Annotated in this window: 107 protein-coding genes and 1 pseudogene (2 of these 108 running past the window's edge); 54 read left to right on the top strand and 54 right to left on the bottom strand. The window is 57.1% G+C overall.

Going from position 1 to position 113540, the window contains the following annotated elements; translation table 11 throughout:
- The 5 genes from rssA to ACR6AS_RS06395 form a co-directional block, all read left to right on the top strand.
- Window positions 1-867, top strand: partial view of a patatin-like phospholipase RssA gene (gene rssA / locus ACR6AS_RS06415; protein ID WP_111140032.1) — the 3' portion only. Its footprint begins 39 nt before the window's first position; the window shows 867 of its 906 coding nt (coding positions 40-906); its start codon lies beyond the left edge, outside the window; it ends in the stop codon at window positions 865-867.
- 99 nt (window positions 868-966) lie between these two features.
- On the top strand, window positions 967-1983 hold the full coding sequence (rssB, locus tag ACR6AS_RS06410) for a two-component system response regulator RssB (protein WP_434161515.1): 1017 nt from the start codon (window positions 967-969) through the stop codon (window positions 1981-1983).
- A 192-nt stretch (window positions 1984-2175) separates the two neighbouring features.
- The gene (galU, locus tag ACR6AS_RS06405; protein ID WP_111140034.1) at window positions 2176-3084 is read left to right on the top strand and encodes a UTP--glucose-1-phosphate uridylyltransferase GalU; all 909 of its coding nucleotides are present in this window, start codon (window positions 2176-2178) and stop codon (window positions 3082-3084) included.
- Between the two features lie 22 nt (window positions 3085-3106).
- Complete coding sequence (locus ACR6AS_RS06400; protein WP_111140035.1) at window positions 3107-4447, top strand: UDP-glucose dehydrogenase family protein; 1341 nt, start codon at window positions 3107-3109, stop codon at window positions 4445-4447.
- A gap of 14 nt (window positions 4448-4461) precedes the next feature.
- The gene (locus ACR6AS_RS06395) at window positions 4462-5469 is read left to right on the top strand and encodes an NAD-dependent epimerase (protein WP_293771064.1); all 1008 of its coding nucleotides are present in this window, start codon (window positions 4462-4464) and stop codon (window positions 5467-5469) included.
- An 82-nt stretch (window positions 5470-5551) separates the two neighbouring features.
- Here the strand turns inward: ACR6AS_RS06395 and hns are convergent, their stop codons facing one another.
- Complete coding sequence (gene hns / locus ACR6AS_RS06390) at window positions 5552-5962, bottom strand: histone-like nucleoid-structuring protein H-NS (protein ID WP_434161513.1); 411 nt, start codon at window positions 5960-5962, stop codon at window positions 5552-5554.
- Window positions 5963-6371: 409 nt separating this feature from the next.
- Between hns and tdk the strand changes: the two genes are divergently transcribed.
- Window positions 6372-7004, top strand: a complete 633-nt coding sequence (gene tdk, locus ACR6AS_RS06385; protein WP_111140038.1) for a thymidine kinase — start codon at window positions 6372-6374, stop codon at window positions 7002-7004.
- A gap of 57 nt (window positions 7005-7061) precedes the next feature.
- On the opposite strand, the gene adhE is transcribed toward tdk, so the two are convergent.
- A complete protein-coding gene (gene adhE, locus ACR6AS_RS06380) occupies window positions 7062-9749 on the bottom strand; it encodes a bifunctional acetaldehyde-CoA/alcohol dehydrogenase (protein ID WP_293771061.1) in 2688 nt (895 codons plus the stop codon).
- Window positions 9750-10210: 461 nt separating this feature from the next.
- Between adhE and ACR6AS_RS06375 the strand changes: the two genes are divergently transcribed.
- The 7 genes from ACR6AS_RS06375 (at window position 10211) to oppF (ending at window position 18814) form a co-directional block, all read left to right on the top strand.
- The gene (locus ACR6AS_RS06375) at window positions 10211-10858 is read left to right on the top strand and encodes a YchE family NAAT transporter (RefSeq protein WP_111140040.1); all 648 of its coding nucleotides are present in this window, start codon (window positions 10211-10213) and stop codon (window positions 10856-10858) included.
- 582 nt (window positions 10859-11440) lie between these two features.
- Window positions 11441-13066 carry an ABC transporter substrate-binding protein gene (locus tag ACR6AS_RS06370; protein WP_434161512.1) on the top strand — a complete coding sequence of 542 codons (1626 nt, stop codon included), beginning with the start codon at window positions 11441-11443 and terminating at the stop codon, window positions 13064-13066.
- 151 nt (window positions 13067-13217) lie between these two features.
- Window positions 13218-14858 carry an oligopeptide ABC transporter substrate-binding protein OppA gene (gene oppA, locus ACR6AS_RS06365; RefSeq protein WP_434161510.1) on the top strand — a complete coding sequence of 547 codons (1641 nt, stop codon included), beginning with the start codon at window positions 13218-13220 and terminating at the stop codon, window positions 14856-14858.
- 89 nt (window positions 14859-14947) lie between these two features.
- Window positions 14948-15868 carry an oligopeptide ABC transporter permease OppB gene (gene oppB / locus ACR6AS_RS06360; protein ID WP_111140042.1) on the top strand — a complete coding sequence of 307 codons (921 nt, stop codon included), beginning with the start codon at window positions 14948-14950 and terminating at the stop codon, window positions 15866-15868.
- Between the two features lie 14 nt (window positions 15869-15882).
- Window positions 15883-16791 carry an oligopeptide ABC transporter permease OppC gene (oppC, locus tag ACR6AS_RS06355; RefSeq protein WP_111140043.1) on the top strand — a complete coding sequence of 303 codons (909 nt, stop codon included), beginning with the start codon at window positions 15883-15885 and terminating at the stop codon, window positions 16789-16791.
- Window positions 16792-16802: 11 nt separating this feature from the next.
- Window positions 16803-17816, top strand: a complete 1014-nt coding sequence (locus ACR6AS_RS06350; RefSeq protein WP_293771055.1) for an ABC transporter ATP-binding protein — start codon at window positions 16803-16805, stop codon at window positions 17814-17816.
- Window positions 17813-18814 (top strand): murein tripeptide/oligopeptide ABC transporter ATP binding protein OppF, encoded by a 1002-nt coding sequence (gene oppF, locus ACR6AS_RS06345; RefSeq protein ID WP_111140045.1) that lies wholly within the window; start codon window positions 17813-17815, stop codon window positions 18812-18814. Before ACR6AS_RS06350 ends, oppF begins: the two co-directional genes overlap by 4 nt.
- A 43-nt stretch (window positions 18815-18857) precedes the next feature.
- Here the strand turns inward: oppF and ACR6AS_RS06340 are convergent, their stop codons facing one another.
- Window positions 18858-19181, bottom strand: coding sequence for an HI1450 family dsDNA-mimic protein (locus ACR6AS_RS06340; RefSeq protein WP_009089915.1), 324 nt, complete (start codon window positions 19179-19181; stop codon window positions 18858-18860).
- A gap of 45 nt (window positions 19182-19226) precedes the next feature.
- A complete protein-coding gene (gene cls / locus ACR6AS_RS06335) occupies window positions 19227-20687 on the bottom strand; it encodes a cardiolipin synthase (protein ID WP_111140046.1) in 1461 nt (486 codons plus the stop codon).
- 159 nt (window positions 20688-20846) lie between these two features.
- Between cls and ACR6AS_RS06330 the strand changes: the two genes are divergently transcribed.
- The gene (locus ACR6AS_RS06330) at window positions 20847-21020 is read left to right on the top strand and encodes a YciY family protein (protein ID WP_128084052.1); all 174 of its coding nucleotides are present in this window, start codon (window positions 20847-20849) and stop codon (window positions 21018-21020) included.
- A 38-nt stretch (window positions 21021-21058) separates the two neighbouring features.
- Here the strand turns inward: ACR6AS_RS06330 and ACR6AS_RS06325 are convergent, their stop codons facing one another.
- A complete protein-coding gene (locus tag ACR6AS_RS06325; RefSeq protein ID WP_367395532.1) occupies window positions 21059-21376 on the bottom strand; it encodes a hypothetical protein in 318 nt (105 codons plus the stop codon).
- 334 nt (window positions 21377-21710) lie between these two features.
- Here ACR6AS_RS06325 and ycgZ point away from each other — a divergent pair, with 334 nt between their 5' ends.
- Complete coding sequence (ycgZ, locus tag ACR6AS_RS06320) at window positions 21711-21953, top strand: regulatory protein YcgZ (RefSeq protein ID WP_418797948.1); 243 nt, start codon at window positions 21711-21713, stop codon at window positions 21951-21953.
- Between the two features lie 187 nt (window positions 21954-22140).
- On the opposite strand, the gene ACR6AS_RS06315 is transcribed toward ycgZ, so the two are convergent.
- Both ACR6AS_RS06315 and ACR6AS_RS06310 read right to left on the bottom strand, forming a co-directional pair.
- Entirely contained in the window at window positions 22141-22326 is a 186-nt protein-coding gene (locus ACR6AS_RS06315) for a hypothetical protein (RefSeq protein WP_111140049.1), read from the bottom strand.
- A gap of 82 nt (window positions 22327-22408) precedes the next feature.
- Window positions 22409-22705 (bottom strand): YciI family protein, encoded by a 297-nt coding sequence (locus tag ACR6AS_RS06310; protein ID WP_111140050.1) that lies wholly within the window; start codon window positions 22703-22705, stop codon window positions 22409-22411.
- Window positions 22706-22902: 197 nt separating this feature from the next.
- Between ACR6AS_RS06310 and tonB the strand changes: the two genes are divergently transcribed.
- Complete coding sequence (gene tonB, locus ACR6AS_RS06305) at window positions 22903-23658, top strand: TonB system transport protein TonB (protein ID WP_434161506.1); 756 nt, start codon at window positions 22903-22905, stop codon at window positions 23656-23658.
- A 35-nt stretch (window positions 23659-23693) separates the two neighbouring features.
- Here tonB and yciA read toward each other — a convergent pair whose 3' ends face one another.
- From yciA to ACR6AS_RS06285, 4 genes are read right to left on the bottom strand one after another with little or no spacing between them, the layout of a single operon-like run.
- Window positions 23694-24116 (bottom strand): acyl-CoA thioester hydrolase YciA, encoded by a 423-nt coding sequence (gene yciA, locus ACR6AS_RS06300; RefSeq protein WP_111140052.1) that lies wholly within the window; start codon window positions 24114-24116, stop codon window positions 23694-23696.
- A gap of 60 nt (window positions 24117-24176) precedes the next feature.
- Window positions 24177-24716, bottom strand: coding sequence for a septation protein A (locus tag ACR6AS_RS06295; protein WP_111140053.1), 540 nt, complete (start codon window positions 24714-24716; stop codon window positions 24177-24179).
- Window positions 24717-24767: 51 nt separating this feature from the next.
- Window positions 24768-25502, bottom strand: coding sequence for a YciC family protein (locus tag ACR6AS_RS06290; protein ID WP_111140054.1), 735 nt, complete (start codon window positions 25500-25502; stop codon window positions 24768-24770).
- A 27-nt stretch (window positions 25503-25529) separates the two neighbouring features.
- Window positions 25530-25946: a YkgJ family cysteine cluster protein gene (locus tag ACR6AS_RS06285; protein ID WP_111140055.1), complete on the bottom strand. Its 417-nt coding sequence runs from the start codon at window positions 25944-25946 to the stop codon at window positions 25530-25532.
- A 254-nt stretch (window positions 25947-26200) separates the two neighbouring features.
- On the opposite strand from ACR6AS_RS06285, the gene ompW reads away from it, so the two are divergent.
- Window positions 26201-26833 carry an outer membrane protein OmpW gene (gene ompW, locus ACR6AS_RS06280; protein WP_233498986.1) on the top strand — a complete coding sequence of 211 codons (633 nt, stop codon included), beginning with the start codon at window positions 26201-26203 and terminating at the stop codon, window positions 26831-26833.
- A 46-nt stretch (window positions 26834-26879) separates the two neighbouring features.
- Here the strand turns inward: ompW and ACR6AS_RS06275 are convergent, their stop codons facing one another.
- From ACR6AS_RS06275 to ACR6AS_RS06250, 6 genes and pseudogenes are all read right to left on the bottom strand, one after another.
- The gene (locus tag ACR6AS_RS06275) at window positions 26880-27194 is read right to left on the bottom strand and encodes a BON domain-containing protein (protein WP_111140057.1); all 315 of its coding nucleotides are present in this window, start codon (window positions 27192-27194) and stop codon (window positions 26880-26882) included.
- Window positions 27195-27342: 148 nt separating this feature from the next.
- Complete coding sequence (trpA, locus tag ACR6AS_RS06270; RefSeq protein ID WP_111140058.1) at window positions 27343-28146, bottom strand: tryptophan synthase subunit alpha; 804 nt, start codon at window positions 28144-28146, stop codon at window positions 27343-27345.
- Complete coding sequence (trpB, locus tag ACR6AS_RS06265; protein ID WP_111140059.1) at window positions 28146-29336, bottom strand: tryptophan synthase subunit beta; 1191 nt, start codon at window positions 29334-29336, stop codon at window positions 28146-28148. The genes trpA and trpB overlap by 1 nt, the downstream gene beginning before the upstream one ends.
- A 45-nt stretch (window positions 29337-29381) precedes the next feature.
- Complete coding sequence (gene trpCF, locus ACR6AS_RS06260; protein WP_434161504.1) at window positions 29382-30743, bottom strand: bifunctional indole-3-glycerol-phosphate synthase TrpC/phosphoribosylanthranilate isomerase TrpF; 1362 nt, start codon at window positions 30741-30743, stop codon at window positions 29382-29384.
- 2 nt (window positions 30744-30745) lie between these two features.
- A pseudogene (trpD, locus tag ACR6AS_RS06255) lies at window positions 30746-32339 on the bottom strand (bifunctional anthranilate synthase glutamate amidotransferase component TrpG/anthranilate phosphoribosyltransferase TrpD).
- Complete coding sequence (locus ACR6AS_RS06250) at window positions 32339-33904, bottom strand: anthranilate synthase component 1 (protein WP_418797957.1); 1566 nt, start codon at window positions 33902-33904, stop codon at window positions 32339-32341. Before ACR6AS_RS06250 ends, trpD begins: the two are co-directional and overlap by 1 nt.
- Window positions 33905-34182: 278 nt before the next feature.
- Here ACR6AS_RS06250 and rnm point away from each other — a divergent pair, with 278 nt between their 5' ends.
- Both rnm and ACR6AS_RS06240 read left to right on the top strand, forming a co-directional pair.
- On the top strand, window positions 34183-35067 hold the full coding sequence (gene rnm / locus ACR6AS_RS06245; protein ID WP_434161503.1) for an RNase RNM: 885 nt from the start codon (window positions 34183-34185) through the stop codon (window positions 35065-35067).
- 12 nt (window positions 35068-35079) lie between these two features.
- Window positions 35080-35700 carry an L-threonylcarbamoyladenylate synthase gene (locus ACR6AS_RS06240; protein ID WP_111140065.1) on the top strand — a complete coding sequence of 207 codons (621 nt, stop codon included), beginning with the start codon at window positions 35080-35082 and terminating at the stop codon, window positions 35698-35700.
- 12 nt (window positions 35701-35712) lie between these two features.
- Here the strand turns inward: ACR6AS_RS06240 and ACR6AS_RS06235 are convergent, their stop codons facing one another.
- Complete coding sequence (locus tag ACR6AS_RS06235) at window positions 35713-36360, bottom strand: serine protease (protein ID WP_293771032.1); 648 nt, start codon at window positions 36358-36360, stop codon at window positions 35713-35715.
- 779 nt (window positions 36361-37139) lie between these two features.
- On the opposite strand from ACR6AS_RS06235, the gene rluB reads away from it, so the two are divergent.
- The gene (rluB, locus tag ACR6AS_RS06230; RefSeq protein WP_293771031.1) at window positions 37140-38030 is read left to right on the top strand and encodes a 23S rRNA pseudouridine(2605) synthase RluB; all 891 of its coding nucleotides are present in this window, start codon (window positions 37140-37142) and stop codon (window positions 38028-38030) included.
- A 55-nt stretch (window positions 38031-38085) separates the two neighbouring features.
- On the opposite strand, the gene cobO is transcribed toward rluB, so the two are convergent.
- Together cobO and ACR6AS_RS06220 are read right to left on the bottom strand one after the other, a co-directional pair.
- On the bottom strand, window positions 38086-38676 hold the full coding sequence (cobO, locus tag ACR6AS_RS06225) for a cob(I)yrinic acid a,c-diamide adenosyltransferase (RefSeq protein WP_111140068.1): 591 nt from the start codon (window positions 38674-38676) through the stop codon (window positions 38086-38088).
- Window positions 38676-39437, bottom strand: coding sequence for a YciK family oxidoreductase (locus ACR6AS_RS06220; RefSeq protein WP_111140069.1), 762 nt, complete (start codon window positions 39435-39437; stop codon window positions 38676-38678). Before ACR6AS_RS06220 ends, cobO begins: the two co-directional genes overlap by 1 nt.
- Window positions 39438-39612: 175 nt before the next feature.
- Between ACR6AS_RS06220 and sohB the strand changes: the two genes are divergently transcribed.
- Entirely contained in the window at window positions 39613-40659 is a 1047-nt protein-coding gene (sohB, locus tag ACR6AS_RS06215; RefSeq protein WP_111140070.1) for a protease SohB, read from the top strand.
- Between the two features lie 27 nt (window positions 40660-40686).
- On the opposite strand, the gene ACR6AS_RS06210 is transcribed toward sohB, so the two are convergent.
- A complete protein-coding gene (locus tag ACR6AS_RS06210; RefSeq protein WP_111140071.1) occupies window positions 40687-40935 on the bottom strand; it encodes a YciN family protein in 249 nt (82 codons plus the stop codon).
- A 383-nt stretch (window positions 40936-41318) separates the two neighbouring features.
- Here ACR6AS_RS06210 and topA point away from each other — a divergent pair, with 383 nt between their 5' ends.
- From topA to acnA, 5 genes are all read left to right on the top strand, one after another.
- Window positions 41319-43943, top strand: a complete 2625-nt coding sequence (gene topA / locus ACR6AS_RS06205; protein ID WP_293771029.1) for a type I DNA topoisomerase — start codon at window positions 41319-41321, stop codon at window positions 43941-43943.
- Between the two features lie 183 nt (window positions 43944-44126).
- Window positions 44127-45101 carry an HTH-type transcriptional regulator CysB gene (cysB, locus tag ACR6AS_RS06200; RefSeq protein ID WP_111140073.1) on the top strand — a complete coding sequence of 325 codons (975 nt, stop codon included), beginning with the start codon at window positions 44127-44129 and terminating at the stop codon, window positions 45099-45101.
- Between the two features lie 496 nt (window positions 45102-45597).
- Window positions 45598-45756, top strand: a complete 159-nt coding sequence (locus tag ACR6AS_RS06195) for a YmiA family putative membrane protein (protein WP_111140074.1) — start codon at window positions 45598-45600, stop codon at window positions 45754-45756.
- A 4-nt stretch (window positions 45757-45760) separates the two neighbouring features.
- The gene (locus ACR6AS_RS20535; protein ID WP_111140075.1) at window positions 45761-45940 is read left to right on the top strand and encodes a YciX family protein; all 180 of its coding nucleotides are present in this window, start codon (window positions 45761-45763) and stop codon (window positions 45938-45940) included.
- A 409-nt stretch (window positions 45941-46349) separates the two neighbouring features.
- The gene (acnA, locus tag ACR6AS_RS06190) at window positions 46350-49031 is read left to right on the top strand and encodes an aconitate hydratase AcnA (protein ID WP_111140076.1); all 2682 of its coding nucleotides are present in this window, start codon (window positions 46350-46352) and stop codon (window positions 49029-49031) included.
- A gap of 32 nt (window positions 49032-49063) precedes the next feature.
- Here acnA and ribA read toward each other — a convergent pair whose 3' ends face one another.
- Window positions 49064-49657 (bottom strand): GTP cyclohydrolase II, encoded by a 594-nt coding sequence (gene ribA, locus ACR6AS_RS06185; protein WP_111140077.1) that lies wholly within the window; start codon window positions 49655-49657, stop codon window positions 49064-49066.
- A 227-nt stretch (window positions 49658-49884) separates the two neighbouring features.
- On the opposite strand from ribA, the gene pgpB reads away from it, so the two are divergent.
- From pgpB to yciH, 5 genes are all read left to right on the top strand, one after another.
- Window positions 49885-50643 carry a phosphatidylglycerophosphatase B gene (pgpB, locus tag ACR6AS_RS06180; protein ID WP_111140078.1) on the top strand — a complete coding sequence of 253 codons (759 nt, stop codon included), beginning with the start codon at window positions 49885-49887 and terminating at the stop codon, window positions 50641-50643.
- A gap of 133 nt (window positions 50644-50776) precedes the next feature.
- A complete protein-coding gene (locus tag ACR6AS_RS06175) occupies window positions 50777-51088 on the top strand; it encodes a LapA family protein (protein ID WP_111140079.1) in 312 nt (103 codons plus the stop codon).
- Window positions 51089-51094: 6 nt separating this feature from the next.
- Window positions 51095-52264 (top strand): lipopolysaccharide assembly protein LapB, encoded by a 1170-nt coding sequence (lapB, locus tag ACR6AS_RS06170; RefSeq protein WP_111140080.1) that lies wholly within the window; start codon window positions 51095-51097, stop codon window positions 52262-52264.
- Between the two features lie 197 nt (window positions 52265-52461).
- The gene (gene pyrF, locus ACR6AS_RS06165; protein ID WP_199560006.1) at window positions 52462-53181 is read left to right on the top strand and encodes an orotidine-5'-phosphate decarboxylase; all 720 of its coding nucleotides are present in this window, start codon (window positions 52462-52464) and stop codon (window positions 53179-53181) included.
- The gene (gene yciH / locus ACR6AS_RS06160) at window positions 53181-53504 is read left to right on the top strand and encodes a stress response translation initiation inhibitor YciH (RefSeq protein WP_293771026.1); all 324 of its coding nucleotides are present in this window, start codon (window positions 53181-53183) and stop codon (window positions 53502-53504) included. The genes pyrF and yciH overlap by 1 nt, the downstream gene beginning before the upstream one ends.
- 77 nt (window positions 53505-53581) lie before the next feature.
- Here the strand turns inward: yciH and osmB are convergent, their stop codons facing one another.
- Entirely contained in the window at window positions 53582-53797 is a 216-nt protein-coding gene (gene osmB, locus ACR6AS_RS06155) for an osmotically-inducible lipoprotein OsmB (protein WP_003853848.1), read from the bottom strand.
- A gap of 347 nt (window positions 53798-54144) precedes the next feature.
- Here osmB and araD point away from each other — a divergent pair, with 347 nt between their 5' ends.
- Both araD and ACR6AS_RS06145 read left to right on the top strand, forming a co-directional pair.
- A complete protein-coding gene (gene araD / locus ACR6AS_RS06150; RefSeq protein WP_434161495.1) occupies window positions 54145-54843 on the top strand; it encodes an L-ribulose-5-phosphate 4-epimerase in 699 nt (232 codons plus the stop codon).
- Between the two features lie 629 nt (window positions 54844-55472).
- Complete coding sequence (locus ACR6AS_RS06145; RefSeq protein ID WP_111140084.1) at window positions 55473-56339, top strand: crotonase/enoyl-CoA hydratase family protein; 867 nt, start codon at window positions 55473-55475, stop codon at window positions 56337-56339.
- A gap of 12 nt (window positions 56340-56351) precedes the next feature.
- On the opposite strand, the gene pdeR is transcribed toward ACR6AS_RS06145, so the two are convergent.
- The 5 genes from pdeR to ACR6AS_RS06120 form a co-directional block, all read right to left on the bottom strand.
- Window positions 56352-58337, bottom strand: coding sequence for a cyclic di-GMP phosphodiesterase (gene pdeR, locus ACR6AS_RS06140; protein ID WP_111140085.1), 1986 nt, complete (start codon window positions 58335-58337; stop codon window positions 56352-56354).
- Between the two features lie 158 nt (window positions 58338-58495).
- Window positions 58496-58786 (bottom strand): YbdD/YjiX family protein, encoded by a 291-nt coding sequence (locus ACR6AS_RS06135; protein WP_111140086.1) that lies wholly within the window; start codon window positions 58784-58786, stop codon window positions 58496-58498.
- Window positions 58779-60848 (bottom strand): carbon starvation CstA family protein, encoded by a 2070-nt coding sequence (locus tag ACR6AS_RS06130; protein ID WP_434161492.1) that lies wholly within the window; start codon window positions 60846-60848, stop codon window positions 58779-58781. Before ACR6AS_RS06130 ends, ACR6AS_RS06135 begins: the two co-directional genes overlap by 8 nt.
- A 199-nt stretch (window positions 60849-61047) precedes the next feature.
- A complete protein-coding gene (locus tag ACR6AS_RS06125) occupies window positions 61048-62982 on the bottom strand; it encodes an exoribonuclease II (RefSeq protein WP_111140091.1) in 1935 nt (644 codons plus the stop codon).
- Window positions 62983-63093: 111 nt separating this feature from the next.
- Window positions 63094-65397, bottom strand: coding sequence for an FdhF/YdeP family oxidoreductase (locus ACR6AS_RS06120; protein WP_434161491.1), 2304 nt, complete (start codon window positions 65395-65397; stop codon window positions 63094-63096).
- Between the two features lie 259 nt (window positions 65398-65656).
- Between ACR6AS_RS06120 and ACR6AS_RS06115 the strand changes: the two genes are divergently transcribed.
- From ACR6AS_RS06115 to ACR6AS_RS06105, 3 genes are all read left to right on the top strand, one after another.
- Window positions 65657-67243 carry a PTS transporter subunit EIIC gene (locus tag ACR6AS_RS06115; protein WP_434161489.1) on the top strand — a complete coding sequence of 529 codons (1587 nt, stop codon included), beginning with the start codon at window positions 65657-65659 and terminating at the stop codon, window positions 67241-67243.
- A gap of 174 nt (window positions 67244-67417) precedes the next feature.
- Window positions 67418-68962 (top strand): methyl-accepting chemotaxis protein, encoded by a 1545-nt coding sequence (locus tag ACR6AS_RS06110; protein ID WP_293771022.1) that lies wholly within the window; start codon window positions 67418-67420, stop codon window positions 68960-68962.
- Between the two features lie 141 nt (window positions 68963-69103).
- On the top strand, window positions 69104-69817 hold the full coding sequence (locus ACR6AS_RS06105; protein ID WP_111139466.1) for a YoaK family protein: 714 nt from the start codon (window positions 69104-69106) through the stop codon (window positions 69815-69817).
- Between the two features lie 179 nt (window positions 69818-69996).
- Here ACR6AS_RS06105 and ACR6AS_RS06100 read toward each other — a convergent pair whose 3' ends face one another.
- Together ACR6AS_RS06100 and ACR6AS_RS06095 are read right to left on the bottom strand one after the other, a co-directional pair.
- The gene (locus tag ACR6AS_RS06100; protein ID WP_434161487.1) at window positions 69997-70485 is read right to left on the bottom strand and encodes an anti-virulence regulator CigR family protein; all 489 of its coding nucleotides are present in this window, start codon (window positions 70483-70485) and stop codon (window positions 69997-69999) included.
- 210 nt (window positions 70486-70695) lie between these two features.
- Complete coding sequence (locus ACR6AS_RS06095) at window positions 70696-70902, bottom strand: TraR/DksA C4-type zinc finger protein (protein ID WP_111139468.1); 207 nt, start codon at window positions 70900-70902, stop codon at window positions 70696-70698.
- Window positions 70903-71288: 386 nt separating this feature from the next.
- Between ACR6AS_RS06095 and ACR6AS_RS06090 the strand changes: the two genes are divergently transcribed.
- The gene (locus ACR6AS_RS06090) at window positions 71289-72185 is read left to right on the top strand and encodes a LysR family transcriptional regulator (protein ID WP_434161992.1); all 897 of its coding nucleotides are present in this window, start codon (window positions 71289-71291) and stop codon (window positions 72183-72185) included.
- Between the two features lie 7 nt (window positions 72186-72192).
- Here ACR6AS_RS06090 and ACR6AS_RS06085 read toward each other — a convergent pair whose 3' ends face one another.
- The 8 genes from ACR6AS_RS06085 to pspF form a co-directional block, all read right to left on the bottom strand.
- The gene (locus tag ACR6AS_RS06085; RefSeq protein ID WP_434161485.1) at window positions 72193-73305 is read right to left on the bottom strand and encodes a CMD domain-containing protein; all 1113 of its coding nucleotides are present in this window, start codon (window positions 73303-73305) and stop codon (window positions 72193-72195) included.
- A 216-nt stretch (window positions 73306-73521) separates the two neighbouring features.
- On the bottom strand, window positions 73522-74310 hold the full coding sequence (gene fabI / locus ACR6AS_RS06080) for an enoyl-ACP reductase FabI (protein ID WP_111139472.1): 789 nt from the start codon (window positions 74308-74310) through the stop codon (window positions 73522-73524).
- Between the two features lie 141 nt (window positions 74311-74451).
- Window positions 74452-75255 (bottom strand): putrescine export ABC transporter ATP-binding protein SapF, encoded by an 804-nt coding sequence (gene sapF, locus ACR6AS_RS06075; RefSeq protein ID WP_111139473.1) that lies wholly within the window; start codon window positions 75253-75255, stop codon window positions 74452-74454.
- A 1-nt stretch (window position 75256) separates the two neighbouring features.
- On the bottom strand, window positions 75257-76252 hold the full coding sequence (sapD, locus tag ACR6AS_RS06070) for a putrescine export ABC transporter ATP-binding protein SapD (protein WP_111139474.1): 996 nt from the start codon (window positions 76250-76252) through the stop codon (window positions 75257-75259).
- Complete coding sequence (gene sapC / locus ACR6AS_RS06065; RefSeq protein ID WP_111139475.1) at window positions 76253-77143, bottom strand: putrescine export ABC transporter permease SapC; 891 nt, start codon at window positions 77141-77143, stop codon at window positions 76253-76255.
- On the bottom strand, window positions 77130-78095 hold the full coding sequence (gene sapB / locus ACR6AS_RS06060; RefSeq protein WP_111139476.1) for a putrescine export ABC transporter permease SapB: 966 nt from the start codon (window positions 78093-78095) through the stop codon (window positions 77130-77132). The genes sapC and sapB overlap by 14 nt, the downstream gene beginning before the upstream one ends.
- The gene (sapA, locus tag ACR6AS_RS06055; RefSeq protein WP_111139477.1) at window positions 78096-79718 is read right to left on the bottom strand and encodes an ABC transporter substrate-binding protein SapA; all 1623 of its coding nucleotides are present in this window, start codon (window positions 79716-79718) and stop codon (window positions 78096-78098) included.
- A 389-nt stretch (window positions 79719-80107) separates the two neighbouring features.
- Entirely contained in the window at window positions 80108-81109 is a 1002-nt protein-coding gene (pspF, locus tag ACR6AS_RS06050; protein WP_111139479.1) for a phage shock protein operon transcriptional activator, read from the bottom strand.
- Window positions 81110-81274: 165 nt separating this feature from the next.
- On the opposite strand from pspF, the gene pspA reads away from it, so the two are divergent.
- From pspA to ACR6AS_RS06020, 6 genes are read left to right on the top strand one after another with little or no spacing between them, the layout of a single operon-like run.
- On the top strand, window positions 81275-81940 hold the full coding sequence (gene pspA / locus ACR6AS_RS06045) for a phage shock protein PspA (RefSeq protein WP_293770223.1): 666 nt from the start codon (window positions 81275-81277) through the stop codon (window positions 81938-81940).
- 34 nt (window positions 81941-81974) lie between these two features.
- On the top strand, window positions 81975-82202 hold the full coding sequence (gene pspB, locus ACR6AS_RS06040; RefSeq protein ID WP_013357982.1) for an envelope stress response membrane protein PspB: 228 nt from the start codon (window positions 81975-81977) through the stop codon (window positions 82200-82202).
- The gene (gene pspC, locus ACR6AS_RS06035; protein ID WP_434161989.1) at window positions 82202-82552 is read left to right on the top strand and encodes an envelope stress response membrane protein PspC; all 351 of its coding nucleotides are present in this window, start codon (window positions 82202-82204) and stop codon (window positions 82550-82552) included. Before pspB ends, pspC begins: the two co-directional genes overlap by 1 nt.
- 53 nt (window positions 82553-82605) lie before the next feature.
- The gene (gene pspD, locus ACR6AS_RS06030) at window positions 82606-82854 is read left to right on the top strand and encodes a phage shock protein PspD (protein WP_293770218.1); all 249 of its coding nucleotides are present in this window, start codon (window positions 82606-82608) and stop codon (window positions 82852-82854) included.
- Entirely contained in the window at window positions 82835-84232 is a 1398-nt protein-coding gene (locus ACR6AS_RS06025; RefSeq protein ID WP_111139482.1) for a YcjX family GTP-binding protein, read from the top strand. Before pspD ends, ACR6AS_RS06025 begins: the two co-directional genes overlap by 20 nt.
- Entirely contained in the window at window positions 84229-85290 is a 1062-nt protein-coding gene (locus ACR6AS_RS06020) for a YcjF family protein (protein WP_111139483.1), read from the top strand. The genes ACR6AS_RS06025 and ACR6AS_RS06020 overlap by 4 nt, the downstream gene beginning before the upstream one ends.
- A 43-nt stretch (window positions 85291-85333) precedes the next feature.
- On the opposite strand, the gene ACR6AS_RS06015 is transcribed toward ACR6AS_RS06020, so the two are convergent.
- Window positions 85334-85468, bottom strand: a complete 135-nt coding sequence (locus tag ACR6AS_RS06015; protein ID WP_434161479.1) for a hypothetical protein — start codon at window positions 85466-85468, stop codon at window positions 85334-85336.
- Between the two features lie 159 nt (window positions 85469-85627).
- Here ACR6AS_RS06015 and tyrR point away from each other — a divergent pair, with 159 nt between their 5' ends.
- On the top strand, window positions 85628-87193 hold the full coding sequence (tyrR, locus tag ACR6AS_RS06010; protein ID WP_293770213.1) for a transcriptional regulator TyrR: 1566 nt from the start codon (window positions 85628-85630) through the stop codon (window positions 87191-87193).
- A gap of 235 nt (window positions 87194-87428) precedes the next feature.
- Here the strand turns inward: tyrR and tpx are convergent, their stop codons facing one another.
- Window positions 87429-87932 carry a thiol peroxidase gene (gene tpx / locus ACR6AS_RS06005; RefSeq protein WP_111139485.1) on the bottom strand — a complete coding sequence of 168 codons (504 nt, stop codon included), beginning with the start codon at window positions 87930-87932 and terminating at the stop codon, window positions 87429-87431.
- Window positions 87933-88069: 137 nt separating this feature from the next.
- Between tpx and ycjG the strand changes: the two genes are divergently transcribed.
- Window positions 88070-89053, top strand: a complete 984-nt coding sequence (gene ycjG / locus ACR6AS_RS06000) for an L-Ala-D/L-Glu epimerase (protein ID WP_418797990.1) — start codon at window positions 88070-88072, stop codon at window positions 89051-89053.
- Here the strand turns inward: ycjG and mpaA are convergent.
- Complete coding sequence (gene mpaA, locus ACR6AS_RS05995; RefSeq protein ID WP_434161476.1) at window positions 89028-89735, bottom strand: murein tripeptide amidase MpaA; 708 nt, start codon at window positions 89733-89735, stop codon at window positions 89028-89030. The two genes, ycjG and mpaA, sit on opposite strands and share 26 nt — an antisense overlap.
- A gap of 151 nt (window positions 89736-89886) precedes the next feature.
- Between mpaA and ACR6AS_RS05990 the strand changes: the two genes are divergently transcribed.
- From ACR6AS_RS05990 to ynaL, 3 genes are all read left to right on the top strand, one after another.
- On the top strand, window positions 89887-91506 hold the full coding sequence (locus ACR6AS_RS05990; protein WP_434161474.1) for a peptide ABC transporter substrate-binding protein: 1620 nt from the start codon (window positions 89887-89889) through the stop codon (window positions 91504-91506).
- A gap of 123 nt (window positions 91507-91629) precedes the next feature.
- Complete coding sequence (gene zntB, locus ACR6AS_RS05985) at window positions 91630-92613, top strand: zinc transporter ZntB (RefSeq protein ID WP_111139489.1); 984 nt, start codon at window positions 91630-91632, stop codon at window positions 92611-92613.
- Between the two features lie 304 nt (window positions 92614-92917).
- Window positions 92918-93064 carry a proline-rich small protein YnaL gene (gene ynaL, locus ACR6AS_RS05980; protein WP_167498275.1) on the top strand — a complete coding sequence of 49 codons (147 nt, stop codon included), beginning with the start codon at window positions 92918-92920 and terminating at the stop codon, window positions 93062-93064.
- A 44-nt stretch (window positions 93065-93108) separates the two neighbouring features.
- Here ynaL and ttcA read toward each other — a convergent pair whose 3' ends face one another.
- From ttcA to ACR6AS_RS05965, 3 genes are all read right to left on the bottom strand, one after another.
- Window positions 93109-94044, bottom strand: a complete 936-nt coding sequence (gene ttcA, locus ACR6AS_RS05975) for a tRNA 2-thiocytidine(32) synthetase TtcA (protein WP_111139490.1) — start codon at window positions 94042-94044, stop codon at window positions 93109-93111.
- Window positions 94045-95089: 1045 nt separating this feature from the next.
- Window positions 95090-95350: a hypothetical protein gene (locus tag ACR6AS_RS05970; protein WP_293770197.1), complete on the bottom strand. Its 261-nt coding sequence runs from the start codon at window positions 95348-95350 to the stop codon at window positions 95090-95092.
- Window positions 95351-95545: 195 nt separating this feature from the next.
- On the bottom strand, window positions 95546-96202 hold the full coding sequence (locus ACR6AS_RS05965; RefSeq protein ID WP_111139492.1) for an MgtC/SapB family protein: 657 nt from the start codon (window positions 96200-96202) through the stop codon (window positions 95546-95548).
- Between the two features lie 184 nt (window positions 96203-96386).
- Here ACR6AS_RS05965 and ACR6AS_RS05960 point away from each other — a divergent pair, with 184 nt between their 5' ends.
- Window positions 96387-96662, top strand: a complete 276-nt coding sequence (locus tag ACR6AS_RS05960; RefSeq protein ID WP_111139493.1) for a putative hemolysin — start codon at window positions 96387-96389, stop codon at window positions 96660-96662.
- A gap of 31 nt (window positions 96663-96693) precedes the next feature.
- Here ACR6AS_RS05960 and ACR6AS_RS05955 read toward each other — a convergent pair whose 3' ends face one another.
- A complete protein-coding gene (locus ACR6AS_RS05955; RefSeq protein WP_111139494.1) occupies window positions 96694-97686 on the bottom strand; it encodes a 2-hydroxyacid dehydrogenase in 993 nt (330 codons plus the stop codon).
- 145 nt (window positions 97687-97831) lie between these two features.
- Here ACR6AS_RS05955 and ACR6AS_RS05950 point away from each other — a divergent pair, with 145 nt between their 5' ends.
- From ACR6AS_RS05950 to ACR6AS_RS05940, 3 genes are read left to right on the top strand one after another with little or no spacing between them, the layout of a single operon-like run.
- Window positions 97832-100462 (top strand): YdbH family protein, encoded by a 2631-nt coding sequence (locus ACR6AS_RS05950; protein ID WP_434161470.1) that lies wholly within the window; start codon window positions 97832-97834, stop codon window positions 100460-100462.
- Window positions 100459-100647 (top strand): YnbE family lipoprotein, encoded by a 189-nt coding sequence (locus tag ACR6AS_RS05945; protein WP_111139496.1) that lies wholly within the window; start codon window positions 100459-100461, stop codon window positions 100645-100647. The genes ACR6AS_RS05950 and ACR6AS_RS05945 overlap by 4 nt, the downstream gene beginning before the upstream one ends.
- Window positions 100648-100658: 11 nt before the next feature.
- Window positions 100659-101003, top strand: coding sequence for a YdbL family probable chaperone protein (locus tag ACR6AS_RS05940; protein WP_111139497.1), 345 nt, complete (start codon window positions 100659-100661; stop codon window positions 101001-101003).
- Window positions 101004-101058: 55 nt separating this feature from the next.
- On the opposite strand, the gene azoR is transcribed toward ACR6AS_RS05940, so the two are convergent.
- Window positions 101059-101658 carry an FMN-dependent NADH-azoreductase gene (azoR, locus tag ACR6AS_RS05935; RefSeq protein WP_293770184.1) on the bottom strand — a complete coding sequence of 200 codons (600 nt, stop codon included), beginning with the start codon at window positions 101656-101658 and terminating at the stop codon, window positions 101059-101061.
- Window positions 101659-101914: 256 nt separating this feature from the next.
- Here azoR and hrpA point away from each other — a divergent pair, with 256 nt between their 5' ends.
- Window positions 101915-105817: an ATP-dependent RNA helicase HrpA gene (gene hrpA / locus ACR6AS_RS05930; RefSeq protein ID WP_111139499.1), complete on the top strand. Its 3903-nt coding sequence runs from the start codon at window positions 101915-101917 to the stop codon at window positions 105815-105817.
- Between the two features lie 54 nt (window positions 105818-105871).
- Here hrpA and ACR6AS_RS05925 read toward each other — a convergent pair whose 3' ends face one another.
- The 6 genes from ACR6AS_RS05925 to rstA all read right to left on the bottom strand — a co-directional run bounded on the left by ACR6AS_RS05925 (window position 105872) and on the right by rstA (window position 111158).
- Window positions 105872-106681 carry a trypsin-like serine peptidase gene (locus ACR6AS_RS05925; RefSeq protein ID WP_111139500.1) on the bottom strand — a complete coding sequence of 270 codons (810 nt, stop codon included), beginning with the start codon at window positions 106679-106681 and terminating at the stop codon, window positions 105872-105874.
- Between the two features lie 113 nt (window positions 106682-106794).
- A complete protein-coding gene (gene ydgU, locus ACR6AS_RS20530) occupies window positions 106795-106875 on the bottom strand; it encodes a small membrane protein YdgU (RefSeq protein ID WP_009090068.1) in 81 nt (26 codons plus the stop codon).
- An 81-nt stretch (window positions 106876-106956) separates the two neighbouring features.
- Complete coding sequence (gene asr, locus ACR6AS_RS05920; protein ID WP_111139501.1) at window positions 106957-107469, bottom strand: acid resistance repetitive basic protein Asr; 513 nt, start codon at window positions 107467-107469, stop codon at window positions 106957-106959.
- A 160-nt stretch (window positions 107470-107629) separates the two neighbouring features.
- Window positions 107630-109117, bottom strand: a complete 1488-nt coding sequence (locus ACR6AS_RS05915; RefSeq protein WP_111139502.1) for a carboxypeptidase M32 — start codon at window positions 109115-109117, stop codon at window positions 107630-107632.
- A 17-nt stretch (window positions 109118-109134) separates the two neighbouring features.
- On the bottom strand, window positions 109135-110436 hold the full coding sequence (gene rstB, locus ACR6AS_RS05910) for a two-component system sensor histidine kinase RstB (protein ID WP_367395511.1): 1302 nt from the start codon (window positions 110434-110436) through the stop codon (window positions 109135-109137).
- Window positions 110433-111158 carry a two-component system response regulator RstA gene (gene rstA / locus ACR6AS_RS05905; RefSeq protein WP_111139504.1) on the bottom strand — a complete coding sequence of 242 codons (726 nt, stop codon included), beginning with the start codon at window positions 111156-111158 and terminating at the stop codon, window positions 110433-110435. Before rstA ends, rstB begins: the two co-directional genes overlap by 4 nt.
- A gap of 178 nt (window positions 111159-111336) precedes the next feature.
- On the opposite strand from rstA, the gene ACR6AS_RS05900 reads away from it, so the two are divergent.
- Window positions 111337-111750, top strand: a complete 414-nt coding sequence (locus tag ACR6AS_RS05900) for a hypothetical protein (protein WP_111139505.1) — start codon at window positions 111337-111339, stop codon at window positions 111748-111750.
- On the opposite strand, the gene ACR6AS_RS05895 is transcribed toward ACR6AS_RS05900, so the two are convergent.
- Window positions 111747-113138, bottom strand: coding sequence for a basic amino acid/polyamine antiporter (locus ACR6AS_RS05895; RefSeq protein WP_434161466.1), 1392 nt, complete (start codon window positions 113136-113138; stop codon window positions 111747-111749). The genes ACR6AS_RS05900 and ACR6AS_RS05895 overlap by 4 nt on opposite strands.
- A gap of 205 nt (window positions 113139-113343) precedes the next feature.
- Window positions 113344-113540: the final stretch of a DUF1471 family protein YdgH gene (gene ydgH / locus ACR6AS_RS05890; protein ID WP_293770166.1), read on the bottom strand. It continues 757 nt past the right edge of the window; 197 of the gene's 954 nt are visible here — the last part of the coding sequence; its start codon lies off the right edge, out of view — the gene reads right to left on this strand; its stop codon occupies window positions 113344-113346.

Below are 113540 nucleotides of genomic sequence, written 5' to 3'. Positions count from 1 at the left end.
GCCGCCAAAGGATGGGCACATATTGGCGTGATTAATGCGCTGGAGCGTGCAGGTATTGAGATCGACGTCGTCGCCGGCTGCTCTGTGGGCGCGCTGGTGGGATCTGCCTATGTCAATCATCGCCTGCCGCTGATGGAAAAATGGGTCAGTGCATTCCGCTACTGGGATGTGATTCGCCTGATGGATGTCTCCTGGCAGCGTGGCGGCCTGTTACGCGGGGAACGGGTGTTTAATCATGTCCGTCAGCTTATCCCGAATGATGCTATCGAAGCGTGCCACAAACCCTTTGGCGTGGTGGCAACCAACCTCAGCACCGGCCGTGAACTCTGGCTGACAGAGGGGGGTCTGCATCAGGCCGTTCGGGCTTCCTGCAGTATGCCAGGTTTATTACCGCCCGTGGGCTACAATGGGTATTGGCTGGTGGATGGTGCCGTCGTCAATCCGGTGCCGATTTCACTGACCCGGGCCCTGGGGGCAGACATTGTGATCGCCGTGGACTTACAGCATGACGCGCATCTCATGCAGCAGGATCTCTTTTCCGTCACGCCTCAGAATAGTGAAGAAGAAGCGGCCGCAGCGGCCTTAAGCTGGGGCGGAAAGCTCCGACAGCGGCTGGTGAATTTCACCCAGCGTCGGGCTTCGCAGTCACCCGGCGCGATGGAGATCATGTCGACCTCTATCCAGGTGCTGGAGAATCGTCTGAAAAGAAATCGGATGGCAGGCGATCCACCCGACGTATTGATCCAGCCGGTCTGCCCGCAGATTTCAACGCTGGACTTTCATCGGGCTGAAGAAGCGATTGAGGCAGGCAGGGCCGCCGTAGAGAAGAAAATGGATGAACTATTACCACTGGTCCGTGGCAGATAATCAGGTTGTTCATTCAAAGCGGTGACTTTGGGCAATTCTGAAAGGCGCAACTGCGTTTTATGAACCACTATTGAAATATCTGGTACGCAGGGGGAAAGAATGGAAAAACCACTACTCGGCAAAAAGATACTCATTGTCGAAGATGAGGCTGTTTTCCGTTCGTTGCTGGACCAATTTTTGTTATCGATGGGTGCTGTGACGTTACAAGCGGAAGATGGTCTGGAAGCAATTGCACAACTACAACAGCATACTGTCGACCTGATTATCTGCGATCTGGAGATGCCCCGCATGAGTGGGATCCAGTTCGTTGAGCATATTCGTACCCGCGGCAACGTGGTACCGATTCTGATCGTCTCGGCCACCGAGAACATGTCTGATATCGCCCATGTGCTGCGTCTTGGGGTGCAGGATGTGCTGCTTAAACCATTAAAGAATTTTGAACGCTTCCGTGAAGCGGTCTACGAGTGCCTCTATCCCTCAATGTTCACCTCCAAAGTGGAAGAGGATGAGCAGCTATTCCAGGACTGGGATGCGCTGGTTCGCGACCCACAGGCCGCCGCTAAACTGCTTAAGCAGCTGCAGCCGCCGGTGCAGCAGACCATTGCCAACTGCCGGGTGAACTACCGTCAGTTAACGATGGCGGAGCAGCCCGGCCTGGTGCTCGACATCGCGGCGCTCTCCGACAAGGATCTGGCCTTTTACTGCCTCGACGTGACGCGCGCCGGGGACAATGGCGTACTGGCGGCCCTGCTGCTGCGTGCGCTGTTCAACGGCCTGCTCCAGGAGCAGCTCAGCGGACAAAAACAGCGGTTGCCGGAGCTGAATGGTCTGCTCAGACAGGTCAATCTGCTGCTGCGTCAGGCGAACCTGAGCGGCCAGTTCCCCTTGCTGGTGGGCTATTACCATCGCGGTCTCAAAAACCTGATCCTGGTGTCGGCCGGATTAAACGCCACCCTTCATGTTCAGGCTCATCAGATTCAGCTCAGTAATGGTGTCCCGCTTGGCACTATGGGCAGTACCCATCTTAACCAGATCAGTCAGCGCGCCGAGAACTGGCAATGTCACGTCTGGGGCGCCGGAGGACGTATCCGGCTGATGCTTTCCACGGAAGAATAGAGGTTGATTACAGTAAGATTCTGGCGCTGATCGCAGGGCCAGAGTTTAGCTTTACAGTTGGGTAATAGTCTTAATTTCGACGGTTTCATGCCTTCCAGGATAAATCCGTTCGATACTAACTGATATACTCATTTTCGATTTTAACCGACATATCAAGTATTAACTTGAACGGCCTATGAGAGAGGTATCTTAATGTCTGCCAATAATACCAAAGTAAAAAAAGCGGTAATCCCGGTAGCGGGTTTGGGTACGCGTATGCTGCCTGCGACCAAAGCGATTCCAAAAGAGATGTTACCGCTGGTTGATAAGCCGTTAATTCAGTATGTCGTTAACGAATGTATTGCTGCGGGCATCAATGAAATTGTGCTGGTAACGCACTCCTCAAAAAATGCCATCGAAAACCACTTTGATACCAGCTTCGAACTGGAATCAATGCTGGAAAAACGCGTTAAGCGTCAGCTGCTGGATGAAATCCAGTCCATCTGCCCGCCACACGTCACCATCATGCAGGTTCGTCAGGGCATCGCAAAAGGCCTGGGCCACGCTGTTATGTGTGCACACCCGCTGATCGGTAATGAGCCATTCGCGGTTATCCTGCCAGACGTCATCATCGACGAATATGAATCTAACCCAACCAAAGATAACCTGGCAGAGATGCTGAGCCGTTATGAAGAGTCTGGCCGCAGCCAGATCATGGTTGAGCCGGTTGCCGATGTCACCGCGTACGGTGTAGTCGATTGCCAGGGTGCAGAACTGAACCCAGGCGACAGCGCGCCAATGGTCGGTGTGGTTGAGAAGCCTAAAGCGGCAGAAGCGCCATCAAACCTGGCCGTTGTAGGTCGTTACGTGCTCTCTTCTGATATCTGGCCACTGCTGGCGAAGACGCCTCCAGGTGCAGGCGGCGAAGTTCAGCTGACTGACTCTATTGCCATGCTGATGGAAAAAGAGACTGTTGAAGCTTATCACCTGAAAGGCGTCAGCCATGACTGTGGTAACAAACTGGGCTACATGCAGGCTTTCGTTGAGTACGGTGTTCGTCATCCGGTATTGGGCAAAGATTTCTCTGAATGGCTCGATAGCGCAGTTGGCAACAAAAAGTAATTCATAAACACAGGATAACTCGATGAAAGTCACTGTATTTGGTATCGGCTATGTCGGTCTGGTTCAGGCTGCGGTGTTAGCCGAAGTCGGACATGACGTTCTCTGCATTGATGTCGACGCGAATAAAGTCGAAAATCTGAAGAAAGGCATCATTCCTATTTTCGAACCAGGTTTAACGCCGCTGGTAATGTCAAATTACGAAGCCGGTCGTCTGAAGTTCAGCACTGATGCTGAACTGGGCGTAAACCATGGTGTTATGCAGTTTATTGCAGTGGGTACACCACCGGACGAAGACGGCTCTGCCGATCTGAAATATGTGACCGCCGTAGCGCGCACTATTGCGCAGCATATGAACGATCACAAAGTGGTTATCGACAAATCAACCGTTCCGGTTGGCACAGCAGATAAAGTTCGTGCAGTAATGACGGAAACGCTGAAAGCGCGTGACGCCAACATCACCTTTGATGTGGTCTCTAACCCGGAATTCCTGAAAGAGGGTGCGGCAGTCAACGACTGTATGCGTCCTGAGCGTATCGTTGTCGGCACCGACAACGACGAAGTGATTGAACTGTTACGCGAGCTTTATGAGCCGTTTAACCGCAACCACGATCGCATGATTATGATGGACATTCGCAGTGCAGAGCTGACCAAATATGCGGCCAACTGTATGCTGGCCACCAAAATCAGCTTCATGAACGAGATGTCTAACCTGGCTGAACGTTTAGGCGCAGATATTGAGAAAGTCCGTCAGGGTATCGGTTCAGATCCCCGCATCGGCTATCACTTTATCTACCCTGGCTGTGGCTACGGCGGCTCCTGCTTCCCGAAAGATGTGCAGGCGCTGATCCGTACCGCTGAGTCCATCGGCTATCAGCCACGCCTGCTGCAGGCGGTGGAAGATGTGAATGACAGCCAGAAAACCAAGTTGCCAACCTTTATCAAGCGTCACTTTGGTGACGACCTGAAAGGTAAGACGTTTGCACTCTGGGGCCTTTCATTCAAGCCGAATACCGACGATATGCGTGAAGCCTCCAGCCGCGTGCTGATGGAAACGCTGTGGGAAGCAGGCGCCTCTGTGCAGGCGTTTGACCCTGAAGCGATGGATGAAGCGCAGCGCATCTATGGTCACCGCAGCGATCTTAAGCTGATGGGCACCAAAGAAGCTGCACTGCAGGGCGCTGACGCGCTGGTCATCTGTACGGAGTGGCAGAACTTCCGTGCACCTGACTTCGACATCATTAAAAATGCGCTGAAAGAAGCCGTGATTTTTGATGGTCGTAACCTGTATGATCCAGAGCGTATCAGCAAACGCGGTTTCGTTTATTATGCAATCGGCCGCGGAGCGTCTATTCAACCTGCATAATTAACGAGGGATTTATGAACTTTCTGGTCACCGGCGCCGCAGGTTTTATTGGTTTTCATGTCAGCCAACGTCTGCTGGCTGCCGGTCACCAGGTTGTCGGTATCGACAACCTGAATGATTATTACGACGTAAATCTCAAACATGCCCGTCTCAATTTAATTAACACCGACCCAGGTTTTACTTTTATTGAGATGGACCTGGCGGACCGTGACGCAATGGCGTCACTGTTCGACCAGCACGCCTTCCAGCGCGTAATCCATCTTGGTGCTCAGGCCGGCGTCCGCTATTCCATCGAAAATCCGCATGCTTATGCCGATGCCAACCTCATTGGTCACCTCAATATTCTTGAGGGATGCCGTCATCATAAAATTGAACATCTGCTCTACGCGTCATCCAGTTCCGTTTATGGACTGAACCGTAAAATGCCGTTCTCGACTGAAGATAGCGTGGACCACCCGGTCTCTTTGTATGCGGCGACCAAAAAAGCCAACGAGCTGATGTCGCATACCTATTCGCATCTTTATCAGTTACCGACGACCGGATTGCGCTTCTTTACCGTTTACGGCCCCTGGGGTCGCCCGGATATGGCGCTGTTCAAATTTACCCGTGCCATGATTGCGGGTGAGGCGATTGATGTGTATAACCAGGGGCAGATGAAACGCGACTTTACCTATATCGACGATATTGCAGAAGCGATTGTCCGTCTGCAGGCTGTTATTCCTCAGCAGGATGATAACTGGACCGTTGAAACCGGTTCACCTGCTACCAGTTCCGCGCCTTATCGCGTCTATAATATTGGTAATAGCCAGCCTGTCACGCTGATGAACTATATCGAGGCGCTGGAAAAAGCACTCGGTATTACGGCGAAGAAAAATCTGATGCCTATGCAACCCGGCGATGTGCTTGAAACCAGTGCGGATACCGAGGCGCTGTTTAAGGCAATCGGTTTTAAACCCAGGACGGGCGTTGAAGAGGGCGTTAAAAACTTCGTGGAGTGGTATCGGGATTTTTATCGCGTCTGATGAAAAAGAAAAAGGAAGCTCTGGCTTCCTTTTTTAATGGCTATCGGGTCACGAAGGTTTCAGACCGCAAAACCGGGTGCGATTACAGTAAAAAATCGTCCAGCTTTTTACACTGTTCTTCCAGCGCTTTTTTAATCGCGGCTGGTGTCCGTCCCTGGCCGGTCCAGGTTCTGGATTCGCCTTTTTCATCGGTGTAGCCATATTTAGCCGGGCGCACTGAGCGTTTACCTTTTGCCGTTGTCCGTGCAGAGGGAGCCTGCGAGCCAATCAGTTCGTTCGGGTCAATACCATCGGCCAGCAGCATTTCACGATACTGATTAAGTTTACGCGTGCGTTCTTCATTTTCAGCCTGAAAATGTGACTCTTCTTCACGGCGCTCTTTTACCACCACATCCAGTTTTTCCAGCATCTCTTCCAGTGTCTCCACGGAATACTCTCTGGCCTGGGCGCGCAGCGTACGGATATTATTAAGAACTTTTAGTGCTTCGCTCATTGTCCTGGTCTCTGAATAAGGAAAAAGTTGTGTTGCCCGCTAATAGTAGTGGTGACATTAAATAAACTCAATCATAAAAAAATAAAAGCACTAATTAGCCAGGCGGTAAAAAATAATCACGGCTGAAAAAAAAGGTGTCAGGAAGAATTTAAAAAATAGTTTCATACGGGTGGATGTGAAAAAAATTTAATGTATTTCGGACCGTAGTAAAAATGTCATCTCTGTTATTACGGTTAAAGAAATTAAATTCAGTCGCACCGGTCGCACCCGGAATCCGCCGGATGAACCGGTTGCCAGCCTCGGGCCGCTCCGCCGTTACGCTTCAGAGGGGCATCAGCGACAATGTAATGCCGGCACTTTGTGTTAATATGCGCGCCATTCCGTTCAGTCCTGATGAAGATACGTTTCTATGGCTCAACTCTATTTTTATTACTCTGCCATGAATGCAGGGAAGTCGACCGCACTGCTGCAATCCTCCTACAACTATCAGGAGCGCGGGATGCGTTCACTGGTCTACACCGCTGAAATTGATAACCGCTTTGGTGCCGGGCAGGTGAGCTCCCGCATCGGTCTTTCGTCGCCAGCTTCTCTCTATAATGCAGAGACGTCGCTCTTCAGCGAGATCGCTGCCGAGCACGCCGCCAGTCCGGTTCACTGCGTTCTGGTTGATGAGAGTCAGTTTCTGACCCGCGAGCAGGTTAAAGCGCTCTCTGATGTTGTCGATGACCTGGATATTCCCGTGCTCTGCTATGGTCTGAGAACCGATTTCCGCGGTGAACTCTTTGTTGGCAGTCAGTATCTGCTGGCATGGGCAGACAAGCTGGTTGAGCTGAAAACGATCTGTCACTGTGGCCGTAAGGCCAGCATGGTGCTGCGTCTGGACAGCGAAGGAAAACCGTTCAGCGAAGGTGAACAGGTGGTGATTGGGGGGAACGAGCGTTATATCTCCGTCTGCCGCAAGCACTACAAACAGGCGATAGAGCAGGGGTCGCTGCAGGCGATTCACGGCGCGCAGACGCCGCTGCCCGATCCTCATTGCTGAGACAGAAAAAAACCCGCCGTGGCGGGTTTTTTTTATCAGCCTGTTAAAGCGGGACTATCAGACTTTTTTCGCTTTTTTCTCGCTCTTCATCTCTTTTACCGGCTCAGCAGCCACCGCCTCAGCGACGCCTGAGAACGGCTCGACAAATTCACGACCGTAGAAGGTGTCGAGCATGATCTGTTTCAGCTCAGCAATCAGCGGATAGCGTGGGTTCGCGCCGGTACACTGATCGTCAAACGCATCGTCGGCCAGTTTATCGACTTTCGCCAGGAAGTCCGCTTCCTGCACACCGGCTTCCCGGATAGAGGCGGGGATACCAAGTTTGGTTTTGATCTCATCCAGCCATGCCAGCAGCTTCTCAATTTTCTGTGCGGTGCGGTCGCCAGGTGCGCTCAGACCTAAGTGGTCTGCCACTTCGGCGTAGCGACGACGAGCCTGAGGACGGTCATACTGGCTGAAAGCCGTCTGTTTGGTCGGATTGTCATTTGCGTTGTAGCGGATGACGTTCGAGATTAACAGCGCGTTCGCCAGGCCGTGTGGGATATGGAACTCTGAACCCAGTTTATGAGCCATGGAGTGACAGACCCCGAGGAAGGCGTTAGCAAAGGCGATACCGGCAATGGTCGCGGCGTTATGAACGCGCTCCCGCGCAACCGGGTTTTTCGCCCCTTCGGCATAGCTGGCCGGCAGATTCTCTTTCAGCAGCTTCAGTGCCTGCAGCGCCTGTCCGTCAGAGTACTCATTCGCCAGTACAGAAACGTAGGCTTCCAGCGCATGGGTCACAGCATCCAGACCGCCGAACGCGCAGAGTGAGCGCGGCATATCCATGACCAGGTTGGCATCGACAATCGCCATATCCGGCGTCAGCGCATAGTCCGCCAGAGGATATTTCTGACCGGTGGCATCATCGGTCACCACGGCAAATGGCGTGACTTCTGACCCGGTACCGGAAGTGGTTGTGATGGCGACCATGCGCGCTTTCACGCCCATTTTCGGGAACTTGTAGATACGTTTACGGATATCCATGAAACGTAACGCCAGCTCTTCGAAGTGGGTTTCAGGATGCTCGTACATCACCCACATAATTTTGGCAGCATCCATCGGGGAACCGCCACCCAGCGCGATGATAACGTCCGGTTTGAAGCTGTTCATCTGTTCCGCCCCTTTGCGCACGATGCTCAGCGTCGGGTCCGCTTCAACTTCGAAGAAGACTTCCGTTTCAAGGCCGTGCGATTTCAGTACGCGGGTCACCTGGTCAGCATAGCCGTTGTTGAACAGGAAGCGGTCGGTGACGATAAAGGCTCGTTTTGCACCATCTGTTGCCACCTCTTCCAGCGCAATCGGCAGTGAACCGCGACGGAAATAGATGGATTTAGGAAGTTTATGCCACAACATATTCTCAGCTCGCTTGGCGACAGTTTTGGTGTTGATCAGGTGTTTCGGCCCGACGTTCTCAGAAATCGAGTTACCGCCCCATGAACCACAGCCCAGCGTCAGAGAAGGTGCCAGTTTAAAGTTGTAGAGATCACCGATACCCCCCTGCGAAGCCGGTGTGTTGATCAGAATACGCGCCGTTTTCATTCTGTCGCCAAAGTAGTGCACGCGCTCGGTCTGGTTATCCTGATCGGTGTAGAGACAGGAGGTGTGGCCGATACCGCCCATGGCGACCAGCTTCTCGGCTTTGTCGACGGCATCCTGGAAATCCTTCGCCCGATACATCGCCAGCGTTGGCGAGAGTTTTTCGTGAGCGAACGGTTCTGACTCGTCCACCCGTTTTACCTCACCGATCAGGATCCTGGTGCCGGCAGGCACACGGAGGCCAGCCATTTCGGCAATTTTTACCGCAGGCTGACCGACGATGGCCGCGTTCAGTCCGCCATTTTTCAGGATGATATCCTGCACTGCCTGGAGTTCGGCACCCTGCAGCAGGTAGCCGCCGTGACTGGCAAAGCGTTCACGCACCGCGTCGTAGACGGAATCCACCACAATTACCGACTGTTCAGAGGCGCAGATCACCCCGTTGTCGAAGGTCTTTGACATCAGTATAGAGGCGACAGCGCGCTTCAGGTCGGCGGTTTCATCAATCACGACCGGCGTATTACCGGCACCGACACCAATCGCGGGTTTACCGGAGCTGTAGGCTGCTTTCACCATGCCTGGTCCGCCGGTGGCGAGAATCAGATTGATATCAGGGTGATGCATCAGCTGGTTGGAAAGCTCCACGGAAGGGGCGTCGATCCAGCCGATAATGTCTTTTGGCGCACCGGCTGCAATCGCCGCCTGCAGAACGACATCTGCGGCTTTGTTAGTGGCATCTTTGGCGCGTGGGTGTGGCGAGAAGATAATCCCGTTGCGGGTTTTAAGGCTGATCAGGGCTTTAAAGATGGCGGTTGAGGTCGGGTTAGTGGTCGGGACGATGCCACAAATCAGGCCGATCGGCTCGGCGATGGTGATGGTGCCGAAGGTATCGTCAGTGGCTAACACACCACAGGTCTTCTCATCTTTATAGGCGTTGTAGATATACTCAGAGGCAAAATGGTTTTTAATGACTTTATCTTCGACGATACCCATACCGGATTCGGCAACGGCCATCTTGGCGAGGGGAATGCGGGCATCGGCGGCGGCGAGGGCGGCGGCACGAAAAATGGCGTCGACCTGCTGTTGAGAAAAGTTGGCATATTCACGCTGGGCTTTTTTTACACGTTCAACCAGTGCATTAAGTTCCGCGATATTGGTTACGGCCATGGTGTTCTCCTGAAGGAAGTTAAACTTTTTTAGTAAACAATCCTGCGTCCCTGAGTATAGTCACGCTGCTTTAATGCGTCTGATAGCGGCGGAACGGCTGGATTTTCAACTGTTTACTGAATAAGTCTTTTCTGGCGGCCGTGAGAGTTTACTTCGCTGCCGCTAATGCTTCCGTTGCGAAAAGATTACCTGGTTCGGGGTAGGGCGATTTTGATTCAGATCAATTTAAACGCAAGCTGACACCATTCAGCTGCGGGTTCAGCGCCCGGGTTTCTCAAACTTATCGTATCCAAAGCACCGGGGCCCGGCAGCGCCTATCGCCAGCCATTATTTAATCACTGGCGTAAAGCGCTAAATGTGCCACAGTTCAACAGCATAAATTGCTGAGCCCGCATCTGGCGTCTGTGTCCGTTTTCACATACATTAGGCGCGTTTTCCCCCCTGCGGTACGGAGTAAAGTCGTGAATCCTGCGCTGTTAGATCTATCAGGCTATATAAAATTTTTTGTCGGGCTCTTTGCGCTGGTTAATCCGGTGGGAATTATTCCGGTGTTTATCAGCATGACCCGCTATCAGGGCGTGGCTGAGCGTAATAAAACCAATCTTACCGCCAATCTGGCGGTCGCTATTATCCTCTGGACGTCGCTCTTTCTGGGCGATGCTATTCTGCGGGTGTTTGGCATCTCCATCGACTCTTTCCGTATTGCGGGCGGGATTCTGGTGGTCACCATTGCAATGTCGATGATTAGCGGCAAGCTGGGTGAAGATAAACAGAACAAGCAGGAGAAATCAGAAACCGCCATTCGCGAAAGCGTGGGTGTGGTGCCACTGGCGTTACCGCTGATGGCCGGGCCGGGGGCGATCAGTTCAACCATCGTCTGGAGCACCCGCTATCACAGCTGGCTCAACCTGCTGGGCTTTACCCTGGCGATAGCTATCTTTGCCTTCTGCTGCTGGCTGCTGTTCCGGGCCGCACCCTTAATGGTGCGCATCCTGGGCCAGACCGGGATTAACGTCATCACGCGTATCATGGGCCTGCTCCTGATGGCGCTGGGCATCGAATTTGTTGTCACCGGCATGAAGGCCATTTTCCCCGGTCTGCTCAATTAGCAGCGCACTTATTTCAGGCAATGAATTGATCAGGTGAACCGTTATGGTGCAAAAAGGGAATTTCATTGCACCATAACGATGCATTTATTCGCGCAGCTTAACTCGGGCTGGAAATTATAAATTTCATTACTGCGTTTCAGATCACAGACTTTTTTCTGCAAAAGAATGTCACTATTTTCACATTATTTTCTGCTACAAATTTTTCAGCCAGCCTCATAAACCGCCAGATAACGCCTCAGGAAATCGATTTCATCGCAGAGAGGCGCCTTTTTTCCCGATAACTGACAGATCGGGCACGTTTTTTTTCTTCTCATCCCTTTAATGCGGTGTTTTCGAATAATTTATCTATTTATCAATAGCATAAGTTATTTTCAGAACAAAAATTAACGCTTTCGCTGCCGCGCTTCTCATGATAAAAGAGAATTAGTTAACATTTTAGCTATTTTACTTTGGCACCCCACAAGGGCTTCTGATAATTTCTGGCCCAGCGTAATTTTTTTCTCCGAAAGCCCAAAGTGAGAACGCTTTTTGCTTAAGCCTGTCGGGATACTTAATAAAGGGTTGGCGTGTCGCATGATTGGGATGAATAAATTGCAGCAACAGCGGTCACTTATCGCAACTGTTCTGTTGATGGCGTTTTCGCCAGCCTATGCCGCTACGGTTCCGCCGGGGACCGCACTGGCGGCCCGTCAGGCGATCGTGATTAATAACGGCAGTGAAGTCTCCTCGCTGGATCCGCATAAAACTGAAGGCGTGCCGGAATCCAATATTATTCACAATCTGCTGGATGGACTGGTCAACACGGATAACCGGGGTGAGGTGGTGCCTGGCGTGGCGAAAAGCTGGGAGAACCCGCAGCCTGACACCTGGATTTTTCAACTGCGCCAGGATGCGAAGTGGAGCAACGGGCAGGCCGTCACCGCCGATGATTTTGTCTATAGCTGGCGTCGTCTGGTGGATCCGAAAACCGCGTCACCCTATGCCAGCTATCTGCAGGCTGCGCACTTCGCCAATATCGACGCCATCCTGACAGGTAAAGCGTCACCCGATCAACTGGGTGTTAAGGCGCTGGATGCGCATCGGCTGCAGATTACCCTGAGCGAGCCTGTACCTTATCTGGTGGCGATGTTAGCTCATACGGCGATGAAGCCGGTCTACGCACCCGCTATTAAACAGTGGGGTGAGGCCTGGACGCGCCCGGAACACTATGTCGGCAATGGTGCCTACCAGCTCAGCGACTGGGTGGTGAATGAGAAAATCGTTGTGAAGCGTAATCCGCACTACTGGGACAACGTCCATACGGTGATTGAGCAGGGGACATTCCTGCCGATCGCCTCGGAAAACAGCGACATCAACCGCTACCGCAGCGGCGGCACGGATATCACCAACAGCGCGGTGCCGCCTGAGATGTTTGGCAAACTGCGCAAAGAGCTGGGCGACGAAGTGAAAGTCAGTCCGCTGCTCTGCACCTTCTACTACGAAATTAATAACAAAAAGCCGCCATTTACCGATGCGCGGGTGCGCAGCGCGCTGAAGATGACGCTGGATCGCGATATCATCGCCAATAAGATCATGGCCCAGGGACAGATCCCCGCCTATAGCCTGACGCCACCCTTTACCGCCGGTATCCGGCTGACGCCACCCGCCTGGTTCACCTGGACGCAGGCGCAGCGCAATGAGGCGGCGAAGAAGCTGCTGGCAGAGGCGGGATTCGATGCCGCCCATCCGCTGAGCTTTACACTGCTCTACAACACCTCCGATCAGAATAAGCGTCAGGCGATTGCGGCCGCATCAATGTGGCAGAAAAACCTGGGCGCGAAAGTCACATTGCAGAATCAGGAGTGGAAAACCATGCTGGAGACCCGGCATCAGGGCCAGTTCGACGTGGTGCGGGCAACCTGGTGTGCCGACTACAACGAGCCGTCCACCTTCCTGAATATGCTGATCAGCAACGCCTCAATTAATACCGCATTCTACAGCAGTGCAACCTTCGATCGGCTGATGTCAGAGACCCTCACGGCGGGCAGTGAAGCGGCACGCGCTGACCTCTATCAGCAGGCTGAAACACAACTCGACAAAGACTCACCAATTGTGCCAGTTTACTACCGCGTAAGTGTGCGCCTGGTAAAGCTCTGGGTTGGCGGCTTTACGGGCAAAGACCCGCAGGACATGACAGACCTGAAGTACTACTTCATCAGACAACACTGATCTGATCGCCGTCCGGCGAGACAGTCAGAAAACGCATCCGCATAAAGACCATTTTGGGTCAATCTCCCTGGTACAGGCCGGGGAGCCCGGAGACGGGGGACGCCGTGGCAGTGCATCGCCACGGTGACGATAATAAAACTGGAGTGTAATAATGAACAACATCACGAAAAAAAGCCTGATTGCAGCGGGCGTTTTCGCCGCAGTGAGTGCCCTGGCAGGGAATGCGGCTCTGGCGGCTACCGTGCCTGCGGGCGTTGAGCTGGCTGCAAAACAGGAGCTGGTACGCGGCAATGGCGATGAAGTGCAGTCGCTGGATCCTCACAAAATTGAGGGCGTACCGGAAGACAACGTGGCGCGCGACCTCTATGAAGGTCTGCTGGTCAACGACAGCAACGGTAAACCGATCCCGGCCGTGGCGGAAAGTTACGAAAACAAAGATTTCAAAGTGTGGACGTTCCACCTGCGCAAAAATGCCAAATGGTCTAATGGCGAACCTGTCACCGCACAGGACTTCGTCTACAGCTGGGAGCGCCTGGTCGATCCTAAAACCGCCTCACCGTACGCCAGCTACCCGCAATATGGCCATATCCTGAACGTCGATGACATCATCGCCGGCAAAAAACCGATCACCGATCTGGGCGTTAAAGCCATTGATGATAACACGCTGGAAGTCACCCTGAGCGAGCCGGTACCTTACTTCGATAAGCTGCTGATCAACTCCGTAATGTCCCCGGTTTATAAACCGGCCATCGAGAAGTTTGGCGATCAGTGGACTCAGCCTCAGAACTGGGTCGGCAACGGCGCCTTTAAGCTGGACGCGCACGTTATCAATGAGCGCATCACCCTGGTGCGTAACCCGAACTACTGGGACAACGAGCACACCGTGCTGAACAAAGTGACCTTCCTGCCAATCAGTTCAGAAGTCAGCGACGTTAACCGCTACTTCTCCGAAAACGGCAGCGACATGACCTACAACAACCTGCCGATTGAGCTGTTCAAAAAGCTGCAGCGTGACAACGGCAAAGAGCTGCACGTCGATCCCTATCTCTGCACCTACTACTACGAAATTAACAACCAGAAAGCGCCATTCACCGATCCGCGCGTACGTGCTGCTCTGAAGCTGGGTCTGGATCGTGACATCATGGTCAACAAAGTGCTGGCGCAGGGCCAGAAGCCGGCTTACAGCTACACGCCGCCAGCCACCGACGGCATGGACATTCTGCCGCCAGACTGGTTCAAGTGGTCACAGGAAAAACGTAACGCCGAGGCGAAAAAGCTGCTGGCTGAAGCGGGCTACACCGCGGATAAACCGCTGACCTTTAACCTGCTTTATAACACTTCCGATCTGCACAAGAAGCTGGCGATTGCCGCCTCGTCAATCTGGAAGAAAAACATCGGCGTGAACATTAAGCTGGAAAACCAGGAGTGGAAAACTTTCCTGGACACCCGTCATCAGGGTAACTTCGATGTGTCACGCGCCGCCTGGTGTGCCGACTACAACGAACCGACTTCCTTCCTGAACACCATGCTGTCCAACAGCAGCAGTAACACCGCGCACTATAAGAGCGAGGAGTTCGATAAAGTGGTGCGTGACGCGATCAAGGCTTCTGATGAGAAAGCGCGTGCCGCGGATTATCAGAAGGCGGAGCAGATTCTGGATAAAGACAGCACCATCGTTCCGGTCTACTACTACGTGAACACGCGTCTGGTTAAACCTTACGTTGGCGGCTACACCGGTAAAGATCCACTGGATAAAACCCTGGATAAAAACTTCTACATCATTAAACACTAATAGCATTCAGGCTATCAGCAGTGGCGGCGCGTCTGGCGCCGCCTTTTACTATTTTTATGTTGTGAAGCAACAGCCTGGTAGGTACGGCAATGTTAAAATTCATCCTGCGTCGCTTGCTTGAAGCGCTACCGACGCTGTTCGTTCTGATTACCATCTCCTTCTTTATGATGCGCCTGGCCCCGGGCAGCCCCTTTACCGGCGAGCGTACGCTGGCCCCGGAAGTAATGGCGAACATCGAGGCGAAATATCACCTCAACGATCCGATCGGCAAACAGTATGTCGATTACCTGGTGCAGCTGGCACACGGCGATTTCGGCCCGTCGTTTAAATACAAAGACTATTCGGTCAACTATCTGGTCGCGCACGCTTTCCCGGTCTCGGCCAAACTCGGCCTGGCCGCGTTTCTGCTCGCGGTAGTGCTGGGCGTGACGGCGGGTGTGATCGCCGCGCTTAAGCAGAACACGCTGTGGGACTTTGCGGTGATGGGGGTGGCAATGACCGGCGTGGTGATACCGAGTTTCGTGGTGGCACCGCTGCTGGTCCTGCTGTTCGCCATCAGCCTGAAGTGGCTGCCGGGCGGCGGCTGGAATGGCGGGCAGTGGAACTACATGCTGCTGCCGATGGTGGCCCTGTCGCTGGCCTATATCGCCAGCATCGCCCGTATTACCCGCGGATCGATGATCGAAGTGATGCACTCAAACTTTATCCGCACCGCACGGGCGAAAGGTTTACCGCTGCGCCGCATCGTGCTGCGCCATGCGCTGAAACCGGCTCTGCTGCCGGTGATCTCCTACATGGGTCCGGCTTTCGTCGGCATCATCACCGGATCGATGGTGATTGAGTCGATCTACGGTCTGCCGGGTATCGGCCAGCTGTTTGTCAACGGCGCGCTGAACCGTGACTACTCACTGGTGATGAGCCTGACCATTCTGGTTGGTCTGCTGACCATTGTCTTTAACGCGATTGTTGACGTGCTCTACGCCGTTATCGATCCGAAAATTCGTTACTGATTGCGGAGTTCGCCATGATGTTAAGTAAGAAAAACAGCGAAGCTCTGGATGCGTTCAGTGAGAAGCTGGAAGTAGAAGGGCGTAGCCTCTGGCAGGATGCGCGTCGTCGCTTTATTCATAACCGGGCTGCCCTGATCAGTCTGCTGGTGCTGCTGCTGATTACGCTGTTTGTAATCTTTGCCCCGATGCTGGCGCAGTTTACCTATGATGACACCGACTGGGCCATGATGTCCTCGCCACCGGATACCACCTCCGGCCACTGGTTCGGCACCGATTCATCGGGACGTGACCTGCTGGTGCGTGTGGCCATCGGCGGACGCATCTCCCTGATGGTGGGTGTCGCCTCTGCGCTGATCGCGGTAATTGTGGGCACACTCTACGGCTCGATTGCCGGCTATCTGGGCGGCAAAACCGACTCGGTGATGATGCGTATTCTGGAAATCCTGAACTCCTTTCCGTTTATGTTCTTCGTGATCCTGCTGGTGACCTTCTTTGGCCGCAACATCCTGCTGATTTTTGCCGCCATCGGCATGGTCTCCTGGCTGGATATGGCGCGTATCGTGCGCGGCCAGACGCTCAGCCTGAAGCGCAAAGAGTTTATTGAAGCGGCCCATGTCGGCGGCGTGTCGACCTGGAAGATCGTCGTGCGGCATGTCGTTCCGAACGTGCTGGGCGTGGTGGTGGTGTACGCCTCGCTGCTGGTGCCAAGCATGATCCTGTTCGAATCCTTCCTGAGCTTCCTGGGCCTGGGAACGCAGGAGCCGCTGAGCAGTTGGGGCGCACTGCTCAGCGACGGGGCTAACTCCATGGAAGTCTCGCCGTGGCTGCTGCTCTATCCGGCGGCGTTCCTGGTGGTCACACTGTTCTGTTTCAACTTTATCGGCGATGGCCTGCGTGATGCCCTCGACCCGAAAGATCGTTAAGGAGTTTCCCGATGACCATTCATGAATTTCAGCCCGCGATGGCGGCCCGCGCGGGAAGCGAACAGCTACTGACGGTCAAAGATCTGCGCGTGACCTTTAGCACGCACGACGGGGACGTCACCGCCGTCAATGACCTTAACTTCTCGCTGCGCGCGGGAGAGACGCTGGGTATTGTCGGTGAATCCGGCTCCGGCAAGTCGCAGACCGCGTTTGCCCTGATGGGGCTGCTGGCTAAAAATGGCCGCATCGGCGGCTCGGCGATTTTCAATGGCAAAGAGATCCTTAACCTGCCGGAAAATCAGCTGAATAAACTGCGTGCCGAGCAGATTGCGATGATCTTCCAGGACCCCATGACCTCACTCAACCCCTATATGCGGGTGGGCGAGCAGCTGATGGAGGTGCTGAAACTGCACAAAGGCATGAATAACGCACAGGCGTTTGAAGAGTCGGTGCGGATGCTGGATGCGGTAAAAATGCCGGAGGCGCGCAAGCGCATGAAGATGTTTCCGCATGAGTTCTCCGGCGGGATGCGCCAGCGCGTGATGATCGCTATGGCGTTGCTCTGCCGTCCTAAACTGCTGATCGCAGATGAGCCGACGACCGCACTGGATGTGACGGTGCAGGCGCAGATCATGACGCTGCTTAATGAGCTGAAGCGCGAGTTCAACACGGCCATCATTATGATCACCCACGATCTCGGCGTGGTGGCAGGGATCTGCGACAAGGTGCTGGTGATGTATGCGGGCCGGACCATGGAGTATGGCCGGGCGCGCGACGTCTTCTATCAGCCCGCTCATCCTTATTCGATCGGCCTGCTGAATGCCGTGCCGCGTCTGGATGCGGAAGGCGAGAGTCTGACCACCATCCCGGGCAATCCGCCCAATCTGCTGCGTCTGCCGCAGGGCTGTCCGTTCCAGCCGCGTTGTCCGCACGCGATGGATATCTGCACCCAGGCACCGCCGCTGGAACCGTTCGGCGATGGCCGCCTGCGCGCCTGCTTTAAGCCGGTGGAGGAGTTAGTATGAGCACCGTAGCGGAAAAAAGAGTGTTACTCGAAATCGCCGATCTCAAAGTGCATTTCGATATCAAAGATGGCAAGCAGTGGTTCTGGCAGCCGTCGAAGACCCTGAAAGCGGTCGATGGCGTCAGCCTGCGTCTTTATGAGGGGGAAACCCTGGGCGTGGTGGGCGAGTCAGGCTGCGGAAAATCGACCCTGGCGCGCGCCATTATTGGTCTGGTTAAGGCAACCGATGGCCGTGTCGCCTGGCTGGGGCGCGATCTGCTGGGCCAGAGCGAAGAGGAGTGGCGCAAGGCGCGCAGCGATATCCAGATGATCTTCCAGGACCCGCTGGCGTCGCTGAACCCGCGTATGACCATCGGCGATATCATCGCGGAGCCGCTCAGAACCTATCATCCGAAAATGGCGCGTCAGGAGGTCAAAGAGCGCGTCAGAAATATGATGATGAAGGTGGGGCTGCTGCCCAACCTGATTAACCGCTATCCGCACGAGTTTTCGGGCGGGCAGTGCCAGCGTATCGGTATCGCCCGCGCCCTGATTCTGGAGCCGAAGCTGATTATCTGTGACGAGCCGGTCTCCGCACTGGACGTCTCGATTCAGGCACAGGTGGTTAACCTGCTGCAGCAGCTGCAGCGTGAAATGGGGCTGTCGCTGATCTTTATCGCCCACGATCTGGCAGTGGTGAAGCACATCTCTGACCGGGTGCTGGTAATGTATCTGGGCCATGCGGTGGAGCTGGGCACCTATAACGAGGTCTACAGCAATCCGCAGCACCCTTACACCCGCGCGCTGATGTCCGCCGTGCCAATCCCCGATCCGGATCTGGAGAAGAATAAACAGATTCAGCTGCTGGAAGGGGAGCTGCCCTCGCCAATCAATCCGCCGTCAGGCTGTGTGTTCCGTACCCGCTGCCCGATTGCCGGACCGGAGTGCGCCAAAACCCGGCCACTGCTGGAAGGCAGTTTCCACCATGCGGTCTCCTGTCTCAAGGTCGACCCGCTGTAAAGCAAAACGCCGGGCAGAAGCCCGGCGTTTTCTTATCTGGCGATTACTCCCGCCACAGGATGTGACAGAGCTTGTGATCTTTCTCGCGGCAGAGCAGCACGCGCGCAAAGACGTCGGTAATCGGTTCGCCGTCCGCTTCACCCAGCCCGATGACCACCTCGGCAAAGAAGTCCGGGTTCAGATCGAAATCGACATGATCTTTCCAGTCCTCAGAGGGGTCGAACAGCTCCGCGCCGCCGCGCTCTTCGAACTGCAGATTGAAGAGAATGATGTCGGCCGGATCCAGGTTGTCGCCTGCCAGTTCGAGAAAAATATCGTAGGCTTGTTCCAGCGTTTCATCTTCGGTAAGGCGATTATTTAAATCCATAGTCTGTCCTGTCGGCCTGTGGCCATTTACACAATCTGGCTCGTTTTACAGTAAAGGGCTGAAGAAGTAAAACAGTCGTTCGACGATGCGCTGCCACCAGGCACGTTTTGCCCAGCGCTTGCCATCCAGCAGGCGGGAACGGGCAATATAATCATCCTGTACACAGGCCAGGTCGCTGCCAAAGCCCGCATCATCCACCACCAGCGTGACTTCAAAGTTCAGCCATAAACTGCGCATATCGAGGTTTACGGTTCCTACCAGGCTCAGTTGTCCGTCGACCAGCACGCTCTTGGTGTGCAGCAGGCCATCTTCAAACTGATAAATTTTTACACCGGCTTCCAGCAGCTCGCTGAAGAAGGCGCGGCTGGCCCAGCCCACCAGCAGAGAGTCATTGTTGCGCGGGATAATGACGCTGACACTGACGCCGCGCTGCGCCGCTGTGCAGATGGCATGCAGCAGGTCGTCGCTGGGCACAAAGTAGGGTGTGGTCATGATCAGCTGCTCTCGCGCCGAATAGACCGCCGTCAGCAGCGCCTGGTGGATCATATCTTCCGGGAAGCCGGGACCGGAGGCGATCACCTGTACGGTGTGGCCGCTCTCCTGTTCAAACGGCATGATATTGCGATCGGGCGGCGGTGGCAGAATACGTTTACCGGTTTCGATCTCCCAGTCGCAGCTGAAGACAATCCCCATCGCGGTTGCCACCGGGCCTTCCATTCGCGCCATCAAATCGATCCACTGGCCGACGCCTGCGCTCTGCTTGAAGAAGCGCGGATCGACCAGGTTCATGCTGCCGGTGTAGGCGATGTAGTTGTCGATCAGGACGATTTTACGGTGCTGACGCAGGTCCATTCGGCGCAGGAACACGCGCAGCAGGCTCACCTGCAGCGCTTCCACCACATCGATACCGGCATTGCGCATCATGCCCGCCCAGGGGCTGCGGAAAAAGTTCACGCTGCCTGCGGAGTCGAGCAGCAAACGGCAATGCACACCCCGGCGTGAGGCGGCCATCAGAGATTCCGCCACCTCATCCGCCAGGCCACCGGGATGCCAGATATAGAAGACCATCTCGATATTGTGGCGGGCCAGCTGGATATCGCGGATCAGCGCCTGCATCACATCGTCAGAGCTGGTCAGCAGCTGGAGCTGGTTGCCCTTAACCCCGGCGATCCCCTGCCGATGGTAGCAGAGCTCAAACAGCGAACGCGCCACGTCGCTGTGCTCGGTGGCGAAGATTTCACGGCACTGTTTGAGATCGTTGAGCCAGCGGGCGGTTGACGGCCACATAGTGCGTGCGCGCTCCGCGCGACGTTTACCCAGATGCAGTTCGCCAAAAGAGAGATAAGCGATAATACCTACCAGCGGCAGGATATAGATCACCAGCAGCCAGGCCATCGCAGATGTTACGGCCCGGCGTTTCATCAGAATGCGCAGGGTGACACCGGCAATCAGCAGCCAGTATCCAAACAGCAGCAACCAGCTGATGAGCGTATAAAAAGTGGTCATAAAGTGGACATCCCGTTCGCGCTTTCGTCTGGCAAGTTTACGTGCAGAAGCGTACTAACGAAACCTTTTATCCTGGACTCGCCGGGCGGGCAATCGGATTTGGCATTCGCACAGAGATCTCTATAATGCCCACGCGGATCCGATGTCAGAGAGGAAGTGATGAAAAGAAGCAGAAATGAAGTGGCGCGCTGGAGAATGCTGAGACAGGTTCATCGTCGCCGTTCACGCTGGCTGGAAGGGCAGTCACGACGATATAAGCGTATTCACTGCATTCGCCACCAGCTGGCACAGCAGCAGCGTCGCTCGATTCTGTTTATTACGCAGATGGTCTAGCCTTACCCGGTGCGGGGTGCCTGACGATAACCGCTTCGTCAGGCTTCCATAAATCCCGCTTCGGCCAGCAGGCGTCGCGCCATCAGGTGCTCCTGCTGCGTAGCCCCCCGGTCGCTGACCTCATGCATCAGACACACCATCCTGTCACCCAGCGCCGCTGGCCGGCGACAACCCGGCCGATCGTACCATTCACAGGACCAGCGTCCCGATTTTCGCTGATAGTAGATCGTCAGCCACGCCGAGCAATGCGCCGGATAACCGCTCATCACTTCAATCTTAGGGTCAGCAATCGCTGCAAGACATGACAGCAGTGGCTGAAACAGCGTAAGGGTCTGGCCAGGATAAGTTTTATGCATAATTAAGTCGCGACTGCAATGCGCATCCATTCAGAGGGTTAACTCATAAGATCCAAATGTAGACAGCTCTGCCAGAAAATTCCTCTTCGTGACTGAAAAAATGATAGAGAGATCGTTTTTTAACGCAAAAAGAGGAGGCGAACGGGGGATGTACAGGACAATACCGAAAACTTGTACAACTTTACATTAGTTTAAGTGGATGTTATTCAGGGTTTTATTAAGATTAGCTCAGGCTTTCAGGAATTTTCTGGCGAAATACCTGTACAATAGAGGTGTTGTTGTATAACTTTACCCTATCGGTGAGCAAACTTAACTAAACACTTTGAGGTCTATTATGCAGACTAACACGCGTATCCCCGCTTCAGTATCTGATATCTCTGCCTATCTGCACAGCGCTTCGCAGCCTTCACAGCAGGCGATTCTGGGTTCAGTCGTTGCTGAGATCATTGGTTCAGGCCGCACTCTTAACCGCAAGGCTATCTGCTCAAAACTGATCAAACGCCTGCAGCATGTGACCAGCGTCGAAGAAGAGCAGCATTATCACGAACTGATTGGCCTGATCCTGGATCGTGGTTAATCAGCGCGTAGCGGCAGAGCCAGGGCGGTCAGTAACCGCGACCTGGCCCGCTAAGCTGACATAACCGGTCGCTGCCTTTTAACGCGCATTCCATCTCTGCCTCTGCTAGTGAGTGACAGTATGCCGGAAATGTCAGCAGCAGGTTCAGTTCGCAATCACCTTTTCATACGGCTTGTCTCAGTGACTATTATCCCAACAGGCGTTGCGCGTTCAGCATCAGCGTGACGTTAACCATCTGCAATGCTGCCGCCAGTACAATCAGCATCACAATCCACTGCTTACTCTTCCGCCAGCCCCGCGTCCGCCAGAGATAAACGGCACCGCCAGTCAATACAGCGATAATCGCCAGTAAACCGATAATCACACTCTGCATCTTTTCTCTTACCCTGACCCTGACCCAAAGAAAAATGGCTCCTGTGTCAGACACAGAAGCCATTTTTACAGCCCGCTGACGGTCAGAAGACGCGTTTGAACGGCTTAACCGACACCTGGGCGTACACACCCGCCGCAAAATAGGGGTCATCCTGCGCCCAGGATTGTGCGGCTTCCAGCGACGGGAATTCAGCAATCACGGTTGATCCGGTAAAACCCGCCACGCCGGGATCGTTACTGTCAACCGCAGGCATCGGACCGGCGACAATCAGGCGTCCCTCTTCCTGCAGTAGTTTAAGCCGGGCCAGATGGGCAGGGCGGACGGCATTACGCTTTTCCAGTGAATCTGCAGTATCTTCTGCATAAATGACGTAAAGCACTCAGTAACTCCCAGTATTCAGAATTTCGCAACACGTTAAGGGATCGTCAGGCAGAGTGCAAACGAAACCTGTGGGCAGTGCAGGGCTCAGCATAAAGGGCTAAAAAGCGCTTTTATGCAGAGCGGAGAGTGGGAGTTATTGAAACTGATTGCTATTTGCATTTAAAATTGCGGCTTCACTCAATCACTGCGACCGTTATGACCACGCTGACTACGCCACTACCTAAACGCACGTCTGTCTCCATGCTGCTGTCCGTCATCCTGCATGGGGCCGTGATCGCCGGAATTCTCTACGCGTCGTTCGGGCAGGAGATCACGGTACCTGAGGCATCGCAGCCCATCAGCGTTACCATGGTGGCACCGGACATTCAGCCCGCGCCCGCAGCAGTCGCGCCACCGGAACCGCAACCCCAGCCTGAACCGATACCGGAACCGCAGCCAGCTCCGGAACCGCCAAAGGCGGAGCCGGTGCCGATACCGAAGCCTGAACCTGCACCAAAGCCAAAGCCGAAGGCTGAACCTAAACCAAAACCTAAACCTGAGCACCGGCAGCCAGTGCGCGAGGTGAAGCCGCGTCAGGAGAACAAACCGCAGGCCAATCCTTTCCAGCAAAAGAGACCCGCTGAAGAGAAGAAGCCGGCCGCCGCGCCACAAGCCACGCCGTCACCCGGCGCCTCTGCGTCAACGGGACCGAAAGCTTTAAGCATCAGCAAGCCGGGCTATCCACCGCGCGCGTTTGCCCTGCGGATAGAGGGGCGCGTCAGGGTGAAGTTTGATGTAGACAGTGACGGACGGGTCGATAATATCGACATTCTCTCCGCGCAGCCGGCGAACATGTTCGAACGGACCGTTAAGCAGGCGATGAAAACGTGGCGCTACCAGAGCGGCCGTCCTGCGCAGGGTATGACCATGAATATCGTGTTCAAAATCAATGGCGGAGCCAGTATCGAATAAGCGCGGGGGTCAGACCGCCAGGGCTGACCCGTCACTCACTCGCCTGCGGGCTGATTGGCGCGACCGGCGGGCAGAGGGCGCGATTTGCCCTCGTTATCGACAGCCACGTAGATGAATACCGCTTCCGTGGCACAGTAAGTCTGACCGATCGGCTCAGACGACACCTTTTTGATCCACACTTCGACGTTAATCGTCATGGAGCTGTTGCCGGTGCGGATGCAGCTCGCATGGCAGCTCACCACGTCGCCCACCGCGACCGGTTTCATGAATGACATGCCATCGACCCGCACGGTCACCACGCGGCCTTCTGCAATCTCTTTAGCCAGAATTGCGCCGCCCATATCCATCTGTGACATCAGCCAGCCGCCAAAAATATCACCGTTGGCGTTGGTATCTGCCGGCATGGCGAGCGTACGCAGCACCATTTCGCCTTGCGGCAATTTATGTTTTTCGTCCATTGCGTCCACTTATTTGCAGGTTAGTGCTAAAAAAAATGCCCGGCGAACCGGGCTGCGTCATTATTTTTGTTCCTGCTGCGGCATCTGTCGCCAGATATAGAGCCCACTGAGCAGGGTAAACAGGAGCGTCAGGCCGGAAAGACCGAAAACTTTGAAGTTAACCCAGAAGGCCTGCGATAACCAAAAGGCGACATAGATATTCACCAGGCCGCAGATGAGAAAGAACAGCGCCCAGGCAATATTGAGCCGTCGCCAGACAGCGTCGGGCAGCTGCAGCTCTTTGCCCAGCATACGCTGAATCAGGGTCTGCTGCATAAACCACTGGCTGTAGAGCAGGGCGGCGGCAAACAGGCTGTAGATCACGGTAACTTTCCACTTAATGAACTCATCGTTGTGGAATACCAGCGTCAGGGTGCCAAACACGGCCACCAGCACAAAGGTGAAAATCGTCATCTTTTCCAGCTTACGATAGAGCACCCAGCTGACGACCAGCGCCAGGCCGGTGGCGACGATCAGTGCGCCGGAAGCTACAAAGATGTCATACAGCTTGTAGAAGATGAAAAAAACCACCAGGGGAAGAAAGTCGAGTAGCTGCTTCATAGTTTTTCCATTCAGAGTTGGCTGCGGATCTGCCCGGGGGCAGATCGCGAATCAACGTAACAGCATATAGAGACGATAGAGATAGATAATCAACATCGCCGAAACCAGATTACCCGCTGCGGTGAAAATCACCGATGAGACATTAAGCGGTAACACAGTCAGCGACGAGAAGAACAGCATCACCACAACTTTGGCCAGCAGCCAGAGCAGGATCGCGGGCGCGATCAGCTTCACGTTCTTCCACGCCATCCGCATGCTGGCGCGCATGGCGGCAAAGACGCCCATTTTCTCACGGGCCACCATTACCGGCGCCAGCGACAGCAGCATGGTCAGCAGAATCCCTGGCACTACCAGCACCATAAAGCCCAGTTGCGCCACCAGCGTCATCAGGAAGGTGAGCAGCAGCAGTTTAGGCAGCATTGGCACGGAGGCGCCAATTGCCCGCAGCGCGCTGACACGCTGGCCGGAAGAGACCAGCGGGATCAGGCAGAGCATGCCGCCCAGCAGCAGCGTATTGCCCATCAGCGCCGCAAAGGTGCTGGCAGCCGAGGCGTGCAGCAGGACCTGCTGCTGCTCCGGAGACATATTCTGCACCATCTCAAACAGCGAACTGGCGCTGACGTCACTCTGCTGGAGTATGGCCATCTGGTCGGCACCGGGTGTCAGCACATGCACCAGCATAACGGTAATAAAAGCGGTCAGCAGCGACAGCAACAGCAACGTAGCCAGTTGATGACGCGCAAAATTTCCTGTGTCACGGTATAACGAGCTGGCCGTGATAGACATGTACACTCCTTGGAGGAACCGGGTTAATTAACCCGGCGATTGTACATGTTCTGGCAGCTCGCGGGCACCCGCCGTGGCATAACTTTCTGTCATATCAGGTAAAGAAGGCGCAAAAAGCGCAGGAAGACCATAACGGGCGCGGGCGCGATCGCAGGCTTCGTTAGGAATGCCCGCCTCACCAGACATGGCAAACTCCCGACAGGGCGTCGGACGTTGCTCATAAATCCCGCAGGAGACACAGCCACCGATTTCGCCCTCAAGAGCGACGCAGCGGGGCGTGCGATCGTTCGTCCCCCGCATATTGCGCATCAACAGGCTCAGTGGTTCGGTTAAGTGGGTTGGCACCAGTCCGCCAGCATCATCGGCTTCGGCCCAGTAAAAAGAGACGCGGAAATGGGCGCAGCAGGCGCCACAGCTGACACAGGGATTCGTTATTTCATGCATTTGATCACCCGCCCCTCCCAGGGCATCGAACCAAAATCAACAAGGAAGAGAAGCAAAATAGGCTGGCCGAAATTATTCAGCAAGCGCTATTTTTCGCAGCCAGCCGGTGCTGAAATTGATCTAAATCAATTCATTGTTTTATAAGCAGTTTATCTGAAGCGTTCAGAGTGCAATTTTCTGTAAATCACGTTAAAAAATTGCCAGCTAAAAAAGCGATGACGTTCGCGATGTTAACATTAAGCAAAGGAGTGATAATGAAACTGGCAAAATGCGCAATGCTGCTGGCACTGGCGTTGCCTCAGCTGGCAATGGCCCACGAAGCGGGTGACTTCTTTATGCGGGCTGGCAGTGCCACCGTCCGGCCCACCGAGGGTTCCGATAACGTGTTAGGCATGGGGGAATTCAGTGCCTCCAATGACACGCAGCTGGGCCTGACATTTACTTATATGGCAACAGATAATATAGGGGTCGAGCTGCTGGCCGCCACGCCATTCCGGCATAAAGTGGGCCTTGGCCCGACCGGTACGCTGGCGACGGTGCGCCAGTTGCCACCTACGCTGATGGCGCAGTACTACTTCTTTGACAGCAAAAGCCCGGTGCGTCCTTACGTGGGCGTGGGCGTGAACTACACCACTTTTTACGATGCTAAATTCAACCAGACCGGCCGTGATGCGGGTCTGACCGACCTCAGCGTGAAGGACTCCTGGGGCGTGGCGGGTCAGGTGGGTCTCGATTATCAGATCAATCGCGACTGGATGCTGAATGCGTCGCTGTGGTACATGGATATCGATACGGAAGTGAAGTTTAAAGCGGGGGGCGAACAGCAGAACATCAACATGCGCGTCGATCCCTGGGTGTTCTTCTTCGGCGCGGGCTACCGTTTCTGACAATAAAAAAGGCCGCTGAATCCGCGGCCTTTTTGTCGATCAGAGGTTACTTGATCTGCATGTTGTTAACAACCGATCTTACGCCCGCCACGCTGCGTGTCACCTGAACGGCACGGTTGGCCATCTGTGGTGATGAAACAAAGCCGCTCAGCTGAACTTTGCCTTTAAAGGTTTCTACGTTGATTTCCGTCGACTTCAGCGACTCATCTTTCAGCAGCGCACCTTTGACTTTGGTGGTAACGACGGTGTCATCGATATAGCCACCGGTTCCCTCTTTAGTTGCGGTTGGCGCACAGGCGCTCAGTGTCAGCGCAACCACGCCTGCCAGTACAGCACCTGCCAGCATTTTAACGAATTTCATTGCTTTCTCTCCCTGTCACAAATTGGATGCGACGTTACCGTAACGGCGCACTGTCATTGTGGTGCAGATTTGACGAAAAGGGCAAATGGCGGCGGATAAAAAAGGAAACAAATCATGCCTTATCGGGTGATAAGGCATGATGGCAGGATTAGCGGCTGGCAGCTTTGAGGCGGCTGACAAACTGCTTCAGTTCACTCAGCATCACGTCCGGTTCGGCGTGATGCTTTTCGATGATTCTGACAATCGCTGAACCGGAGATGGCGCCCGCCGCACCCGCCGCGATCGCTTCCTTCACCTGTTCCGGTTCCGAGATACCAAAGCCCTGCAGCGGCGGCGCGGCGTGATATTCACGTAGCCTGTCGATCAGATGCTGCAGCGGCAGGCTGGCGCGGTTTTCAGCACCGGTTACGCCTGCACGCGACAGCAGATAGGTGTAACCGCGACCGTGTGACGCGATCTCACGCAGCAGCTCATCGCTGGCATTGGGCGGACAGATAAAGATCGGTGCCACACCGTGACGCAGCGCCGCCTGACGGAAGGGCGCAGACTCTTCAACCGGTACGTCGGCCACCAGGACGGAATCGACACCGGCTTCGGCACAACGGGCATAAAACGCATCCACGCCGTTGGTAAAGACCAGATTGGCGTACATCAGCAGACCAATCGGCAGATCCGGATATTTGCGGCGGATGGTCGCCAGCATCTCAAAGCACTGGCTGGTGTTAGTGCCCGCCGCAAAAGCGCGTAACGTCGCGTTCTGGATGGTTGGGCCATCGGCCAGCGGATCGGAGAAGGGGATCCCCAGCTCCAGAGCATCTGCGCCCCCTTCAACCAGCGCGTCGATCACACGCAGTGACAGCGCAGGGGACGGGTCGCCGAGCGTCACAAAGGGAACGAAAGCGCCTTCGTTGTTCGCTGACAGGCGGGTAAACAGTTGATTGTAACGTTCCATCAGATTTCTCCCTGCGCAGTCAGAATGTCATGAACGGTGAAAATATCTTTGTCGCCACGGCCGGAAAGGTTGACCACAATCAGCTGCTCTTTCTCCGGCTCCGCATGGATCATCTTCAGTGCATGAGCCAGCGCATGGGAGGACTCCAGCGCCGGGATAATGCCTTCCGCGCGGCAGAGCTGTTTAAAGGCGTCCATCGCTTCATTATCGGTAATCGAAACGTAGTCTGCGCGACCGATGCTGTTGAGATGCGCATGCTGCGGGCCTACCGACGGGAAATCTAGGCCGGCAGAGATAGAGTAGGACTCTTCGATCTGGCCGTCGTGCGTCTGCATCATCGGCGCTTTCATGCCGAAATAGATCCCCACGCGACCGTGCTTCAGCGGCGCACCATGTTCGCCCGTCTCGATGCCGTGACCCGCCGGTTCGACCCCGATCAGCTTCACGCTGGTCTCGTCGATGAAGTCGGCAAACATCCCGATGGCGTTGGAACCGCCGCCCACACAGGCGAGGATCGCATCCGGCAGGCGTCCCTCTTTTTCCAGAATCTGCTTTTTGGTCTCTTCGCCAATCATGCGCTGAAACTCGCGCACAATCGTCGGGAAGGGATGGGGACCCGCCGCCGTACCGAGCATATAGTGCGCGGTTTCATAGCTGCCGGACCAGTCGCGCAGCGCCTCATTACAGGCGTCTTTCAGCGTGGCAGAGCCGCTGTGCACCGGGATCACTTCCGCGCCCATCAGACGCATACGGAACACGTTTGGTGACTGACGCTCCACATCTTTTGCGCCCATGTAGATGCGGCACTTCATGCCCAGCAGTGCGCAGGCCAGGGCGGATGCCACACCGTGCTGACCCGCACCGGTTTCAGCGATAATTTCGTTTTTGCCCATGCGTTTGGCTAACAGCGCCTGACCCAGCACCTGGTTGGTTTTGTGTGCGCCGCCGTGCAGCAGATCTTCACGCTTGAGATAGAGACGGGTTCTGGTGCCTTTGGTCAGGTTTTTGCACAGCGTCAGCGCGGTCGGACGACCCGCATAGTTCTTCAGCAGGTCGGTAAATTCGGCCTGAAACGCCGGATCTTTCTGCGCGTCGACAAACGCCTGTTCGAGCTGGCGCAGCGCGGGCATCAGGATCTGCGGAACGTACATTCCGCCAAATTCGCCAAAGTAGGGATTGAGTAACGTCATTTTTATCTTCCTTTCTCGGGCCCGGGGTAAAGCGGGCCAGGCAAATCAGTAGGCACGCAGTGTCTGAAACACAGCAGCGATTTTACGGGCATCTTTGATGCCGGGCGCGCTTTCCACGCCAGAGTTGAAGTCCAGTCCGGCACAGCCCAGCTGCGCGGCTTCAACGCAGTTATCTGCGCTGAGGCCACCGGCCAGCAGCACATTGTCCAGGGTCTGCCCCTGCAGCAGTGACCAGTCGAAACGTTCGCCGGTGCCGCCGTTGCCGTTGTCGAACACGTAGCGGTCCACATGCGGCCAGTCGCGGGCCGGGACGCTGCCCTCAATGCGCAGCGCCTTCCAGATCTGAACCTCTGCGGGCAGCGCGGCGCGCAGTTCGGCTACAAACGCGGGGCTCTCATCGCCATGCAGCTGAACGGCTGACAGCGAAAGGGTTTCCGTTTGCGTGACAATGTCACTTATTGTGTTGTTGCGAAAGACGCCGACATAGCGCAGCGGCGCAGCCGCCATCACCGACTGCGCCGTGGCCGTGTCGATCAGGCGCGGTGAGCCTTCGGCAAAGATCAGGCCACCATAGATGGCACCGGCTTCATAAGCGGCACGCGCATCTTCAGGGCGGGTCAGGCCGCATACCTTGTTACTGCCCAGCGTGACCCGACGCACCGCAGCGGTCAGATCGGACTCTTCCATCAGGGCGGAGCCGATCAGGAAACCGTTGGCAAAATGGCTGAGCTCGCGAATATCCGCATAGCTGTTGATCCCCGACTCGCTGATGACCGTCACGCCATGCGACAGGCGCGGAGCCAGCTGGCGCGTGCGGTTAAGATCGATAGAGAGATCGCGCAGATCGCGGTTGTTGATCCCCACGACTTTTGCCTGCAGAGCGATGGCGCGCTCCAGCTCCTCTTCGTTGCTGACTTCGGTCAGGATGCCCATCTTCAGGCTGTGCGCCACGGCGGCCAGCTGACGATACTGCTCATCATCCAGTACAGAGAGCATCAGCAGAATGGCATCCGCCTGGTAGTAACGCGCCAGGTAGATCTGATAGGGATTGATAATGAAATCTTTGCACAGCACCGGCTGGGTAATCGCCGCGCTGACTATCGACAGAAAGGCGAAGTCGCCCTGAAAATATTTCTCATCGGTCAGCACGGAGACCGCAGAGGCGTAGTGGCGATAGACACCGGCAATAGCGGCCGGGTCAAAATCCTCGCGGATCACGCCTTTCGAAGGCGACGCTTTTTTACACTCCAGGATAAACGCGGTGCGTGCACCCTGCAGCGCGTCGTAGAAATGACGGCTGGCAGGTTCAATGCTGTTCTGAAAGGTAGAGAGCGGCTGCTGCTGCTGACGGGCTTCCACCCAGATCGCTTTATCCTGAACAATTTTTTCTAACACGGTGCCTTTCATGATTATCCTCTTGCTGCCAGTGCGACGACGCGCTCATACGCCTGTCCGCTGCGGATGGCGTTTAGCGCCTGCCGGGCGTTTTCACGCAGATCTTCCTGACCGAATACTTTAAGCAACATCGCCACGTTGATGGCGACCGCTTCTTCATGGGCCTGCTGGCCATTACCCTGGAGTAAAGCCGTGAGAATGTCACGATTTTCTTCCGGCGTGCCGCCCGCCAGTGCCTCTTTGGGATGGAAGCCAAAACCAAAGTCCTCCGGCGAGAGCTGATAGCGGGTGATCTCGCCGTCGCGCAGTTCGGCCACATGTGTCACGTCGTGCAGCGCCACCTCATCCATGCCGCCGCCATGCACCACCGCCGCGCGCTGATAGCCCAGTACTTTCAGGGTCTGGGCAATCGGCATCACCAGATCCGGGCTGTAGACACCAATCACGGCCAGCGGCGGACGTGCAGGATTGATCAGCGGGCCGAGCACGTTAAACAGCGTGCGCGTTTTAAGTTGCTGGCGAACCGGCATCGCGTGGCGGAAACCGGTGTGGTATTGCGGCGCAAACAGGAAGCAGACGTTCAGATCGTCCAGCGCCTGGCGCGCCCGCTCTGCAGGCATATCAAGATCGATGCCAAAGGCCGCCAGCAGATCGGAAGAGCCGGACTTGCTGGAGACGCTGCGGTTGCCATGCTTTGCCACTTTCAGTCCGCAGGTGGCGGCCACAAACGCGCTGGCGGTGGAGATATTAATGCTGTTGCTGCCGTCGCCGCCGGTGCCGACGATGTCCGCGAAGGCATAGCCCGGGCGCGGGAAGGGTTTGGCATCTTCCAGCAGTGCCGTGGCGGCCCCGGCGATCTCTTCCGGCGACTCACCGCGCACTTTCATGGCGACCAGCGCCGCGGCGAGCTGTACCGGCTCCAGCTGTCCGGTAATAATGGCGCTGAAGAGGGCGTGACTCTCCGCCTGACTCAGCGTCTGCGCCTGGTAAAGTTTTTCCAGTGTCTGTTGCATCGTTATTCTCCCTTTACTTCGCCAGCGCCCAGGCCAGCGTCTGCTCAAGCAGCCGCGCGCCCTGAGAAGTCAGAATCGATTCCGGGTGGAACTGAAAGCCGCAAACCCGGTCGGTTTCATGGCGCACCGCCATCACCATCCCGTTGTAACTGGCATTGACCGTCAGCGCTTGCGGTGTGTTACTGCCCACCAGTGAGTGATAACGCGCCACCGGCAGTGGATTGCTCAGACCGGCAAACATCGCCTCGCCGTCGTGATCGATCGAGGAGGCTTTACCGTGCAGGATCTCGCCCGCCTGACCGACATGGCCGCCGTAGGCTTCCACAATCGCCTGATGTCCCAGACAGATACCGATAATCGGCAGACGACCGCGCAGCGCCTGCAGCAGCGCGGGCATACAGCCCGCATCCTTTGGCGCGCCGGGACCCGGAGAGAGCATCAGCACCGGGTTTTCCATTCGCTGCAGTTGTTCGATCAACAGCTCCGCAGGCAGGTTATTGCGGTAGATCACCACGTTGTGACCAAAGGTCCGCAGCTGATCAACCAGGTTGTAGGTAAATGAGTCGATGTTATCGAGCAGCAGAATATCGGCCATCAGAAGATCTCCTTGCAGTGATGGGCAGTCGCGATTGCGCGCAGAACGGCGCGGGCCTTGTTGCGGCTTTCATCCGCTTCAGCCTGCGGATGAGAATCCAGCACCACACCCGCACCGGCCTGCACGGTGGCGACGCCATCTTCGACATAGGCCGAACGGATGACGATACAGGTATCCAGATCGCCCTGCGCCGTGAAGTAGCCCACCGCGCCGCCGTAGCTGCCACGGCGTGTGCCTTCGGCACCGGCAATCAGCTGCATGGCGCGCACTTTTGGCGCACCGCTGAGGGTGCCCATGTTCATGCAGGCGCGGTAGGCGTGCAGCACATCCAGGTCGGCGCGCAGCGTACCCACCACGCGGGACACCAGGTGCATCACAAACGAATAGCGGTCCACTTTGGTGAGGTCCGCGACGTAACGGCTGCCCGGCACACAGATACGGGCCAGGTCGTTTCGTGCCAGATCCACCAGCATCAGATGTTCAGCCAGCTCTTTATGGTCGGTGCGCATCTCCAGCTCGATCCGGCTGTCGAGATCGCGGTCCAGCGAGCCGTCAGCGTGGCGGCCACGCGGGCGCGTACCGGCAATCGGATAAATTTCGATCTGACGCGAGGTGGCGTCATACTTCAGCGAACTCTCTGGCGAGGCGCCGAACAGTGAGAAATCCTGATCCTGCATAAAGAACATGTAGGGGCTGGGGTTGCTGTTTTTCAGCGTGTCATAGGCGGCCAGCGGCGACGGGCAGGGCAGTGAGAAGCGGCGGGACGGCACCACCTGGAAAATCTCGCCGATGCGAATCGCCTGCTGCATCTCACGCACCACCTCACAATAGGCTTCGTCGCTCTGGCTGGTGGTCAGCGTCATCTGCGCCACCGGCTGCACCGGCAGCGCCGGAGCGGGCTGCAGGATCTGGCCATGCAGCTGCTCAATGCGGCGCTGCAGGCGCTGGAACTCGCTGGTGGAAGGGCAGAACAGGCTGGCCTGCAGACGCGCGCTGCGGGTCTGATGGTCGATCACCAGTAAGGTTTCTGCCAGATAGAAGCAGTAGTCGGGGCAGCGCTGCTGATTATCCAGCACGGGCAGCGTCTCAAAACCGGCCACCAGGTCATAGGCGAACAGGCCACCCAGCAGCACGGCTTCGCGCTCGTCGGCTGAGGAGTTGACCAGTTGCGGGATCAGACGCAGCGCATCAAAGACCGACAGCGCCTTCAGCCGGGAATCTTCATCCTGCTGATGGTCGTGGCTCGGCGGGAAGGTCAGCTCGCGTCCATCGGGGCGCACCTGATTGCCCACGGCGGCGGGCAGCGCCTCATCCAGCAGCGGCAGCAGGGCGCGGCCATTTTCCGATAGCGCCTGTACGGTGACAGTAGGGCCCATTGCGCTGATGCGCAGCGCGCTGTCGACGATCAGCAGGCTTTTTAAATTGCGCTTGCTGTCGATGTCAGCAGACTCAAGCAGCAGGGTTGCCGGACGTGCGCCGCAAAGCTGGTGAAACACTGCGGCCGGATCTTCGCGGTAAGGCGCGGTGCCGGTAATCAACTTCACTGTAGGTTTCGCATTTGGCATGATGATTTCTCTGAATTTCGCTCAAAAAAAAGCCCGCGTCTTGGCGGGCTCAGGTTTTCACACGGCGTTTACGCAAAGTGTGCACGATCCTGTCGCCCTTAATCGGGAACAGCGCGCCAACCCTCTGAATGCATCATTACTTCCGCCATGACTGAATACCCCTTGCGTGTGAACTTGTGTACTAGTTAACGGGTTCAGGTCGAAAATGTCAATACACTTTTTCACTGACCGCGAAAATCGTTATCATGCTGGCCGGTTTAGTTTCAGCAGGAGTTCTCTTGAGCGATATCGCCCGTTTCCCGGTTTACGATTTACACAGCCACACGCGCGCCTCGGATGGTCTGCTGTCGCCCGCCGCGCTGGTGCAGCGGGCCGTTGAGATGCGCGTCGGCGTACTGGCGATCACCGATCACGACAGCACCGCCGGGGTGGCAGAGGCGCAGCAGACGGCGAGTGAGCTGAATCTGCCGATCAGCGTGCTGGCCGGAGCCGAGCTCTCAACGCTGTGGGAGAACCATGAGATTCACATCGTGGGGCTGAACATCGATATCGATCATCCGGCGATGGTGACCTTTCTGGCCGGGCAGCTGGCCTGCCGCCAGACGCGGGCGGCCGAGATTGGCGAGCGGCTGGCAAGGGCGCGGATTCCCGATGCGCTGGCGGGCGCTACGCGCCTGGCCGATGGCGGCATCCTTACCCGCGGACATTTCGCCCGCTTCCTGATTGAGCAGGGCAAAGCGGACAACATGGCCCAGGTATTCAAAAATTATCTGGCGCGCGGCAAAACCGGCTACGTCCCGCCACAATGGTGTACAATTAAACAAGCTATTGATGCGATTCATCATTCTGGCGGCTGTGCCGTGCTGGCCCATCCGGGCCGCTACGGTTTATCGGCGAAGTGGCTGAAACGTCTGATCGCCCACTTCCGCGAGGCGGGTGGCGATGCCATTGAGGTCGCACAGTGCCAGCAGCCGCCGAATGAGCGGACACAGCTGGCGCACTACGCCAGAGATAACGATCTGGCCGCATCACAAGGTTCTGATTTTCATCAACCCTGCCCGTGGATTGAGCTGGGTCGCAAACTCTGGCTGCCAGCAGGGGTGGAGCCGGTCTGGGAACGTTTCCCGGCACTCGCGCCATGCCCGGCCATCCCGGAAAGGTGACACGAGGTTTCTATGAGTCAACTGTTTCATATTCATCCGGACAACCCGCAACCGCGTCTGATTAAGCAGGCGGTCGACTACCTGAACAAAGGCAGCGTCATCGTTTATCCAACGGATTCCGGTTACGCGCTGGGCTGTCGGCTGGAGGAGAAAGGCGCGATGGAGCGGATCTGTCGTATCCGTCAGCTCGACGGGCACCACAATTTCACCCTGATGTGTCGTGATCTCTCGGAGCTCTCCGTCTATTCGCAGGTGGGTAACTCCGCGTTTCGACTGCTGAAAAATAATACGCCAGGCAACTACACCTTCATCCTCAAGGCGACCAAAGAGGTGCCGCGCCGCCTGATGAATGAAAAACGTAAAACTATCGGTCTGCGCGTGCCGTCCAATCCGGTGGCGCTGGCGCTGCTGGACGCGCTGAATGAGCCGATGATGTCGACCTCCCTGATCCTGCCGGGCAACGATTTCACCGAATCCGATCCGGAAGAAATTCAGCACAGCATCGGTAAGCTGGTCGATCTGATTATTGACGGCGGCACGCTGGGGCAACAGCCGACGACGGTGATCGATCTGACCACCGATGCGCCGGAAATTGTACGTGAAGGCGTCGGTGATACCCGCCCGTTTCAGTAATTAAACCGGGTGTCAGGCACCGCGTTCGGGTGCCTGTTGCAGGTTTGACTGCAACCAGTTTTTAAACTGGCCGTAGGGAATATAAAGTGAAACATCTTTCAGGATCACTTTTCCATTACGGCCATTTTTAATGGCATCGGAATATCCCACAATAACGCCGCTTAACGTGTCATCACTGTTATACACGCCGCCGCCCGACATGCCCTGAACCACACCGGCATTTGACGCCATCGCCAGGCAGGGGCTTTTATTCCAGTTATTCCGGATAGCGGTGCGGGCTAAATTAACGCCCTTCGACTCCACCGGCATGGCGGAAATAAAACTGTAGCCATACATTTTAACGGGATCGCCAATATCACCGCTGCGGAATTTAGCCAGCGTTCCGGCATCGTTCTTGTGATAAATAATCGCAAGATCGCAATAGGGGTGATAGGACTTTACGCGCTGCACGGCCGTTTTAGCGACGTGCGCCGCCGTCAGGCTATATTCAGGCGTCAAAGGAATGCTGGTGCCCAGTGTGCCAAGCCCGAGGATCGTCGGAATGCCAGTCACGCTCATATCTACGTGCTGCATCGCCGTACGACTGTACTCGGTGTGGCCCACAGAACACCCGCTCAGCACCAGTGCAGCAAGCACCGGAAACAGCGTCAGGTTTCTCATGATGGGTTTCTTTCTTCTGGCATGTCAGGAAATCCCTGGTGAAGACTTTTGACATGCAAACAAGGTTCATCACTGAACCGTATTAACGCAATAATTCCGTATGCGCCGGTTTATTGGATTAATCAAAGCACGATATTTATTAACGAATCACTAAGGTAAAACTTTCTTTTCGCGAACCCCTTATAACGGCAGGCTCTGCTTTTTTATGGTGCTGCTGAGATAAAGTGTATCAGCTTAATAGTGTCATACAATTTATTAATGCTGATAAAAAGGAAATATCTCTGAAAATAAGGTTTTAATTAAATCTCCATTAAGAATAATCTGACCTTTTCATTTACGCCCATGGGTCAGGTTGACTAAACGCAATCATCCAGTGTTATATGCTACCTTTAATCTTTTTTGCAGAGAATTGGAAGCGGGATGGAATCGGGTGAAGTGTAAGATAGTGTTAATATTTTGATCATCAGAACAACAGGCCCGTTGAGCAGGGCAGAACAGAAAATTTAATTGCCATCAGCTCTAAAGTTTCTGCGAAAGCCGTTTTATTAAACATATTCTCTAATCAAACCTCTGCTGTTAAATTAATGAGATGTTGAATTATCCGGAATAAAACTTTCAGCGATCGAGGCTTCTTTATTTGTTACAGGCTCGCTCACAAAGGGCGTTACTTCGGGGTTAAATATCTGTATAATGGGCCCAAATTGATAGTTTAAGCTGTTGATTCATATAGAATTATCACCCTACCGTGACGCCTGGGAAGGCGACAAAGAGGAAGCGCCATGAGCGAAAAGTTACAGAAAGTCTTAGCCCGGGCCGGTCATGGCTCGCGGCGTGAAATCGAATCCATGATTGCTGCTGGCCGCGTCAGCGTCGACGGCAAAATCGCCACCCTGGGCGATCGTGTCGAGAGCAGCAAATCCCTGAAAATCCGTATTGATGGTCATCTGGTGTCGATTGCTGAATCAGCAACCGAAGTCTGCCGCGTGCTGGCGTACTACAAACCGGAAGGCGAGCTCTGCACCCGCAGCGATCCTGAAGGTCGCCCGACTGTCTTTGACCGCCTGCCGCGTCTGCGCGGCTCACGCTGGATTGCCGTTGGCCGTCTGGATGTGAACACCTGTGGTCTGATGCTCTTTACCACCGATGGTGAACTGGCTAACCGCCTGATGCATCCAAGCCGTGAAGTGGAACGTGAATATGCGGTGCGTGTCTTTGGCCAGGTTGATGACGATAAAATCCGTCAGCTGAGCAAGGGTGTGCAACTGGAAGATGGCCCGGCTGCCTTCAAGACCCTGCGTTTTGGTGGCGGAGAGGGGATCAACCAGTGGTACAACGTGACCCTGACCGAAGGACGTAACCGTGAAGTCCGTCGTTTGTGGGAAGCCGTCGGTGTGCAGGTCAGCCGTCTGATGCGTGTCCGCTATGGCGATATTACCTTACCGAAAGGGCTGCCGCGGGGCGGCTGGACCGAACTGGATCTGCCAGCGGTCAACTACCTGCGTAACCTGGTCGGGATGGATGATGAAACCGTCACAAAGCTGGTGGTGGAGAAAGATCGTCGTCGCACCAAAGCGAATCAGATCCGCCGCGCCGTGAAACGCCACAGCAAAGTGAGCAGCACGCCGCGTACGCCACGCCGTAATCCGGGCAGCAAACGCAACGCCGGATAACGACGTCGCTGACGACACAAAAAACGCAGCCCCGGGGCTGCGTTTTCTTTTTCTGCTACCAGTCGATGCCCTGCTGGGCCTGAATACCGGCGTCGAATGCGTGCTTAACCGGCCGCATCTCGGTCACCGTATCCGCCATCTCCAGCAGACTGCGATGACAGCCACGGCCGGTAATAATGACGCTCTGATGCGCCGGACGCTGTTGCAGGGCCGCGATCACTTCCTCCAGCGGCAGATAATCCATGCTGACCATATAGGTGATCTCGTCGAGTATCACCAGGTCAAGCTGTTCATCGGCCAGCATCTGTTTTGCATGCTGCCAGACGGCCAGGCAGGCGGCCGTATCCGTTTCCCGGTTCTGGGTATCCCAGGTAAAACCGGTGGCCATCACCTGAAATTCAACGCCGTGCTGCGCCAGCAGATTGCGCTCGCCGTTCGGCCACTCACCTTTAATAAACTGGATAGCCGCAGTGCGTTTGCCGTGCCCGGTGGCGCGCAGTGCGGTGCCAAAGGCGGCGGTGGTCTTGCCTTTGCCGTTGCCGGTAAAGACCATCAGGATGCCGCGTACCTCGGTCGCCGCGGCAATCCGCGCATCCACCTGCTCCTTGAGCCGCTGCTGACGCTGCTGATGACGATCGTCCGCCATTATTCTGCGGCTCCCGGTTTTCTGCCTGGCTGCGCATCGAAGCTGATGCCGGTCTTGCGGCGACTGTCATCGCCCATCAGATAGAGGTAGAGCGGCATCAGGTCGGCGGGGGTTTTCAGCTTACTGGCATCTTCCTGCGGAAACGCGCTGGCGCGCATTTTGGTCCGGGTGCCGCCCGGATTGATACAGTTGACCCGCAGCGACTGGTTCTTATATTCGTCAGCCAGCACCTGCATCATCCCTTCAGTCGCAAATTTTGAGACGGCATAGGCGCCCCAGCCAGCGCGCCCGGTGCGGCCGACACTGGAGGTGGTAAAGACCAGAGAGCCTGCGTCTGACTTCAGCAGCAGCGGCAGCAGCGCCTGGGTCAGGAAGAAGGTGGCGTCCAGGTTGATGTTCATCACGTCCTGCCAGATCTGCGGCTCCAGCTCGGCCAGCGGCACGATTTCTCCGAGGATCCCGGCGTTGTGCAGCACGCCATCCAGACGCGGAAACTGCTGCTGCAGCCGATCGGCGACCTGGCGGCAGCGTTCCGGGGTCGCCTCGGCCAGATCGAACACCAGGCGGTGAGCAGGACGTTTATTCAGCTGATTAATGGCCTGTTCGACCTGCTGAAGTTTCTCAGGATTGCGACCCATCAGGATTACGTCAGCGCCGTAGCGCGCATAGGTCAGCGCCGCTTCCCGGCCGATGCCATCTGAAGCGCCAGTGACCAGAATAATACGGTTATTGAGCAGGTCGCTTTTCGGTTGATAATGCACAGCGGGGTTCCTCCGGCGAAAACAGCATGATTCCGCTTTATGCCTGAAATAACGAATCGGCGCAATCGCCAGGGTGCGCATTCTGTGCCGGCTGCTGGCATTTCAGGCGACGAGGCGGGGCAAAGCGGCTAAACTGGCAGACTGTTTTCGATTTTCTGTTTACTAAGGCGACCTGATGGATTTTATTTCGACGTATGGACTGTTTTTAGCGAAAGCGGTGACGCTGGTGGTTGCCGTCGCTGCGATTGTCATGATTATTATGAATGCTGCGCTCCGCAAGCGGGCACAAAGCGGCCAGCTTCGTCTGACGCATCTGGGTGATGACTATCAGCAGATGAAAGATGATCTGCAGCTGGCAAAAATGAAACCGCAGGCGCAAAAGGTCTGGCTGAAAAACCATAAAAAGAGCGAAAAGCAGAAAGCTAAAGCGGAAAAGCAGGCGGCGAAACAGGGGCAGACCGACAGTGTGAAGCCCACGCTTTATGTGCTCGATTTCAAAGGCAGCATGGACGCCGGTGAGGTGAGCTCACTGCGTGAAGAGATCTCTGCCGTGCTGGCGGTGAAGCAGCCGGGCGATGAGGTGTTGCTGCGTCTGGAGAGTCCGGGCGGGGTGGTGCATGGCTATGGCCTCGCAGCTTCGCAGCTGCAGCGTCTGCGTGATGAGGGCGTGCGCATCACCGCCGCGGTGGATAAAGTGGCGGCCAGTGGCGGTTACATGATGGCCTGCGTGGCCGACCGTATTGTGGCCGCGCCGTTCTCAATTATCGGCTCCATCGGCGTCGTCGCGCAGATCCCGAACTTCAACCGTCTGCTGAAGCGCAACGACATTGACGTTGAGCTGCACACCGCCGGGCAGTACAAGCGTACGCTGACGCTGTTCGGGGAAAATACGCCGGAAGGACGGGAAAAATTCCAGGAAGATCTGGATGAGACTCATCTGCTGTTTAAACAGTTTGTTCACCAGATGCGGCCGTCACTGGATATCGATCGGGTGGCAACCGGTGAACACTGGTATGGCCGTCAGGCGCTGGATCTTGGTCTGGTTGACGAAATCGGCACCAGTGACGACCTGATCATCCGTCACATGGAGCGGTTCAGCGTCCTCGGCGTGCACTACGCCCGTCGGCGTAAAATGATGGACCGTTTTACGCAGAGCGCCGGTTCAGTGGCGGAGCGGCTGCTGCTGAAACTCTGGCAGCGCGGTGAGAAGCCGCTGCTGTGATGCGAAACCCGGCGCGAGCCGGGTTTTTTATTCCAGGTGGTAGAGCGGCGACAGCGCAACGGCCAGGTGTTTGAAGACGTTAAACACCGCCGTGGTTTTGGGGGTTGGCAGCCCATCGGCGTCGAGAAAAAACGGACCGCGAAAGACCAGCACATCGCCCTGCTGGGTGACTTCATCCGCCTGCATTCCCGCGACATAATCATCGTGTTCCCTGATCAGCGCGTTGGCTTTTTCCAGCAATGCCTGGCGGGAAATAGCCTGAGTCGTTTTCTGCATTTATTCACTCCTTTTTGACAGTACCCAAATCCTTTCTATATTACTGGCGAGCCACAGGGCGTGACAACCTGGAGCCAGATGCCGGATTCTGTGCGGAAATCTGGCGTAAGTCCGGGTGGAGTGCTAATTAAGTTGCGTAACAGATTTTATCAGGTAGAGTGTGGGCGATTCCGATTTCAGGGATTTTGCACCGGGATGTGCGATAAGTTCAGATGGAAAAAGCACTCTTTATCATGTAGTTGCATAAAGTCACATCATCTGTTCTGAGATTGACCCCTCCGCCTTGAAATGTTAAACAGGCGCAGCAATATTGAACCCAATGGGTTTTTGGGCATCCAATTCTCTCCCGCTAAGCAGGATGTTTTCATTAGGTAAAGGTAAATATGGGTAAAGCACTCGTTATTGTTGAGTCCCCGGCAAAGGCTAAAACAATCAATAAATACCTGGGCAGTGACTACGTGGTTAAATCCAGCGTGGGTCATATCCGGGATCTGCCGACCAGTGGGTCAACCGCAAAGAAGAGTGCTGACGCCTCGACAGAGAAGAAAGCCAAAGACGCTTCGACCGACAAGAAAGTCAAAAAAGTTAAAAAAGATGAGAAAGCCGCGCTCGTCAGCCGTATGGGCGTAGACCCTTACCACGGCTGGGAAGCGGATTATCAGATCCTGCCCGGCAAAGAGAAAGTCGTGGCCGAGCTGAAAGCGTTAGCCGCCAGTGCTGACCACATTTATCTCGCAACCGACCTTGACCGCGAAGGGGAAGCCATCGCCTGGCATCTGCGGGAAGTCATTGGCGGCGATGACTCACGCTTCAGCCGCGTCGTGTTTAACGAAATCACAAAGAATGCAATCCGCCAGGCGTTTGAAAAGCCGGGCGAACTAAATATCGATCGGGTCAATGCTCAGCAGGCGCGTCGTTTTATGGATCGCGTGGTGGGCTACATGGTCTCGCCGCTGTTGTGGAAGAAGATCGCCCGCGGCCTCTCGGCCGGACGTGTGCAATCCGTTGCGGTTCGCCTGGTGGTGGAGCGTGAACGCGAGATTAAAGCCTTCGTTCCTGAAGAGTACTGGGAAATCAATGCCGCGCTGACCACGCCGAAGGGCGATGAGCTGTCGATGGATGTCACCCATCACGGCGACAAAGCCTTCCGTCCGGTCAACCGTGACGAAACCTACGCCGCCGTGGCGCTGCTGGAAAAAGCGCGTTTTGAAATCGTGGATCGTGAAGATAAGCCGACCAGCAGCAAGCCGGGCGCGCCCTATATCACCTCGACCCTGCAGCAGGCGGCGAGCACCCGTCTGGGCTTTGGCGTGAAAAAAACCATGATGATGGCCCAGCGGCTCTACGAAGCGGGTCACATTACCTATATGCGTACCGACTCAACCAACCTGAGTCAGGATGCGGTTGCCATGGCGCGCGGCTACATCGAAAACCATTTCGGCAAGAAATATCTGCCTGACAACGCCATCACCTACGCCAGCAAAGAGAACTCTCAGGAGGCGCACGAAGCGATTCGTCCTTCTGACGTGGAAGTGGTGGCGGAAAAGCTGAAGGATATGGAAGCGGATGCGCAGAAACTCTATCAGCTGATCTGGCGCCAGTTTGTTGCCTGTCAGATGACGCCAGCGAAGTATGACTCCAGCACCATTACCGCCGCGGCTGGCGATTTCCGCCTGAAAGCTAAAGGCCGGATCCTGCGGTTTGACGGCTGGACTAAAGTGATGCCCGCACTGCGCAAGAACGATGAAGATCGCACACTGCCTGCGGTCAGCGTGGGTGATGTGCTGGATCTCACGACGCTGGTGCCGGGTCAGCACTTCACCAAGCCACCGGCGCGCTTCAGCGAAGCCTCGCTGGTGCGTGAGCTGGAGAAGCGTGGCATCGGTCGTCCTTCTACCTATGCGGCCATCACCTCGACCATTCAGGATCGCGGCTACGTCAGAGTGGAAAACCGCCGCTTCTATGCGGAAAAAATGGGCGAAATCGTCACCGATCGCCTGGAAGAGAACTTCCGCGAACTGATGAACTACGATTTCACCGCTCACATGGAGAGCAGCCTGGACCAGGTCGCCAACAATCAGGCGGAATGGAAAGCGGTGCTCGATCACTTCTTCAGCGACTTTACTCAGCAGCTTGAGCTGGCCGAGAAAGATCCCGAAGAGGGCGGTATGCAGCCGAACCAGATGGTACTGACCTCGATTGACTGCCCGACCTGTAGTCGTCAGATGGGTATCCGCACCGCCAGCACCGGCGTCTTCCTGGGCTGCTCGGGCTATGCGCTGCCGCCGAAAGAGCGCTGCAAACAGACCATCAACCTGATCCCGGAAAATGAAGTCCTGAATATTCTGGAAGGGGATGATGCGGAAACCAACGCGCTGCGCGCCCGTCGTCGCTGCCAGAAGTGCGGTACGGCGATGGACAGCTACCTAATTGACAGCGAACGTAAGCTGCACGTCTGTGGGAACAACCCGGAGTGCGATGGTTACGAAATCGAGAAGGGCGAATTCCGCATCAAAGGCTATGACGGCCCGGTGGTGGAGTGCGAGAAGTGCGGATCGGAGATGCACCTGAAGATGGGCCGCTTTGGTAAGTATATGGCGTGTACCAATGAGGAGTGCAAAAACACCCGTAAGATCCTGCGGAGTGGTGAAGTTGCGCCACCGAAAGAGGATCCGGTTCCGCTGCCTGAGCTGGCATGTGAAAAATCAGATGCTTACTTCGTGCTGCGTGACGGCGCGGCCGGTGTCTTCCTGGCGGCGAACACCTTCCCGAAATCGCGTGAAACGCGCGCTCCGCTGGTCGAAGAGCTTCAGCGCTTCAGCGATCGTCTGCCGGAGAAGCTGAAATATCTGGCCGAGGCGCCCGCCACCGACCCGGAAGGCAACAAGACGCTGGTGCGGTTCAGCCGCAAGACGAAGCAGCAGTATGTCTCCTCTGAGAAAGAGGGCAAGGCAACCGGCTGGTCAGCCTTCTATATCGATGGCAAATGGCAGGAAGCGAAAAAGTAATCCATTCAGGCCAGCGTTCGCTGGCCTTTTTCTGAGCCTTATATCAATCCGTTCTACTCTCTCACTTAAACTGATATAGTTGTTATAGCATTTCCGCCTTTCCTGATGCATAGCCTCTCTTCAGCCTCGCGACTATCCGTCAACCGGGGATGCGACTCTGTAACTTACCGGGATAAAACAGACATGAAATTACAGCAGTTGCGCTATATCGTCGAAGTGGTAAACCATAACCTCAACGTCTCTTCGACGGCGGAAGGTCTTTACACCTCTCAACCCGGCATCAGTAAACAGGTGCGTATGCTGGAAGATGAGCTGGGCGTGCAAATTTTTGCCCGCAGCGGTAAACATCTCACGCAGGTCACACCGGCAGGGGAAGAGATCATCCGCATTGCGCGTGAAGTGCTCTCCAAGGTGGACGCCATTAAGTCGGTGGCCGGTGAGCACACCTGGCCGGATAAGGGCTCGCTCTATGTGGCCACCACACACACACAGGCTCGTTATGCGCTGCCGGGCGTCATTAAAGGCTTTATTGAACGCTATCCGCGCGTCTCGCTGCATATGCATCAGGGGTCGCCAACCCAGATCGCGGAAGCCGTCTCCAAGGGCAACGCGGACTTTGCGATTGCCACCGAAGCTCTGCATCTCTATGACGATTTAATCATGCTGCCGTGCTACCACTGGAACCGGGCGATTGTGGTGACCGCCGACCACCCGCTGGCCGGAAAAGGGCAGGTCTCCATCGAGGAGCTGGCTGAGTATCCGCTGGTAACCTATACCTTCGGCTTTACCGGGCGCTCGGAGCTGGATACGGCCTTCAATCGTGCCGGCTTAACGCCGCGCATCGTCTTCACCGCCACCGATGCGGACGTCATCAAAACCTACGTCCGTCTGGGTCTGGGGGTAGGGGTGATCGCCAGTATGGCGGTTGATCCGGTCGCCGACCCTGACCTGATTCGCATCGAGGCCGCCGATATCTTTACCAACAGCACCACCAAAATTGGCTTCCGCCGCAGTACCTTCCTGCGCAGCTATATGTATGATTTTATCCAGCGTTTTGCGCCGCATCTGACCCGCGACGTGGTAGACACGGCGGTCGCGCTGCGCTCAAACGAGGACATTGAGGCGATGTTTAAGGATATCCGGCTGCCGTTTAAATAGGGTTTATTCCCTGCGTTGAAACATAAGGCTGCCTGGTGCAGCCTTTTTTGTTTCCAGGCTTTAGCGCCAGATGAGAATCAAAAGTTTTTATGATTTTTTTGTAAATGAAACATTGATCACAGGTTTCCCGGTTCAGCTTTCTTAAATGCGAATTACAACACACTTTTAACTATGTCACTTTGCGACACGCCAGGATTATTCCCATACTCCAGTTAACAGCCGATTCGTTTAGCCAGCAAACACGCGGTTCCTGAGTTTCAGCTGTAGTTATAAATGGATCTGTTTTTAATTTAACTCAAATTTTTGAGTGCCTGATTTAATTAAAAGTTCGTTCCGGAGTTAATGGTTTCTTACGTTACTGGCGTCTATTGATTAATACCGTTAATCGTTTTACTCAATAAAAATAACTGGATTTTTGGCCTTAACGCGTTTAGGATTCCTCCTAAATCTTAATCGTTGTTATCAATCATTTTGTTGAGAGTGATTATCAAAAACTATGAATACACGACTGACAGTAGAACCGGGTTTCCCGGTAAAAAGCACCAAGGTTGAGCGTACCGGCAACACCCGTCGCAATGCCTGGTTAACCGTATTCGCTGCTTCTGCGCTGTTCTGGGTAGTCGTAGCGTTAATGATCTGGCGTATCTGGGGCTAAAGCCATGTGGGCACATACACTCAGCCATAAACCTTCACTGACGTCGCGCCAGCACAAGCCGGTTGCCTGTAAAGGCAAAGAACCGCTTGCAAAGGACGAAAAAGTGTCTATCCCCGAATCGTGGGATTTGAGCGATAACCAGAGACTTTTTATTGAGTCTTTTCTGGACCCTAAAAACAAATAAGGTTTTAAGACCGTTTATTTGTCACTGTTCTTTTATTACCGATGTTCCGGGCACGCTTTCTGGCTGCCGATCTCCACACCTGTACGACAAAAGGGTGTCGCCTCATTGAGGACGACCGCTAAACTTTTACGCCCGATTCCGGCGAAGGAGTAGATACAATGAATATTATTAAAATGTCCTGGCTTAGCGCGTATGCATTCTCTTTTGCGTTCTGGTCTGCGGCGGTGTGGATAACGCTCTAATCTGACTACCCCCTCTTTTATGATGCCTCGTGATTTCACGGGGCATTTTCGTTTACGGCGATTGTAGCAATTTGTGTTGTAATCAAAACGTTAACGAATTTGTGGTCTATCTTTAACATAAACCTTTGTCTCTTTGAGGTTAAGACCATGAACGAAAAGGAGGAGCTATGTCGTCTACCCTACGCGAGCAGAGTCAGGAAATACTGCAGGTCGACACCAAAAAATATCACATCTTCAGTCTTCCCCGTGCGGCTCAGCATCTCGGCAATATCGATAAGCTGCCCAAATCTCTCAAAGTTCTGCTGGAAAACCTGCTGCGCTGGCAGGATGGCGACTCTGTCACCGCAGAGGACATCCAGGCGCTGGTGGACTGGCAAACCGATGCCCACGCCGATCGCGAAATTGCCTACCGGCCAGCCCGTGTTCTGATGCAGGACTTCACCGGCGTCCCCGCCGTCGTTGACCTGGCGGCGATGCGCGAAGCGGTGAATCGTCTGGGTGGCGATGTGGCAAAAGTGAATCCGCTTTCCCCGGTCGACCTGGTTATCGACCATTCGGTTACGGTGGATCATTTTGGCGATGATGACGCGTTCGAAGAGAATGTCCGGCTGGAGATGGAACGCAACCATGAACGCTACGTTTTTCTTCGCTGGGGCCAGAAAGCCTTTGATAAATTCCGCGTGGTGCCGCCGGGTACCGGTATCTGTCATCAGGTCAACCTGGAGTACCTCGGTAAGGCGATCTGGCACGAGACCCGCGACGGGGAAGAGTACGCCTGGCCGGATACGCTGGTCGGCACGGATTCACATACCACCATGATCAACGCGCTGGGCGTGCTGGGGTGGGGCGTCGGGGGTATCGAAGCCGAAGCCGCCATGCTGGGGCAGCCTGTCTCAATGCTGATCCCGGATGTGGTCGGTTTTAAACTCACCGGCAAACTGCGGCCGGGCATTACCGCTACCGATCTCGTGCTCACCGTGACCCAGATGCTGCGCAAGCATGGCGTGGTAGGCAAGTTTGTGGAGTTTTATGGCGATGGCCTGGCGGATCTGCCGCTGGCAGATCGCGCGACCATTGCCAACATGGCACCGGAATATGGCGCAACCTGTGGCTTCTTCCCGGTGGATGACGTGACGCTGAGCTATATGACGCTGACCGGCCGCGATGCTGAGCAGGTGGCGCTGGTCGAAGCCTACGCCAAAGCGCAGGGATTGTGGCGTCATGCCGGCGATGAGCCGCGCTTCACCAGTACGCTGGCGCTGGATATGAACGATGTCGAATCGAGTCTGGCCGGGCCTAAGCGTCCGCAGGATCGGGTTTCGCTGGGCGATGTGCCTGCCGCCTTCGACGCCAGCAATGCGCTGGAAGTTAATCACGCACAGAAGCCGCACAAAAACGTCGAATATACGGACAGCGACACAGGACTGACTCACACGCTGACTGACGGCGCGGTGGTCATCAGTGCGATCACCTCCTGTACGAATACGTCTAACCCCAGCGTATTGATGGCCGCCGGGCTGCTGGCGAAAAAGGCGGTCGGGCGCGGGCTGAAACGCAAGCCGTGGGTGAAGGCGTCACTGGCGCCCGGCTCCAAAGTGGTCTCAGACTATTTAGCCGTCGCGCAGCTTACCGCTTATCTGGATAAGCTGGGCTTCAACCTGGTCGGCTACGGCTGTACTACCTGTATCGGCAACTCCGGGCCGCTGAAGGATGAGATTGAATCTGCCATCAAAGCGGGCGATCTTACGGTAGGGGCCGTGCTGTCGGGTAACCGCAACTTTGAAGGCCGTATTCATCCGTTGATCAAAACCAACTGGCTGGCTTCGCCGCCGCTGGTGGTCGCCTATGCCCTGGCGGGTAACATGAAGATCAACCTGCAGACCGAACCGCTGGGCCACGATCCCCAGGGTCAGCCGGTCTATCTCAAAGATATCTGGCCGTCACCGGAAGAGATCGCCACCGCCGTCCAGCAGGTAACCAGCGATATGTTCCACAAAGAGTACGCGGAGGTCTTTGACGGCACGCCAGACTGGCAGGAGATCAAGGTCAGTGAAGCGGCGACCTACGACTGGGATGAGGGTTCGACTTATATTCGTCTCTCTCCGTTCTTTGACACGATGCAGAAAGAGCCGGAGCCGGTGCAGGATATTCGCGGCGCCCGGGTGCTGGCCATGCTGGGTGACTCGGTGACCACCGACCACATTTCGCCAGCGGGCAGCATTAAGGCGGAAAGTCCGGCGGGACGCTATCTGCTGGCCCACGGGGTGGAGCGCACCGATTTTAACTCCTATGGTTCGCGTCGCGGCAACCATGAAGTGATGATGCGCGGCACCTTTGCCAACATCCGTATCCGTAATGAGATGGTGCCCGGCGTTGAGGGCGGATACACCCGGCACTATCCGAGCGGCGAGCAGCTGGCCATCTATGATGCGGCGATGAAGTATCAGGCGGAAGGGGTGCCACTGGCGGTCATTGCCGGGCTGGAGTATGGTTCAGGCTCAAGTCGTGACTGGGCGGCCAAAGGTCCCCGTCTGCAGGGCGTCAGGGTGGTAATTGCCGAATCTTTTGAACGTATCCACCGATCTAACCTGATCGGGATGGGGATCCTTCCGCTGGAGTTCCCGCAGGGCGTGACCCGGAAAACGCTGGGGCTGACGGGGGAAGAGCGCATTGACGTAGAGAACCTTCAGGCGCTGACGCCGGGCTGCAGGGTGAAGGTTACCCTGACGCGCGCGGACGGCAGCAAAGAGGAGCTGGACACCCGCTGTCGCATCGACACCGGTAATGAGCTGACCTACTACCGCAATGACGGCATCCTGCACTATGTGATCCGCAATATGCTGAACTGATAAAAAAGCCGGGGCGACCCGGCTTTTCTTTTTTAGGACTTCGGCAGCAGATGCCCCATCTTGCTCGCCTTGGTATCCAGATAGTGCGCGTTTTTGGGATTACGTCCCACCACCAGCGGCACCCGCTCAACGATATTAATCCCGGCTTCGCTCAGGATCTCCACCTTCCGCGGGTTATTGGTCAGCAGGCGCACTTCATTGACGCCCAGCAGTTTGAACATATCCGCACACAGGGTGAAGTCGCGTTCATCGGCGGCAAAGCCGAGCTGGTGGTTGGCTTCGACGGTGTCATATCCTTTATCCTGCAGCGCATAGGCGCGGATCTTATTCAGCAGGCCGATGTTGCGCCCTTCCTGACGATGGTAGAGCAGCACGCCGCGACCCTCTTCAGCGATGGCATTGAGGGCAGCTTCAAGCTGAAAACCACAGTCGCAGCGCAGGCTGAAGAGTGCATCGCCGGTCAGGCATTCGGAGTGAACGCGCGCCAGGACCGGCTCATTATCATTAATATCGCCAAAGACCAGCGCAACGTGGTCATGTCCGGTTGCCAATTCTTCAAAACCTACCATCAGGAAATCTCCCCATGGCGTGGGCAGTTTGGCTTCTGCCACCCGTTTAAGCTGCATGTGACTCTCCAGAACCTTCAGAGGATGCACTATCATCATGATAGTGCACAGGCCAGTGTGGCCCGACAAACGTGCAATATTGTGCCACAACCCGTAAGCGGGCTGGTACTCTCTGACACCAATTGCAGTGATAAAGCACGATTATCCAATCGGCAACAGGTATGTTATTCTTTTTTAAGCTAAAGTTATGCAGTTATTGTTCTCTGACACCGGTATAAGGGAAAAGGATGTTTAAGATTTCGCGTCGTACGACCTTCGGTATGCTGCTGTTGCTGATCATGCCGGTTTCCGTCTGGCTGACCGGCTGGCGCTGGCAGCCGGGCGAAAGCAACCTCGTGCTGAAAGGCCTGTTCTGGATGACCGAGACCGTCACCAGCCCGTGGGGGATCCTCACCAGCGTGCTGCTGAGTGCCTGGATGCTCTGGTGCCTGCGCTTTCGTCTGAAGCCCGCGATTCTGCTGCTGATCATCATGAACGCCACCATTCTGGCGGGGCAGTACACCAAGTCCTTTATCAAAGAGCAGATCCAGGAGCCGCGTCCTTACGTGATCTGGCTGGAGCAGCATCACGGTCTGGATGAGAAGACCTTCTATGAACTGAAGCGCAAACAGCGTGGTGAGATGGTGACGTCGCTGATCGCCGACGAGACGCAGATCCCCGGCTGGCTGAAGCGGCACTGGGCGTTCGAGACCGGCTTTGCCTTTCCCTCCGGCCATACCATGTTTGCCGCCAGCTGGGCGCTGCTGGCCTTGGGACTGCTCTGGCCGCGCCGTCATTACAAGACCGTGGTCGTGATCTTCATCTGGGCCACCGGCGTGATGGCCAGCCGTCTGCTGCTCGGTATGCACTGGCCGCGGGATCTGGCGGTGGCAACGCTGCTTTCCTGGCTCCTGGTGACGCTGGCGACCTGGCTGGCACAGCGGTTCTGTGGCCCGCTGACGCTGCCGCCGGAAGAGCAAAAAGAGGTGGCTCAGCGGGAGCCCTGATTGTATTTCCCCCTGAAGACCCCATATTATTGATCGGGTTTGCGCAAAAGCGACTCACCCGATGCTGCTGGGAGCAGCATTTTTGCCGGAGTTTTGGCATAATTTATTCGACAACCTCACAACAGGATGCACTGTGAAATATTTGCTGATTTTTTTAGTGGTACTGGTCATTTTCATTATTTCCGTCACCTTAGGCGCGCATAACGATCAGGTCATTACTTTTAACTATCTGCTGGCGCAGGGTGAGTTCAGCGTTTCGACCTTACTGGCATCACTGTTTGGCGCAGGGTTTGTGCTGGGCTGGATTATCTGCGGCCTCTTCTGGTTACGCACCCGTGTCTCGCTGGCCAATGCCAACCGGAAAATCAGACGTATGCAGGCGCAAATCGAGCAGAGCAACACCGCACTGGCGACACCGCCAGCGGTACCGGCTGGCCGGGAATAACCCCCGATGCATGAATTGCTGTTCCTGTTACTGCCGGTTGCGGCTGCCTATGGCTGGTATATGGGCCGTCGCAGCGCGCATCAGGATAAGCAGCAGGAAGCCAATAAGCTGTCACGGGAATATGTTGCGGGCGTAAACTTCCTGCTCTCGAACCAGCAGGATAAAGCGGTCGATCTCTTCCTCGATATGCTGAAAGAGGACAGCGGCACGGTGGAGGCGCACCTGACGCTGGGTAATCTCTTCCGTTCGCGCGGGGAAGTGGACCGCGCTATTCGCATCCATCAGGCATTAATGGAGAGCGCGTCGCTGAGCTACGAACAGCGTCTGCTGGCCGTGCAGCAGCTGGGGCGCGACTATATGGCCGCCGGGCTCTACGACCGCGCGGAAGATATGTTCAAGCAGCTCACCGATGAAACCGACTTCCGGGTGGGCGCGCTGCAGCAGCTGCTGTTAATCCATCAGGCGACCAGCGACTGGCAGCAGGCGATCGACGTCGCCGAGCGGCTGGTTAAACTGGGCAAAGAGAAGCAGAAGGGTGAAATCGCCCATTTCTACTGCGAACTGGCGTTGCAGGCGATGAGCAGCGACGATCTGGATCGGGCGATGAGCCTGCTGAAAAAAGGGGAGTCTGCCGATCGCAACAGCGCCCGCATCTCGATCATGATGGGCCGAATCCTGATGGAAAAAGAGGATTACGCCAGAGCGGTCGGGCATCTGCAGCGGGTGCTGGATCAGGATAAAGAGCTGGTCAGTGAGACGCTGGCGATGCTGGAAACCTGCTTCCAGCGGCTGAATCAGCCTGAAGCCTGGGCCGACTTTCTGCAGCGCTGCGTGGAAGAGAACACCGGTGCCGCAGCCGAGCTTTATCTCTCTGACATCGTGGAGCAGCAGCAGGGCTCAGAAGCGGCACAGAACTACATCAGCCGCCAGCTGGAGCGCCATCCCACCATGCGGGTCTTTCATCGCCTGATGGATCTGAACCTGCATGATGCAGAAGATGGCCGGGCAAAAGAGAGCCTGATGGTGCTGCGCGATATGGTGGGTGAACAGATTCGCACCAAACCCCGCTATCGCTGCCAGAAGTGTGGCTTTACCGCGCATGCGCTCTACTGGCACTGTCCATCCTGCCGAACCTGGTCTTCGGTCAAACCTATCCGGGGTCTCGACGGCCAGTAATCCGGCCGTTGCAGGTCAGTTTACTATTCGCATTGTAGTTACAACATACTAGTGAATGAATGCTTATGCGAGCTTCGGCAAACGTGCATAAATCGTCAGGCAGCGGGGCGATCGCGATTGTGATGGTCAGACACCGCAGGTAGAATGCTTGCCGTTTGTCTATTGCGCCTGCGGGTGCCTGTTACAGAGGAAATGCCATGCCTTCACCCCACAACGTGACCGCTTCGCCGATTCTGGTAGCGCTGGATTATCACGATCTCGACAGCGCATTGCGTTTCGTCGACCAGATCGATCCCCGCAGTTGCCGCCTTAAAGTGGGCAAAGAGATGTTTACGCTGTTCGGCCCGTCGCTGGTCAGGACTCTGCAGCAGCGCGGCTTTGAACTCTTCCTCGACCTGAAATTTCACGATATTCCCAACACCACGGCAAAGGCTGTCGCGGCAGCGGCCGATCTTGGCGTCTGGATGGTCAACGTCCACGCCAGCGGCGGCGCGCGCATGATGAGTGCGGCGCGTGAGGCGCTGCAACCTTTTGGCAAGGATGCACCGCTGCTGATTGCCGTCACCGTTCTGACCAGTATGGATGCAGAGGATCTCAAAGGACTTGGCATCACGCTGTCGCCGGCCGAACAGGCGGAGCGACTGGCGAAGCTGACGCAATCATGCGGACTGGATGGCGTGGTCTGTTCGGCCCATGAGGCGGTGCGCTTTAAACAGGAACTGGGTCAGGAATTTGCCCTGGTGACGCCGGGAATTCGTCCTGCGGGCAGCGATGCCGGCGATCAGCGCCGCATCATGACACCACAGCAGGCGAAGCAGGCGGGCGTGGATTATATGGTGATCGGGCGTCCGATTACCCAGTCCGCCGATCCGGCCGCTGCCCTGCAGGCCATCCTTAACAGCCTGGAGACACCCTGATGGCGAATGATAATCCACTGGTTTACTCCACCGGCAGCGGTCGCATCACCCAGTCCGAGCCTCAAGCGGCGCGGCCAAAAGGGGACGGTATTGTCCGTATTCAGCGTCAGACCAGCGGCCGCAAGGGCAAAGGGGTCTGCCTGATTACCGGCATCGATCTTGATGATGCTGCACTGGCGTTGCTGGCAGCCGAACTCAAGAAAAAGTGCGGCTGTGGCGGCTCGGTGAAAGAGGGCGTAATCGAAATTCAGGGCGATAAACGCGACCTGCTAAAGAGCCTGCTGGAAGCCAAAGGGATGAAGGTGAAGCTGGCGGGCGGCTGAATAAGAAATCGGGCTACCGAAGTAGCCCGATTGTGATGCAGATGCTAGCGTAGCCGATTATTGTTTTAATAAGGTCCTTAGTGGACCTGATGACCGATAATACCACCCACAGCGGCGCCACCGACGGTGCCCAGTGCGCTACCATTGGTCAGGACTGAACCCCCAATCGCGCCCGCGCCCGCGCCAATCGCGGTATTACGGTCACGTTTGGACCAGTTAGAACAGCCGCTCAGCGCAACCGCTAACGTGGTCGCCAGTACAACGGCAGTGATTCGTTTCATTGTTGTTGTCATACACTTCTCCTTTGATGTGCTCACAGAGGCAACACTCATAGTATAGCTCCGATATTTCCTCAGCCCGCTTGTAAGCCATCATTGCCGCATCCGTGATGGCATCGAAATGGCGTTACCATGGACAAACCGTTTGTAGCGGGTGAGTCACAATCGTGGCCTGTCAGGTCCACATATTGTCTGAGAGGATTCTAAGCATTCTGCGGGAATTCCGAAGATAGAAAAGTCTGAAAGCACAGCGCATTTTTGCATTCACAGCCAATCCTTCTGCTTTTATAGCTATTTGCTCCATAACCTTTTCAGCGCTGACTCCGCAAAATTCAGTAACGACAGTCAGCAGGAGAAAAGGCATGCTGGAGCACCTCAAACAACAGGTTCTGGAAGCGAATCTGGACCTACCCAAATATAACCTGGTGACTTTCACCTGGGGCAACGTCAGCGCCATTGATCGCGAACAGGGGCTGCTGGTGATCAAACCTTCCGGCGTGCGCTATGACGTAATGAAGCGTGATGACATGGTGGTGGTCGATCTGGCGACGGGTGACGTTGTGGAAGGGGAGAAACGCCCCTCTTCGGACACCGCGACCCACCGCGCCCTCTATCTGGCCTGGCCGGAGGTGGGCGGCATTGTGCATACCCATTCGCGGCACGCGACCATCTGGGCGCAGGCAGGACGACCGATTCCGGCCTGGGGCACCACGCACGCCGATGACTTTTATGGTGAGATCCCCTGCACCCGGGCAATGCGCAGCGAGGAGATTCAGCAGGAGTATGAGTGGAACACCGGTGAAGTTATTATCGAAACCTTCGCGCAGCGCGGACTCTCTCCGTCGGCGATCCCGGCCGTGCTGGTCAATTCCCACGGCCCCTTTGCCTGGGGTAAAGATGCTCATGCTGCGGTGCACAGTGCCGTGGTCCTGGAGGAGGTGGCCTATATGGGGCTGTTCAGCCAGCAGCTGACCGCGAACCTGCCGCCGATTCAGCCAACGCTGCTCGACCTGCACTACCTGCGAAAACATGGTGAAAATGCCTGGTATGGGCAGAAGTAGTCAGCGGGACGCCACGGCGTCCCATTTTTTTATCCGGCCCCTTTCTCTGATAACCCCGCCGTCTGCCTGAGGCAGCGCTCCCGCTGTTGAACCCTTTCTCCCTCTGTTTCATCCGGTTGCGGCGTCAGGAAGATGACTGCGGCAGCAGGCGCGCCCACGCAGTACCGCTGAGAAGCCAGCTGGTGGTTAATTATTGAACGGATGTTGCTGATTTTCGTGCCATTTACAACCACGGTTATCCCCGGCGGGTGATGGCGTGGCGCATTCGTGCTGCTCCTGTTTCTCCGGGTAAAGTTGCCCGGTGAGTCCGGGGTTGTATTAAGGAATCTGGAGCCGCTGTGAAGGCCGGTATCTCCTCTCTCCTGGTCTGCGCAAAAGAAACCGCGACAGATGCGCGTTTACGCCACTCTGATCTTCATCAGCCATTTTTAAAAGGTGTTAAGCGTCTGCATATTGGCCGCTGGCGGTTCAGACCCATTCAGTAACCGGTCTAATCAATCCAGAAAACGCGAATCAGGGATCACTCTGGATTTTGTGTTGTAAATCAATCTCTCATTTGGTCTGGCCTCACTCTGCATTACGCTGATGTCGCGTATTTAACGCATCAAATATAAACAGAGGATGAGACAATGACAGTGATTAACCAAGCAACCTGCAGATTATTTACCGAAGCTGGCAACACCACGCAGTTAGTTGCCTATTACGAAGAGGGGCGGCGTACCCTGTGGATGATGCTGCGTGCGCAGCCTCGCCCGAGCTTCAACCATGAACTGATTGAGGAGATCATGAACCTGAGCTACGCCGCGCAGCGTTCCGGGCTGCCGATCGACTTCTGGGTCACCGGATCGCTGGTGCCACAGATGTTCAATGCGGGCGGCGATCTGCGCTTCTTCGTTGAGTGCATTCGCAACAACCGGCGTGAGGCACTGCGGGCTTATGCTCGCGCCTGTGTGGACTGCATTCATTCGGCAGCCCGTGGCTTTGATACCGGCGCCGTGACGCTGGCCATGATTGAAGGCAGTGCGTTAGGCGGCGGCTTCGAGGCGGCACTGGCGCACCACTTCATTCTGGCGCAAAACAACGCGCGCATGGGCTTCCCGGAAATCGCGTTCAACCTCTTCCCGGGCATGGGCGGTTACTCGCTGGTGGCGCGCCGTTCCGGCATGAAGCTGGCAGAGGAGTTGATCTGTGAAGGGGAGTCGCACAGCGCCGAGTGGTACGAGACGCGCGGTCTGGTAGACAAAGTCTTCCAGCCGGGTGACAGCTACCGCGCCACGCGCACCTTTATCGATACCTTACGGCCGAAGCTCAATGGCGTCAGGGCGATGCTGAAAGCGCGTCAGCGCGTGCTGCAACTCTCACGCGCCGAGCTGATGGATATCACGGAAGACTGGGTCGATTATGCATTTACCCTCGAACCCAAAGACATTGCCTATATGGAGCGTCTGGTCCAGTTGCAGAACCGCCACAGCGCATCACTGCGTAAAGCGGGTTAATACGGAACAGCGTTAAACGCGGGCAGGATGCTTAGCCAGCCAATGCCCAAGTTGTTCCGCGGGCATTGGTTTTGCGTAGTAGTAGCCCTGACGCCCATCCACCCCACTTTTAAGGACAAACGCTTCTTCATCCGGCGTCTCAATGCCTTCCGCAATGACCTGCAAATCGAGCGCCTTGGCGACGGCGACGATGGCACGCACCAGCGATTGCGAAACCGGCTGCTTATTGATATCGCGAATAAAGCTCTGATCGAGTTTGATGGCGTTGATGGGCACACGCGCCAGCTGAGACAGCGAGGAGTAGCCGGTGCCGAAGTCATCCAGATGCACCTGAGCGCCCAGCTCCTGAAACTGCTTCATCAGTTTCAGCGCCTCGGTCTCATTCTCAATCAGGCAGCTCTCTGTCAGCTCGATATCGATAGGGCAGTCGGTGATACTGGCCTCCTGCAGCGCCTGCTTCAGATCCGTATAGATGCTCTGATCGATGAGCTGGCGGGCCGAGACGTTGACGGCGACACGCAGAAAAATTCCCTGCTGCTGCCACAGGATAATCTGCTTCAGCACGTTGAGCATGACCCAGCGTCCCAGCGGCACAATCAGCCCGGACTCTTCGGCATAGGGAATAAAATCAGCCGGCGACACCATGCCGCGCTCAGGTGAGTTCCAGCGAACCAGTGCTTCGGCGCTGCGGACCTGACCATCGCTGTCCACTTTAGGCTGATAATGGACCAGCAGATGATCCAGTTCCAGCGCCTTGCGCAGGTTGGTGTCCAGCCACAGATATTCAAAAACCCGCTGATTCATCTCCGCCGCAAAGACGCAGAACTTGCCGCGCCCATTCTCTTTGGCGTGATACATGGCGGTATCCGCATTACGGATCAGGCTTTCGCGATCTTCGCCATGCAGAGGGGCGTAGGCGATGCCGATGGAGCAGCCGCTGTACACTTCGATCAGTCCGATGCGGAAGGGCTGGCGCAACCGTTCAAGAATGCGGGAGGACATCGCCTCCAGCGCCGCCTGGCTGGTGTGCTCTGCCAGCACGACAAACTCATCGCCACCCAGCCGTCCCAGCGTCTGGTCTTTGCCCAGACAGCTCAGAATAGCCAGAGAAACGGCCTGCAGTAACTGATCGCCGAACATATGACCGTAGGCGTCATTCACTTTTTTAAAATTGTCGAGATCGAGATAGACCACGCCGGTCTCATCGCCTTCTGACCGCTCCAGCGCCAGACTAATCTGCTGATGAATCGCGTTTCGGTTGGGCAGGCCGGTCACCGTATCGGTATTGGCCAGCACCCGCAACCGCTCCTGGGCGCGGCGCTCCTCGGTGATGTCAGTACCTGAACAGATGAGGAAAATTTCATTTTTGCCGCTGCCGCTGTGAACGAACTTATTACGAAACAGAAACAGTCGCTGCCCTTTTTTGGTTTTGACCCAGCGTTCAACTTCATAGGAGTTACCGTCGCGAAAGAAGCCTGCGATATTGCGCCGCGACTGTGAGGCTTCCTGTTTCGTCATAAAGAGCTGAAAGACGTTTCGGCCAATAACTTCGTGCTCATTCAGGCCGGTATATTCTTCACTCAGGCGGTTAAAACGCTGAATATTACCGCGCTGATCCAGGATCACAATCACCGAGTTGGCTTCGGAAACCACCTGTTCAGCAAACGAAAGCCCGAGGGTTAAGTCGCGGGCAACCGCAGAGGTGTCGCCCCAGGCGGAGGCGGTGCCCGCCCAGGATGACTGATTAACTTTACGGCCGACAAAATGCATAGGCACATCAATGCCCTGCAGCGTCATGGTCAGATTAATACTTGAGGTAATGACCGGCATGGCACGGATCATTGCCGCCTGGCCGGGTGTCAGCGGCAGGGCGATATTGGTTTGTGATGACTCATCTTCGGCAAAATGCAACGCATCGCTGTCCGCGGTCAGACGCCAATGAGGGCTGGTTGTACCAAACAGGGTGTACAACAACGTCTGCCCTTGTTCATCGGTCATGGAAACTTCCTCCGGGAAGTGCTCTGCATACGTTATCTCATTATTTAGCAACAGTATTCATCATCTGACGCCAGCACAAGATGCAAACGAAATATATTTTCCTGTCCAGATAAGAATGGCACAAAAAAGCCCCGCCGATGCGGGGCTGTTAAGCGTGTTCAGCAGGGGCATTTTCCCACTTTGCCAGCCTGGCTGGGAAAGCGTGCGTCCAGACAATAACGGTGAAACTCACGCTCGCTCATCGGCGACTGCTCGGGATGCTGCAGGCGCATATGCTGCAGATATTTTTGATAATCCTGCACGCCGACCATTAAGCGAAAGCACTGTTGCAGGCCGCGCCACAGACTCCGCCAGCGGAAAGCCTGAGGTGACGGCGTGGCGGCAGGATGGCAGCGGATAATCTGCCAGTTCGCGCCTGGCCGACGGACCTGATGAATCGCATCAGACATTACGCACCTCCTTGTTGCGCAGCGTCACAGAAGATTCCTGTACAGTCGGCTTGTCGCTGCGCAGCGCGCGACGAATAACGAAGAATGCCGAAATCAGCATCGTAACCGCAACCAGCATAAAGAAGGCGCACAGTGCAGCGTTGATCTGATTGCTGAACACGATGGTCTGCATATCTGCCACGCTTTTGGCGGGCGCGATGACCACGCCGTCCTCCAGCCCTTTGCGGAACTTAGCGGCCTGCGCCAGGAAACCGATAGCGGGTTTCTCATGGAAGATTTTCTGCCAGCCAGCGGTCATGGAGGTGATAAACAGCCAGATCGTGGGCAGGATAGTGACCCAGGCGTAACGCTGCTTCTTCATTTTGAACAGCACCACGGTGCCCAGAATCAGGGCCATTGAGGCCAGCATCTGATTGCCGATACCAAACAGCGGCCACAGGGTATTGATGCCGCCCAGCGGATCGACGACGCCCTGATAGACAAAGAACCCCCAGCCTGCGACGGCGACGGTGGTGCCTGCCATATTGCCCAGCCAGGAGCGGTTATTGGCCAGCGAAGGCACGACCGTTCCCACCAGATCCTGCACCATAAAACGACAGGCGCGGGTGCCGGCATCCACCGCTGTCAGGATAAACAGCGCTTCAAACAGGATGGCGAAATGATACCAGAAGGCCATCATCGCCCGGCTGTTAAAGATTTCAGTGATGATATGCGCCATGCCCACTGCAAAGGTCGGGGCGCCACCGGCACGCGACAGGATCGAGCCTTCCCCCACGTCGCGGGCAATGCCGCTCAGCATTTCAGGTGTGACAACAAAGCCCCAGCCGTTGATCACCTGAGAGGCGCTCTCCACGGTCGTACCAATCAGCGCGGCCGGGGCGTTCATGGCGAAGTAGATGCCCGGATCCAGCACCGAAGCACAAATCAGCGCCATGATCGCCACAAAGGACTCCATCAGCATGGCGCCGTAGCCAATAAAGCGGATGTGGCTCTCGCGCTCGACCAGTTTTGGCGTGGTGCCGCTGGAGACCAGCGCATGGAAGCCGGAAATCGCGCCGCAGGCGATGGTGATAAACAGGAACGGGAACATCGCGCCAGCGAAGACCGGGCCCGTGCCGTCGATAAAGCGGGTAACGGCCGGCATTTTCAGCTCGGGCAGGGCGAAGACAATCCCCACCGCCAGTCCGGCGATGACACCGATTTTCAGGAAGGTTGACAGGTAGTCGCGCGGGGCCAGCAGCAGCCAGACCGGCAGCACGGAGGCGATAAAGCCGTAGATCACCAGCACCCAGGTCAGCGAGGTGCCTTTCAGGGTAAAGAAGGGGCCCCAGTAAGGATGCTGCGCAACGTCCCCGCCATAGATAATCGCTGCCATCATCAGCACAAAGCCGATCAGCGACACTTCTGCGATCTTACCCGGGCGGATAAAGCGCATGTAGATACCCATAAACAGCGCGATAGGAATGGTGGCTGCAATGGTAAACAGCCCCCACGGGCTGTTCGCCAGCGCTTTTACCACAACCAGCGCCAGCGCCGACAGGATAATAATCATCACGCCCAGCGCACCGAGCATGGTCACCACCCCGGCGAACGGGCCCAGCTCCTGTCTGGCCATTTCGCCCAGTGAGCGGCCATCGCGACGGGTGGAGATAAACAGGATCAGGAAATCCTGTACCGCCCCCGCCAGCATTACCCCGACCAGTATCCAGATGGTACCCGGCAGGAAGCCCATCTGCGCCGCCAGGATCGGACCAACCAGTGGCCCGGCACCGGCTATCGCTGCAAAGTGGTGGCCAAACAGGACCCACTTATTGGTCGGCACATAATCGAGCCCATCGCTCAGCCGCTCGGCGGGTGTCATCCGGCGATCGTCAAGTTCAAAGATATTGCGGGCGATAAACAGGCTGTAAAAGCGATAAGCGATGCTGTAGCAGGCGACAGCGGCTATCACCAGCCAGACTGCGTTGACGTGTTCGCCGCGGCTGAGGGCCAGCATGGCGAAAGCGCCCGCGCCGATTAACGCCACCACTAACCAGATCACACTGGTTTTGACGTTTTTCATGACTAACTCCTTGTGAAGACCGAGAGGAAAGCGATCGAAAACAACGAGCTAAACTTAATGTAATGGAATGTAAGTGAAAGTTAATCAGTGGAGAAGTGTGAAGCGGGGTACAAATATAACTTTTTTGCAGCGTTGTAAGGCGGGGGAGAGCGGCGGGATAACCGGGGTTATCCCGCCAGAAACAGGTGCGATCCGCTACTCAGACAGCGGGACGCGCCACGACGCTGCGGGTTTCCATGCGCACTTCGGCGATGGTGACATCGATCACGTCGGTTACGCGGTAAACCACTTCGCCTTTGATCTGTACGCTGCCGTTTTCCTGACTGCAGACCAGCTCGTCACGCACTGCGTGAATGAACGGGGCCGGGATAAAGGCCACCGCGCCATTCTCCAGCAGACGGACACGCATACCCCCGCGCGACACATCGATAATCTCGGCGCTGAAGCGACGATCGGTGGCCGCGAAAGGCGCCAGGTAGCGGGCATAGAGCCAGTCGCCCACATCGCGCTCTGCCATCCGGTTCAGGCGGCGACGCTCGCCCATTGTGACCGTGACGGCCTCATCGGGACGGGTGGCCTGTTCACCACGGATAATCGCTTTCAGCAGACGATGATTGATCATGTCGCCGAACTTACGAATCGGAGAGGTCCAGGTGGCGTAAGCCTCCAGCCCCAGCCCGAAGTGCGGGCCTGGCTCGGTGCTGATCTCCGCGAAGGTCTGGAACCGGCGGATGCGGCTGTCCAGGAACTGCGTTGGCAGGGCATCGAGTTCACGACGCAGCACGCGGAACCCTTCCAGCGTGGTGATCGCCTGCGCATCGGCCGTTACGCCGTGGCTGGCCAGCACGGCCGCCGCCTGTTCCGCATTGGTGGTGTCGAAACCGGCATGGACGTTGTAGATCCCGAAGCCGAGGCGATCGCGCAGGACCTGTGCGGCGCAGATGTTCGCCAGAATCATCGACTCTTCAACGATGCGGTTAGCGATGCGGCGGGGTTCAGCCACAATCTCCAGCACTTCGCCTTTTTCACCCAGCAGGAAGCGGTAGTCAGGACGATCTTTAAACACCAGCGCGTGGGTCTGACGCCATTCGCTGCGCGCCAGGCAGAGGCGATGCAGCAGACGAATCTGTTCCGCAATTGCGTCGCTCTGCGGCTGCCAGCTGCCGCTGTTTTCCAGCCAGTCAGAGACGTCGTCATAGGCCAGCTTCGCTTTGGATTCGATCCAGGCGGCAAAGAAGGTCACGTCATCGCCCAGGGAACCATCGGCTGCCACGGTGACACGGCAGGCCAGCGCCGGACGGCGCACGTCAGGGCGCAGCGAACAGACATCGTCAGAGAGTTCGCGCGGCAGCATCGGGATATTAAAGCCCGGCAGATAGTTGGTGAAGGCGCGCTGAGCGGCGACCTTATCAAGCTGGCTGCCTTCCGCCACATACGCGGTAGGGTCGGCGATGGCGATAGTCAGACGCAGAGAACCCTCCTCCAGTGCCTCCACATACAGCGCATCGTCCATATCCTGAGTGCTGGCGCTGTCGATGGTGACAAAGTTGAGCGCGGTAAGATCTTCGCGCGTCAGATTTTCATCCAGCATCTCGCCGAAGCTGACGTCAGGCGCCTGGCGCTCCAGGTTGTGACGGGACAGCGTCACCCACCACGGTGCGAGGTGATCGTCGGCTTTCACGATAAAATCGGTGAGCTCGGCGTAAAAGCCGCGGTCGCCTTTCAGCGGATGACGGCGCATCTCCGCCACGGCCCAGTCGCCATTTTCGAAGGGATGGCTGACATCGCGCGCCGGACGGCACTGGATGGCATCTTTCAGCAGAGGGTGGTCCGGGACGATCGACAGGCGGTCATCTTTCTTCTGCACCCGGCCGACAAAGCGGCTCAGGAAGGGCTCAACCAGGGTTTCCGGCTCAGCACTTTCGCGATCTTTATCGCTGTGGATCACGGCGACAATGCGATCGCCATGCATCACTTTCTTCATCTGCGGTGGCGGAATGAAGTAACTCTTCTGTGCATCGACTTCCAGGAAGCCGAAACCTTTTTCGGTGCCTTTAACGACGCCTTCAGCACGAGGCGTTTGCGAATGGAGCTTCTCTTTCAGCTGCGCGAGCAGCGGGTTATCCTGGAACATAATTTTTCGTTTCGTGGCCTGATTGCGGCTGACAGTTTTACGCGATTCAACGCCGCGCGGCAAGGCAAAAAGCCGGACGAGCCGGCTTTTCAGGATGGGGTGAGGGGGCTGTCAGGCGATGCGCTGATCGGCGATCGCCGACGACAGTTCCAGCTTCACCGGTACGGATTTCGAGGTCGGTGTGCCACTGCCATCGCCGAAGCTGTTCAGCGGCACCAGCGGGTTGGTTTCCGGGTAATAGGCCGCCAGATTGCCGCGCGGAATATTATAGGGAACCAGTTTAAAGCCGCTGACGCGACGGGTAATGCCATCGTTCCACAGCGTTTCGATATCCACGTTCTGACCTTCCGTGAAGCCCAGATAGGCCATATCATCCGGGTTGATAAACACCACCTCGCGCTGACCGAATACCCCACGATAACGGTCATCGAGGCCGTAAATGGTGGTGTTGTACTGGTCGTGTGAACGCAGCGTCTGCAGCGTGAAAGGCACCGCCTGCTCAAGATTCGGGAACAGCGAATCCGGCAGGGATGAGGCGCAGAACTCCGCTTTCTGGCTTGGCGTATTGAAGCGTAACTCCGCCGCCGCGTTACCCAGGTAGAAGCCACCCGGAATATCACATTTCGCATTGAAGTCGGCAAAGCCCGGAATGGTCGCGGCGATATGTTCGCGGATCAGATTGTAATTACCCGCCAGTTCGCGCCATTTCACCTTGTCACTGCCAAGCACCGCTTCAGCGATACCGGCCACGATCGCCGTCTCTGAACGCTGAGTGTCCGCCAGCGGGATGCCGATCCCTTCCGAGGCGTGAACCATGCTGAAGGAGTCTTCGACGGTAATGAACTGATTGCCCGTCGCCTGCAGATCGCGCTCAGTGCGGCCCAGCGTCGGCAGAATCAGCCCTTCGTGACCCGGCACCAGGTGGCTGCGGTTCAGTTTGGTGCTGATATGCACGGTCAGGCCACAGCGTGACAGCGCCTCTTCGGTACGCGGTGAATCAGGTGCAGCCGCCGCCAGGTTGCCGCCCAGCGCAATCAGTACCTTGACTTCATCACGCAGCATGGCGTTCAGCGCTTCAACGGTGTTATGACCTGGCGCGCGCGGCGGTTCAAAATTGAAGTGATTACCCAGCGCATCCAGGAAGGCTTTGGCCGGTTTCTCATCAATGCCCATCGTGCGGTTGCCCTGCACGTTACTGTGACCGCGCACCGGGCAGAGGCCCGCGCCTTTTTTGCCCAGCTGACCAAACAGCAGCTGCAGGTTAGTGATCTCCCGTACCGTATCGACCGAGTGCTTGTGCTGGGTGATCCCCATCGCCCAGGTACAGATCACCCGGTCTGCGCTCTGATAGATAGCTGCGGCTTCGCGGATCTGCGCCTGTGTCAGGCCCGACTGCGCCACAATCTGCATCCAGCTGGTGTTATCCACGGCGTCGAGGTAAGCCTCAATACCGTGTGTTTTGGCGTTGATGAAGGTCTGGTCAAACAGACCCGGTTCGCCAGCCGCCAGACGCGCGCGGTGAGTTTCCAGCAGGGATTTCACCATGCCGCGCACCGCCGCCATATCACCGCCCAGGTTCGGCTGGTAATAGGAGGAGCTGATATTGCCCGCTTTCGAGGTGACGACTTCCAGCGGCTTCTGCGGATCGGCAAAGCGTTCCAGACCGCGCTCGCGCAGGGTATTAAACGTCACGATCTTCGCACCATGATCGGCCGCATGACGCAGGCTGTGCAGCATACGCGGATGGTTGGTGCCGGGGTTCTGACCGAAGACGAAAATGGCATCAGCGTGATCGAAATCATCCAGACGGATGGTGCCTTTACCCACGCCGATACTGCGCTTCAGGCCGGTGCCGCTGGCTTCATGGCACATGTTAGAGCAGTCAGGGAAATTATTGGTACCCATCAGGCGGCCAAACAGCTGATAGAGCCAGGAGGCTTCGTTGCTGGCACGGCCGGAGGTGTAAAGCTCCATCTGGTTGGGGTGATCCATCGCCCGGATGTGCTGCGCAATCAGCGCAAAGGCCGCATCCCAGCTGATTGGCTCATAGTGATCGGTGTCGGCGTTGTAACGCAGCGGATGGGTCAGACGACCCTGATACTCCAGGAAGTAGTCACTCTGGGTATAGAGCGTGGTAACGCTGTGTTTAGCAAAAAAGTCGGTGTCGACAACGCGGCGTGTGGCTTCCCAGGTAACCGCTTTGGCCCCGTTTTCGCAGAAGCTGAAGGTACTTTTATTGTCATCGCCCCAGGCGCAGCCCGGGCAGTCAAAACCGCGGGCTTTGTTCATGCGCATCAGATTGCGCATATTTTTCAGGGCCGCTTTGCTGTCAAGAACGAAACGCGTGGTGGCTTCCAGTGAACCCCAGCCGCCCGCAGCCGCGCGGTAGGGTTTGATTTGGCGTTTAAATTTCATATGAGTGCAGGCTTTTTATAGTAGGCATTATTGTTTGGTGTTTGTTATCAGGTTATAGCCTGATGGTGAAAGGAAGTCTGCAGTTATACACATACCTTGTCTAATTGATTGACATAATGGTGCGATAGCTGGCGTTTATCGTGCAGGCGTGCGAAGTGTGACGCTGGTCAGATTTTACCCGTTTTTAACGGGCTGATAACGGGAGTTATCCCTGCATCAGACGCATACTTGCTGTTTGCAAGCAGCGAGGCGTAACCCTATGAAACAGCTGACCAGCCAGATCCACGCATTTGGCAAAGCGTTAATGATGCCTATTTCGGTCATCGCAGCCGCAGGGATTTTCCTTGGGCTGGCGGCGGCCATGCAGAACCCGGCCGTCACCGGCGAAGCCTTTGCGCAGATGCAGGTGCCGCAGCTCATCATCGGCTTTATCCGTAAGGTCGCCGGGGCGCTGTTTGCTAATCTGCCGCTTTTCTTTGCCGTGGCGACGGCTATCGGTCTGGCGAAGGCGGAGAAACCCACCGCCGCCTTTGCCGCCGTGATTGGCTATATCGTAATGAACGTCGGTATCAGCGCCAGCCTGGCGGCCAGAGGGATCACCGCAGCCACCACAACACCCGCTGCGCTGCAGCAGGCGGGGCTGGATCAGACTGCGGCGATGATGATGTCGGCGGAATACATCAGCATGCTGGGCGTCTTTACCTACAACATGAGCGTGCTGGGTGGGGTGATCGCCGGACTGATGACGGTGGTGCTGCACAATCGCTTTTACACGCAGTCACTCCCTACGGCGATCAGCTTCTTTAGCGGACGGCGGTTTGTGCCGATTGTCACCGTGGTCTGCCTGCCGCTGGTCGGGGTGCTGCTGGCGCTGATCTGGCCAACCATTGGCAGCGGTATCGCCTGGATAGGTCAGATGATCGGCAAAAGCGGGCAGTATGGCGCGTTTCTGCTGGGCACGTTCGAGCGCATCCTGATCCCCACCGGCCTGCATCACATCCTGAATGAAACCGTGCGGTTTACCCCCATCGGCGGCATGGCGATCGTGGATGGACAGACGGTGGTCGGTGCGCTGAACATTTTTAATGCCTCGCTGACTCATCCGGGCGCGATCCCCGATGAGACGCTGCGTTCCGCCACGCAGTTCCTGGCCCAGGGAAAGATTCCGGTGATGATGTTTGGTTTGCCTGCCGCGGCGCTGGCGATCTACCACACCGCGCGACCGGAGCATAAGCAGCGGGTCAGGGCGCTGGTGATGGCCGGGGCGCTGACCTCATTCACCACGGGCATCACGGAACCGCTGGAGTTCTGTTTTATCTTTGTCTCGCCCGTGCTCTACCTGCTGCATGCGTTTCTCACCGGCCTGTCGTTTATGCTGATGTCAATGCTGCACCTGATGATCGGCAACGTACAGGGCGGCATTATCGACCTGGTGGTATTCGGCATGCTGGGCGGGGCAAAAACTCACTGGTGGTGGACGCTGGCGCTGGGCGCGATCTATGCGCCGGTTTACTACTACGCCTTCCGGCTGGTGATCACCCGGATGAACGTCGAGACGCCGGGCCGCGAGTCGGAGGAGGAGAAACCGCAGCAGGTTGCCGCCGATGAGCGCACCCGGGTGATTATCAGCGGTCTGGGCGGTCAGGCCAATATCGAAGATGTCGATTGCTGCTTTACCCGGCTGCGGGTACGGGTGAAAGCGATGAATCAGGTGGTCGATCAGACGCTGATGAGCACCGGTGCCAACGGCATCAATCGCGTCAGTGAGCACGACGTTCAGGTGATTTATGGCCCACAGGTCGAGAAGATTGCCAGCGAAGTAAAAATGGCGCTGGGTGTCGCCTGATCCGGCGATTCTGCGGCCTCACCGCGCGGCGGGCTGCTCACCCTCAGCGCCCGCCCGGGAGAACCTCTGTCGGTTGCCGCTCCGCTTATTGTAACTAAAAAAAGCGCGCCCCTAATGGGATGCGCTTTTCTGCCGATATAGCGACTCTGTCTTCCCTATTTTCGGAACGTTGTGATGTCGTTAAAAAAATCCTCCCTGATTATTTTCTCTTTCCTGCTGGTGCTGTTTCTGGCCAGCGTGGCGATCAGTACCTCGCTGCTGTTTCAGAGCAATCACTCCCTGAATGCGGTCAATAAAGAGATTCGCGTGGTGCTTTCCGTGATCGATCCGATCAACCACAGCCGCACGCTGCGTGTCCGCCTGATGGAGTACATGAAAGAGACAGAAGGCAGCGATGCCAGTAATCCCGCCACGCTGGATAGCGTGCGCACAGTTGCCGGTAAAGCGGATGCGGCCTTCCGGGCCTATATGGATGCCCCGCGTCTGCCGGGTGAAGAGGCGGAAGCAGAGGCCTATCGTCAGGCTTATCAGACGTATCGTCAGCAGGGGCTCCAGCCGCTAATTGAAGCCGCCGAAGCACACGATCAGCTACGTTTTAAAAACCAGATTGCCACAGTAGTTCGCCTTGATCGCCAGTATGAAATCATTCTGGACCGGGTGCTGGCGCAGCATGAGGCTTACGCCAGAAAACTGAACAGCGAGGCGCAGAGCCACTTCTCCACCGGCGTGATGTTACAGGTACTGTCGGGCGTGCTGTTCTTTGCCATCATCATCGCCATCTATCTCTTTATGAAGCGCTACGTGCTGGCGCCGCTTAACCATGCGCAGGCGCACTGCAAGCTGATCGCGGCGGGCGTACTGGACTCCACGGTGCCGGTCAAGGCAGGCTCACGCAGTGAAATTCAGCTGCTGATGGGCTCGCTGGAGCAGATGCGCAGCGCGCTGACCGCGATTATTCTTCAGGTGCGCGATTCGACCCATTCAGTCTCTACCGCCTCGCAGCAGATTGCGGCAGGCAACATCGATCTGGCCTCGCGAACCGAGCAGCAGGCTGCGGCCCTGACTGAAACTGCGGCCAGCATGGAGCAGTTGGGCGCAACGGTGAAACAGAATACCGAAAACGTGTTCGAAGCCTGCCGTCTGACCAGTGAGGCGGTGAAGAACGCAGAGAGTGGCGAAAAAGTGTCGCAGGAAGTGGTGGTGTCGATGGGACTCATCAACACCAGCTCGAAAAAGATCGAGGAGATCACCACGGTCATCGACAGCATCGCCTTCCAGACCAACATCCTGGCGCTGAACGCCGCCGTCGAAGCGGCCCGCGCGGGCGAGCAGGGGCGCGGATTTGCCGTGGTCGCGGGCGAGGTACGCAATCTGGCCCAGCGCAGCGCCACGGCCGCCAAAGAGATCGAGAGCCTGATTGCCGAATCAGTTTCGATTATCCGCACCGGCTCAGACCAGGTCAGCCGCACCGGTGAGGCGATGAACGCGATTATCTCTTCGGTCAGCCGCGTCAATGAGCTGATGGAACATATCTCTACCGCATCGGATGAGCAGAGCCGCGGCATCGGTCAGATCGAACAGGCGGTGACCGAGATGGACAGCGTCACCCAGCAGAACTCGGCGCTGGTGCAGGAGTCGGCAGCGGCCTCTGCCTCGCTGGAGGAGCAGGTGCAGTACCTGACACAGTCGGTCTCCACGTTCCGTCTGGCAAGCCATTAACAGGCGCAGGTAGCGCATACTGGCTTTCGCAAGGAGCCGGACAGGTTTCGGCTCCTTGCGGCTTCAAGGCGCGGTTGATTCAGCGCATGGTGACCAGGATATACCCGGCGTAAAACAGGATTTTTATCAGAGAGGGGCGTCATGCTCATCAGCACCGAGAATGCCCGCAGCGACAGCGCCGATACCCGCCTGGCCTGCACGCTGGCCGCCACCGCAGGCGCGCTGAATACTGCTGCCTTTGAGGTGGTCGGTTTTTTTTCCGCCAACATGACCGGGAATGTTTCGCTGCTCTCCGACCAGCTGGCTAAAGCGAATGCGGGGCCAGCCCTCTTTTTCCTGTCTGTGGTGCTGCTTTTTATTGCGGGCTCCGCCTGTTCGACGCTGATCATTAATGCCGGACAGCGCCGGAATATCCGCACCATTTACGCCGCTGTCATTCTCATCGAGGGTGCCGCGCTGATGATCCTGGGGGGCGTGGAGCGCGCCTTTCCCGCGCATTCACCGGGTGTAATGTTAATCATGAGCCTGAGCTTCCTGATGGGGCTGCAGAATGCGGTGGTCACGCGGATCTCCAATGCACGGGTGCGGACGACCCATATCTCCGGCACGGCGACGGATATCGGTATCGAGCTGGCGATGCTGTTTGAGGTGCTTCGGCGCAAGGCGTCACCTAAAGAGACGCCACTCTATTTCAGCCGCCTGCGCCTGCACGCGCTGACACTGCTGTCGTTTCTCGCAGGCGGCGTGGCGGGAATAGGCCTCTACAGGCTCCTCGGCAACAACTTTCTGCTGCCGGTGGGGGGCGGATTGATCGGTCTGGCGCTGAAAACGATCTTTACCCGATCGGAAAAGTGAAGGGATGAGGTGCTGATTTTGTGGTGCCGTGTCGGGGGTGCGTCGTCCGATGCGCGACTTCGCCGCCTGTAACCATCTTCTGCACCAGGTCATCGTGATGATGCAGGCACGCCTGCTGAAGCCCCCGCTGTTCATCGGGCGGTCATCAGCAGAGGGCTTTTTTCAGTGGGGGACGGGTATCAGTCAAAGACACCGTTGATTACTGCGGTCACAACAGCCGTGCTCAGGGCAATCAGGACTAAATCGTTGCCCACAGCCCGCCACTCGTAGCCGGGATAATAGGGCAACGCATTAATCATCGACGCTGGCAGGCTTTTTTTCGCGATGCCCGGCGGTAACGGTTTACCACGCGCCACATTTTTTGCGATGCCCGGCGGCAGAGACGGGTAACCGACCAGACCATAGTTTACCGCCAGCGTTCGCGCCCGTGAGAAGGTAAGGTCCGCGCCGACACGATCAGGCTGCCCGTGGTTTTTACGTCCCTGTTGTCTCTCCTTCGGCTTATCATCATGGCGTCCCTGATTGCCGTGAGCGCCGTTATTCCCATGATTGCCATTGCCATTGCCATTGCCATTGCCATTGCCAGGGTTGGCATAGCCCGGCGAAGCAATAACGGCGAAACCCAGAACAACTGCCAGAAGTGAAAGAAGAGGGCGATGCTTTTGCATGAATCTGTCTCCTCAGATTAGCAGGACCGCTTTTATCTTTATTGAGTATGGACAGCAACAGGCCAGGATGTAAATGTCATCCCGGAAAAGCGATGCGAGTAAAGAGGGGGGGGGGCAGTGCGGAAAGTCCTCTGCCGCTGAGTCACGCAGGGTAAGGAGTGACCAGCAGCGCGCGACGCGATGCTGGCTGGCTGGCCCCCGAACCGTCCGTCAGCTGATACGCTGCCGCTGCTCCCGGCGATACTTGTGAAAATCCTCATCGCACTCAACGGAACAGAAGGCCGTGTCAGCCACGACAGACTCATCTTTACACCAGATGCACATGCCGTCAGGACTCAGCACTTTTGGCTTACGTGCCGCCAGAGAGGCGGCGAGATGCGCTTCTTCACGCTCCTGAGCTAAATCTATCTCATCCATAAACAGTCATAACCTCATCAAATTTTAACAATTCAAACATAAAACAGCTGCCGAAGGGAAACGCTTCGTTCTCCTGAAGCTTTAGGGTGACGTGGGGTTCATCATAGCGGCATCATTTCAGATTGCCTGAACAGGACAATCCCGCGGATTAGGGGGCAAACTGACGGCTCTCTTTTGCAACAGAATCAATCCAGGTCGGGTAACATCTCTGTCAGGTAACCGGCTGAAAGGCGATGTGTCCGCTGGTTTGAAGCCTGGCACTAATCGGCTTATCATGAGCATCGCCACGCCACGCAGATGCCTGCGAAATTAGCTGTACATCAGGCAGCAGATAAAAAACGCGCTGCATAAAATAATTAATCGTAAGTCGCTGATGGAAAAACAAAATCGACATTAAACAGCTTATATACCTGTGCAACCTGGAGCGCGAACGCCATTTCGGTCGTGCCGCCGAAGCCAGTTTCGTTACCCAGCCGACCCTTTCGATGCGCCTGAAAAATCTGGAGCGCGAGCTGGGTCTGCCGCTGATAAACCGCAGCAATAATTTCGCTGGTTTTACCCCTGAAGGCGATCGGGTGCTGGCGTGGGCCAGGGAGATCGTCTCGGTCTATCAGGGACTGAAGCTGGAAGTCGAGTCGCTGAAACATGGCGTGAACGGCACACTGCGGGTGGGCGTAGTGCCACAGTGCAGCATGGCGCTGCCGCTGCTGCTGAAGGCGGTTCAGGCCCGTTATCCTCAGCTCGACTACCGGATTGCCGTGCTCAGCGCCGATCAACTACTCGAAGCCCTCAACAGCCACACTGTGGATGTCGGGATCGGATTCTTTGAGATGGCAACCCTGCGGGAGCTTCATTTTCAGACCGAGATGCTGGCGGACAGAGGCGTTGAGGCGATATTCCACCCCGACTATTTCCCGGCGCTGGTGGGGGAGACGCCACTGGCACTCCCTGACCTGGCACAGCAGCCGCTCTGTCTGGCGGAACCGACGCGCTATTTCCGTCGCTATCTGGATATGGCTTTTCGTGAGACGGGGCTGGTGCCACGGGTGATCGTCGAGAGCGCCTCGGTGATGCAGCTGATGCAGTGCGCGCAGGTCGGTCTTGGCCTGCTGGTCTCTCCGGTCGGGCACCTGCTGCCCGCATCGTTGCAGGGGCTACAGCAGCGCGCGATTATACTGCCGCCGATGGCCCGTCAGGCGGCCCTGGTGATTGCCGAGCCGGGCCGCGCGACCCCGCTGGCACAGCACTTCTTCGACGAGGCGCGCGGCCTGCTGCCGGTCTGAGTATCTGCTACCGCGACTCACCCAGCGCGTAAAACAGACGGCTGTTCCAGTTGCCGATGGCAACACACTGAATCAGCGCGAACAGCGCCTCCGGCTCCCGGCCCGCCGCCATCAGCGGCTGCAGATGTGCGGCGCTGAAGCGTTCCGGCGACCGGGTGAGCTGCGCCGCCAGCGCAATGATCTGCTGCTGCTCGCCTGTGACCCCGGCCTCATCCACCCCTTCGATTAATCTTTCATTCCCCGGCAGCAGCCGGAATCCCCAGCGGCTGCCCAGAATGCGGGCCGCGGTCGCCTCCGCCAGAGTTAAGTCCTGCGGCAGATGCTGACGCAGTTGCGCCCAGCCATAGAGTGCAGCGGGATCATGTGCCAGCAGCCAGACCGCCTCCTGCATGCCGGGCAATGGCTGACAGCGGGTAATGGCCGTAAGCTGTTCCGCACTGGCATAACGTAATTCCAGCGGTTTCAGCGCGGGCTGCCAGCGGCCAGGCTGGTCAAATCCGCTGGCGTCCGCATCCGGCGGGGCGGTACTGCCTGGCAGCCAGCGAACCGGCTGCGCCTGCAATGCCTGAAGTCCGGCGACCACTCGCGCCTGATAAGAGACAAAGCCGATCAGCTGGTTCAGCGTCACAATATCGGGCGCCGTCAGGCCAACCGCATCCAGTGCCGTGATCGCGCTGGCACCAATCAGCTCCGGCTGCATCGCCAGCTGGCGCGCATACTGCGTAATCTGGGTCAGACGATTATTACTCTCGCGTGAAGAGTCAGGCCCGGGCAGGGGATTGAGGCGTGCAGAGTAGTGATTACATAGCCGCTGAATCCCCGTAACCTGCGCCACCGTCAGCGCGGTGCTGAGGCGATCGTAAAGGGTCAGGGTGTGGGTGAGCGACGTTGCCACGCGATCGGGAAAAAGAAGCTGCGCCAGATCGCGCGCGGCCAGCAGAGCGGGCTGATGAGCGCGCAGCAGTGCCAGCATCTCCGCGTTATCACCGTGACAGCCCAGCAGGAAACGATCGTCAATATGGGCGGCCTCGGGTACCAGCGGCGCGGCCTGCGAGGTACGTGGACTGGTCTGGCTCTCGTAAAACCAGTGGTTATGGCCCGGATAGCGGCGTTGTTCCATGATCAATCCTTTTGCAGATTCGGGTTCGGCATGCAGCGGCAGAATCTGAAAATGTGCATAAACCGAAGGGCTGGCTTATCGTCGCTGATGGTCAGTCCGGGACAAAAGATTGATCGGTGATAATTAATAGCGTTACGGTATAACGACAGGAAAATCAGGCAGGAAGGGTGCGGCAGAGGGGAGGAGAAGGGCGAGCCAGGCTCGCCCTTGAGGAACTTATTTCAGTTCCAGTTCGTTCATAGCGGCGATGCTGAAGCCGCCATCAACGTGGACCACTTCACCGGTGATGCCGCCAGCGAGGTCAGAGCAGAGGAATGCTGCTGAGTTACCGACATCTTCGATGGTCACGGTACGGCGAATCGGGGTAACCGCTTCGCAGTGTGCCAGCATCTTACGGAAATCTTTGATGCCTGAGGCCGCCAGGGTGCGGATAGGACCTGCAGACACGGCGTTAACACGCACGCCTTCCGGGCCCATGGCGTTTGCCATGTAACGCACGTTTGCTTCCAGAGACGCTTTAGCCAGACCCATCACGTTGTAGTTCGGGATCGCGCGCTCAGCGCCCAGGTAAGAGAGCGTCAGCAGCGCAGAGTGCGGGTTCAGCATCTCGCGGCACTCTTTAGCCATAGCAACGAAGCTGTAGGCACTGATGTCATGCGCGATTTTGAAGCCTTCGCGGGTAACGGCGTTCACATAGTCGCCAACCAGCTGCTCGCCAGGGGCGAAGCCGATAGAGTGAACGAAACCGTCAAATTTCGGCCAGGTTTTTGCCAGTTCAGTGAACAGAGATTTGATGCTCTCATCTTCGGCTACGTCACATGGCAGCACGATGTCTGAACCCAACTCTTTGGCAAACTCTTCCACACGACCTTTTAACTTGTCGTTCTGGTAGGTGAAAGCCAGCTCTGCGCCCTGTTTGTGCATCGCCTGTGCAATACCGTAGGCGATGGAAAGTTTACTGGCAACGCCAGTAATCAGAATGCGCTTACCGGAAAGAAAACCCATAGCTGTAATCCTTATGGTCATTGTAGTTGGCGGCCGCATGATTAAAAAGTAAGCGACCGACGTTAATCGACGTGCGGATTCTAGCACGTCTCTCATAAATCAGGTAAACCGGCCCGCAATTTCCGGGACAGGCGGCAAAAATCAGCGCTCGCGCCGCCAGGCTTCAGCACTTAACGCTTCACCAAAGTGGCTGCTGATCAGCCGACGGGTCAGATCGTGCAGCGGAGAGGCCAGCACATCGGCGGTGCCGCCACGTTCCACTACTTCGCCCTGATGCATCACCAGCACTTTGTCGCTGATGTGCTTCATCATCCCCAGATGCTGGGTGACATAGATGTAGGCGATGCCGTGCTTTTCCTGCAGCTCCAGCATCAGGTTCACCAGTTGGGAACGCATTGTCATGTCCAGCGATGCCAGTGCTTCGTCAGCCACAATCACCTTAGGTTGCAGGATCAGCGCACGCGCCAGCCCCAGACGCTGTTTCTGACCGGGCGCCAGCATATGCGGATAGTAGCCGGCGTGATCGCGCAGCAGGCCCACCTGGCGCAGCGTGGCGATAATGCGCTTTTCGCGCGCCTCAGCATCAAGATCGGTATTCAGCCGCAGGGGGAACTCCAGGATCTGGCTGATGCGCTGACGCGGGTTCAGCGAGGTGGACGGGTCCTGAAAAATCATGCGGATGCGCTGGCTGCGATAGCCATAATCGCCGAAGGTCAGCGGATGATCGTCAATCAGAATCTCCCCCTCGGTGGGCGCGACCATGCCGCTGAGCATCTTCGCCAGCGTGGATTTCCCGGAGCCATTTTCACCGATGATCGCCAGCGTCTGCCGCTCACGCAGGGTAAAGCTGACCGACTTCACCGCCTCAACGTGCTGACGACGAAACAGGCCTGTGCGATAGCGAAAGGTTTTACTCAGATTACGCACTTCGAGCAGGGTTTCCATGCTACTGGCCCTCCATATTCAGCGGGAAGTGACAGGCATAGAGGTGCGTTTTGCTGCCGGTCAGCCGGGGCGTCTCGATACATTTGCGCTGCGCATAGGGGCAGCGTGGCCCCAGACGACAGCCAATCGGCAGGCTCTCCAGCGACGGAATCGCGCCCGACAGCGTATTCAGGCGGCTCTTGTGCGGCAGGGCGCGACCAAAATCGGGCATTGCCCGAATCAGCGCCTGGGTATAGGGATGGTGCGGCGTGCTCATTAAATCTTCGCTCTGTGCGGTTTCCACCGTCTGGCCGCAGTACATCACATTAATGCGGTCAGCCCACTGGCTCATGGTGCGCAGGTCGTGGCTGATCAGCAGGATCGTGGTGTTATTATTCTGATTCAGGCGGCTCAGCAGGCGAAAAATCTGCGCCTGGGTGGTCGGCTCCATGGCGTTGGTCGGTTCATCGGCAATCAGCAGTCGCGGCTGGTTTGCCAGGGCAATGGCGATCATCACCTTCTGACACTCGCCTTCGGTCAGCTCATAGGGAAAGCTGCGCATAATATCTTTGTGATCTTTGATGCCGACGCGATGCAGCAGTTCGATGGCGCGGGTTTTACGCCAGAACCAGAAGCGTTTCAGCCAGGGACCTTTGTAGGTCCAGCGCGGAATAACCTGCATCAGCTGACGACCGATGCTCTCGGAGGGATCGAGACAGGATTGCGGCTCCTGAAAAATCATCGAGACGTTATGGCCGATGATGCGGCGGCGCTCGCGCGGCGTCAGGCGCAGCAGATCGACATCATCGAAGACCATGCGATCGGCGGTGACTCGCCAGTTATCATTGGTCACGCCGCAGATAGCCTTGGCGACCAGGCTTTTACCGGAGCCGGACTCGCCGACCAGCCCGCGGATCTCGCCTTCGCCCAGTGTCAGATTGACACGATCGACCGCCTTGACCGGCCCGTCAGCGGTCATAAATTCAATGGTCAGATTACGGATATCAAGTAACGGCATTTATTCCACTCCCGCTTCGACGGCGCGACGGATGCCGTCACCGAGCAGGTTGATAATTAACACGCTGATCATCAGCGCCACGCCGGGCAGCATCACGGTCCAGGGGGCGACGTAAATCAGCTCCAGCGAATCACCCAGCATCGCACCCCATTCCGGTGAGGGCAGTTGTGCGCCCAGGTCGAGAAATCCCAGCGCCGCGATATCGAGAATCGCCATCGACAGTGCACGGGTAATTTCGGTGATCAACATCGGCAAAATGTTCGGCATGATGGCGTAGCGCAGGATATTGCGCCCGCTCGCCCCATCAAGACGCGCTGCCACCACATACTCTTTTTCCAGCTCATCGTGTACGGCGCTGTAAATCTCGCGTACCAGACGTGGCATCAGCGCCAGCCAGACCGCCAGCAGCGCATGTTCCAGCCGTGGCCCAAGAAATGCCACCACGATGATCGCCAGCAACAGCGACGGGATCGAAAGCAGGGTATCCAGCACATGGTTCATCACCGCTGAGCGGATGCCGTGCGTCATACCCGCCAGCACGCCCAGCACCAGCGCGCCCAGGGTAGCGAAGATCGTGACCAGCATCGCGGAGCCGACCGTCGGGCCCGCGCCGCTCAGCAGGCGGCTCAGGACATCACGGCCGAGATCGTCAGTCCCCAGAAAAAAGGAGACATCGCCGTAGCGGGACCAGGAGGGCGGCAGCAGCTGATAGCCCAGGAACTGCTGATCGATGCCGTAAGGCGCAATCAGGCCGCCAAAAAGGCAGAGCAGCAGCAGCGCGCCGAAGCCATACAGCCCGACCATCGAGATCGGTTTGCTGTAGAAGTGCTGCCAGCTCTGACGAAAGGCACTGGGCAGGCGTTTTTCGGCGTAGATATTATCGACGGGCATACCATTCCTTATGTTTCAGCGGATTCAGCGCCGCACCAATGACGTCAGAAATCACGTTGACCAGTATCACCAGCCCGCCGACTACCATCACACCGGCGGAGATCGCCGCATAATCCTGCTGACGAATCGCGTTGATCAGCCAGCGGCCGAGGCCAGGCCAGTTAAAGACCATCTCGGTGATCATCGCCAGTGTAATCATGGTCGAGAATTGCAGGCCCAGACGCGGGATCACCGGCGGCAGCGCATTGTGCAGCACATGGCGGCGGATCACCGTAAAGCGCGACAGACCGCGCGTGGCGGCCGCTTTAACATAGTTTTTATCCATTACGTCGCTGGTGCTGTTGCGCAGCAAGCGGATCACCTCCGTCGTCGGCGCCATCGCCAGCACCAGCACCGGCAGCACCAGGTGAGAGAGAGCGCTGACAATCATCTCGTGCCGCCACGGCGAAGGACTCAGCCAGGCGTCGATCAATGCAAAGCCCGAGATATTCTTCACCGGATAGAGCAAATCGTGGCGACCCGACACCGGCAGCCAGCCCAGAGTCAGCGAGAAGAAGAGCGTCAGCAGCAGCGCGAGCCAGAAAATCGGCGCAGAAAAGCCGAAAAGCGCCAGCGCACTGATGGTTTTATCCTGCCATTTATTGCGCATGACCCCGGCACAGATCCCCAGCGGGATCCCCACCAGCAGGGCAAACAGGAAGGCCAGGATGCATAACTCCATGGTCGCCGGGAAAACCTCACGCAGCTGCAGGCCAATCTCCTGTCCGTTGGTGCTGGAGACGCCGAAATCGAACTGCAGCATCCCTTTAAACCAGAACCACCAGGCGTCGGAGAGCGCCGCGCCTTCCAGCGGCGCATTGGGAGTGAAGTAGCTCAGGCTGAAGCTGACCAGCGACAGCAGAAACAGGGTAATGATCAGCAGCAGCAGACGCCGCAGAATATAGATAATCACTTACTTTTCCTTGTCGCTTTCACGATAAACCCCGGCAAAGGATGCGTTACCGAACGGACTCAGCACCAGCCCTTTAATATCATGCCGAAACGCCTGCAACCGTAACGAGGAGGCCAGCGGCAGCACCGGCAGCTCCTGCGCCAGAATCTGCTGTGCCTTGTCATAACTGTCGATGCGGCCAGCGAGCTGCTGGGATAACAGGGCATTCTGCAGCGTTTCATCGAAGGCGGGTGAGCACCAGTGGGCATAATTGGTCTGCGAACGAATTGCCGCACAGCTCAGCAGAGGCCGGAAGAAGCTGTCGGGGTCGTTGCTGTCCGTCGCCCAGCCCGAAAGCGTCAGATCGTGATTCATCGCCATCAGCTGCGCCTCCTGAAAACGGCCCTCTACCGGCACAATCGTCAGCCGGACACCCACCTGCGCCAGATCCGCCTGCAACAGTTCGGCGGTTTTCAGCGGGCTGGGATTCCAGGACTGGGAGGCGACCGGTACCACCAGCCGCAGATGCAAATCGCTGATCCCAAGCGAGGCCAGCGCCGCCCGGGACTTCGCCGGATCGTAGCTGGTGATGCGGGCATCGTTGTCGTAAGCCCAGGAGGCGCGCGGCAGGATAGAGGCCGCCGTTTCGGCGGTGCCGTAATAGATGGACTCCATCAGGCGTTCATTGTTGATCGCCAGCGCCAGCGCATGACGCACTTCCGGCCGGTCGAGCGGCGGTTTACGGGTATTAAAGGCCAGATAGGCGACGTTCATCCCGGGGCGCAGCGTCATCCGCAGACGGGGGTCGTCGCGCAGAATCGTCAGCTGGCTGGCCGCGGGATAGGCCAGCACGTCACATTCACCGGTTAACAATTTTGAGAGTCGTCCGGTGCCGCCCGAACCGAGATCGATCACCGCCTGTTGCAGGCGCGGCACGCCTTTCCAGTAGTGAGGATTCCGTGCCAGCCGGATGTACTGACCGGTGCGATATTCACTGAGCTGATAGGGACCGGTGCCGACCGGCTGCCGATCCAGCTCTTCCTGTCGTCCCTGCGCGGTAAGCTGATCGGCGTACTCTTTCGACAGCACGGGCGCATAGTGGGTCGCCATATGCCAGAGGAACGAGGCATCCGGGCTGTTCAGCCTGAACTCCACGGTCCGGTTGTCGATTTTTCTGACGCTCTGTACCGAATCCGCAAACTGCAGGCTGTCAAAGTAGGGGTAGTAGCCGCCATTGACGTTATGCCAGGGATGATGACGATCAAACATCCGGGCAAAGCTGAATACCACATCGTCGGCGTTGAGCGTGCGGGTCGGGCGGAACTGATTGGTCTGCTGAAACTGTACGCCGCTGCGCAGATGGAAGCGATAGGTCGCGCCGTTGTCGCGCACTTCCCATCCCGACGCCAGGTCGGGCTTGAGACGATAGGTATAGGGATCAACGTCCAGCAGCCGATCATAGAGCTGTGCCGCCAGCGTATCGACCGTCAGCCCGCTGCTGGCCATCTGCGGGTTAAAGGTGTTCAGCGTGCCGCTGACGCAATAGACAAAGCCGGTCTGGCGGATATCACCTGCCGGTGCCGACCACGCAGGGGCACTCAACGCACTGAGGCTCAGCAACAGCGAATACAGTAGTTTTGACATAGAACTCAACGATTTTGAGGCATTACGCAGAGTGTATCGCAAAGCGGGCGTTGTCCCAAAACCTGCGACGACTGCCAGCCTGATTTTCATCATCGTCGCGTAAAAAAGCACGCACAGAGGGTGTAGTAATGAGAAAAATTCTCAACTAAGGGTTTACAGATGATAATAAGAATGATTATTATTCATTGGCGATTCGACGGTGGCTCTGCCGGAGAAAAGCACGACATTGCTCACATTGCTTCCAGTATTGTTGCCCGCCCAATGGCGGGCTTTTTTTTGCTTTCAGCAGGGTATGCTCTCCCGTGCCCGGACAACGTCTTCTCCGGAGCCGCCACCCGTCATCTGGCCTCAAGGCTGCCAGAGAGGAAATGAGCAGCGGAGCCTGCCGATCAGATTTCGGCTTTGATATCGTGCTTTTTCATCATCGCGCGTAGCTGATGATAGGTAACGCCGAGTAAACCGGCGGCGCGGCGCTGGTTATAACGCGCCTGATGCAGGCTGGCTTCGACCAGATCGCGCTCCTGCTGATTCTGCCACTGCCGCAGATCCAGCGGCAGCGCGGGCAGGGCGCTGCTTTCAGCCGCCTGGCTGGCGGGCAGAAGCGCGACCGGCTCCTGCCGCGCCGCGAACGGGTTAATAATCACCTTATCCAGCGGCTGCTCGCTGCTGTTATGACGATAGACCGACCGCTCCACCACATTTTTCAGTTCGCGAACGTTACCCGGCCAGTGATAGTCGAGCAGCGCCTGCTGGGCGCGCGGCGTAAATCCCGGAAAGAGCAGCAGGCCAAGCTCGCGGCACATCTGGATAGCGAAATGCTCAGCCATCACCAGAATATCGCTGCGGCGCTCGCGCAGAGGCGGCAGCTGCACCACATCAAATGCCAGACGATCCAGCAGGTCGGCGCGGAATTTTCCTGCCGCGGCCAGGGCGGGCAAATCTTCATTGGTCGCGCAGACCAGCCGGACGTTTACCTGCAGGGAGTGGTTGCCGCCGACACGCTCCAGCTGCCCGTACTCAATTACCCTGAGCAGCTTTTCCTGCACCAGCATCGGCGCGGTTGCCAGCTCATCCAGAAACAGCGTGCCGCCGTCTGCACGCTCAAAACGCCCCAGATGGCGCTTCTGCGCGCCGGTAAAGGCGCCCGCCTCATGCCCGAAGAGTTCGGAGTCCAGCAGATTTTCATTCAGCGCGGCACAGTTCAGCGAGATAAACGGGCCCTGCCAGCGGTCAGAGAGATAGTGCAGGCGGCTGGCGATGAGCTCTTTACCCGTTCCGCGTTCACCCGTCACCAGCACCGGCTTCTCCAGCGGAGCCAGCTTAGAAACCTGCTCCAGTACTTCCAGAAAATTGTTCGACTCGCCCAGAAGATTATCGTTTGATCCTGTCATGATGAATTTCGCCACCCATTAATCATTTTGACTATCTTAGAGCAAGCTGAAAGGCCTGTAAAATTTCCAATTTATTGAATATCAGTGGCTTATAAAATTGGCACGCATCTTGTATGAACCAGGCAGAGCAACAGAACTGTAAAACATCAAAAGAGGAACAGCATTATGGGTATTTTTTCTCGTTTCGCCGATATCGTGAACGCCAACATCAATTCCCTGCTGGAGCGCGCGGAAGATCCGCAGAAGCTGGTCCGGCTCATGATTCAGGAGATGGAAGACACCTTAGTCGAAGTGCGCTCCACCTCTGCACGGGCGCTGGCAGAAAAGAAACAGCTGTCACGCCGCATCGAACAGGCTGAGATTCAGCAGGCTGAATGGCAGGAAAAAGCGGAGCTGGCGCTGCGCAAAGATAAAGAAGATCTGGCTCGCTCTGCGCTGATTGAAAAACAGAAACTCACCGATCTTATCGCGTCACTGAAGCAGGAAGTGAGTCAGGTTGAAGAGACGCTGGAGCGTATGAAAGGCGAGATTGGTGAGCTGGAGAAAAAACTCAGCGAGACCCGTGCCCGTCAGCAGGCGCTGACCCTGCGTCACCAGGCCGCCTCCTCTTCCCGCGATGTCCGTCGTCAGCTGGACAGCGGTAAAATTGATGAAGCGATGGCGCGATTTGAGTCTTTCGAACGTCGCATCGATCATATGGAAGCGGAAGCGGAGAGCCACGGTTTTGGTAAGCCGAAAACGCTGGACCAGCAGTTCACTGACCTGAAAGCAGACGATGAGATCAGTCAGCAGCTCAACGCGCTGAAAGCCAGAATGAACCGCGGTGAGTAATTGTCGACGTTGCGATAGTGATTAAGGAGAGTCAATGAGCGCACTTTTTCTCGCCATACCCTTAACGATCTTTGTGCTGTTTGTTGCACCGATCTGGTTATGGCTGCATTACAGCAACAAGCGCAATGGCGGTTCGGAGCTGTCTCAAAGCGAAATCCAGCGTCTGCAGCGCGTCACTCAGGACGCGCAGCGGATGCGCGAACGGATTGATGCGCTGGAGGCCATTCTGGACGCCGAACATCCGAACTGGAGGCAGCCATGATCATGAAGGGCCGTAAGCTGTGGCGCAAACCTGCTGAAGGAAAACTGATGGGGGTCTGCGCAGGCCTGGCGGAGTATCTGGATATTCCGGTGCGTCTGCTGCGGGTCATCGTCGTGTTATCCCTGTTCTTTGGCCTGTTTCTTTTTACCGTCATTGCCTATTTTGTACTGGGGTTTGTGCTGGATGAGAAACCCGCCACTGTCACGGAGGAGGCGCACCAGCCCAGCGCCAGCGAACTGCTGGACCAGCTGGAAAGCGCCCTGCAGCGTGATGAAGGCAGCGTGCGTGACATAGAACGCTATGTCACCTCTGAAACCTTCAGTGTGCGCAGCCGTTTCCGTCAGATCTGATACGCTGTTTCCGGGCCGCTTCCGGCCCGTATGCCAACCCGATGGAGGTGTTAATGTCCTATTCGCGATCCACTGCTTTTCGTCACCGCGCGACACCTGCATTGAAGTCGGCGGCTAAATTTATCATTATCAATGCGGTGACTTATGGTCCGGCTGGGGTGACCGGCTGGGCAGTGAAATCGGTAGCGCGACGCCCGTTACGTCTGCTGCTGGCGGTGGCGCTGGAGCCACTGCTGAAGCGCGTCATGAACCGCATGGCGTCGCGCTTCATCAGGGAGAAAGATGAAAAGACTGCAAACTGAATTGATGGCGTTGATGAACCGTGGCGTCGATCGCCATCTGCGTCTGGCCGTAACCGGGCTAAGCCGCAGCGGAAAAACGGCATTCATCACCTCACTGGTTAATCAGCTTTTAACGGTACACAGCGGCGCACGTTTGCCGCTGTTTTCCGTGGTGCGGGATGAGCGTCTGTTAGGGGTAAAGCGGGTGCCGCAGCGCGACATGGGCACGGCGCGCTTTACCTACGACGAAGGACTGGCCCAGCTTTACAGCCAGCCGCCCGCCTGGCCCACGCCGACCCGCGGCGTTAGCGAAATGCGGCTGGCGCTGCGCTACCGTCCGGGTGATTCGCTGCTGCGCCACCTGAAAGAGACCGCAACGCTCTATCTGGAGATCGTCGACTACCCCGGCGAATGGCTGCTGGATCTGCCGATGCTGGCGCAGGATTACCTCGCCTGGTCGCGGCAGATGAACGGGCTGCTGCAGGGCGATCGCGCGGCGTGGGCAAAGCCCTGGCGCGCGCTGTGTGAAAAGTTCGATCCGCTGGCACCCGCCGATGAGACGCTGCTGGCAGAGATCGCTGCCGCCTGGACCGACTATCTGCACCGCTGTAAATCCGAAGGCCTGCACTTTATTCAGCCTGGCCGCTTCGTGCTGCCCGGCGATATGGCGGGGGCGCCTGCGCTGCAGTTTTTCCCGCTGCCCGTGCTGGATGAGACACAACTCGCGAGGCTGACCCAGGCTGACAAGGGCAGCAATTTCAGCATGCTCCAGCAGCGGTTTAACTACTACTGTCAGCATGTGGTGAAAGGCTTTTATAAAAATCATTTCCTCCGCTTCGATCGCCAGATCGTGCTGGTCGACTGCCTCCAACCGCTCAACAGCGGACCTCAGGCGTTTAACGATATGCGGCTGGCGCTGACCCAGCTGATGCAGAGCTTTCATTACGGGCAGCGCACGCTGTTCCGCCGTCTGTTTTCACCGGTGATCGACCGACTGCTGTTTGCGGCCACCAAGGCGGATCACATTACCAGCGATCAGCATGGCAACATGGTCTCGCTGCTGCAGCAGCTGGTGCAGGATGCCTGGCAGAACGCCGCATTCGAAGGCATCAGCATGGATTGTATCGGTCTGGCGTCGGTGCAGGCGACGCAGAGCGGGCTGGTCGATCACCGGGGTGAGAAAATCCCGGCCCTGCGCGGCCACCGGCTGGCGGATGGCGAACCGCTGACCGTCTACCCCGGCGAAGTGCCGCCGCGCCTGCCGGGGCACGCTTTCTGGCAGCAGCAGGGTTTTCAGTTTGAACAGTTCCGGCCGCAGCAGCTCGATGTCGATCGTCCGCTGCCGCATATCCGCATGGATGCCGCGCTGGAATTTTTGCTGGGAGACAAATTACGATGAGTGAACCGCTGAAGCCGCGTATCGACTTTGCCCGCCCGCTGGATGAGAGCACGCACACGCCGCTGCGTCCGGCACAGAGTTTTGACCCGGAAGCGCAGGCGGCGTTTCTGGCGGTACCGGATGACGACGTGGCCGTTGAAGAGGAGGGCGCGGGTGAACGGGCGGTGGAAGCGGCGCTGAAACCCCGCCGCAGCCTGTGGCGCAAACTGGTTACCGCAGGCGCGCTGCTGTTTGGTGTCAGCGTGGTTGCGCAGGGCGTGCAGTGGACACATGACGCCTGGCTCGCCCGCGACTGGTTTTCACTCGGCAGCGGCGTCGCGGGCGGCCTGGTCGTGCTGGCGGGTGCCGGCGCGCTGACCGCCGAATGGCGTCGACTCTGGCAGCTGCGTCAGCGTGCGGAAGAGCGGGATGTGGGCCGTGAGCTGCTGCAGAGCCACGGCATCGGTAAAGGCCGCGCATTCTGCGAAAAGCTGGCACGGCAGGCGGAGCTGGATCAGGCGCATCCGGCGCTGCAGCGCTGGCACGCCTCGCTGCATGAAACCCACAACGACAGTGAAATTGTCCGGTTATATGCGCAGCTGGTCCAGCCGGTGCTGGATCGCCAGGCGCGGCGTGAAATCAGTCGTCATGCGGCCGAAGCCACGCTGATGATTGCGGTCAGTCCGCTGGCGCTGGTGGATATGGCCTTTATCGCCTGGCGCAACCTGCGGCTGGTGAATCGTATCGCGGCGATATACGGGATTGAGCTGGGCTACTTCAGCCGCATCCGGCTGTTCCGGCTGGTGCTGATCAATATGGCGTTTGCCGGTGCATCAGAGCTGGTCAGAGAGGTAGGGATGGACTGGATGTCACAGGATATTGCCGCCCGGCTGTCGACCCGTGCCGCGCAGGGCATCGGCGCGGGACTGCTGACGGCGCGGCTGGGCATCAAAGCGATGGAACTCTGCCGTCCTTTACCCTGGCTGGAGCAGGATAAACCGCGACTCGGCGATTTTCGCCGCGAGCTGCTGGGCCAGATGAAAGAGGCGTTGCAGAAGGGCGGCAATAAGTCCGCCTGACGTGCAGAGAACAGACTAAAGGCGGCCTGGCCGCCTTTAGTCATTACTGTGGCTGGCGAAGCACCTGCCGCGAATCGATAGTGAGACAGGTTCCCGGACAGGCTGCTTCATCGGTGATCACCGGATCCGCTGGCAGCGTAAAGGCCATCCCGTTTTTCTCCCGGATAAAGTGCGCCATTCCCTTAAGGATTTACTCTTCTGACTGCACATGCATCCGCCTCCGTACAAAAGCGCGCCAACCGCGCCTGTACTGTCAACTTTTCCTGACAGATCCCTTTCTGCGGGCGTGGGAGTTAGCGTATTATTCTCCTATCTGAACCTGATTAAGGCGAACGCAATGCGTCTGGAAGTGTTCTGTCAGGACCGTATCGGTCTGACGCGCGAACTGCTCGATCTGCTGGTGGCACGCAACATCGATTTACGTGGAATAGAAATCACGGCGCTGGGGCGGATCTACCTCAATTTTGCTGCACTGGAATTCGACGCCTTCAGTAACCTGATGGCGGAGATCAGGCGTACACCTGGCGTAACAGATGTGCGCACCGTAACGTACATGCCCTCTGAACGCGAACATCGTGCGCTCACGGCGCTGCTGGTAGCAATGCCGGATCCGGTCTTCTCTGTCGATCTGAAAAGTAAGGTTGAGCTGGCTAACCCGGCCGCACTGAACCTGTTTAACCTCGATGAAGAGAAGATGCGCAACGTCAGTGCGGGTAATCTGATCAACGGGTTTAACTTCATGCGCTGGCTGGAGAGCGACCGGGTTGAAGCGCAGGCGCAGCATGTCGTCATTGAAGGCCGCGATTTTCTGATGGAAGCCCGGCCGATTTACCTGCCGGGCGAAGAGGGCCAGGGCGACAGGCCGGTAGGGGCGATGGTGATGCTGAAGTCAACAGCCCGCATGGGGCGTCAGCTGCAGAATCTGGTGGTCACTGACGAATCGGAGTTTGACCATATCATTGCGGTTACGCCGAAGATGCGACAGGTAGTCGATCAGGCGCGCAAACTGGCGATGCTGGACGCGCCCCTGCTGATCGTCGGTGACACCGGCACCGGCAAAGATATGCTGGCTCGCGCCTGTCATCTGCGCAGCGCCCGCGGGAAAAACCCTTTCCTGGCACTGAACTGCGCCTCGCTGCCCGACGACGTCGCGGAAAGCGAACTGTTTGGTCATGCCGCTGGCGCCTATCCGAACGCGCTGGAAGGAAAGAAAGGCTTTTTTGAGCAGGCTAATGGCGGTTCCGTCCTGCTGGATGAGATCGGGGAGATGTCGCCGAGAATGCAGACCAAGCTGCTGCGTTTCCTGAACGATGGCACCTTCCGGCGCGTCGGCGAAGAGCATGAAGTGCATGTTAATGTGCGGGTCATCTGCGCCACGCAGAAGAACCTCATCGAGCTGGTGCAGCGCGGGGAGTTTCGTGAAGATCTCTTCTACCGGCTTAACGTGCTGACGCTGCAACTGCCGCCTCTGCGCGATCGTCCTCAGGATATCCTGCCGCTGACCGAGATGTTCGTTGCCCGCTTTGCCGATGAGCAGGGGATGGCGCGCCCGCGTCTCTCTCCGCAGCTCAACGCGTTTCTGACCCGCTATGCCTGGCCGGGCAACGTGCGTCAGTTAAAGAACGCTCTCTATCGCGCGCTGACCCAGCTTGAAGGCTATGAGCTGCGGCCGCAGGATATCGTCCTGCCTGAACAGGCGCTGGATGTATCGCTGGGCGATGAGGCGCTGGAGGGCACGCTGGACCAGATTACCAGCCGCTTTGAACGTTCGATCCTGACGCGGCTCTACCTCTCCTATCCCAGCACGCGCAAACTGGCGAAACGGCTTGGCGTGTCCCACACCGCTATCGCGAATAAGCTGCGGGAATATGGTCTGGGGCAGAAACGCACGGAAAACGAATAAGAGAGGAGAGGGATTGCCAGCAGAGTCAGGCTTATCTGGCTCAGGGGCAGGACGCACCGCATCCCGATAATGCCCGATTGCTGGGGTGCGTCATCGGGCTGGCAGGGTTAAAAACGTCCCCGGCATGTTCTCCGGGGACGTTTTTCTCTTCAGACCCTGCACAGGGCACGTTACGTTCTCTGTCTCTGGCTGGCGAAACCCGAATCAGGGAACGGTCAGCCATCCGAATCGCTGATTACTTCAGTGCGGCCAGCGCAGCGTCATAATCTGGTTCGGTCGTAATTTCGTTAACCAGCTGGCTGTAGAGCACCTTATCGTTCTCATCCAGCACAATCACCGCCCGCGCGGTCAGACCTTCCAGCGCACCGTCAGCAATTTCCACGCCATAATCATATTTGAACTCTGAACCGCGCAGCGTCGACAGCGTTACCACGTTGCTCAGGTTCTCTGCGCCACAGAAACGTGACTGGGCAAAGGGCAGATCCGCAGAGATGCACAGCACCACGGTGTTGTTCAGTTCGCTGGCGGCCTGGTTGAATTTGCGGACCGATGAGGCGCAGACGCCGGTATCCACGCTCGGGAAAATGTTCAGAATTTTGCGTTTTCCTGCATACTCAGAGAGCGCGACGTTAACCAGGTTCTTTGCCACCAGCGTAAAGGCTTTGGCTTTATCGCCAGCCTGAGGAAACTGACCCGCAACCGGTACCGCGTTACCCTGAAAATGAACAGTCTGAGACATAGTGATTCCTTTTGATGAAAAAAAGATCTGACACAAAACCGTGAAAGATAGCCGTTGTTTATGACATAAATGTTAAGGGTTTACGAGTTCAATTGTGGAATTTAACGTGGCGGTCTGTCACCCATTGTGGAGTGGAAATGAGAACGGTAAAAAGTTATCCCGAAGCCTGGCCGTTACATACGCCGTTTGTCATCGCTCGCGGAACCCGGACTGAAGTAAAAGTGGTGGTGGTGGAAATTGAGGAAGATGGCGTCAAAGGCGTCGGTGAAGCGACACCCTACGCACGTTATGGCGAAAGCGAGGCCTCGGTGCTGGCGCAGATTGCCGCGATCCTGCCTGCACTGCAACAGGGGATGACGCGTGAGGCGTTGCAGCAGGCGCTGCCTGCCGGCGCGGCGCGCAACGCCATTGACAGTGCGCTGTGGGATCTCGCCGCGCATCAGCAGAACAGCAGCCTCTGGCAGCTGAGCGGTGTGAATGCGCCAGCGGATGTGGTGACGGCACAGACCGTCAGCATTGATACGCCCGAAGCGATGGCCAGCAGCGCCCTGGCGCTCTGGCAGCATGGCGCGACGTTGCTGAAGATTAAGCTGGATAATAATTTTATCACCGAGCGCCTGATGGCCATCCGCGCCGCCGTGCCGGAGGCGACGCTTATCGTGGATGCCAATGAATCCTGGCACGCTGAAGGGCTGGCCGCGCGCTGTCAGCTGCTGGCGGACATCAATGTGGCAATGCTGGAGCAGCCTCTGCCCGCCGGTGAAGAAGCAGCCCTGGAGAACTTCATCCATCCGCTGCCCATTTGTGCCGACGAGAGCTGTCACACCCGCAGCAGCCTGGCGGCGCTGCAGGGTCGCTACGAGATGGTCAATATCAAACTGGATAAAGCGGGCGGGCTGACGGAGGCGCTGGCGCTGGCGGAGGCCGCACAGCAGCAGGGCTTTGCGGTCATGCTCGGCTGTATGCTCTGCACCTCGCGGGCCATCCGCGCCGCACTGCCGCTGGTGCCACAGACGCGCTTCGCCGATCTCGACGGTCCGACCTGGCTGGCGGTGGATGCCGAACCGGCGATTAAAGTGCGCAACGGGCAGCTGATTATTTCTGCCAGCGCAACAGGTTAACCATCATCTCCAGATAGACCTCGGTGGCTTCATCGACCGACACGACCGGCATCTCCGCGGTCACGCAGGGCAGGCTGAGATCGTTGCACCAGTTGCCGAACGAGCCGGGCGTGTCATAGCCGACGCTGCTGACGCGGGGAAGGCCGGTGTGGCTGGCCAGCCAGCCCCCAATCTCCACCTGATGCGGATCGTCAATACAGCCCAGCGGTTCGTGCCAGGAGACGATCCAGCGCGGTTTCAGCTGATGAATCAGGGCGCAGAGCGCCTGGGTTTCCGGCTCGGAAGCCGGATGAGTGCCGGTGGAGAGCGCCACGTCGCGCGCATCGGCAGCACTGTTCCAGCGATAAACGGTATCGCCTGACTGCCAGTTCGCCGCCGGAAAGTTGCGGTTGAGATCGACGCCATTGGCGTTGGCGCGCAGCCCGAGCTGACAGCCATCCGGATTAACCGCCAGCACCACATGGTGCCGTCGCATGCCCTCGGGCAGCGTCCGTAACGCGGCGGAGAGGGTCGCAATGGCCGCATTCTCATCACCGTGAGTACCGGCCAGAATCAGACCACTGTCGGCATCCCCCAGCGGGGCCGGAAACCACAGCAGGGGAGCGCCCAGAACTGAACGGCCATACTGCTGATACGAAACGTCCAGTTTGCCGCGCAGCGGACGCGGATGGAGTGGCGACATAGTGATTTCCTCAAAGGGTTTTATTAAAAGTAGCGGAAAAGCGGGATGCGGAAAATAGCTATTTATCGATCAGCCATTTGCGTTAAAGTGCCCTGCACAAGCTGCATCGGCATCAGGCTGATGCAGCGCTTCTTTGGGTAAAGGAGTGATCATGGTCAAGACCTTCCGCATGACGCTGGCAGCCATCAGCCTGAGCAGCCTCATCACACCCGCCATCGCGGCGAATCCCCCCGCTGGCGCGCCACTTGCTGAACAGCAGCAGATTGTCCGCCATATCAAAGATGAACCGGCGTCGCTCGATCCGCTTAAAGCCGTGGGACTGCCCGAAATCCAGGTGATCCGCGACCTGTTTGAGGGGCTGACTAACCAGGATGCGCAGGGCAAAATTGTGCCGGGCGTGGCGCAGAGCTGGAGCAGCAGCGATAATAAAACCTGGATTTTCACGCTGCGGAATAACGCACGCTGGTCAAATGGCGATCCGGTGACCGCCCGGGATTTCGTCTACAGCTGGCAGCGTCTGGTCGATCCTAAAAACAGTTCGGCCTTTGCCTGGTTTGCCGGATTAAGCGGGATTGAGAACGCCGCAGCAATCACCAAAGGCGAGATGACGACCGATAAGCTGGGCGTGGTGGCGCTGGATAACAGCCGCCTGAAGGTGACGCTGGATCGGCCGGTGCCCTGGTTCCCGGCGCTGGTGGCCAATGTTGCGCTGTTTCCGGTGCCTGAGAAGGTTATTACGCAGCAGGGCGACAGCTGGACAGCGCCTGGTAAACTGGTCGGCAACGGCGCCTACCAGCTCAGCGAGCGCGTCGTGAACGAAAAGATCGTACTCACGCGTAATCCTCACTACTGGGACGATGCGCACTCGGTGCTGACAAAGGTCACGTTCGTTCCGATCAACGAAGAGTCGAGCGCCACCAAACGCTACCGCGCCAATGATATCGATATCACCGAATCCTTCCCCAAAGAGATGTATGGGCTGCTGAAGAAAACTCTGCCGGGCGAGGTCTATACGCCCGACCAGTTGGGCACCTACTACTATGCGTTTAATACGCAGAAGGGGCCGACGGCCGATGTACGGGTGCGCAAGGCGCTCTCCTGGTCTATCGACCGGAAGATTATCGCTGAAAAGGTGCTGGGCACCGGTGAAAAACCGGCCTGGCACTTTACCCCTGACGTGACGGCGGGCTTTAAGCCGCTGCCATCCTTCCTGCAGCAGCACGATCAGAACAGCCTGAACGCGCAGGCCAGAGCACTGCTGGCCGCCGCTGGCTATGGCCCCGGCAAGCCGCTGAAACTTAAACTGCTTTATAACACCTCTGAAAGTCATCAGAAGATTGCGATTGCCGTCGCTTCGATGTGGAAAAAGAACCTTGGGGTGGATGTCACGCTGGAAAATCAGGAGTGGAAAACCTACATCGACAGCCGCAACAGCGGGAACTTCGATATTATCCGTGCCTCCTGGATTGGCGATTACAACGAGCCTTCGACCTTCCTGAATCTGCTGACCGCAGGAAACAGCAGCAACATCTCGCGCTTCAGCAATCGTGATTACGATGCCGTGCTGGCCAAAGCCAGCCGCGAAACCAGTGACGAGGCACGCAACAGCGATTACAACCGTGCCGAACAGATCCTGGCTGACCAGGCACCCATCGCCCCCATCTATCAGTACACCAATGGCCGTCTGATTAAACCCTGGGTCAAAGGCTACCCCATCACCAACCCCGAAGATGTCGCCTACAGCCGCGAACTGTGGATTGAGAAGCATTAAATCAAGAGGCAGATGGCCGTTTTACCGGCCATCTGCTGACATCTTTCTACACAGCGCGGCAATTGCAACTCAACGGCGTGACGCTAGACTGTATCGTATTGATTTTAGTAGTGAGGCGAAGGTGTGGACGTAATTGAAGGAAAAGCGTTGCAGGTGTCGGATGCCATAATTTCCTGCCAGCTGGATGGTAAGGGCGGGATGATCCCGATCGCGGAAGATGAGGTGATCCAGTGTGAGCAGCCCTGCTGGCTGCATCTGAATTACACCCACCGCAAAAGCGCAGAGTGGCTGCAGTCGACGCCGCAAATCCCGGATACGGTGCGCGATGCGTTAGCGGGCGACAGCATGCGCCCCCGTGTCAGCCGGCTGGGCGACGGTTTTATGATCGTGCTGCGCAGCGTCAATCACAACAGCGATGCGCGTCGCGATCAACTGGTGGTGATGCGGGTCTTTATCAACGACAAGCTCATCGTCTCCACCCGGCGGCGTAAAGTCACTGCGGTCGATGAAGTGCTGACGGATCTGCAGAACGGCAACGGCCCGATTGACTGCGGCAGCTGGCTGGTGGATGTCTGTGATGCCCTGACCGATCACACCAGCGAATTTATCGAAGAGCTGCATGACAAAATCATTGAGCTGGAAGATGCGCTGCTGGACCAGCGGATGCCGGCACGGGGCGAACTCGGCCTGCTGCGCAAACAACTGATTGTGATGCGTCGCTATATGGCGCCGCAGCGGGATGTCTATGCCCGGCTGGCCAGCGAAAAGCTTGGCTGGATGGATGACAGCGAACGCCGCCGGATGCAGGAGATCGCCGATCGTCTGGGGCGCGGGCTGGATGACCTGGATGCGGGCGTCGCGCGCACTGCGATCCTGGCCGATGAGGTCGCCTCAGCAATGGCGGAGTCGATGAATCGCCGCACCTATACGATGTCACTGATGGCGATGATTTTTCTTCCTGCAACCTTCCTGACGGGGCTGTTTGGCGTCAACCTGGGCGGGATCCCCGGCGGCAACTGGCACTATGGCTTTCCGCTCTTCTGTCTGCTGCTGGTAGCGCTGGCACTGGGCGTGGCAGGCTATCTGCGTAAACGGCGCTGGCTGTAGCCGGGCAGGGGGACACGGCGGAAAATCGCGTCATCCGGCCGGAAAACCGGATTAAAAAGGCAAAAGCTGATCGATATCAAGAACCCGATGCGGCACCTGACGCAAACTCTCTTCCGCAGGTGAATGCAACGTCAAGCGATGGGCGTTGCGCTCCATATTGTCATACTTATATTTTTAGAATTATTGCATAGCACAATTAATTCGAAACATGCCGGCCAGTGCGCCGGCTTTTTTTTTATCCGCCTGGCCCCGATGGCGTTTCTTACCTAAGCTTAAACTCCATTCGCAAGAAAAGGAGTACGGCATGAGCGCGATTTTTAACAGCGAGCCGATCCCGACGGATCCCACCCCGATTCCTGACCCGATTCCACATCCCCAGCCGCAACCCGATCCGCCGGGTGACCCGGAGTTTCCACCGATCATGGATCCGCCGCCACACCGCAATATATAAAAAAAGGGCGTGCTTCCGGAGCACGCCCTTAACCTGTCTGGTGCTTATTTTATCTGGAGCACATCCAGACGTGCGCTGATATCCGGTGCATCCTCATCAACTTCGCGCCAGCCTGCAGGCTGAGACGGCAGGGTTTCGCGGTCAAACGCCAGGTCGCCACCATCCACGACCGCATCACCATGTTTAATGCCTTTAAAATCGAACAGGCCGAAATCGGCCAGATGCGAGGGCACCACGTTCTGCATCGCGCTGAACATGGTTTCAATACGGCCGGGATAGCGCTTGTCCCAGTCACGCAGCATATCGGCCACGACCTGACGCTGCAGGTTCGGCTGAGAACCGCAAAGGTTGCAGGGGATAATCGGGAACTGACGCGCTTCCGAGAAGCGGATGATATCTTTTTCGCGGCAGTAGGCCAGCGGACGGATCACAATCTGCTTGCCGTCGTCGCTCATCAGTTTTGGCGGCATGCCTTTCATCTTCCCGCCATAGAACATGTTCAGGAACAGGGTCTGCAGGATATCATCGCGATGATGGCCGAGTGCGATTTTGGTGCAGCCCAGCTCTGTTGCCACGCGATAGAGGATGCCACGACGCAGGCGCGAACAGAGTGAACAGGTCGTTTTTCCTTCCGGGATCTTCTCTTTAACGATGGAGTAGGTATCTTCTTCGATAATCCGGTACTCAACCCCCTGCGCTTCAAGATACTGCGGCAGGATATGCTCCGGGAAGCCTGGCTGCTTCTGGTCGAGGTTTACCGCAATCAAGCTGAAGCTGACCGGCGCGCTCTTTTGCAGACTGCGCAGAATTTCCAGCATGGTGTAGCTGTCTTTGCCGCCCGACAGGCAGACCATGATGCGGTCGCCTTCTTCAATCATATTAAAATCAGCAATCGCTTCGCCGACATGACGACGCAGACGTTTCTGCAGCTTGTTAAGGTTGTACTGTTCTTTCTTGTCAACCGTTTGATTATCTTGCATTTTTACCTATCTCTGAATCCAGAAAGCACAGCGGAAGGGCAGATTATGGCGCGCCTCCAGCCAGACACTTCACTGCGGTGTCACGAATATGCAGCGTATGGTACGGATTGTTGCCGCGAATGCCAGTACCGGAGTAAAGATTCAGCGGAAAAGGGCGAAGTCTCAGGGCAGGGCTGGCAGGGAGGAGCACCCGATGAGATACGCGCCGCTCTCCAGAATCAGCGTCGTAAAGGGCAGGCTGAAGCAGCCGTACGACGCCTCAGCTGGCGGGCACATTCAGCCACTGACAATCGATTTCATCATTCTGAGTTGAACAGGAGGGGGGTGAGCTCTGAAAGGCATGATCACGCGCGCGATCAATTTTTGCGGCGCAACCCGCAAGCATAAAAATAGCCGCGACGGTTAACAGAAATTTCATCACAAAAAATCCGGTAAATAAAAATAGCATGCACCGCGTTTAATCAATCCCGGATAAACGGCGTCCGGTTTCTGTTTCTGATAATCTGATCCCCGTCAAATTAATTCACTTTCGCCCTGCGGGATATTAAAAAAAAGAGTCGCCCCGGGTTTTTAGGGGATCCGTCTGAAAGTGGGGCGCTGTTGAATATGCGTTAATCCGAAAGGTTTATAATAAAGATCGCTTTGCAGAAACCGGGAAATTTCTTCACGTCTGCCAGTTCGCGACACGCGTATCCGCCTGTGACGGCGCAACGGGAGCGGGTGAGGGTTTCGTTAATTTAAACAGCGTATTGTAAATAAATGCCAGGCAGGCGTTAAGCTGAAACGACGTGCATTGCGTATCGCACATTTCGGCAATACAGCCTGCCAGGGAAGCCGTTAAATAATCGGCTATCAAGGTAAATTAAATTTTAAGGTCTATGAGATATCCCTGTAACATTCAAAAAATAAAAAAGTACGGCATCCGATTTATTACGATGCTCATTCTCTTTTTACTCTGCTATGTTGCGGTGATGCATTATGCTGTGTTGTTGCTGGTCAACCGTCACGGCTTACTCCATTTTCTGCTGCACTGAATGTGAAACGATTAGCCGCAGGCTTTAAATATCCAGCGATAGGCGTGATGCAGAAAATGCCGGAGCATCTCCAGAAATCCCTCTGCACCCTCCTCAGCCAGACACTGTCCGGTCTCCAGCGCATTATTCACAGCGTTGCGATGATCGAGAATCATCATGATGGCGACCACGCCTGCAATCAGGGCAATGACGAGCACGCTTATCAGCGTCAGGCCTTTTTTATGCGTGGCAGCGGAGAGGGCAACCTCAGGTTGGTCAGAATGTTGGCGCATATTTCCCCGTTGAAATAGTAACGTTAAAAAACCATCGCGGATTATGGCATTGATTATCGGCAGGCTCTATGTCTCAGGTCAGGCTGATGACACATCTGGCGGTAAAAAAAGATTTACAGGAAAAGCGGGCGGTTGCAGTAACCGCCCGCTGTCACGTTCAGGAGTCAGACTGTGAGGCGTGGGGCAAAAATGGGATCACATCATCTCCAGCGACTGAACGCCTTTGATCTCCATGATCTTGTCATACAGATGTACATCGTTAGATCGACGGGAAAGCGTTACCTGAACGCTCAGTTCACACAGGCCGCTCTCCGCATCGCGGTTAATCACCGTGACATTGTTGTAGCGAATGCCTTCCCGCTGCATAACCAGCAGCACCAGCGGCACACTTTTGGGCTTCAGAAACACCAGCAGGGTATGGTGTTTGCCGATCAGCAGATGGCTCAGGCGGCGGAAGGCCTCCAGCACCAGCAGCGCCAGCACTGTGCCATAAATGCCGATCTCATACATGCCGCTTCCGATCACCAGACCGATGGCGGCGGTGACCCATAAACCCGCCGCGGTGGTTAATCCTTTCACCACCTGCTTCTGAATCATGATGGTGCCAGCACCCAGGAACCCCATGCCGCTGACTACCTGAGCGGCGATACGGCTGGGATCCAGCGCGACGTGGTCGCTGGTCAGCATGTCAGCGAAGCCATATTTTGACACCAGCATAAACATCGCACTGCCAATACCGACCAGAATATGGGTTCGCAGGCCCGCTTCCTTGGCGCGCATCTGACGTTCAAGGCCGATCAGACCGCCGAGAATGCCGGCCAGCGCAATGCGAATAAGCATATCCATCAACATGGCTTTACTCCGAAATGATAAAGGCCGAAAAAGAGTGACAGTTCAGTCATAGCAGGTAAACAAGATAATTCTGCTTGCAAATGACGCTGGAGAATTTTGTAAAAAGCTGTTTCACCTCTCGACCCCTTGTACTGCCTGACATATGCTGAGCCAGCCTTTAACCCCTATTCCCGGAGTCCGACTGATGAAAGCAGCCACCTTTTTGCTGGCCGGTGCCGCATTATTACTTTCTGCCTGCAGCAGCCACAGCGATGATAATGAGCCACCGCAACAAGCCACCGCCGCCCATATCCAGCCACGGGTAGTGATGTCTTCCCTGGCAGAAAGCAACTGTGCCAATGCAGGTGGAACCCTGGCGTTTTCACATCAGCTGGATGGTTCGCGCGTGGGGATGTGTCAGTTAGTGAATGGTCGCCGCTGTGATGAACAGGCGCTGATTGGCGGGAACTGCGCGCGCTGATAAACAGGCCGGATTGCACCGGCCCGCTTACTCAGGCAGAGACCCGGTTCGGACACGCTTCGCCGCGGTCGAGCTGGCTGAGATTATTCAGTGTGGTTTCAGAAATGGCGGTCAGTGCTTCGGCAGTTAAAAACGCCTGATGGCCGGTAAATAGCACGTTATGACACGCCGACAGACGGCGGAAGACATCGTCCTGAATCACATCGTTCGACTTATCTTCAAAGAACAGATCGCGCTCATTCTCATAGACATCCATGCCGAGCGCACCAATCTTCTGCTTTTTCAGTGCGTCAATCGCCGCCTGGGAATCAATCAGGCCGCCCCGGCTGGTGTTGATAATCATCACGCCATCGCGCATCTGATTAAACGCCTCCGCGTTGAGCAGATGATGATTTTCCGGCGTCATCGGGCAGTGCAGCGTGATAACGTGAGACTCGGCAAACAGCGTCTTCAGATCGACATATTCTGCACCCAGTTCCCGCGCCTGCTGGCTGGGATAAGGGTCAAACGCCAGCAGTCGCATACCAAACCCTTTCAGAATGCGCATCGTCGCCACCCCGATTTTTCCGGTCCCGATCACGCCCGCGGTTTTCTGATACATGTTAAAACCGGTCAGACCGTCGAGGGAGAAGTTCGCATCACGGGTGCGCTGATAGGCGCGATGGATGCGGCGATTCAGGGTCATCATCAGGCCGATGGTGTGTTCCGCGACCGCTTCCGGTGAGTAGGCGGGCACCCGTACCACCTCCAGGCCCAGCTCTTCAGCCGCAGCCAGATCCACATTGTTGAAACCGGCGCAGCGCAGCGCGATAGCTTTTACCCCCAGCCCGGCCAGCTCTTCCAGCACCGGACGACTGCCATCATCATTGACAAAAATACAGACGGCATCGCAACCCACTGCGGTTTTCGCCGTGTTCTCCGTGAGTAAAAAATCAAAAAAGAGCAGTTCAAAACCAAACTGCTGATTAACCTGCTCAAGGTATTTCTGATCGTAATGTTTAGTGCTGTAAACCGCGATCTTCATGGTTGTGCTCCTGCAGAGTGATAAACCAAGGATAACGTTTTCTGGCTGACTTTGCTGAAAGAGCTGACCGGCGTCTGGCGCAGACCTTCACCTCTGGCAGATTACATGCCATCATTCCTGTCAGGATACTGTAAGGAAAAGGATTATGGCTTTCATGCCACGGATTTTCCGGCGACGGCTGGCGGCGATTCTGGCGCTGATTTTGCTGCTGCTCGGCCTGATGCTGACTGTGACTCAATGGCTGCCGCGACTGGCCGGTATCTGGCTGCCCGCTGAGACCCGTATTGAGCTTGCTGGCGCACCACGCTGGCGCGACGGCGGCCTGTGGCTGCCGCAGATCCGCTATCTGGCGGCGGACTGTTCACTGGCCACCGTCAACGCAGTGTCACTGGGCTGGCATCAGTCGCGCTGGAAACTCAATGCAGCGGAACTGACGCTGGACAGCGCCTGCCTGCAGAAACTGCCTGCCAGTGAGCCAGACGCAGCCGCCCCCAGAACCCTGGCCGAATGGCAGGCGATGCTGCCCGGTGCCGATGTGCATCTGGGTAAAGTGGTCGTTGCGCCGTGGCAGACCTATGCGGGCTCCCTGGACCTGACGCTGGAAAAAGATCGCCAGCAGCTGACGTACCAGGGAGAGAATCTGCAGCTGGCGGCAACCCTGACCGGCCAGCAGCTGGCTGTCACGCGTTTGCGGTTTACCCATCCCGCACTGCCTGAGCCGATGACTCTCAGGGGGAATCTGCAGCTGCCTGCTTTCGCCACAGACCTGCCGGTGCAGGGCGAGGTCGCAGGGCAGCTCGCCCTGGCAGCACTGCCGCATCCTCTGCAGCTCACGCTTAACTGGCAGCAGCAGCAGGGTGAACTGCGTGTGGCGATGGCGGAACAGGAGAAACCGCTGCTCCGTTTACCGTGGCAGATAAGCCGCGATCAGATTCAGATTGAGCAGGGCGAATACGCCTGGCCGCTGGAGGCGCAGCCGCTCTCCGGGTTCGTTAACCTGACGCTGAATAACTGGCAGGCGGGCCTGGAGGGCAGCCAGATCACGGGGCGGATCAATCTGCTGACCCGGGGACGTGGCGGCAAGGGCAACGTCGTACTCGGCGTGGGGCCGGGTAACCTCAGCCTGACGGACAGCAACCTGCCGTTTCAGATCACGGGGGAAAGCAAACTGGCCGCCCTGCAACTCTACGGATCGGTACCGGGCCGGCTCAGCGGCTCCCTGCTTGACCCTCAGCTGGTGCTGCAGCCCAAATCGCTGCTGCGCCTGAAGGGCAGGATCCTGTCCACGCTGGAGGTGGATGAGGCGCGCTGGCCGCTGGCGGGCGTGCGGCTCTCGTCGCAGGGGATCGATGGCCGTCTGCAGGCGATCCTCACCGCGCACGACGCCAGTTTTGGCCGTTTCCGGCTCCATCTTGATGGCCGCGCCACCGACTTCTGGCCCGATAAAGGCGAATGGAACTGGCGCTACTGGGGCGGCGGCGAGATGCTGCCGCTGCAGGCGCGCTGGGATGTCAAAGGCACCGGTGGCTGGCACGATACGCTGATCCATCTGGACACGCTCTCCACCGGCTTTAACCAGCTGGCCTACGGCAGTGTTAACGTGGCCTCTCCGCGTCTGACGCTTACGGAACCGGTTAACTGGCAGCGCGATGTGGCGCAGCCTTCCTTTAAAGGCCATTTCCGTTTGCAGGCGGGCGAAACCCGCTTCAGCTATGGCGGCCGCCTGGCCGCGTCCACGCTCGATTTTGAGGCTAAAGGCCGCGACCCCGGCTATTTTCTCTGGCGGGGCGAGTTAAAGGCCGGTCGTGTGGGGCCGCTGCGCGTCAATGGCCGCTGGGATGGTGAGCGGCTGCGCGGTCAGGCCTGGTGGCCGACCCAGTCGCTGACGGTCTTTCAGCCGCTGCTCAGCCCCGACATGAAAATGCAGATACAGGATGGCAGCTTACAGGCGCAGGTGGCGTTTTCGGCCGCGCCGGATCAGGGATTCGAGGCCGGAGGCCACTGGCGAGTCAGACAGGGCAGCGTCTGGACGCCCGACAGTCAGGTTAACGGCATCGACTTCTCGCTGCCGTTCCGCTTCAGGGCCGATCACTGGCAGTTCGGCCAGCATGGCCCGGTGTCGCTGCGGATCGCGGAGATTAAAAACCAGTTCGCGATGCAGAATATTCGCGCCGACCTGCAGGGTAACTGGCCGTGGTCTGAAGCGGCACCGCTGACGCTGCAGAATGTCAGCCTCGATCTGCTGGGCGGCCAGATTACGCTGCCCGCGCTGCGGATGCCGCAACATGAACCCGCCCGGGTGTCGCTGCGTAACATCAGCCTGAGCAGGCTGGTGACGGCGCTGAAGCCCAAACAGTTTGCCATGTCGGGCAACGTCAACGGCGAACTGCCGTTATGGCTGAACAACCCACGCTGGCTGATCGAGAAAGGGTGGATTGCCAACAGTGGCGCGCTGACCTTCCGGCTGGACAAGGATATGGCGGATGCCATTACCCGCAATAACGTGGCGACCGGCGCTGCGCTGGACTGGCTGCGTTATATGGAGATCTCCCGCAGCTGGGCCACAATCAATCTGGATAACCTCGGCGACCTCTCAATGGAGGCGCAGGTGCAGGGCGTCAGCCGCTTCAGCAACCGTCGTCAGACGGTCAATCTTAACTATCATCACCAGGAAAATCTCTTTCAGCTCTGGCGCAGCCTGCGCTTCGGCGATAATTTGCAATCCTGGCTTGAGCAACATGCGACGTTGCCGTCGAACAAGGACACTTCACCATGAGCCTGAAGGCACTACTGGTAATGGCAGCCGGACTGCTGAGCATCGGCTGTGTGCCGCGCATTGAAGTCTCGGCACCCAAAGAGCCCATCACCATCAACATGAACGTCAGAATTGAGCACGAGATCCATATCAAAGTCGATAAGGATGTCGAAGCGTTACTGAAAAACCAGAGCGGTCTGTTTTGAGGAGAGGAACGATGAAACGCATAAGCGTGGCGCTTTTACTCGCTTTGACGATGGCGCAGCCCGCCTGGGCGCTGACGCTGGATCAGGCGCGGAAATCGGGCCGGGTAGGGGAAACGCTCTCCGGCTATCTGGCCGCGCGGGCGCAGGATCCTGAAACCCTGGCGCTGGTGCAGCGCATCAATGCCGGACGTCAGCAGCAGTACCAGCGTCTGGCGGATCAGAATCGTCTCTCTGTGGCGGATGTGGCGAGTATCGCCGGGCAAAAGCTGGTGAGCCGCGCGGGCGCGGGCGAATATGTCCGCGGCATCAACGGCCAGTGGCTGAGAAAAGAGACGGACAGCGACATCTCGCCATAAAAAAACCGGGTGCGTGGCCCGGTTCTTTTCGGTGTCATCCTGAGATGAGACGCCGTTATGCCGTCACGATCTGCGCGATAGCGTCTTTGGCTTCTGCGGTCGCTTTGCTGGCCACTTCCGGACCGTATGCGATGCCTTCAGCAAACACGAACTCGACGTCGGTGATGCCGATAAAGCCCAGGAACAGCTTTACGTAAGGGGTCAGCAGGTCTGACGGGGTATCTTTGTGGATGCCGCCACGGCTGGAGATCACAACCGCCTTTTTGCCTTTAACCAGGCCTTCCGGGCCAGCTTCGGTGTAGCGGAAGGTCACGCCAGCACGGGCGATCAGGTCAAAGTAGTTTTTCAGCTGCGTCGGGATATTGAAGTTGTACATTGGCGCGGCAATCACCACTTCATCATGCGCCTGCAGTTCCGCAATCAGTTCATCAGAGAGGTTCAGCGCGTCCTGCTGGCGGGGGGAGAGCGGCGTATCGGAAGGACGCATCGCACCCACTAACTCGCCATCCAGAACCGGAATCGGGTTAGCGGCCAGGTCGCGTACGGTCACTTCTTTACCCTGCGCCTTAGCCTGTTCAACATAGAAGTCAGCAAGCTGGCTTGACTGTGAGTAACCTGCAAGGATGCTTGATTTCAGAACTAAAACTTTGCTCATGGTAATTTCCTGTCTGTTACGCGGAAGGGTTCCCGCTCAATGGGTTACACTCTACGGTTATCAATGGTGCGGTGAAAGCGCAATATTTCGAGACCTATGTTCGAATTTATTGAATAAGCGTACCCGTTGTCAGACGCCGGAACGGTTCAGAATGTGCTATGATTCGCGCAATTATTTTATTAATTCAGCTGGTTATCCCGGCTTGCAGTGCCCGGTTTCACGCCGCAGCACTGTCTGAGTAAGGTACGTCACTATTATGTCATCTCCCGAAATCTCCCCACTGGACGCACTCCGGGCGCAGCTCGACGGCCTGATGCTGAGCGATCGTCAGCGTCTGCAGCGCCGTCTGCAGGGTGCCAGAAAAGTTAAAAATCCGCAGGCACAGCAGGGCATTGCCCGGGAGCTGGAGCAGGAAATTATTGCCGCCGGGCAGCGGGTGGCCCAGCGGCGTGCCGCCACGCCAGCCATTACGTTTCCTGACAACCTGCCGGTCAGCCAGAAGCAGCAGGATATTGCTGAGGCGATTCGCAATCACCAGGTGGTGATTGTGGCCGGTGAAACCGGCTCGGGTAAAACCACTCAGCTGCCCAAAATCTGTCTGGCACTGGGGCGTGGCGTCACCGGACTGATCGGTCATACGCAGCCGCGTCGTCTGGCAGCGCGAACCGTGGCGAACCGCATTGCCGATGAACTGGGCACCTCGCTGGGTGGCTGTGTCGGCTATAAAGTGCGCTTCAACGACCAGGTCAGCGATCTGACGCAGGTTAAGCTGATGACCGACGGTATCCTGCTGGCCGAGATCCAGCAGGATCGCCTGCTGATGCAGTATGACACCATCATCATCGATGAGGCGCACGAGCGCAGCCTGAATATCGACTTCCTGCTCGGCTATCTGCGTGAGCTGTTACCACGCCGTCCCGATCTGAAAGTCATCATCACCTCCGCCACCATCGATCCACAGCGATTCTCGCGTCACTTTAACCATGCGCCGGTGATCGAAGTCTCCGGCCGGACCTATCCGGTCGAGGTGCGCTACCGGCCGGTGGTCGACGAGGCGGATGAGGGCGATCGTGACCAGTTACAGGCGATTTTCGATGCGGTGGATGAGCTGGGGCGCGAGAGCCATGGCGACATCCTGATCTTTATGAGCGGCGAGCGCGAAATCCGCGACACCGCCGACGCGCTTAACAAGCGCGATCTGCCGCACACCGAGGTGCTGCCGCTCTATGCCCGCCTGTCGAACGCCGAACAGAACCGGGTCTTTCAGTCGCACAGCGGCCGCCGTATCGTGCTGGCGACCAACGTCGCCGAGACCTCGCTGACGGTGCCCGGCATCAAATATGTGATCGACCCCGGCACGGCCCGTATCAGCCGCTACAGCTTCCGCACCAAGGTGCAGCGCCTGCCGATTGAACCGATCTCCCAGGCCTCCGCCAACCAGCGAAAAGGGCGCTGTGGTCGTGTTTCAGACGGGATCTGCATCCGTCTCTACGCGGAAGATGATTTCCTGAGTCGTCCGGCGTTTACCGATCCGGAAATTCTGCGCACCAACCTGGCGTCGGTGATCCTGCAGATGACCGCGCTGGGGCTGGGCGATATCGCGGCCTTCCCGTTTGTGGAAGCACCCGACAAGCGCAACATTCAGGATGGTGTCCGTCTGCTGGAAGAGCTGGGCGCGCTGACGCTCAACGAAGAGACCGGTCACTATAAGCTCACCGGCTCCGGGCGTCAGCTGTCGCAGTTGCCGGTCGATCCCCGGCTGGCGCGGATGGTGCTGGAAGCGCAGAAATATGGCTGTGTGCGCGAAGTGATGATCATCACCGCAGGCCTGTCGATTCAGGATCCGCGCGAGCGTCCGGCCGAGAAGAAGCAGGCATCCGATGAGAAGCATCGCCGCTTTGCCGATAAAGATTCCGACTTTATGGCCTATGTGAACCTCTGGAACTATCTGGCGGAGCAGCAGAAGGCGCTGTCCGGCAATCTCTTCCGTCGGCAGTGCAAAAGTGACTTCCTGAACTACCTGCGCGTCAGGGAGTGGCAGGATATCTACACGCAGCTGCGTCAGGTGGTGCGTGAGCTGGGGATCCCGGTAAACAGCGAACCGGCCGAACTGCAGCAGGTGCACTGCGCGCTGCTGAGCGGGCTGCTGTCGCATATCGGCCAGAAAGACAGCGACAGGCAGGAGTATACCGGCGCGCGCAATACCCGTTTCGCCATCTTCCCCGGTTCCGGGCTGTTTAAGAAGCCGCCAAAGTGGACGATGGTGGCGGAGCTGGTGGAGACCAGCCGCCTGTGGGGCCGGACTGCGGGCCGGATCGAGCCGGAGTGGATCGAGCCGCTGGCGCAGCATCTGATCAAACGCAGCTACAGCGAGCCGCACTGGGAGAAATCGCAGGGCGCGGTGATGGCTTCCGAAAAGGTCACGCTTTACGGGCTGCCGATTGTTGCCGCGCGTAAGGTGAACTATGGCCGTATCGATCCGGTGCTGAGCCGTGAACTCTTTATCCGTCACGCGCTGGTGGAGGGCGACTGGCAGACCCGTCACGCCTTCTTCCGGGCCAACCAGAAACTGCGCAGCGAAGTAGAAGATCTGGAGCACAAGTCCCGTCGTCGCGACATTCTGGTCGACGATGAAACGCTGTTTGCCTTTTACGACCAGCGCATCGGCAAAGAGGTGGTGTCGGCGAAACATTTTGACAGCTGGTGGAAACAGGCCAGCCGTGAAAATGCGCAGCTGCTGAACTTCGACAGAGAGATGCTGATGAAAGAGGGCGCGAACAGCGTCAGCCAGCTCGACTATCCCAACTTCTGGCATCAGGGCAACCTGAAACTGAAGCTGAGCTATCAGTTCGAGCCGGGCGCGGATGCGGATGGCGTGACGGTGCATATTCCGCTGCCGCTGCTGAATCAGGTGGAGGATGCCGGATTTGAGTGGCAGATCCCCGGCATCCGTCGTGAGCTGATTATCGCGCTGATCAAGTCGCTGCCCAAACCGCTGCGCCGTCATATGGTGCCGGCACCTGACTATGCCGAGGCGTTCCTGGGCAGGGTCACGGCGATGGAGATGCCGCTGGTTGATGCGCTGGCGCGCGAGTTTCGCCGCATGACCGGCGTCACGCTGGACCGCGAAGAGTGGCAGTGGGAACAGGTGCCCGATCATCTGAAAATGACCTTCCGGGTGGTGGATGAGCACAATCGCAAACTGCTGGAAGGCAAAGATCTCACCGCGCTCAAAGCTCAGCTGAAAGGCAAAGTGCAGGAAACGCTGTCGAAAGTGGCCGACGATGGCCTGGAGCAGAGCGGGCTGCATATCTGGAGCTTTGGCGAGCTGCCCCGCAGCTACGAGCAGAAGCGCGGCAGTTATCAGGTCAAAGCCTGGCCGGCGCTGGTGGATGAGAAAGAGAGCGTGGCGATCCGCCTGTTTGACAGCGAGCAGGAGCAGCAGAAGATGATGTGGCGCGGCCAGCGTCGGCTGCTGCTGCTGAATGTGCCGTCGCCGGTGAAATATCTGCACGAAAAGCTGCCCAACAAAGCCAAGCTCGGCCTCTACTTCAATCCCTATGGCAAAGTGCTGGAGCTGATCGACGACTGCATCGCCTGTGGCATCGACAAGCTGATGGCGGAGGCGGGCGGTCCGGCCTGGGATCAGGCCACTTTCGAGCAGCTGCGTGACAAAGTGCGCGGCGAACTCAATGAGACCGTGGTCACCATCGCCAGTCAGGTCGAGCAGATCCTGACAGCCGTCTTCAACATCAACAAGCGTCTCAAGGGGCGGGTCGATATGACGATGGCGCTGGCGCTCTCTGATATCAAGGCGCAGATGAGCGGTCTGGTCTATCGCGGCTTTGTCACCGGAAACGGCTGGCAGCGGCTGGCCGATACGCTGCGTTATCTGCACGGCATCGAGCGCCGCCTGGAGAAACTGCCAGCCGATCCGCACAGCGATCGCGCCCGCATGTTAAAAGTGCAGGCGGTGGAGCAGGCTTATCAGGCGTGGCGGAATAAACTGCCGCCGCAGCGCCAGGATGATGAAGAGGTGCAGAACATCCGCTGGATGATCGAGGAGCTGCGCATCAGCTACTTTGCTCAGCAGCTGGGAACGCCTTATCCCATCTCGGATAAACGGATCCTGCAGACGATGGAGCAGATCGCGAACTAAGAGCGCCGGGGCGCGCGGTTAACGGCGCGCCCCGGACAGTGCGGTCTGGCTGGCTTACTGCGCGAGCGATTCCAGCTTGTCTTTGAACGAGGTGACGGCAATCGCGCGGTTGTCCGCCAGATAGCGATCTTTTGCAGCCGGCGCTGAACTCTGAACCGCAATTAACTGCCAGCCATTCTCGCTGTTAAGCAGCAGCGGAGAACCGCTGTCGCCCGGCAGCGTGTCGCACTGATGGGAAAGCACGGCGCGCTGCGCCCAGCCGGTGATCAGACAGTTACTGTGGGAGTAGAGCGTATCAAGATGATCGGCCGGATAGCCCGCCTGGGTCACCTTGCGGCCGGTCAGTTTCAGCGCGGCCGTGAGATCGCTGCGTGAACCGTCGAACAGGGGGATTGGCGTAATCGCTGACGGCGGATTGCGCAGTATCACAATGCCGTAATCATAGGGTGCCGCACTGCTCGGTACGATCCAGCCTTCACCATCCGCCTTTAATTTTGACGCCAGCGAGGGTTCAACCCGCGCGTCGATATCATGCAGCTCGTAGCGCCAGCCTTTGTCGCTGGCCATAAAACGCAGCGCCACCGGCTTATCAAATTTACCCGGCGGGGCGAGCAGACAGTGTCCGGCGGTCAGCGCCAGATGCGGAGAGATGAGCGTCGCGGTGCAGAGGTTGCCGCTTTCGGTCTCCAGCTGGCCAATCGCATCCCAGGGTGCTGCGGTAATATCGGTGATAGCCTGACGATGGTCCTTGCCGAAGAACAGCATTTTAATCTCGGCAGGCGTCGGTGAGTCATCGTCATCATCGGCATGAACAGTAGTGGCAAAGCTGAAAAGTCCAACCATTAACAGGGTAGCCAGGCGCATAGAAATCTCAATGGCGAGAAAAGTAACGTTATTGTTATTCCGCAGGTACGGTAACTATAGTCGGTGAGCGTTGAAAAAGGGAGTTTTATTGGTTAATCAGTACGCTACAGCGATCAAATAAAAAAGCTTGCTGCAACAATGCCACACAGGATCATAACCAGCAGAATAATTTCGAAGCGATAGCGACGCACCATTTTTTCCACCTCAGTAAAGAAACACCCGGCAGAACCGGGTGTTTTTAATCATTATCGCGTGGCCGTGCGTGACAGGCGACCTTAGTTTTTAGCAGCTGATTTCACAACTTTTTTGTGGTGCATCTTTTTAGCGGCCTGCGCTTTCTGAGCCGGTTTTACCGCTTTTTTGTGGTGCATTTTTTTAGCAGCCTGCGCTTTCTGTGCAGCTACTTTTTTGTGGTGAACTTTTTTAGCAGCCTGGGCTTTCTGAGCGGCTGGCTGAGTGGCTTTCTTGTGGTGCACTTTTTTAGCAGCCTGCGCTTTCTGTGCAGCCGCTTTCTTGTGGTGAACTTTCTTAGCAGCCTGCGCTTTCTGCGCTGCATCTTTCTTCACTGCTTTTTTGTGGTGTTTCTTAGCAGCCTGGGCTTTCTGCGCAGCTTTATGGTGTTTCTTGTGCGCAGTTTTGTGAACGGTTTTAGCCGGTGCAGCAGCGGTAGTGGTGGTGGTTGTTGCGGCTGGCGCAGCAGCAGCTGGAGCAGCTGTGGTGTCAGCAGCGAAAGCAACAGAAGACATACCCATAGCAGCGGCGACAACCAGTGCAAATAATTTTTTCATTGCAAATCCCTCGAAGACTATTTTTTCATGTGTAGCCCACTGCGGGGCCGGTGAAGAGACTATAGGGAAAGCAATGCGCGGTGTCCGTGGGTGTTTGGTATCGGCGTGTAACCGATTGTACAAAGGGGGGGAAGGGGCGGCCGGCAGGCCGCCCTGACACTCAGTTATTCAGGTAACGCTGCTCAAGATGCTGGCGGAAAAACGCCGGGTTCAGCGCTTCACCGGTGGCGTTGATCAGCAGTTGATCGGTGGAGAAACGGCTGCCGTGCTGCCAGATATTCTGTTGCAGCCAGTCGAAGACCGGCTGCAGTTCACCGTGCTGAATCAGCTCGCTGAGCTGCGGAATGGCCTGTTTCACCGCCCGGAACAGCTGTGCGGCGTACATCGCGCCCAGCGTGTAGGTCGGGAAGTAGCCAAAGGCGCCGTCGGTCCAGTGAATGTCCTGCATACAGCCGTCACGGTAGTTCCCGCGGGTGTCCAGCCCCAGCGACTGCATCATCTTCTCATCCCAGAGCGCCGGGATATCCTCAACCTCAATGTCGCCCTCAATCAGCGCCTGCTCGATCTCATAGCGCAGAATGACATGGGCCGGGTAGCTCAGCTCATCGGCGTCAACCCGGATCAGGCCCGGTTCTACACGCTGGGCGAGGCGCACGAAATTATCCGCCTGCAGGGCGGGCTGATCGCCGAAGGTGGCCGTTATCTGCGGCAGAATACGCTGCAGGAATTCACGGCTGCGGCCCAGCTGCATCTCCATAAACAGGCTCTGGGACTCATGGATCGCGGTGGAACGCGCCAGCGCCACCGGCTGACCGCGCCACTGCTGCGGCAGATTCTGCTCATAGCGGGCGTGGCCGGTTTCATGAATCACGCCCATCATGGCGCTGAGAAACTCCGCCTCGTTGTAGCGGGTGGTGATGCGCACATCTTCCGGCACGCCGCCGCAGAAGGGGTGCGCACTGATGTCCAGCCGGCCATGATTAAAGTCGAAGCCCAGCGTCTCCATGATGCTCAGGCCGAGCTGGCGCTGGGCAGGCACCGCGAACGGCCCCTGCGGCACGATCACCTGCTGCTGCGCCTGTTTTTCCACCACCTTCTGCAGCAGGTCGGGCAGCCAGGTTTTCAGTTCGCCAAAGGTCGCATCCAGCCGGGCGCGTGTCATCCCCGGCTCGTAAAGATCCAGCAGCGCGTCGTAGCGCGAAGCGCCGCTGGCGTCGGCACGGCGCTGTGCCTCTTCGCGGCTCAGGCGCACCACCTCTTTGAGGTTGGCGGCGAAACCCTGCCAGTCGTTGGCCGGTCGCTGCGTGCGCCAGGCGTGTTCACAGACTGAACCGGCGATCGACTTCGCTTCAACGAACGTATCGGGCAGCAGGGTCGCCTGCTGGTAAGCCCGCTGCATCTCATTCAGATTGGCGCGCTCGACGTCGTTGAGCGACTCCTGCCCGGCGGCCCGGAGCCATTCCCCGACCTGCGGGGCGGTCAGGATCTGATGCTGCAGAACACTCATTTCGGCCAGGGCTTCCCCCCGTGCCTGACTGCCGCCCGGCGGCATGGTGGTCTGCATGTCACAACCGGCGATAGCGGTGACGTGGCTGAAACGGGAGAGACGCTGAAAGGTCGCGGTAAGGTGCTGATACGCTGAGGTCACGCAGGACTCCTTGTGTTTTATCGCAGCGGAATTTCCCGCAAGGTTAAATCAACCGGCCAGCAAAAGCGAACGCTGGCACCGCCCAGCGGGCTGGCTTCAATCATGACGCTGCCGCCCAGTGCCTGGGCGATCGAGTGGACGATCGCCAGGCCAAGGCCGCAGCCGCCGGTGGCGCGGTCACGGCTGGGATCGAGCCGGACAAAAGGTTCAAACACCCGTTCGCGCTCTTCAGGCGGGATGCCCGGCCCATCGTCTTCCACCTGCAGACAGCCGGTCGGGCCGTCGAACCATAAACTGACGCGCAGCCGCTGCCGGGCATAGCGCAGGGCGTTGTTGACCAGATTATCCAGCACCCGCTCCATCAGGCGGCTATCGGAGACGCCGATGTTTTCGCGCTGCGGCAGGTCCAGATCGAGCCGCATCCCGGGATTGATGGTGCGAAAATCATCCAGCCGCTCACGCAGCCAGCTAGCCAAATCCTGTCTCTTCAGGTTGAGATCGACGCGCGGGCGGTCAAGGCGCGCATAGGTCAGCAGCTCTTCGATCAGGCTCTCCAGCTGGCCGATATCGCGATTCAGCGCCACCCGTTCGTTATCTGTCAGGTTATCGCTCATCTCCAGCCGGTAACGCAGGCGCACCAGCGGAGTGCGCAGCTCATGCGCGATCCCATCGATCAGCTGCTTCTTGCTGGCGACCAGGGTATTGATGTTCTCGGCCATCTGGTTAAACGCGATGCCGAGCCGGAACAGGCTGGAGGTGCTGTCGAAATGGGTACGCACATCCAGCTCGCCGCGGCCAAACCGCTGCGCTGCTTTCTCCAGACGCTGCATCTCCTGCCAGTGAGGCCGCAGCCAGATAAACACCGGCAGCGCCAGCGACATGCCGATAAAGACCAGCAGGGCTATGTCCAGCAGGCGCATCTGATGCAGATAGAAGAGGTAAGGGATCGGCCCGACCGACAACACATAGTGGCTGCGGGGAATATGCTGCAGGAAGGTGTACTGGTCGTCGAGCGCCACAATCTCGCCAGCCCGCAATCGGCGCATATTCCCCTCATCGAGCTGGAATTTGTTCATCGGCTCGATATGCAGATCGAACGATAAACCGAGGTCGAGACTCTTGATGGTCTTGTTCCAGTCGCGCGGCGGGATCTCACGCAGTTCGCTGCGGATCAGATAGAGCGAGCTGGCCATCAGATCGTTCATCGACTGGCGGCCCGCACGTTCTGCGGTGAACTTGTAGACCAGCCCTACCAGCAGCGCCATCACCAGGAAGCAGACGAACAGCAGCAGATAGAACTGAATAAAGAGCTTTCTCATAGTACGCGGGTATCCCAGGCCTGGGGGGCAAACAGATAGCCTTTGTTGCGGATAGTCTTGATGCGGAACGGCTCGGTGGCGCTGTCATGCAGCTTCTTGCGCAGGCGCGAGATCGCAACGTCGATGCTGCGGTCGAGCCCGTCGTAGCTGACACCGCGCAGGGTTTTCAGCAGCGCATCGCGGTTAAGCGTCTGCCCCGCATGGCTGGCGAGCACCCACAGCAGATCAAAATCTGCGGTCGACAGCGCGATCTGCTCATCAAACAGCGTGACCTGACGATTCAGGGCATCGATAGTCAGCGAGCCAAAGCGCAGCATCCGGTTGGCCGCCGGTGCGCTGGGGGTATCCTCCGGCTGGCCCTGGGTTGACTGACGCAGATGCAGGCGCAGGCGGGCCAGCAGCACCGCCGGAGGCGTGGTCTTCAGAATGTAATCCTGGGCACCCATCTCCAGGGCCAGAATATGGTTCATGTCGCTGTCCAGCGAGGTGAGCAACACGATGGGGCCCTGCCAGTTGGCCCGCAGATCCCGACAGATGGTCATGCCATCTTTGCCCGGCAGCATGATATCCAGCATCACCAGATCGGGCTGCTGCTCGGCGATCACCGCCTCAGCGCGATCCCCGCGGGTCTCAACAATCACCTCAATGTCGTGACGACCGAGGTAGGCCGCAATCAGTGAACCCACTTCGGGTTCATCTTCAACATAAACAATTTTGTTCATAGTTCACAAAGCAGAGACAGGGGTGGGCGAAAGCATATCTTTTCCTGGTCCTGAGCTCTACGTTATCGCACGAAATATCCGTGGCTTGCTGGTATATAACCGGCAAAATGTGTAATCATTAGCGCGGCCTTTCTGCGCCAGGTTTGGGATATTGATGATTACCATGAGGAGCGTTAGTGTGTCTGATAAAGAGCTGGCATCAGCCATATACCCCGACCGCATCTGCTTCAATTACAGTGACTTTCTCTCCGCTTCCTGCAAAAAACGCTGGAGCTTCGTCGATGCTATTTATGGTGTGATGCCGATATTTGGCATGGTGACACGTAAATCGGCACACCGCTTACAGGGCAGTGACGACCCGTTAAAAGAATTAGCATTACAAATCATTTCTACCCAGGTCAGCGACGAAATCAATATCGCGCGGCTGATTACGCTGGCGGAACAGCAGCGTATCAGCCGCTTCGATATTCAGCTACCGTATCCGCTGTCGGCGGAGCAGCTGGACGCGATTCATCATGAATATGCGAAGCCGCTGAATCTTACACAGCAGGATGACCTGCTGTGCGTCTCGATTCCTCTGCAGTCACACTAAGCCGTCAGCTGCCATACGGCGGGCAGCGTAGCCGCAATCAGTAATCCCATTGCAATCCGCTCCAGCGTGGTCAGCGCAATCTCTGCGCGGCCGCCGCGACGGGCAAACAGAAACAGCAGCAGGCCGGGAGTATAGAGCACCACGGACATCATCAGGTGCAGCGGCCCCGACGCGTAGAGCAGCCAGATGCCATACAGACTCGCGCCGATGCCGGTCGCCAGCGCCAGCGGCTTGCGCTGCCCATAGACGACCTTGATCAGATATAACCCCACCAGCAGATAGGGCACCAGGATCATCTCCGACGCGATGGTGAGCAGGTTGTTGTAGTCGGCCCCGGTCAGCGCAATCAGGATCAGGCAGAACTGGATGCTGCCGTTGGTCAGCCACAGCGAGGCGGCCGGTGCGTTATGGCGGTTCTGACGGGCGATGCTGCGCGGAAAGGCACCCTGCTGCGCTGCGATCAGCGGTACTTCAGCGGCCATAATCGTCCAGCTCAGATAGGCGCCGCACACCGAAATAATCAGGCCCACCGCAATCACCGCATCGCCCCAGTTGCCCATCAGTCGGGTCATTAACCCGGCCATTGAGGGGTTGCGCATCCCGGCCAGCTCCGCGCGTGGCACCACGCCCAGCGACAGCAGTGTGACCAGCAGATAGACCAGCAGGGCGGCCAGCACGGCCAGCAGCGTGGCCCGGCCCACATCCTTTTTCTGACGCGCGCGGGCAGAAACCACCACCGCGCCTTCGACCCCGATAAAGACCCACAGGGTGATCAGCATGGTCTGCTTGATCTGCTCCCACAGCGGCTGCCCCAGCGTAACGCCGGAAAAATCGAAGCGGAAGCGATCATAGTTAAACGCCATCACTGCCAGCACAATAAACAACAGCAGCGGCACCAGCTTGCCCAGTGTCGCCATCAGGTTGATGCTGGCTGCCGTCTGTACGCCGCGCAGCACCAGCCAGTGAACCAGCCAGAGCAGCACGGAAGCGCCCAGCATGGCCTGCCAGGTATTGCCGTCGCCGAAGATCACCCGGTCCGGCGTGTCGGTGAAGAAGCTCAGGGCGGAGAAAACGATCACCAGATAGGAGACGTTGGCGATCACGGCGCAGAGCCAGTAGCCCCAGGCGGAGCAGAAGCCCATCAGTTCGCCAAATCCGGCACGGGCATAGGTAAAGATCCCGCCGTCCAGATCGGGCTTCAGGCGGGTCAGCAGCAGCATCGCCAGCGACAGAAAAATAATGCCGACGCCGGTGATTAACCAGCCCAGCAGCAGTGCCGCCGGACCTGCCACCGCAGCCATATTTTGCGGCAGGCTGAACACGCCGGCGCCCAGCATCGAGCTGAGCACCAGCGCCGTCAGCGCACCGAGACCTAATTTTTTCTCCAAAACAACCTTCCCGCTAGCATATATGGCTGGGTAATCCGGTTTTCATCACTGAGATATCGCAGCGCAGCCGCAATTGACAGAGACAATGTCCGGTGAAACAGGCGGCAGATTTTACGGAGTGTGGCAGGGGATGGCAATGCGTGACTATGCAAATCAGCGCAGGAATTATGCAAACAGCAGGGCGGCTGACGCCGCCCTGAAAGGATTACTTAAACAGGTCCGCGGTAACGGTCAGGTTGCCGCCACTCTGGTTCTGCCACTGACGGGTGACGTGGTAGAACTTCGCCCCTCTGTCGGCCGCACGCTTCGCCACTTCTTCTGAGACCTCTGTCGGGGTGCCGAAGTGTCCGGTGAAAGTTACGGTATCGAACGGCTGCATCTGCGCGGCCGTAATCGCGTTCA

The sequence above is a fragment of the Pantoea phosphatilytica genome (genome assembly GCF_051025615.1).
GTDB lineage: Bacteria > Pseudomonadota > Gammaproteobacteria > Enterobacterales > Enterobacteriaceae > Pantoea.
The sequence above is the reverse complement of the archived record's forward strand: the minus strand, read 5'-3'. Positions and strand labels throughout refer to the sequence as shown.

What these genes read in the sequence shown, in the direction of transcription:
- ACR6AS_RS06120 (WP_434161491.1), bottom strand. Translation starts at nt 65,397, where the DNA reads ATGAAATTTAAACGCCAAATCAAACCCTACCGCGCGGCTGCGGGCGGC.
- ACR6AS_RS06130 (WP_434161492.1), bottom strand. Translation starts at nt 60,848, where the DNA reads ATGAAAAACGTCAAAACCAGTGTGATCTGGTTAGTGGTGGCGTTAATC.
- rssB (WP_434161515.1), top strand. Translation starts at nt 967, where the DNA reads ATGGAAAAACCACTACTCGGCAAAAAGATACTCATTGTCGAAGATGAG.
- trpB (WP_111140059.1), bottom strand. Translation starts at nt 29,336, where the DNA reads ATGACGTTACTCAATCCCTACTTTGGCGAATTTGGCGGAATGTACGTT.
- ACR6AS_RS06400 (WP_111140035.1), top strand. Translation starts at nt 3,107, where the DNA reads ATGAAAGTCACTGTATTTGGTATCGGCTATGTCGGTCTGGTTCAGGCT.
- ACR6AS_RS06125 (WP_111140091.1), bottom strand. Translation starts at nt 62,982, where the DNA reads ATGTTCCAGGATAACCCGCTGCTCGCGCAGCTGAAAGAGAAGCTCCAT.
- ACR6AS_RS06015 (WP_434161479.1), bottom strand. Translation starts at nt 85,468, where the DNA reads ATGGCGCACTTTATCCGGGAGAAAAACGGGATGGCCTTTACGCTGCCA.
- ACR6AS_RS06135 (WP_111140086.1), bottom strand. Translation starts at nt 58,786, where the DNA reads ATGTCTGATGCGATTCATCAGGTCCGTCGGCCAGGCGCGAACTGGCAG.
- ACR6AS_RS06085 (WP_434161485.1), bottom strand. Translation starts at nt 73,305, where the DNA reads ATGGAACAACGCCGCTATCCGGGCCATAACCACTGGTTTTACGAGAGC.
- tpx (WP_111139485.1), bottom strand. Translation starts at nt 87,932, where the DNA reads ATGTCTCAGACTGTTCATTTTCAGGGTAACGCGGTACCGGTTGCGGGT.
- ACR6AS_RS05965 (WP_111139492.1), bottom strand. Translation starts at nt 96,202, where the DNA reads ATGTTGATGGATATGCTTATTCGCATTGCGCTGGCCGGCATTCTCGGC.
- tonB (WP_434161506.1), top strand. Translation starts at nt 22,903, where the DNA reads ATGACCACGCTGACTACGCCACTACCTAAACGCACGTCTGTCTCCATG.
- cls (WP_111140046.1), bottom strand. Translation starts at nt 20,687, where the DNA reads ATGACCACTTTTTATACGCTCATCAGCTGGTTGCTGCTGTTTGGATAC.
- fabI (WP_111139472.1), bottom strand. Translation starts at nt 74,310, where the DNA reads ATGGGTTTTCTTTCCGGTAAGCGCATTCTGATTACTGGCGTTGCCAGT.
- ACR6AS_RS06315 (WP_111140049.1), bottom strand. Translation starts at nt 22,326, where the DNA reads ATGCAGAGTGTGATTATCGGTTTACTGGCGATTATCGCTGTATTGACT.
- ACR6AS_RS05955 (WP_111139494.1), bottom strand. Translation starts at nt 97,686, where the DNA reads ATGAAGATCGCGGTTTACAGCACTAAACATTACGATCAGAAATACCTT.
- ACR6AS_RS06235 (WP_293771032.1), bottom strand. Translation starts at nt 36,360, where the DNA reads ATGAGAAACCTGACGCTGTTTCCGGTGCTTGCTGCACTGGTGCTGAGC.
- ACR6AS_RS05945 (WP_111139496.1), top strand. Translation starts at nt 100,459, where the DNA reads ATGAGCCTGAAGGCACTACTGGTAATGGCAGCCGGACTGCTGAGCATC.
- tyrR (WP_293770213.1), top strand. Translation starts at nt 85,628, where the DNA reads ATGCGTCTGGAAGTGTTCTGTCAGGACCGTATCGGTCTGACGCGCGAA.
- ribA (WP_111140077.1), bottom strand. Translation starts at nt 49,657, where the DNA reads ATGCAGCTTAAACGGGTGGCAGAAGCCAAACTGCCCACGCCATGGGGA.
- ACR6AS_RS06290 (WP_111140054.1), bottom strand. Translation starts at nt 25,502, where the DNA reads ATGTCTATCACGGCCAGCTCGTTATACCGTGACACAGGAAATTTTGCG.
- pspB (WP_013357982.1), top strand. Translation starts at nt 81,975, where the DNA reads ATGAGCGCACTTTTTCTCGCCATACCCTTAACGATCTTTGTGCTGTTT.
- adhE (WP_293771061.1), bottom strand. Translation starts at nt 9,749, where the DNA reads ATGGCCGTAACCAATATCGCGGAACTTAATGCACTGGTTGAACGTGTA.
- hrpA (WP_111139499.1), top strand. Translation starts at nt 101,915, where the DNA reads ATGTCATCTCCCGAAATCTCCCCACTGGACGCACTCCGGGCGCAGCTC.
- pdeR (WP_111140085.1), bottom strand. Translation starts at nt 58,337, where the DNA reads ATGACCGATGAACAAGGGCAGACGTTGTTGTACACCCTGTTTGGTACA.
- yciH (WP_293771026.1), top strand. Translation starts at nt 53,181, where the DNA reads ATGGCGAATGATAATCCACTGGTTTACTCCACCGGCAGCGGTCGCATC.
- pspD (WP_293770218.1), top strand. Translation starts at nt 82,606, where the DNA reads ATGTCCTATTCGCGATCCACTGCTTTTCGTCACCGCGCGACACCTGCA.
- ACR6AS_RS06195 (WP_111140074.1), top strand. Translation starts at nt 45,598, where the DNA reads ATGAATACACGACTGACAGTAGAACCGGGTTTCCCGGTAAAAAGCACC.
- ACR6AS_RS05950 (WP_434161470.1), top strand. Translation starts at nt 97,832, where the DNA reads ATGGCTTTCATGCCACGGATTTTCCGGCGACGGCTGGCGGCGATTCTG.
- ACR6AS_RS06250 (WP_418797957.1), bottom strand. Translation starts at nt 33,904, where the DNA reads ATGCCAAATGCGAAACCTACAGTGAAGTTGATTACCGGCACCGCGCCT.
- mpaA (WP_434161476.1), bottom strand. Translation starts at nt 89,735, where the DNA reads ATGTCGCCACTCCATCCGCGTCCGCTGCGCGGCAAACTGGACGTTTCG.
- oppA (WP_434161510.1), top strand. Translation starts at nt 13,218, where the DNA reads ATGAACAACATCACGAAAAAAAGCCTGATTGCAGCGGGCGTTTTCGCC.
- ACR6AS_RS06020 (WP_111139483.1), top strand. Translation starts at nt 84,229, where the DNA reads ATGAGTGAACCGCTGAAGCCGCGTATCGACTTTGCCCGCCCGCTGGAT.
- ttcA (WP_111139490.1), bottom strand. Translation starts at nt 94,044, where the DNA reads ATGCAAGATAATCAAACGGTTGACAAGAAAGAACAGTACAACCTTAAC.
- acnA (WP_111140076.1), top strand. Translation starts at nt 46,350, where the DNA reads ATGTCGTCTACCCTACGCGAGCAGAGTCAGGAAATACTGCAGGTCGAC.
- azoR (WP_293770184.1), bottom strand. Translation starts at nt 101,658, where the DNA reads ATGAGCAAAGTTTTAGTTCTGAAATCAAGCATCCTTGCAGGTTACTCA.
- ACR6AS_RS05960 (WP_111139493.1), top strand. Translation starts at nt 96,387, where the DNA reads ATGAAAGCAGCCACCTTTTTGCTGGCCGGTGCCGCATTATTACTTTCT.
- ACR6AS_RS05940 (WP_111139497.1), top strand. Translation starts at nt 100,659, where the DNA reads ATGAAACGCATAAGCGTGGCGCTTTTACTCGCTTTGACGATGGCGCAG.
- ACR6AS_RS06330 (WP_128084052.1), top strand. Translation starts at nt 20,847, where the DNA reads ATGAAAAGAAGCAGAAATGAAGTGGCGCGCTGGAGAATGCTGAGACAG.
- ACR6AS_RS06370 (WP_434161512.1), top strand. Translation starts at nt 11,441, where the DNA reads ATGAATAAATTGCAGCAACAGCGGTCACTTATCGCAACTGTTCTGTTG.
- ACR6AS_RS06295 (WP_111140053.1), bottom strand. Translation starts at nt 24,716, where the DNA reads ATGAAGCAGCTACTCGACTTTCTTCCCCTGGTGGTTTTTTTCATCTTC.
- ACR6AS_RS06105 (WP_111139466.1), top strand. Translation starts at nt 69,104, where the DNA reads ATGCTCATCAGCACCGAGAATGCCCGCAGCGACAGCGCCGATACCCGC.
- ydgU (WP_009090068.1), bottom strand. Translation starts at nt 106,875, where the DNA reads ATGGTGCGTCGCTATCGCTTCGAAATTATTCTGCTGGTTATGATCCTG.
- rstB (WP_367395511.1), bottom strand. Translation starts at nt 110,436, where the DNA reads ATGAGAAAGCTCTTTATTCAGTTCTATCTGCTGCTGTTCGTCTGCTTC.
- yciA (WP_111140052.1), bottom strand. Translation starts at nt 24,116, where the DNA reads ATGGACGAAAAACATAAATTGCCGCAAGGCGAAATGGTGCTGCGTACG.
- ACR6AS_RS20535 (WP_111140075.1), top strand. Translation starts at nt 45,761, where the DNA reads ATGTGGGCACATACACTCAGCCATAAACCTTCACTGACGTCGCGCCAG.
- trpA (WP_111140058.1), bottom strand. Translation starts at nt 28,146, where the DNA reads ATGGAACGTTACAATCAACTGTTTACCCGCCTGTCAGCGAACAACGAA.
- ACR6AS_RS05970 (WP_293770197.1), bottom strand. Translation starts at nt 95,350, where the DNA reads ATGCGCCAACATTCTGACCAACCTGAGGTTGCCCTCTCCGCTGCCACG.
- topA (WP_293771029.1), top strand. Translation starts at nt 41,319, where the DNA reads ATGGGTAAAGCACTCGTTATTGTTGAGTCCCCGGCAAAGGCTAAAACA.
- sapF (WP_111139473.1), bottom strand. Translation starts at nt 75,255, where the DNA reads ATGGAAACCCTGCTCGAAGTGCGTAATCTGAGTAAAACCTTTCGCTAT.
- ACR6AS_RS06350 (WP_293771055.1), top strand. Translation starts at nt 16,803, where the DNA reads ATGACCATTCATGAATTTCAGCCCGCGATGGCGGCCCGCGCGGGAAGC.
- trpCF (WP_434161504.1), bottom strand. Translation starts at nt 30,743, where the DNA reads ATGAAAGGCACCGTGTTAGAAAAAATTGTTCAGGATAAAGCGATCTGG.
- ACR6AS_RS06145 (WP_111140084.1), top strand. Translation starts at nt 55,473, where the DNA reads ATGACAGTGATTAACCAAGCAACCTGCAGATTATTTACCGAAGCTGGC.
- pgpB (WP_111140078.1), top strand. Translation starts at nt 49,885, where the DNA reads ATGTTTAAGATTTCGCGTCGTACGACCTTCGGTATGCTGCTGTTGCTG.
- oppB (WP_111140042.1), top strand. Translation starts at nt 14,948, where the DNA reads ATGTTAAAATTCATCCTGCGTCGCTTGCTTGAAGCGCTACCGACGCTG.
- hns (WP_434161513.1), bottom strand. Translation starts at nt 5,962, where the DNA reads ATGAGCGAAGCACTAAAAGTTCTTAATAATATCCGTACGCTGCGCGCC.
- asr (WP_111139501.1), bottom strand. Translation starts at nt 107,469, where the DNA reads ATGAAAAAATTATTTGCACTGGTTGTCGCCGCTGCTATGGGTATGTCT.
- ynaL (WP_167498275.1), top strand. Translation starts at nt 92,918, where the DNA reads ATGAGCGCGATTTTTAACAGCGAGCCGATCCCGACGGATCCCACCCCG.
- ACR6AS_RS06395 (WP_293771064.1), top strand. Translation starts at nt 4,462, where the DNA reads ATGAACTTTCTGGTCACCGGCGCCGCAGGTTTTATTGGTTTTCATGTC.
- ACR6AS_RS06025 (WP_111139482.1), top strand. Translation starts at nt 82,835, where the DNA reads ATGAAAAGACTGCAAACTGAATTGATGGCGTTGATGAACCGTGGCGTC.
- ycjG (WP_418797990.1), top strand. Translation starts at nt 88,070, where the DNA reads ATGAGAACGGTAAAAAGTTATCCCGAAGCCTGGCCGTTACATACGCCG.
- ycgZ (WP_418797948.1), top strand. Translation starts at nt 21,711, where the DNA reads ATGCAGACTAACACGCGTATCCCCGCTTCAGTATCTGATATCTCTGCC.
- ompW (WP_233498986.1), top strand. Translation starts at nt 26,201, where the DNA reads ATGAAACTGGCAAAATGCGCAATGCTGCTGGCACTGGCGTTGCCTCAG.
- pyrF (WP_199560006.1), top strand. Translation starts at nt 52,462, where the DNA reads ATGCCTTCACCCCACAACGTGACCGCTTCGCCGATTCTGGTAGCGCTG.
- oppC (WP_111140043.1), top strand. Translation starts at nt 15,883, where the DNA reads ATGATGTTAAGTAAGAAAAACAGCGAAGCTCTGGATGCGTTCAGTGAG.
- pspA (WP_293770223.1), top strand. Translation starts at nt 81,275, where the DNA reads ATGGGTATTTTTTCTCGTTTCGCCGATATCGTGAACGCCAACATCAAT.
- sapA (WP_111139477.1), bottom strand. Translation starts at nt 79,718, where the DNA reads ATGTCAAAACTACTGTATTCGCTGTTGCTGAGCCTCAGTGCGTTGAGT.
- sapC (WP_111139475.1), bottom strand. Translation starts at nt 77,143, where the DNA reads ATGCCCGTCGATAATATCTACGCCGAAAAACGCCTGCCCAGTGCCTTT.
- ACR6AS_RS06110 (WP_293771022.1), top strand. Translation starts at nt 67,418, where the DNA reads ATGTCGTTAAAAAAATCCTCCCTGATTATTTTCTCTTTCCTGCTGGTG.
- cobO (WP_111140068.1), bottom strand. Translation starts at nt 38,676, where the DNA reads ATGGCGGACGATCGTCATCAGCAGCGTCAGCAGCGGCTCAAGGAGCAG.
- osmB (WP_003853848.1), bottom strand. Translation starts at nt 53,797, where the DNA reads ATGACAACAACAATGAAACGAATCACTGCCGTTGTACTGGCGACCACG.
- sohB (WP_111140070.1), top strand. Translation starts at nt 39,613, where the DNA reads ATGGATTTTATTTCGACGTATGGACTGTTTTTAGCGAAAGCGGTGACG.
- ACR6AS_RS05990 (WP_434161474.1), top strand. Translation starts at nt 89,887, where the DNA reads ATGGTCAAGACCTTCCGCATGACGCTGGCAGCCATCAGCCTGAGCAGC.
- sapD (WP_111139474.1), bottom strand. Translation starts at nt 76,252, where the DNA reads ATGCCGTTACTTGATATCCGTAATCTGACCATTGAATTTATGACCGCT.
- pspF (WP_111139479.1), bottom strand. Translation starts at nt 81,109, where the DNA reads ATGACAGGATCAAACGATAATCTTCTGGGCGAGTCGAACAATTTTCTG.
- ACR6AS_RS06210 (WP_111140071.1), bottom strand. Translation starts at nt 40,935, where the DNA reads ATGCAGAAAACGACTCAGGCTATTTCCCGCCAGGCATTGCTGGAAAAA.
- tdk (WP_111140038.1), top strand. Translation starts at nt 6,372, where the DNA reads ATGGCTCAACTCTATTTTTATTACTCTGCCATGAATGCAGGGAAGTCG.
- ACR6AS_RS06115 (WP_434161489.1), top strand. Translation starts at nt 65,657, where the DNA reads ATGAAACAGCTGACCAGCCAGATCCACGCATTTGGCAAAGCGTTAATG.
- ACR6AS_RS06240 (WP_111140065.1), top strand. Translation starts at nt 35,080, where the DNA reads ATGAGTCAACTGTTTCATATTCATCCGGACAACCCGCAACCGCGTCTG.
- cysB (WP_111140073.1), top strand. Translation starts at nt 44,127, where the DNA reads ATGAAATTACAGCAGTTGCGCTATATCGTCGAAGTGGTAAACCATAAC.
- ACR6AS_RS06340 (WP_009089915.1), bottom strand. Translation starts at nt 19,181, where the DNA reads ATGGATTTAAATAATCGCCTTACCGAAGATGAAACGCTGGAACAAGCC.
- ACR6AS_RS06275 (WP_111140057.1), bottom strand. Translation starts at nt 27,194, where the DNA reads ATGAAATTCGTTAAAATGCTGGCAGGTGCTGTACTGGCAGGCGTGGTT.
- araD (WP_434161495.1), top strand. Translation starts at nt 54,145, where the DNA reads ATGCTGGAGCACCTCAAACAACAGGTTCTGGAAGCGAATCTGGACCTA.
- ACR6AS_RS06095 (WP_111139468.1), bottom strand. Translation starts at nt 70,902, where the DNA reads ATGGATGAGATAGATTTAGCTCAGGAGCGTGAAGAAGCGCATCTCGCC.
- rluB (WP_293771031.1), top strand. Translation starts at nt 37,140, where the DNA reads ATGAGCGAAAAGTTACAGAAAGTCTTAGCCCGGGCCGGTCATGGCTCG.
- rstA (WP_111139504.1), bottom strand. Translation starts at nt 111,158, where the DNA reads ATGAACAAAATTGTTTATGTTGAAGATGAACCCGAAGTGGGTTCACTG.
- ACR6AS_RS05925 (WP_111139500.1), bottom strand. Translation starts at nt 106,681, where the DNA reads ATGCGCCTGGCTACCCTGTTAATGGTTGGACTTTTCAGCTTTGCCACT.
- ACR6AS_RS06100 (WP_434161487.1), bottom strand. Translation starts at nt 70,485, where the DNA reads ATGCAAAAGCATCGCCCTCTTCTTTCACTTCTGGCAGTTGTTCTGGGT.
- galU (WP_111140034.1), top strand. Translation starts at nt 2,176, where the DNA reads ATGTCTGCCAATAATACCAAAGTAAAAAAAGCGGTAATCCCGGTAGCG.
- ACR6AS_RS06325 (WP_367395532.1), bottom strand. Translation starts at nt 21,376, where the DNA reads ATGCATAAAACTTATCCTGGCCAGACCCTTACGCTGTTTCAGCCACTG.
- lapB (WP_111140080.1), top strand. Translation starts at nt 51,095, where the DNA reads ATGCATGAATTGCTGTTCCTGTTACTGCCGGTTGCGGCTGCCTATGGC.
- oppF (WP_111140045.1), top strand. Translation starts at nt 17,813, where the DNA reads ATGAGCACCGTAGCGGAAAAAAGAGTGTTACTCGAAATCGCCGATCTC.
- ACR6AS_RS06285 (WP_111140055.1), bottom strand. Translation starts at nt 25,946, where the DNA reads ATGCATGAAATAACGAATCCCTGTGTCAGCTGTGGCGCCTGCTGCGCC.